Raw genomic sequence first — 115343 nt, 5'->3', positions numbered from 1 at the left:
CCTGACGGACCTGGGCTTCTCGGCCCGCGAACAGGTACGCGGCCGGGCGGCGCGGTCCACCGGGGCGGAGGCCGCCGCCGGCACCGGGGCGGAGGTCGCCCCCGTCCCGGCCCCCCAGGCACCGGCTCCCCCGACCACGCACCACGGCGACACCGGCGAGGAGAGCGACGTGCTGCGCCGCGCATTCATGAAGAGCGGTCCCGCCACGGTGGCGATCGTCACCCTCGGCCTCGGCGGCACACCCGCCATGGCCTCGGCCGTGCCCGTGCCCCGGCGCGTCGGCGCGGCCGAGGTGAGCGCCGTCGAGGAGACGGTGCGCCGGATCCGGCTGCTCGACGACCGGCACGGCGCCGACGGGCTCTACCAGCGCGCGTCGCGGCCACTGCGCGCCGCGTACGCGCTGCTCGACGCGGGCACGGCCACCCGCCGGTCCACCGCCGACCGGCTGCACGCGGGCGCGGGCGAGCTGTCCATCTCGGTGGGCTGGCTCGCCCATGACTCCGGCCGTTTCGACGACGCGCGCTCGCATTACGCGGAGGCACTGGCGACCGCGCGGCTCGCGGGCGATCCGGCGCTGGAGGCGCACGCCTTCTGCAATACGTCGTTCCTGGCCAAGGACGCGGGCCGGTACCGCGAGGCGGTACGGGCCGCGCAGGCCGGCCGGCGCGCGGGCAGGCGGCTGTCCTCGTCGCGGCTGCTGTCGCTGCTCGCCCTGCGGGAGGCGGGCGGCTGGGCGGGGCTCGGAGACCGTACGGGGTGCGAGCAGGCCCTGTCCCTGGCCCACGGGCTCTTCGACCGGGGGCCCTCGGACGCCGACCCCGAGTGGATGTCCTTCTTCGGTGAGCCCGAACTGGAGGCGCTGGAGGCGCACTGTCACGCGACGCTCGGTGACTGGGCGCGGGCGGCCCGGCACGCGTACCGCGCGACGGTCCTTCAGGACCCGCACTTCGCCCGCAATCTCGCGCTCTACCGGGCGGATCTGGCCACCGATCTGGCCCGCGCCGGATCCCACGACGAGGCGGCGGCGGCCGGGCACCAGGTGCTCGACGCGCTGGGCGACGTCCAGTCGTCCCGTATCCACGCCAGGATCGCGGCCACGGTGCGGCTGCTGCTGCCGCAGCGGCGGCTGCCTGAGGTGGGAGCCTTCCTGGACCGCCACGCTTCCACGGACCCCCGGAGATGAACCCCGCCGGGGGGCCGGGCCGTGGGGACGGCGTCAGGACGCCAGGTGCCCCGTGTCGTTCCAGACCTCGATCGCGGGCATGCCGTACGCCCAGTTGAGGACCGAGAGCGATGTCGGGTCGAGCCGGATGCGGGCCGCGAACGAGATGTCCTCGCCCAGCCAGCGCGCGCCGATCGCGCGCAGGATGTGCCCGTGCCCGAAGACCAGGACGTCACGGTCGGCCGAGCGCACCCGGTCGACGACCTCGTCCGCGCGGGCGGAGACCTGCGCCAGGCTCTCACCGTCCGGGACGCCGTCGCGCCAGATGAACCAGTCGGGACGGCCCGCCTTGATCTCGGCCGGCGTCATGCCCTCGTACGCGCCGTAGTCGAACTCCATCAGCGCGTCCCACGGTTCGGCACGGTCGCCGAAGCCCGCGAGCTCGCACGTCTCGCTCGCGCGGACCAGCGGGCTGGTGCGGATCTCCGCCCCGGCCAGCCCGGACCAGGGCTCGTGGCGCAGCCGCTCGCCCAGCAGCTTGGCCGCGCGACGGCCCTCGTCGAGCAGCGGAATGTCCGTCCTGCCGGTGTGCTGACCGGACAGCGACCAGGCCGTCTGTCCGTGCCGGGCGAGGAGGATGCGCGGTGCCATGGAGGCTCTCCCTGAAGTTCACAACGGGTGCCGCTCCATCATCACCTACCTGAACGACGGGCAACCTCCAGGGTGATCCCGGCGTCCCCCTCAGCGTCGGGAGTGCGGTTCCCGCCTACGGATACGTGCGGATACGAAGAGAGACCCGGTCGAATGGCCTGATCGTTTGCCCCGTACGGTTGAACGGCGGCCCAAAGCCGCATGAAGACATGATGGAGATCGTCCGGATGCCGTACAGCGCCAGCGCGAACCACCGGTCACGCCCCCGGCCACGCTGGTGGGCTGAGCTGATGCTCATCGCCCTGGTCTACGGGGCGTACTCGGCGGGCCGCCTGCGGGCGCGCGGCGACGTGTCGACGGCCATCGACAACGGGCTGGCGATCCTGCGCGTCGAGAAGGCGCTCCTCCTCAATGCCGAGCACCCGCTCAACCGGCTCTTCACCAGTACGCCCACCCTCGGTATACCCGCCGACTTCGCCTATGCCGCACTCCACTACCTCGTCACCCCGGCCATCCTCGTGTGGATCTTCCGCCGCCGCTCCGCCCACTACCGGGCCGCCCGCACCTGGCTGATGCTCTCCACCCTCCTCGGCCTCGTCGGCTTCACGCTCATGCCCACCTGCCCGCCCCGGCTGCTGGCGGCCGGACACGGCTTCGTGGACACGATGGCCCAGTACAGCTCCTACGGCTGGTGGGGGACGGAGGCGAGCGCGCCGCGCGGTCTCGGCGGCATGACCAACCAGTACGCGGCGATGCCGAGCCTGCACGTCGGATGGGCCCTGTGGTGCGGGGTGCTGCTGTGGCGGCACGCCCGTACGCCCTTCGTGAAGTGGCTGGGCCTCGCCTATCCGCTCGCCATCACCGTGGTGGTGATGGGGACGGCGAACCACTACTTCCTGGACGCGGTCGCGGGTGCCGCCGTCATGGTCGCGGGGGCTCTGCTGACGGGGCCCGCGCTGCGGGCCACCGACCGAATACGGGCCACGGCGGCGGCCCGCTTCCCGTGGGCGCTGCCCTCGTCCCGCACGTCCCACTCGTCCCCGTCGTCCCCGTCGTCCCGTACATCGCCCCCGCTGTCCCCGGAGACCCGTACACCCCCGATTGTCAGTGGCGGGTGGGAGACTTCGGCGGGTGAGCGATTCCCTGGGCAGCGGACCCGCACCAGCACCTCCTCCGCAGACGACTCTCCGGCGACGGCTCGCTGAGCTGCGCGGCCCCGCCGTGGCGCCGCATCCGCTCGACGCCCGTGCGCTGGCCGCCCTCGCCGCCAACCCCGGCTGCCGGCGGCGCGCGCTGCTGGACGGTGCCGGGGTCGACAAAGCGGCGCTCGCGACAGCGCTCGGCTCGCCCGCCCCGTTCGGGCAGTCCCAGTTCGCCTTCATGCGCGGGAACGCCTTCGAGGCCAGGGTCAAGGCCGACGGCGGTACGGAACTGATGCGCCTGCTCTCCGAGCGCCTCGGCGGCGAGGCCCCGGCGCCCACGCCCGGCGAGGTCCTCGTCCCCGACCTGTCGGCGGCCGGCCCCGAAGGCCGCACGGCCCGCACGGCACTGGCCCTGCGCGAGGCCACCGAGGCCGGGTCCTGGGCGCTGCTGGACCACCCGCTGCTCGCCCTGGACGTCGCGGGGTCCCCGGCCTACCTGGAGCCGGACGCCGTGGTCGTGCACCCCGACGGCCGGTGGACGGTCGTGGAGATCAAATCCTTCCCGATGATCGACGGTTCGGCGGACGCGGCGAAGGTGGGCGCGGCCGCCCGGCAGGCCGCCGTGTACGTACTGGCGCTGGAGCGGGTCGCCGTCCACACCGAGGGCGCCGAGGTCGGCCACCGCGTGCTGCTGGTCTGCCCCAAGGACTTCTCCAACCTGCCGGCCGCCTCCGTCGTCGACGTACGCAAGCAGCTGTCGGTGACGCGCCGCCAGCTCACCAGGCTGACCCGGATCGAGGACATCGCGGCGGCGCTCCCCGAAGGCACCACCTTCGATGTCGGGCAGCGCTCGGGCGAGGAGCTGACGGCGGCGGTCGAGTCGGTCTCCGCCGCGTACGCCCCCGAGTGCCTGGCCGCCTGCGAACTGGCCTTCCACTGCCGGGGCCGCGCCCGCTCCGAGGGTGCGGTGGAGGCGCTGGGCCGGAGCGTACGGGGCGAGCTGGGCGGGCTGACGACGGTCGGCGCGGTCCTGGCGGCGGCCCGGGGCGAGGCGGGCGACCCGGAGGACCCGACGGTCGCGGCGCTGCGCAGGGCGGCGGAGCTGCGGGCTCAGGTGCTGGGGGGCCTGCCGGGCGGCGGCCGGGGCCCGGTTCCCGCGCCTCGTACGGAAGGCGGTGCCGGATGTCGTTGATCAGTACCCTCGCGCGGCTGGAGGCCGTGACGAGCGGGCAGGCCCAGCCCCTGGCCACCGTCCGGCACCGGCGGATCCCGGACCGGCCGCTCGTACTCGTGCCGCTCACCACCTCGGGTGAGGCCGGCGCCCCGCTCGGCGCGCTCGTCGGAACGGACCGGGACGCGCCCCGCCTGCTGACCGTCGCTCAGCCACGCGACCGCGATCTGCGGTTCGCGTTCCTCGCCGAGCTGGCGGACGCCGTGCTGCCGTACCTGGACGCGTACGCGGACGTCGTCGAGCCCGCCGAGCGGAGCGAGACCGACCCGGAGACCGGGAAGCGCGTCAGGGTCGAGGCCGAGCTGTGCGCGGACGCACCGCAGCTGATCGTGCCGAGCCGGCCCGGCGTCGACTTCGTACGGCTGCTGGGCCGGTCGATGCGGTTCCGGCGCACCGCCGAGGACGACCCGGACACGCCGTATCCCGCGCCGCCGCGCGTACCGCTGCTCGGCCGCTGGCTGACCCACTACGGCGAGCGCGCCCGGGTGCCGGGCTCCTCCCTGCTGCTCGCGACGACGGACCTGCTGAACCGGCACTGGGCGACCGGCCAGTCCAGCCTGGAGGACCAGCACCTCGGGGCGCTGCTCTCCTGGATCGATCCCCCGGAGGGCTCCTCGGGGGCCGAGGCCGCGCTGCGGGCGGAGCTGGAGCGGGACAGGGCCGGGCAGCTGTGGTGCCCGCCGGCCGGGCCCGCCACCGACCCGGCCTTCGACAACAGGCTGCTGGCGCCCGCGATCGAGAGCTACGACCGGGCGCGGCAGGCCCTCGCGGCGGCGGAGGACGGCCCGGCGGCGGAGGAGCGGCTGGCCCGGCTGACCGCCGCCGAGCGGGAGATCCGCGCACTGCTCGCGGGGGTCATGCGGCCCACCTGGGACGCGGTGTGGCGGGGTCTGGATCTGCTCCGGGAGCTGCCGGAGGGGGCGCGGGTGGCCGACCGCTGGACGCCCGACCGCTGGTCGTTCACCGGTCATCGCGACCGGGTGCGCGCCGGGGAGCCGCCGCAGCCCCGCCAGGACGACGCGGTGACGGCGGCGCGGAAGCTCGCCGCGCGCGAGACGGCGCAGGCGCGGCTGGAAGCGCAGGAGGCGCTGGACGATCCGCTGGTGCTGGCGGGGCGCAGGCTCTCCGGCGAGGCGTTCCTGGGCGAGGTGACGGAGGTGGTGATGGCGTACAGCGAGAGCAAGCGCCCGTCCCCGCGCCCGCTGATCACGGTCCGCACCGACGACCGGCCCCAGCTGGGCGGCGAGCGCGCGAAGGTGTTCCGGTCGCTCGACGGCAAGCCGCAGACGGCGGAGTTCGTGTCGTCCACCGACGGGCTCGACGGGTCCGACGGGTCCGACGGGATGCTGGTGGTGCTGCGGCTGACGGACCGCATGGGCCGGGGCAAGGAGCCCGCGCCCGGCTCCGTACCGGAGAAGGGCGACCGGATCGCCTGGACGCTCTTCGAGCACGACCAGCGCGGCGGACCGAAGCTGCCGGACCCGGAAGACACCCCCTGGACCCACGGCGGGCCGCCGGCCGGTCAGGAGACGGCGGAAGCCGCGCCGTTGATCCCCGCTCAGGACCTGGTGACCGAGGAGGACTTCCTGTGACGTTCGACCCGGGAGCGGCGGCCGGCCGCGCCACCGACGCGATCCTGCGCGACACCCTCCACGGCACCCACCGGGGCGTCGTGGTCGACTCGCCGCCCGGCGCCGGCAAGTCGACGCTCGTCGTGCGGGCCGCGCGGGAGCTGGCGGCGGCGGGGCGGCCGCTGATGGTCGTCGCGCAGACCAACGCGCAGGTGGACGACCTGGTGGCCCGGCTCGCCGAGAAGGAGCCGGACCTGCCGGTCGGCCGGCTGCACAGCAATGACCCCGACCCGTACGACAAGGCCCTGGACGAGATGCCGAACGTCCGCAAGTCCGCGAAGGCCGCGGATCTGGCGGGCCTCGACGTCGTCATCTCGACGGCCGCGAAGTGGGCGCACGTGCAGGGCGTCGAGCCCTGGGGGCATGCCATCGTCGACGAGGCGTACCAGATGCGTTCGGACGCCCTGCTCGCCGTCGCCGGGCTCTTCGAGCGGGCGCTGTTCGTCGGCGACCCCGGCCAGCTGGACCCGTTCAGCGTGGTGGGCGCGGACCAGTGGGCGGGGCTGTCGTACGACCCGTCGGCGAGCGCGGTCTCCACGCTCCTCGCGCACAACCCGGAGCTGCCCCAGCACCGGCTGCCGGTCTCCTGGCGGCTGCCGGCGTCCGCCGCGCCCCTGGTGTCGGGCGCGTTCTACCCGTACACCCCGTTCCGCAGCGGCACGGGCCACGGCGACCGGCGGCTGGCCTTCGGGGTGGCGTCCGACGGCTCGGGGCCGGACCGGGTGCTGGACGAGGCGGCCGCGTCGGGCTGGGGCCTGCTGGAGCTGCCCGCCCGCCGCACGCCCCGTACGGACCCCGAGGCGGTCCGGGCCGTGGCCCTGGTCGTCCGCAGGATGCTGGACCGGGGAGGCGTGGCGACCAGCGAGCGGTCGCCGGACCCGGTGCCGGTGACCGCCGACCGGATCGCGGTCGGTACAGCCCACCGCGACCAGGCCGCGGCGGTCCGGGCGGCCCTCGCGGAGCTGGGCGTGAGCGGGGTGGCCGTGGACACGGCGAACCGCCTCCAGGGCCGTGAGTTCGATATCACGGTGGTGCTCCACCCGCTCTCCGGCCGGCCCGACGCGACGGCGTTCCACCTGGAGACGGGCCGGCTGTGTGTGCTGGCCTCCCGCCACCGGCACGCCTGTGTGGTGGTGTGCCGCGCGGGCGTGGCGGAGCTGCTGGACGAGCATCCGTCGACCGAGCCGGTCCAGCTGGGGGTGACGGTGAAATTCCCGGACGGCTGGGAGGCCAACCACGCGGTCCTCGCCCAGCTGTCCGAACACCGGGTGAGATGGCAGCCGTGACCGGGGCCGGGTCGGGGCCGGTACGCGCCGGGGGGTCGCGCGCTTACGGGGTCCGCGGGGCCGCGCACGCGACCCCGCGCATGCGGGGACCCGGGCGCCCCCTGAAGGCCCACTTGCGGCGGGCGGGACAATGGACGGTGGCCCGGGACGTGTGAGAAGCGGCGCCGTCCTCCCTGGGGCGGGGTCTCCTCACACACGTCAGGGCCCGCACAGGAACGAGCAGGAGGAAACACACATGGCGGATCCCGAGCGGAGCGAGCGGCGACTGCGGCCGGCACCGCTGCTCTTCGAACCCTCGGAGGCACAGGCCGACCCCGAGCACTTCTTCGACCTGGAGTCCATCGTCGATCCGGCGGAACTGCTGACCAGAGCGACCGAGCTGACGCTCGCGTTCCGGGCCGCGACGGAGCGCTCCGTGGAGTTCCAGGCGGTCGCCGCCGCCCAGCTCGCCGATCCGCGCCGCTTCGACCGGCTCACGGCCGCGGACATCGCGGAGCGGGCGCGGTGGACGGAGGACTATGCCACGAAGATGGTCGAGTTCGGCCGGGACCTGCTGCGGGGCGACGGGCCGGCGGGGAAGTAGAGCGCACGGGAGCGGTCCCGGCCGGCCGACTCGTCATCCGGCTCAGCCTTCTGGCATATGCCGTGGCGCAGGTTACCCCGACCCGTGCCGCCCTGTCCTGATTTCCGCGAACTCTCAGGAACAGAACCGTTACTCCGGGTAGACCTGGTGCATGAGCGCATGGCGAAGAGACGAATCCACCCTGAGCCCCCGCACGATCGACGAGGAGCGCCGCAGCGACGTCTTCGGCCTCCTCCGTGACGAGGGCCGCCATCACACCGCGCGGGTCACGCCCGCCGGCGCCGACTGGCTCGCCTCGGCGGGACCGTACCCCCGCTCCACGCTCACCCTGTGGGCCGCCCGGCCGACAGCGCCCGTCGTACTCCCCTGCGGCTCGGCCTTCGACGTGGTGAACGTCCCCGAGGTCTTCGGCCGGCGCATGCTGGCCAGGCTCTGGTCCGACGGCCCGGGCTCGGGTCCCGTCGCCACCTACCGGGGGCGGACGCTGCTCTTCGCCGCGCCCGGCACCGCCCAGCGGCTGCCGTCGCTGCTCGCCTGGGAGGAGTGGGGCGGCTCGGGGACCGGCGGGGATCAGGCCGTGCCACCGCTGCTCTGCCACGGCAACGGCGACGCGGTGACCGTACCGCCGCTGGCGCCCGTCGGCGGTCCGGGCCCGCGCTGGGTGGTCGCCCCGGACACCCGCGATCCGTGGCTGCCGGGGCCCGATGTGCTGCTCTGGGCGTGCGTACGGGCGGCCCGGGCGCCGGCGTCCACAGCCGGGACGCCCTCCGGGACACCGGTCGGGTCACCGGTGGGAGTGCCCGCCGGGGCACCGGTCGGCGGCGGGGCGCGGCGCGGGGCAGCCGGCCTGGTGAGCCGGCTGCCCCGGTCATGCTCCTGACGCGAGTGGTCCGCGCGACCGGGCCGCGCGACCGGGCCGCGCGAGTGGTCCGCGCGACCGGTGCGGCGGGTCAGCCGATGCCGGCCGCCCGTGTGATGGTCTGCGTCACGGTGTTGCCCCGGGCGTCGGAGGCGTGCACCCGTACGGACAGGAACGTCGCCGTCGCGGGAGCCCGCAGGCGGGTGAGGGCGCCACGGGATGAGCTGCTCAGCGTGGCCTTCTCCCAGGTCAGGCCGTCGTCGTAGGACAGCTCGACCTTGTCGGTGCGCACCGCGGCGACCGAGGCCCCCGGGATGTGCGAGGGAGTGACGAGCAGTTCGGCGTCGCGCTTCGCCGTGCCGTCGGACGCGGTCGGGATGCGGTAGTCGATCTGGACGAGCGGCAGCTGCTGGGTCTCTCCCGCCTTGGGGGCTGCGGAGGTGAAGCCCCACTCGGTGCGGGTGGCGGTCGAGTACGGATATCCGGCGGTGCGCTCGGTCGTGGTCACCAGGCGGTAGGTGCCCTTGGCGGCCGGTACGTCGGCGCTCAGGACGTAGCCGGACCCGCCGCTGACCAGGGTGTCTCCCCGGTACAGCTCGGTCTCCTGCGTGGTGGTGCCGATTCCGACGACGCCCGCGTGGTTCTCCCCGCTGTCCCCCCAGCCCGGCGCGTAGACCAGGAGGGAGTCACCGGTGCGCCGCGGCAGCGGCTGGCTGCTGTTGATACGGGGCCGTTCCATCGGGCCGAACCACTGGACGTCCGTGGTCTTCCCGGCCGGATAGGTGATCAGATCCGAGTACTGGTACGACTGGTAGACGGCCTCGGCGTCCTCCATCCAGGCCACGTTCTTGTCCGAGGTGACCCAGTCGGTGCGGTGCGCTCCGGCGCGCGACAGTCGCGTGCTGCCGACCTTCACACCGAGGTAGGGCTGGATGTCGTAGCGGAACTCGTCGACCTCCACGGCGGGATCGTTGCGGAAGTCGACCTCGACGCGGGCGAGTTGCCGCTCGGTCGGCGCGTACACGAGGTCCTGCGGGATCCCGCCGTGCCAGGAGCGCACCAGGTCGTAGAGATACTCCGTCTTCGCGTGGCCGACGACGCGCATCGGGACGGACCCGCCGGGGCTCTGCCGGATGCGGCTGATCAGGGTCTCGCCCTCGGTCCGCGACAGGCCCGCGACCGTCAGCGGGGTACGGCGAACGGCCTGGCGGAGCCTGCCGTCGGCGTTGTTCACGATCACCAGGAGGGCGGCTCCGGCCTGCTGTGCCGCCTGCACCTGGTCGAGGTCGGCCCGGGCGAGGTCGTCGGAGACGGGGGCCCCGGTGACCACGGCCACCTTGTCCCGCACGTCCAGCGAGGCGTAGTCCGCCGCCAGGCCGTTCCCGGCGTAGACGGCCGGGAGGGTGCGGTCGCCGTCGGACGGCATGGCGGACCCGGGCTGGATCCACAGGTCGTCGAAGTTCTGGTCGCCGGAGATGAGGCTGAGCTGCGGCTGCTGCATCCGCCAGCGGGCGGTGTAGACGACGTCGCCCTTGGCGGGCTTGGGCGTCGGCAGGGCCCACAGGCTGTCGAAGACGTCGCCGACCGTGTGGGCTTCGGTGGCCGGGACCGAGCCGTCGCCGAAGCCCCTGCTGAAGTCGACACGGATATCGCTGTCGGTGGAGGCGTTGGGCGTCACGACGCGCGTCTGCCGGACCTTGGTGCCGTCCAGGACGACATCGGTGTCCGCGCGGACCTCGACGGCGGGGGCGGAGAGCAGGGCCAGACCGGCCGAGGACGGTCCGTGCGTGCCTTCGACCGCGACCCAGGCCCAGACGGCGTACGTGCCGGACGGCACGATGGCGTCGAAGAGGCCTTCGTCGTCGCTGTACTGAGCCCAGGCGTACTCCTCGCCCTTGCGCTGGAAGTTGACCAGGACGCTGACCGGGTCGCCGGCGCGGTCGGTGATACGCGCCCGCAGGTGGCGGTCCTCGTCGCGGGTGCTGACGGCGATCAGGGTCCTGGTGAGGGCCTTGTCGCCGCCGGTCGACGCGATGACCTGGCCGGTGTAGCGGTTCCCCGCCGGGGCCGCGTCGAGGTGGGTCGTGACGGTCGTCGAGGCCTTGCCGCCGGCCGGGACGACGAGCTGCCGGTCCGCCACGGTGAACAGGCCCCGCGGCGCGTCCGGGGCGTCGGCCCGGAGATCGACGGTGACCGCCGTGTCGCCGTTGTTGGTCCATTCCACCGTCCTGGCCACGGTCCCGGCGGGCGCGCTGCCCCGCGGGTGGATGCCGACGTCGACGGTCCCGGTGGCGAACAGCGTGCCGCCGGTGGCGGCCGCCGCGTCGACGCGGCCGTTGCCGCCGGCGTCGACCGGGTTGCCCGGAGTGGGGGCGCTGCTGCTGACCAGGGCGTCCTTGATACGGCTGCCCGTCCAGTCCGGGTGCTCGGCGGCGACCAGGGCGGCGACGCCCGCGACGTGCGGAGTGGCCATGGAGGTGCCGCTCATCGTCGTATACGACCCGGTGCCGGACGCCATGTACTGCGAGCGGGCGGCGAGGATGCTCACGCCGGGCGCGGTGATCTCCGGCTTGATGGCGTCGTCGCGCAGGCGCGGACCCCGGCTGGAGAAGTCGGCGGTGACGTCCTGGGAGTCGACCGCGCCGACGGTGAGGGCGGCGGACGCGGCGCCGGGGGACGCGACGGTGTGCTCGGCGGATCCGGAGTTCCCGGCGGCGATGGCGAAGAGCACACCCGTCTCGGCGCTGAGCTCGTCGACCGCCCGGCTCATCGGGTCGGTGCCGTCGGACGCCTCGCTGGAGCCCAGGCTCATGCTGATGACGCGCGCGCCGGCGTCCCGGGCGGCCCACTCCATGCCGCTGATGATCCACGAGTCCTGGCCGCTGCCCGAGTCGCTCAGGACCTTGCCCACATGCAGTTTCACGCCGGGGGCGACGCCCTTCTCGGCGCCGCCCGAAGCGGCTCCGCTGCCGGCGATGGTGGAGGCGACGTGGGTGCCGTGGCCGACGACGTCGTTCATGCCCTCACCGGGCACGAAGCTCACGGAGGAGCTGACGGCGCCCGCCAGATCGGGGTGTCCGGAGTCGTAGCCGGTGTCCAGGACGGCGACGTCCACGCCCTTGCCGGTGTTGCCCTGGGCCCAGACCTCGGGGGCGCCGATCCGCGCGGTGCTCTCCGCGAGGTCGGCCGTGACCTTGCCGTCCAGCCACAGCTTCGTGATGCCGCCGGCCAGCGCCGGTGCGCCGGCGCCCCTGGCGGACTCCGCCCGCGTGGCGGGGGCGGTCAGGCCGGACCAGAAGCTCTCGGTCCGGTCGCGGTCCGCGGTGAGTGCGGTGCTGTTGATGCTGGTGAGGGCGCGGACGCCGGTCGCGCCTTCGGGCAGGGCCGACGCGGCGGACCTGCGGCGGGCCTCCGAGCCGTAGCCGGCGATCATGGGTATGCCGTCGGCGTGGGCGTCGTCGAACCCGTCGGCGATGAGCCGGGTGACGTTGAAGAGGTTCCGGTCGAGCAGCCCGGCCGCGACGTACGGGTCGGCGGCCGACGGGTAGACGTAGGTGTCGCCGTCCCGCGTGATGATCCGGGCATCGCCGCGCCGGCCGTCCGGTCCCGCCACGGTGACGGTGTCGGGGCCGCTGCCGCCCGGGGTGACGGTCACCCGGTCGCCGGTCAGCAGGGTGACGGTACGGGCGCCGGGCGCGGTACGGGCGGCACCGGAGCTGACAACGTTGTCCGTCGCGGTGGTCGCGTCATGGCCGAGGGCGGCCGCGGACGGGGTCGCCGTCAGCACCGCCAGGGCCGCGACGATGGCCGGCAGTCTGTGTCTGCCGGGGGGCGTCTGTCTCACTGGGTGGTGTCCTTCGAATCGAAAGGCCGCGGGGACACGTGGACCCTAGTGAGGCGGACATGCGCTGAGAAGTGATCTTGCGAAATACGCGTCGCTGAAATGAGCGGGCAACAAAGCAGCAGGTGAGGGCGGAATCGCCGGGGGGTCGCGAGTCACCCGAATATCGATTTTTCCTGGCGCCGATCCGGGTGCTAATGTCTACGACGTCAGGCAGGCGCCGCTAGCTCAGTTGGTTAGAGCAGCTGACTCTTAATCAGCGGGTCCGGGGTTCGAGTCCCTGGCGGCGCACCGACGGAGAAGGCCCCTCGCGAGAGCGAGGGGCCTTCTCTCATGTCCGCACCACCGCGTGCCCGCCTCCGCCATCCCCCCATCCCCGCCATCCCCCCATCCCCGCCAACCCCCCATCCCGCCATCCCCGCCATCCCCACAGGCGCTCTCCCGGCCGCGCGTTCACATCCCCGTGGTGATCTTGACCGTCCAGGCGCCCGTCGGTGTCCGGTCCGCCACCTCCACGCGGGTCCGCTCCCCCGGCACCGTGAAGGTCTCACCGATCCCCAGCGGCGCGTCCGCCAGCGGCGGGTACACCGACCTGCCCGGGCAGCTCTCGCCGTACGGGTGGGTGTCCACCACCTTGACCGGGCCGCCGCCTGACGCCGTTCCGCTCCGCACCCGGTAGATCAGCACCCCTTCGGTGCAGGTGCGCAGGTCGTTGCCGGTCGCGCCGCGCGCTTCGATGGCGAGAGCGGAGTCCTCGCCGGTCCTGACGACCGCGAGCCTGGTCCCGATGACGCCGCCGGCGTCCGGCGCGGCGGCGATCGGCTCCAGCGTCAGCATGCTGGTGCCGGAGGGGCCCACACAGCGCACCTGCCGCCGGTCCAGCCAGCCCAGCTTCCACTTGTGCCAGCCGAAGAGATCCGGGGCGAGGCCGAACTGGCTGCCCATGACGTCCCAGTCCCCGACGTACGTGTCCCAGTCGCCCTTGCCGTCCGACGGCCGGTGGTAGAGGTCCGGCAGGTCGAAGACGTGCCCGGTCTCGTGGGCCAGTACGTTGCGGTCGGGCGGATGCCGCTCGAAGACGGTGACGATGCGCTTGAGGTCCGTACCGTCCGCCCTCATCGGCCGGTCGAAGTTGACCACCTTCGTGGCATCGGAGTCGACGCCCGGCGCGTCCGGGTCGGCCACCAGGTAGACGATGTCGTAACGGGAGAAATCGACCCGGGGATCCGCGACTTTCAGGGCGTCCCGCAGGTAGGCCGCGCGCCGCGCGGGGTCCCAGTCGCGGCGTATGCCGTACGAGGTGGAGGCGTGCGGCATCGTCAGCCACCGGAGCTGGGGGTGGGCGCGCAGGGCGAACTTCCCGTACGAGGCCCGCTCGTAGAAGCGGCTGGTGGCGGGGAAGTGGTCGGCCGCCAGCTCCGCCGGGTCGGTCACCGGCGTGGAGTCCGGGAAGGACAGGAAGATCATGACCGCGTCGAGGGCACGGACCGGGCGCGGGTATGCGGTGTTCCAGCTGTCGAGGCCGAGGGAGTGATGGGCGGGGGTACGGGGCAGAGCGCAGGGCCCTCCGGCGGCCTCCGCCACGGCGGGCCCGGCGACCAGGGACGTGGCGGCGAGCGCCATGAGGGAGGAGAAGGCGGCCGCGGACCTGCGCAGGCGGGGCCTTCGTGCTCCCCCGGTTGGGTGCGGACGCTCCACATCGACCTCCGACTGCGGAAGGGGGGACACCACCACCTTGTGTGATTTTGTGGTGATACGCCCTGTTCCGCTGCCCCACCCGGGTGATCGCTCCGGATCTCCCCGCGCGGGACCGCTTCGGACGACGGCCCGCCGTGCCTCCGGCGCGCGACGGCGACGAGGCCGGGGCTGCGACACCCCGGCATTTCACGGAAAGTCACATCGATCACGACAGCGCCGAGCGGGGCCAGGCGCGAGCAGAAACGATCATCCGATGACATCGCGGCGGCTTCCGCCGTCCGGCTCCCCGCCACGGAGCTGGAATGGCCCCCCGGCCTGCCTCTATGATCGGCACACTTTCCCCTGGCCGACCGTCCCGAGCTGACCCCGACCCCCCTCCGACCCACCCTGTACGACACGACTGCACTGCGGGAGCGAGCCGTGAGCGGAACCTCCGAAGGGCCGCACCCCGCGGCAGTCGCGGCGTCCGGCACCGGACACCCACTGGTCACGGAGCGTCATGCCAAAGGCAGAGCCGCCGCCGAGACGCGCGACTACCGTGCCGCGTTCCAGGCCGCCCATCTCGCCATGGCCGTCCTCGACCGGGAGGGCACGGTCGTCAGCGCCAACGACGCGCTCGCTACGCTCCTCGGCACCGGACCCGGCGCCCTGGAGGAACAGGCCGCGGCCGACCTCGTCGACCTCGCCTCGGACACCCGCACCGTGCACTCGTACCGCGAGGTACTGCGCGGCGGGCGCTCCCCCTTCCGCTGTACGCGCCGCCTCAAGCACGCCGACGGGCACACTCTCTGGGCCGAGATCACCGTCTCCCCTCTCCCGGAGAGCGGCGGCGGGCTGCTGTCGGTCGCCGACGTCAGCGACCGGCGGGAACTCCAGGCCCGGTTGCGCCACCTCCAGATGCACGACCCGGTGACCCGGCTGCCCAATCGCACCCTGTTCTTCGAGCGGCTCGCCGCCGCGCTGGAGGACGCCTCGTACGACGAGGACGGGCCCTACCGGGACGGGCCCCACGGGGACGGGCCCTACGGGGACGGGCCCTACGGGGACGGGCCGTTCGGCGGCAGCGGAGGCCACGGCCTGGGCGGGACGGGGCGGATCGGCCTCTGTTACCTGGATCTCGACGGTTTCAAGGCCGTCAACGACACGCTCGGCCACCGCACCGGCGACCGGCTGCTGGCGGCCGTCGCCGGGCGGCTCACCGAATGCGCCGACCACGACGGCTACACGCGCAGCGGCGGCCATCTGGTCGCCCGGCTCGGCGGGGACGAATTCGCGATCCTGGTCGAGGACTCCACCGGTACGGAACAGCTCGCCGACCTCGCCGGCTCCGTGCTCACCTCACTCCAGCGCCCCTTCGACCTGGCCGGGCAGCGGCTGTCGGTGTCGGCCTCGATCGGCGTCGTCGAGCGGGCCGCCGCGGGCACGACGCCGACCGGTCTGATGCAGGCCGCCGACACCACGCTGTACTGGGCGAAGGCCGACGGCAAGGCCCGTTGGACGCTCTTCGACCCGGAGCGCAACGCTCACCGGATGACCCGCCAGGCGCTCTCCTCGACCCTGCGCCCGGCCATCGAGCGCGACGAGTTCGTGGTCCAGTACCAGCCGCTGGTGGGGATGGCCGACGGAATCGTCCGGGGCGTGGAGGCGCTGGTCCGCTGGAACCACCCGCAGTTCGGCACCCTCGCGCCGAATCGGTTCATCGGGATCGCCGAGGAGGACGGCTCGATCGTGCCGCTCGGCCGGTGGGTGCTGCGTACGGCCTGCCGTCAGGCCCGGCAGTGGCAGCGGGACCACCCGCGCGCCCGGCCGCTCTTCGTCAGCGTCAATGTCGCCGTCCGCCAGGTCTGGGACTCCGACCTGGTCGCGGACGTGGCCGGAATCCTCGCCGAGACCGGTCTCGCGCCGCATCTGCTGCAACTGGAACTGACCGAGTCCGCGGTGATGGGTTCGGCCGGCCGGCCGCTCCAGGCGCTCCAGGCGCTGAGCGACATGGGCGTACGGATCGCCATCGACGACTTCGGCACCGGCTACTCGAACCTCGCGTATCTCAGCAGGCTGCCCGTCTCCGTGCTCAAACTCGACGGCTCCTTCGTCCGCGGCTTCCGCTACGACGAGGGCGTCCACCCGAGTCCGGCCGACGAGACGATCGTCGAGGCCATGGTCCAGCTCGCCCACCGGCTGGGCCTGACGGTCACGGCCGAGTGCGTGGAGACCTCGGGACAGGCGGCCCGCCTCCAGCGGATCGGCTGCGACACGGGCCAGGGCTGGCTCTTCTCCCGTCCGGTGGCCCCGGAACGCGTCGCGGAAATGATCGCCGCCGGCCCCCAGGAATCCTGACGAGGCCGCGTCGGGGCCTGCCGGGCACCCTGTCCTGGCCGGCACCCAGTCCGGACCTGCCGACGCCGCGTCGGGGTCCGGCCGCCGGCCTCGGCCGGCTTCACAGCAGCCGCTTGATCTCCCCGCGCACCCGGTAGAAGCCGGCCGAGGCCGGGTGCAGGGCGTCCACCACGTAACGGGTGCCCGCCTCGCGTACCCCCCGGGGGAACTGGACATTCCATGACGGTTCGAAGCCGCCCGAGACCACATGGACGCGCAGCCGGCCGCCCTCCCTCACGCACTCCACGACCACACCTCCGGCCGGGACCGCCGACGGCGCGACCGTCCGCACGGTCTTCGCGGGCGTGTACGTCGGAAGGGCGGCGGCCGACTTGACGTCCACCACGACCGGGACCGTGCCCTGCTGCGCGGCGGCGATGGCGGCGGCGCTCGCGTCGACGCAGACCAGGGAGCCGTCCGTGGTGACCATGTACAGCTTCTCGTCGCGGTACTGCATGGACAGCGCCGAGCCGCCGCCCGTGCCCAGCTTCCACAGCCGGGTGCCGTCCGCGTCGAAGCAGTACACCGACGAGGAGCTGTCGCCCGCGAAGACGTAACGGCCGCCCGGCGCCGTCGCGCACGCGTACACCGGGCCGTCGCAGCGGTACGTCGCCTCGACCGCGCCGGTCGTCTTGGACAGCCGTTGTACGACATGGCGCGCGGTGCCCGCGTACACCGACCCGTCCTCCTGCCAGCCGAACAGCACCCCGCCCATCGTCGGTGTGTGCCACAACTCCCCGGTACCACCGGGCTCGTACGCCGTGACGCCCCTGCCGTGCCCGTGGTAGACCGCCCGTTCGTCGGCGCGCACCATCCAGGCGCGCCCGCCGGCGGACTTGCGGGCCCACTGGTACTCGTCCTCGTGGTCGATGACCGTGAGACCGCCGTCGCGGTCCGACACGTTCAGCACGCCCTCACGGATGTCGAGCCAGAAGATGTCGACGTCCGCCGCGATGTCGTACGCCGCGAACGGCAGCTTCGACGACAGGTCGTACACCGTGCCGTCGTCGCACCCCGCGTAGATCCAGAAGTCGTCCGCCACCAGGCATTTCACGCCGTCGGGCAGCGCGTAGCGGGCCAGTACCTCGCCGCCGTGGCTGAGCGTGTAGACATCGCCCGCCTGGTTGCCCACCCAGCAGCGGTCCTCGTCGATGTGGATACCGAAGGCGGGCGAACCGGTGCGGAAGCGCCACAGCACCGGCGCGACCGCGCGGGCCGTGGAGGGCGCCGAGGTGACCTGCCGGCGCGTCACCGACCGGGCCGCCCGATGTCCCAGGACCGCCGGGGCGTACCCCTTGCGGACCTTCTCGCCGATCTTCTTCGACGCGGCCGCCCGCGCCTTCTCCTCGGTCGGGAAGGAAGAGGTCTGCGTCTGTCCGTCCGCGCCGATCCGTCCGTAGCGCACCGAGACGGCCGTCCCCTCCACGGTCACCTCGTAGAACTTGTGCGCCCCGGCGCCGTCCTGCGACAGCTCCAGATACGTCGTGGCTCGCGACATGGCAGACCTCTCCCCCCGGGTGACCGCGGCTTCTTCGCGCCGCGGCCAACTGAGGGAAACGCTACGAGGGGGGTCTGACAATCGACCGGTGCCGGACCCTCGCGACGGGCCGGCGCCGGATGCCGGTCAGGCCGTCGGCAGGCCGTACGCGTCCGCGATCAGGTCGTAGCTGCGCAGCCGCGCCTCGCCACCGTGGGCGTTCGCCGTGATCATCAACTCGTCGGCTCCCGTGCGCTTCTGGAGGTCGTTCAGGCCGTCGCGGACCGCGTCCGGCGTGCCGTGGACGATGTTGCTCATCCAGCCGTCCACGAACTCCTGCTCCAGCGTGCTGAAGGGGTACGCCTCCGCCTCCTCCGGCGTCGGGATCAGACCCGGGCGGCCGGTGCGGAGGTGGATCATGGAGAGCGCGCCGGAGAGCACCTGGCGCCGGGCCTCGCGCTCTTCGTCGGCGGCCAGGGCCGCGACGCCGATCACGGCGTAGGGCGCGTCGAGGGTCTCGGAGGGGCGGAAGGACTGGCGGTAGAGGTCGAGCGCCGGGATGGTGTTCTGCGCCGAGAAGTGGTGCGCGAAGGCGAACGGCAGGCCCAGCACGCCGGCCAGCCGGGCGCTGAAGCCGGACGAGCCGAGCAGCCAGATCGGCGGCCGGCCGGCCGGACCCTGCACCGGGCCCGGCACGGAGTGGATCCGGGCGTACCGGTGCCCGTCCGGGAAGTCGTCGTCCAGGAAGCGGGTGAGCTCGGCGAGCTGCTGCGGGAAGTCGTCCGCGCCCTCGTCCCGGTCGGTACGGCGCAGCGCCGCCGCCGTCGCCCCGTCGGTACCCGGTGCGCGGCCCAGGCCCAGATCGACGCGGCCCGGGGCGAGCGCCTCCAGGGTGCCGAACTGCTCGGCGATGACCAGCGGCGCGTGGTTGGGCAGCATCACGCCGCCCGAACCGAGCCGGATGCGCTCGGTGTGGGCGGCGAGATGGGCGAGGATCACCGCCGGGGAGGACGACGCGACGCCCGGCATGGAGTGGTGCTCGGCGATCCAGTGGCGGTGGAAGCCACGGCGCTCGGCGAGCTTCGCGATCGCGACGCTGGTCCGCAGGGACTGCGCGGCGGTGGAGCCGACGCCCACCGTGACCAGGTCCAGCACCGACAGCGGCACAGGCGCGGTGCCGATCGCCGTGCCCCGAATCTCGTCCGTCGTGCCTCGGCTCGCGTCGTCCACCGGTCAGACCCTTCTGCGCGTGAAGTACGTACAGAAGGGCCTCAACGGGAGGGTGTCTCCGCTTATTCCCGAGCCGGGCCCCGCGCCCTGCCGCTGCCCAGCCCCTCCGGGTCGGGGTCTCCCGGTCGGGGTCTCCCGGTCGGGGTCTCCCGGTCGGGGTCTCCGGGCCGGCCCGGTTCCCCGTCCTACTCCCGGGTCGCGAAGAGGGTCCCCAGCTTCGGCGCCCACGCCTTGCGCTCCGCCAGCCGCAGACCCTCCCAGACCGTCACCTGGTTCGCCGTGAGCACCGGCTTTCCGACCGCCTCCTCCAGCTCGGGGAGGAATCCGGCGGTGTGCAGGGCCGTGTCCGGCAGCAGGACGACCTCCGCGTCGGGGTGGTCGCCCGCGCGCACCAACTCCAGCACCTGGTCCTTCTCCCAGGTGCCGACCTCGGCGGCCGTGACGATCCCGCTCGCGCGGTCCGCGACGACCTCCGCCCCGGCCGCCTTCAGGAAGGCGGTGAAGTGCCCGGTGACGTCCTCGGGATACGTGGCCGCGACGGCGACCCGCTCGGCACCCAGTGCCTGGACGGCGTGGGCGAAGGCGAACGACGTGCTCGACGCGGGCAGCCCGGCCGCCAGGGCCAGGGCGCGTGTCTGTTCCCGCGCGCCCTCCCACCCGTACACGAAGCTGCCGCTGGTGCAGGCCCACACCACGGACTCCGCGCCGGCCAGACGGAGTTCCTCCACGCCCTCCGCGAGCCGCTCGTCCGCGCCCATCTTCAGCAGCGCGTCCACGCGGTGGGCGTCCTCCCCGATGTCGGTGTGGAAGACGGGCAGTCTGATGTCGGTGTCGAGCAGTACTTCGATGCGGGGGAAATCATCCTCGGCGGAATGCCCGGGATAGAGGAGTCCGACGGTCGTCATGTCCATCCTTCCTGTTCTTCCGGCGGCAGGGCCTGCACCGGTTCCGGCGGCAGGATCGGCACCGGTTCGACCGGCAGCATCCGCGCCCGTGGAACCGCCCGCGCCGGGGGCGGATCGAGCAGCAGCCGCTGGTACGGGCCGACCGCGTGCGCCCCGAGCCTGCGCAGTGCCGCCCACATGGTGACCTGGTTGGCGGACAGCACCGGCATCCTCAGCTCGGCCTCCAGCTGCGGAATCACGTCGTACGTCGGCAGATTCGTGCAGCTGATGAAGAGCGCGTCGGCCGACCCGGCGACGGCCTGCCGCGCCATGTCCACGACCGAGCGGTACGGCACCTTCCAGATGTGCCGGGTCAGTCCCAGAAAAGCGCGACCCGTGACCGTTACCCCGACTTCGCCCAGGTACTCCTCCAACGACTCGGTGACCGACTCCGTATAGGGCGTGACCAGCGCGATCCGCCCGGCGCCCAGGTACTCCAGCGCCTCGACCAGCGCGCCGGAGGTGGTGACCGAGGGGACCTCGCCCGCCTGGGTCATGGCCTCGCACATCGCGCGCTCGCCGGCCGGTCCGCCGACGAAACTGCCCGAGGTGCAGGCGTACGCGATGACTTCGGGTTCGGACGCCCCGAGCGCCCGTACCGCCTCGCCGAGGGTCTCGTGCTCACTGACCAGCCGGGCGAGGTCCAGGGAGACCTCGACCGGTACGTACGGCGTTCTGGTGACCCGCAACGAGACGTCGTCCGGCACCCAGCGCCACAGTTCGCGATCGAGCGCGAAATCGAATGGGGCGACCACGCCGACACCACGCTGCGGCTGCGGTCCATCGAGAAAGGAGACGTGCAACTGGCCCCCTCAAAGGTCGTTGTTGACGACGGTAGGAGCCGGATGCGAGCGTGGTCAATCCGCCCATCTGAGACGTTGCACGGAATTTTCCCGGGGGAAATCCCCCGGCATCGGCAGACCGGCACATCCCCCCGGCAGAAGGGCCCTCCCCATGCCAGCACCCGTCCTGCTCGTCCTGCGGGCCGATCCTCCGCCCCGGCTCGGCCGGCTGACCGGCCGGGCGGAGATCCGCTACGCCGACGAAGACGGCCTCGCGGCCCAACTCCCCCACGCGGACGCGCTCCTGGCCTGGGACTTCACCTCCGACGCGGTACGGAACGCCTGGCCGGGCGAGGGCCCCAGGCCCCGCTGGGTACACACCGCGAGCGCCGGCGTGGACCGGCTCCTCTGCCCCGAACTGATCGCGTCCGACACCGTCGTCACCAACGCGCGCGGTATTTTCGAGGGCCCCATCGCCGAGTACGTGGCGGGGCTGGTACTCGCCATGGCGAAGGACCTTCCCGGCACCCTGGAGCTCCAGCGCCAGCGCCGCTGGCGCCATCGCGAGGGTCTGCGGGTCGCGGGCAGCCGGGCGACCGTCGTCGGCGCCGGCCCGATCGGCCGTGCCGTCGCGACGACGCTGCGCGCGCTGGGCGTGACGGTCGCCGTGACCGGCCGTACGGCACGCCCCGGTGTGCACGGCCCAGAACAGCTGGACCGGCTGCTCACCCGCGCCGACTGGGTGATCTGCGCGGCGCCGCTCACGGACGCGACGCGCGGGATGTTCGACGCGCGGCTCTTCGGTCTGATGCAGCCCTCCGCGCGGTTCATCAATGTGGGGCGCGGACAGCTCGTCGTCGAGGACGATCTCGTCGCCGCCGTGTCCAACCGGTGGCTCGCGGGCGCGGCGCTCGATGTCTTCGACCGGGAACCGCTGGGCCCCGACAGCCCGTTGTGGGACGTTCCGGGCGTGATCGTGTCCCCGCACATGAGCGGCGACACGGTCGGCTGGCGCGACCGGCTCGGCGCCCAGTTCGTCGATCTGTACGAACTCTGGGCGGCCGGAAAGCCGCTCCCGAACGTGGTGGACAAGAAACGTGGGTACGTCCCCATGCATGACTGATTCCACGCCCACCTTCCTCACCGACCTGACCGCGCGCCAGCTGCTGGCCGGCTACGAGAAGGGCGACTTCTCGCCCCTCGACGCGACCCGCGCCGTCCTGGAACGGATCGAGACGGTCCAGCCGCTGGTCAACGCCTTCGTGCGGGTGGACACGGAGACCGCCCTGGCCCAGGCGGAGGCGTCCACCGGGCGCTGGCGCCGAAAGGAGCCGCAGGGGCTGCTCGACGGGGTTCCGGTCTCGGTGAAGGACCTCATCCTCCAGCGCGGCGCCCCCACCCTGCGGGGCTCCCGGCTGGTGCGGCCCGACGCGGCCTGGGACGAGGACTCACCGGCCGTGGCACGGCTGCGCGAGCACGGCGCGGTGCTCGTCGGCAAGACGACGACCCCCGAGTTCGGCTGGAAGGGCGTCACGGACTCGCCGCTGACCGGGGTGACCCGCAATCCGTACGACCTGACCCGGACCTCGGGCGGTTCCAGCGGCGGCAGCGCGGCGGCCGTGGCGCTGGGCGCGGCCCCGCTGTCCATCGGGACGGACGGCGGCGGCTCGGTCCGTATCCCGGCGTCCTTCTGCGGCATCTTCGGCATGAAGCCGACGTACGGCCGGGTGCCGCTCTATCCGTCCAGCCCGTTCGGCACGCTCGCGCACGCCGGGCCGATGACCCGGGACGCGGCGGACGCCGCGCTGCTGATGGATGTGATCAGCGGCGCGGACGCCCGGGACTGGTCGCAGCTGGCCCCGGCGCCGCCCGTCAGCGGCTCGCTGGCCGAGGGCGTCAAGGGCCTGCGGATCGCGTACTCACCGTCCTTCGGCGGCCAGGTCGCGGTGCGGCCCGTGGTGGCCGCGGCCGTACGCCGAGCGGTGAGCCGGCTCGCCGAGCTCGGCGCGTACATCGAGGAGGCCGACCCGGACATCAGCGATCCGGTGGAGGCCTTCCACACCTTGTGGTTCAGCGGTGCGGCCCGGCTGACGCAGCCGTTCAGCAAGGAGCAGCGGGAGCTGCTCGATCCGGGGCTGCGGGAGATCGTCGCGGCGGGTACGCGCGCCGGCGCGCTGGACTATCTGGCCGCCGTGGACGCGCGGATGGCCCTGGGCCGCAGCCTGGGCCGCTTCCACGCGTCGTACGACCTACTGGTCACACCGACCCTGCCGATCACCGCGTTCGAGGCGGGGCGGGAGACGCCCCAGGGGTCGGGGCTGCGCCGCTGGACCGGCTGGACACCGTTCACGTACCCCTTCAACCTGACGCAGCAGCCCGCCGCGACCGTGCCGTGCGGGGTGGATGAGGACGGGCTGCCGATCGGACTCCAGCTGGTCGGGGCCCGGCACGCGGACCCGCTGGTGCTGCGCGCGGCGCACGCGCTGTACGAGTCGGACGCGGCCCGGATCCCGGCACCGACCGGGAGCTGAGCAACCGGCCGGGAGCCAGGGGCGGCCGGGAGCCAGGGGCGGCCGGGAGCTGAGCCCCCGGCCCAGGCCCTTACGCCCGGCGGAAGCTGAGCGTCTCGCCGATGGCGCCCGCCCGCCACAGATCCTGGCAGGCGTCCGCCATCCGGTCGAGGCCGTCCACGACCGTGCCCCAGACGATGCCGGGTACCCAGCCCGCGTCCCCGTTGATCAGGAGATTGTTCCGCTCGTAGAAGAGGGCGAGGTCCACGACGGTACGGCGGCCGCGCACGGCCTTCTCGTCGTATCCGTAGGCCGACGCACCCAACTCCGTCTCGGAGAAGGTGAAGTAACAGAGATCGCCGGGGATGGGGGTCACGGTCGGATTCTCCAGCGGCGGCTCCTCGGCGGCGAAGGCCGGGAAGAGCGCGTAGATCTCATTGCGCGCGTACTTCGCGTGGTAGACGTCGGAGCCCAGCGGCAGCGCCTCCCATACCGCCGCGCAGGTGACCGGAGCCCGGTCGTCGAGGAGCTTCGCGGTGCACTTCACGCCGCGCTTGTCGAGTGATACCTCCACATAACGGTCTGTCATCCCCGCAGCCTGCCCGGCATTCGCGACCCCACACGCCCGGTCGTTCCGGGCCACGGAAAGGTCACTCTCCGGACACTGTTCGATTACACCCCCCTCCTCCGGCATCGAACAGGCCGATCGGGCAGGCACACCCCATTGCCCGCAGCGCTCACCCCCACTGGAGAGATGGCGAATCCATGGCTGACTTCCCGAACCTGTCCCGCCGGAGCTTCCTCGGCCGCACGGCGGCCGTCGGCGGACTTCTCACCGTCCCCGGCCTCCTCACCGCCCGCAGCAGGACGGAGCCGGAGCACGCACGGACGCGCGCATTCCTCGGCGCGGTGCTCTGACCTCATCTTCCGCCGCGTAAGTGTGCCGCTGGCATATGCCAGCGCGGTGCGGCCCAGCCTACGGCGGTGGGGCCGCACCTCCGCAGTTGTCAACAGCCCCTCCACGACGAGCCCTTCGCGGCTATCGTGTCGCGTGAGCTTGCGGTCACAACCTGCTAGGGGGAACCGTGGTGCTGAAGCCGGAGCCGACCTCCGCGCCGACCCGCTCGGCGCACTACGTCCTGCGCGTCCTGGAGGCCGTATCCAGGCACGGCGGCGGGGTGACCGATACGCAGATCGCCCGCGAGAGCGGGCTGCCGGCCGGGCAGCTGGCTCCGCTGCTCTCCATGCTGCGGCGCGAGGGATACGTCACGCAGGTCGCGGACGGCGCCTATGTGATCGGCGACTCGCTGGTCCTGATCGGCTCCGGCGCCGCCCGGCAGCGGGCGGTCGAGACCAAGCTCCAGGAAGCCCTGACCGGCCTGCGCGACGCGGTCGGCGCGGCGATCTACCTCAGCCGGTACATCGACGGCGAGATCAAGGTCACCCAGATCGCGGACAGCCCGCTCACCCCGGCGGTCAACGAGTGGGTGGACTTCCGCTCCACCGGCCACGCCAGCGCGGTCGGCAAGTGCCTGCTGACCCAGCTGGACCAGAACGCCCGCCGGGACCACATGGACCGCCACAAGATCGCCCGCTTCACCTCCCGGACGATCACCAGTGAGCGCCTGCTGTTCTCCCGGCTGGACAGCCAGCCGCCGACGGTCCCGGTGCTCGACCTCCAGGAGTACGCGGTGGGCACGGTCTGCGCGGCGGTCCCGCTGACGGCCGGGTCCGCCGTGGGCTGCCTCGCCCTCTCCCTCCCGGTCGAGCACGCGCACCGGCTGCGCGCGGCGGCGGAGACCCTGCACCGCGGGGCCGCGCCGATGGCGCTCTCGCTGACGCTCTGAGCGCGGGGGCCCGGCGCCCCGGGGGCCCCGCGTTCCGGGCCTCGCAGGGCTGCCGCACGCCCTGGTCCGGAGCACTCCCGGAGACCGGGTATTATTTTCGAGTCAGCAGGCGCCGCTAGCTCAGTTGGTTAGAGCAGCTGACTCTTAATCAGCGGGTCCGGGGTTCGAGTCCCTGGCGGCGCACAGACAGGGAAGGCCCCTCGCGGAAGCGAGGGGCCTTCCTGCTTGTCCCGCTTGCGTGCCCCGGGGCCGGTGCCTCAGGCGACGGAGCGGGCGCCGTCGACCACGACGGACTTACCGAAGATGTCGACCGCGTGGTAGTACGTCCACGCCGTCGCGTCGCAGGACGCCTTCGAGACGCCGGAGTACGCCGCGCACACCCGCTTCAGGTCCGCGTAGAGAGCGGAGTCCAGCCGCGCCTTGTTGGCCGGGAAGGTACCGGCCGCCTTGTAGTTGCGGTAGCCGAAGTCGTGGCGGGCGCAGGCGGTCTGGAAGGGGAAGCCGAAGGGGTTGTCGGGCGACGTCGAGCAGTAGTCCGTGGACCAGTCGAAGCCGTAGGACGACCAGGCGCCCTGATTCCCGCGGGCCGCGACCCAGGAGTTGTAGCTGGCCGCGGACTCCTGCGTGAAGCCGCTCAGGACCTGCGGCTTGTCGGCGGGTGCGGCGGAGGCCTGACCAGACGTCAACAGCATGGCGGGAAGGGCGAGTATGGCTGCGGCGAGCGGGAGCGCCAGGCGTCTGCGCATTACGGATAACCTCCGGACGAGAATGGGGGGAAGCACGTGAAACGCGGCCGCCGCACGGGTCTACGCGCGATGACCGACGCCGGAATGCTCCCGCACATCGCGTCGTCAGGAAACCCCTTGAAGATGAACACGCGGCCACACCAGTCGAGTTGACGGTTCCGGCCATATTTGTCGCGTCCGATATATCCGTCTCGGAGGTGGCGGACCGGCCGTCCCGCCACCCCCGAGACGCCGTTCAGATCAGAACTGCACGTCCGAGCACGAGTAGAACGCGTTCGCCGTGTCAGCGATCGTCCATACCGCCACGATCATGTGCCGGCCCGACTTCGACGGCATCGTGCCCGAGTGCGAGAGCGTCTCCGGGGGCTGCTGGTTGTTGTACGGCACCGTCAGGAACGGCTGGGTGTCCAGCGCCGCGCGGGTGAGCGGCTGGGACGAATTCCACCCGTTCTTCGTGATGTAGTACTTGAAGTCCGTCGTGGCGTGCCGGGCGGTGAACTGCCAGCGGAACTGGTAGCTCTGGCCCGCCGTGACCTTGGTGGTGGGCCAGCCGGTGCCGCCGCGCTGGTCGTCGAGCTGCGCGAACTGGCTGTTGCCGCCGGAGCAGATCTTGCCGTCGGCGGGACCCGCCGCCGGGAAGCCCTTGGGCCCCTCGACGCTCTGCGGCTCCCACTGGATGTTGCCGCAGTTGGTCACCGTGCCGTTGGCACAGAGCTTCTGGCGGCTGAGGGGCTGGTCGGTGTAGCCGTGGCTGCTGGCGCTGCCGGTGGCGAGCAGGGAAACGCCCGCGACCGCGAGGCCGACCACGGCCGCGCCTATCTTCTTTCGCATGCTTCGCTCCAGAGAACGTGGGGAGTTCGGTGAGCCGTGCGTGTGCTGCGACAGGTACACGTGTGCCGCGACAGGTACGGGACGCGTACCGAACGCGTACCGGCCGCGTGCGAGATGAGCGGTTCTGCGGTCTAGACCAAGTCGTAGAGTATTAACGGAACTTGACCGTGTCCATAACAAGCGCGGCCCAGACCTGTCAGGCTCTCTCCCCGGCCCCCTGCCGACCTGTGTAAAAGGCCACGGTGAGGTCCTTGACCAGCGCTTTGCGCTCGTAGTCGTCCAGTTCGACGAGTCCGCGCGAGGTCAGCCGGTGAACGGTGTCCTCCACCGAGTCGACCACGGCGGTCAGCACACCGTCCCGGTGCCTGGCGTCGATCACCGCGATCCGGCTGCGCCGCATCGCCGCCGCGATCTCGGGGGCGTACTCGATCCGCGTCGGCTGGGCCGAGAAGATCTCCACGCCGACGGGCCGGCACTCCGCCGCCAGCATCCGGGTCAGCGCGTCGCCGACCGCCTCGGCGTCCCGCAGCGTCGGCCCCTCGTCGTGGAACGCGTCGGCGGGCAGCTGCGAGAGCACCCGCGCCGTCGCCGCCTCCACCTGCTCGCGCAGGTACTCCTCGTGGTCCTTGACGCCGAGGACCGCCCGTACGGTGTCCCTCACCCGCCAGACCACCAGCACGACGACCCGCAGCGCCGTGCCGTTCGCGTCCACCGCCGGCATCGGCTCACCGCGCCAGTGCCGCAGCCGTACGTCCACCCGGCGGCGCAGCAGCAGCGGGCTCACCCAGAGCAGGCCCGTACGCCGCACGCTCCCCCGGTACTCGCCGAAGAGGGTCAGCACCCACGCCCGCCCGACCTGGCCACGGCCGAGTCCGCCGAAGGCCAGGACCATGACCAGCACGCCGAGCACCAGCAGGGCCCGCTGCCCGAGGCCGATACCCCGGTAGGGGGCCGGGACCATCCCGAACGACCGCGTCAGGGCGTCCGGTACGGCCCCGGCCCACCACATCACCGCCCCGCACCCGAGGAGCGCCCCGAGACCGACGAGCGCGGCGGACCAGCCGGGCAGAACGGGCCCCGGCCGTTCACCCAGCTTCGGATCGACCGGCGGGACGGAACGCGACGGCCCGGCCGGCCCGGGCTCGGGGGCGGACACCCGCCGTACCCGGGGCTGCTCCCCGGTCCCCCGCCGCCGCCCGATGACGGTGGGCCTGACGGGAAGCGGGTCCCCGGCGCCCTCCCGGGCCCCGGCCTCCTCGCGGAAGAGCAGGTGTACGGGGATCTCCTGGGTGCTCTCGCCGACGATGAGCGGAGTCCAGCGGGCGGTCTCGGCGCCGCCGGCCGTACCCCGGAATTCCGGCTGCCGGGGCCAGGGGCCGGCGGGCGCCGGGCCCGGCGCGGTGCCCATAAGCGGCTCCAGCGGCAGCAGGCCCGGAGGCAGCGGCTCCAGCGGCAGCGGGCCCGGAGGCAGCGCATCCAGCGGCAGCGGATCCAGCAACTCGGTCTTCGGGCCGCTCAGTTCCTGATCGCCGTGGTAGCCGCCGTCGCCGTCGTAGCCGCCGTCATGGGCACTGCCGCGGTGGACCGCGGCCGCGTCGTTGTCCCCGGCCGTTTCACGGCTCCCGGCTACGCCTCGGTCCTCGGCCTCGCCCGGGGACACCAGCGCGTCCGCGAGGGGGACATAGACGTGACAGCCCGGTTCGGGCCGGGGCCGTCGCGTCGGCTCGCCGCGTGACGCGCCCCATGACGGCGGCCCGTCGTCGCTCGGTTGCACGGTCGTCGTCATCCTTGCCTCCGTCATGCGAAGAGTCGCCGCCAGGTGTGCGGGCCGGGGTACCCGTCCGCCTCGGTACCGCGCCAGCCCTGGGCGTGCTGGAAGGCCTCGACGTTGCGCCGGTCGGCCTCGGTCCAGCGCGCTCCGGGACCGGAGGTGTAATGCCGGCCGAAGCCCTTCTTCACGAGCTGCCTGCCGAGCCGCTCGACGTACGGCCCCGCCGCGCCCGGCCGGAAGTACCGGGCGCCCGGGAAGGCCGGCGCCGTCCCCGTGTCTCCTCGGCTTCCGCTCCCGCCCCCGGCGCCTCTTTCGCTCCGTGTGGTGGCGCGGCCGCTCGCCCCGCTGCCGCCCGCGCCCGCCGGCGGGATGTCCTTGCCCAGGCCGTCGACCAGGTACCGCCAGGTGTTCGGCCCCGGCAGCCCGTCCGCGTCCGCGCCGCGCCAGCCCTGCGCGCGCTGGAACGCCTGGGTCGCCCTGCGGTCCGCCTCGCCCCAGCGCGGCCCCGGGCCCTGGCTGTAGAAACGCCGCCCGCCGCGTTCCACCAGCATCTCGCCGAGCTGCCGCACGTACGCGTTGTCGGCGCCCGGGCCGAAGGACCCCGCCCCCGGATACGCGGCCCGCTCGCCGGTCTCCGCACCCGGCCCGCTGCCGCCGCCGCCGGGATCCTGCTCGGTCAGCCCCTTGTAGCGGTAGGGCACGTACTGGGCGGAGTTGTTCCAGTACGCCATCGGCGTGGACTGCGAACGGGTGCTCGGCGGGGTCTGCTCGTACGCCACGTAGTAGGAGTGCGTGTAGTCGGTCCAGCCACCGAAGATCGTGACGTGCGAACCTTTGTTCGGGTCGGATGGGTTGTGGAAGAGGAGGATGTCGCCGGGCTCCAGCTCCTCCCGCGTGATCTTCACCCCGTACTGCGCCAGGCTTCCCGTCCACTCGTTGCCCGCGAGGTTCCACGCCATCGAGACGTAGCCGGAGCAGTCCTGGCGATACCCGTCGGACCAGTACTTCTCCATGTTGTACGGCACCTTCGCGTTCACCCACCGCTTGGCGCGGTTGATGATCTCGGCCCGGGTGGACTTCCGCAGCACCGGCCGGCTGGAACCCGGGCCCGGCAGCGGCTGTCCGTTCAGCGGGCCGCTGCCGCCCTGCGGCGTCGACGGCGCCGGATCGCCCACGGGAGCGACGCCGGATTCGGGACCAGGCTCGGGGGCGGGCTCGACGATCGGTTCGGCGCCCGGTTCGACCGGATCGGCGCCCGGTTCGGCGGCCGGGCGCGGGGTCCGGCCGCCGTCGTCCGGGGCCGGACCGGGGGCCGGATCCAGGACCGGGCCGGGGGCGGCGTCCATGCGGGCCTGGCCCGTCAGCGGGCCCGGCGGCGGACCGGCGGACGGTCCGGCCGCCTGCGCCACGCCCGCACCGGTCGCGCTGAGGGCGATCCCCGCGGCGGTCGCCAGCACCAGCGCCCGCCTGGCGCCGTGCGCGGCCGGGTGACCACCCGCCCGCACCGGCAGCCCCCGAGCCAGATCGCGCCGCTGCTGGGCGCATCCGGGGCAGGAGCAGTCACGAGCGGGCTCGTACTCCTCGAAGACCGGGACGGTCATGCGATCCCCTCCACACTCATCAAGAAATTTGGGACGCGGCGGCGCGGGCGCCGGTGTCAAAACTGTCCGGACAAATCGCATTTTGACGGATCAAAGGGAAGAAAGGACTATCCGACAGGCCGCAGCGCCCATCGAATGGTCGGGATCATGCGTGGCGATCGGGTAGAGTTCTCCAGGTCAGCAGGCGCCGCTAGCTCAGTTGGTTAGAGCAGCTGACTCTTAATCAGCGGGTCCGGGGTTCGAGTCCCTGGCGGCGCACGCGCAGGAGAAGCCCCCTCACATCACGTGAGGGGGCTTCTCTCGTCTCGACAGGCGCTCAGCCGGCGCGCGGTTCGCTCACACCCGTCAGGTACGCCGACACCACGACGTTCGCCGTGTAGGCGCCGGCGGCCCGGTCGAACGTTCCGCCGCAGGTGATCAGCCGCAGCTCCGCGCGGGATTTCTCGCGGGGCCCGTAGACCTTCCGCGCGTTGAAGTGATCCCGGCTGAAGACCTGGATGTCGTCGATGGTGAACTCGGCGACCGTGCCGTCGGACCTGGCCACCCGGACCTTCCCGCCGGGCCGGGCCGCGCTGAGCCCGTAGAAGACGGCGGGCTTGGTCTTGGTGTCGACGTGGCCGACGAAGACCGCGGTGCCCTTCGCGCCCGGCTGGACACCGTCGCCGTACCAGCCGACCGTCTGCGGGGTCTCGTACGGCGGCGGGTCGACCGCCCCCGCCCCGTCGAGCCCCCGGGACACGATCGGGGCCGTGATCCCGATGGAGGGGACGTCCACCCGCTCCGGCCGCGCCGGCTCCAGCGGGGTGCGGGCCGGTGGCAGCGCCACCCCCAGCGGACGGCCGACGGCCGCCACGTCGCCGGTGGTGGGCGCCGACTCCCCGGCGCCCTCGGTGGCGTCGCGGCCCCAGAGCCACAACCCCAGCAGCAGTACGGCCCAGGCCACTCCGGTCATCAGCCTGCCGGTGCCCGCCGAGCGGTCCCCGTCGGACATGTCAGTCCGCGTCCCGCGCGGCCGTGCGCTGCCGCCGTACGCTCCTGAAGGCCACGGCGACCGCCGCCACCCCGGCCAGGACCAGGCCGATCACCGCGTGCGGGGTGCCCGGGCCCGCCGCTTCGGCGGCCTCCCGCTTGTCGGCGGCCAGCGTCGCCGTACCGCCGCCGCCGGCCCGTACCGGCGCGAACGGCGTCTCGTGGTGGCCCGGCCGCTCGTCATGGTCGGGCCGCCCATCATGATCGGGCCGGGAATGGTGGATGACCTGGACGGTGCCCGAGCCGGAGTGGCCGTGCCCGTCACAGCTGACGTTGATCTCGTAACTGCCGGGGCGGGCCGACGACTTGATCGTCGTGTCGCCGAAGAGCGGCGAGTCACGGCCGTCGTCCCGGCCCGACAGCTCCGCGTTGGCGACGAAGACGGGGGACGCGGCCACGCCCGAGTGGCTTCTGCACCCCTCGACGCGGATCGCGACCTCACCGCCGGCGGCGATGGCGGACGGGGTGATGGTGACCCGTACGGAGTCGTGGGCCTGAGCGGCGGTGGCGCCGAGGACGGGGGCCGCCACCAGGACGGTGAGGGCCCCCACGGCACGGAGAGCGAGCAATCCTGAACGCATCGTTAACCTCCTGATGCGTCCAGACTCACCCGCCCGGTGTGTTTCCGCATCCGCAGCGCACGGCTACCGGCCCCCATACCATTCGCACACCGCCCTGACGTGCTCGGACACGCTCAGACCCGGTCGACGAGATCGGCGATCGAGTCAACGACCGACGAAGGCCGGTACGGGTAGCGGTCGATGTCGGCCGGGGTCGTGACACCGGTCAGCACGAGGAAGGTCTCCATCCCTGCCTCCAGACCGGCCAGCACGTCGGTGTCCATCCGGTCGCCGATCATCGCGCTGGTCTCGGAGTGCGCGCCGATGGCGTTGAGTCCGGTCCGCATCATCAACGGGTTGGGCTTGCCCGCGAAGTACGGGGCCTTGCCGGTCGCCTTCGTGATCAGCGCGGCGACGGCGCCGGTGGCGGGCAGCGGGCCCTCGTTCGAGGGGCCGGTCTCGTCCGGGTTGGTGCAGATGAACCGCGCGCCACCGTTGATCAGCCGGATCGCCCTGGTCAGGGCCTCGAAGCTGTACGTACGGGTCTCGCCGAGCACCACGTAGTCGGGCTCGTGGTCGGTGAGGATGTAACCGATGTCGTGCAGCGCGGTGGTCATGCCCGCTTCCCCGATGACGTACGCCGTGCCGCCCGGCCGCTGGTCCTCCAGGAACCGGGCGGTGGCCAGCGCCGAGGTCCAGATGTTCTGCTCCGGCACGTCGAGACCCATCCGGGAGAGCCGGGCCCGGAGGTCACGCGGGGTGTAGATGGAATTGTTGGTCAGAACGAGGAAGGGCTTGCCCGACTCCCGCAGCCGCTTGATGAAATCGGACGCGCCCGGGATCGGAACCCCTTCGTGGATGAGGACGCCGTCCATGTCGGTGAGCCAGGATTCGATCGGCTTGCGCTCGGGCACTGGACTGTTCTCCGCTCTGCGGTGGCCAATAATCCGCTGATCCACTGATCCGCTGTCGGCACTGTCCGATCGGATATCGGGATCGTCCGGCTCGCCCAGCCTAACCACGGCGTGCCGTGGACGGAGCGGCCGTCCACGGCACAGTCCGGCCCATGGGCACAGTCCGGCCCACGGGCACAGTCCGGCCCATGGGCTCACTCCGGCCCGTGGGCTCAGTCCAGCTGGACGCCGTCCAGCGCCCAGTACCAGGCGTCGTCCCCGCTGTACCGGAAACCGACCCGCACCTGCGTCGCGCCGGCCGGTACCTGGAGCGGGATGCTCTCCGACCTGGCCACGGCGTCCGCCGTGTAGCTCCGCACGACGGCCGACTGGGATCCGTCGTACGAGACGAGCACCTCGGCGCGCTGCCCGGCCTCGTGGCGGTAGTGCGTCCGGAATCGCAGATACCGCGTGGTCCCGCCGGTCACCGGCCTGCGGGGACCGGTGAGCGTGGAGTCGAACGCCGCCGTGCGCGGCTCGGCGGCCCAGCGGCCGGAGTCGGCGACGGCGAAGACACCCCGGGCGCGCACGTTCAGTTCGCGCCCCTGGTCGCGTTCCGCACGGCTCCAGAAGGCATCGGTCGTGAAGGTCCAGCCGTGCCAGACGGCGGCCCCGCCCGTACCCATGCGGGAGTTGTCGACGGACCAGCCGGCGGGCGGGGTGTGGGTGAAGCCGGACTCCGGCCGGCCGAGCTCCTCGAAGTCGTCCTGGTGCCGGATGTCGAGCGGAACGCCGTCGAGACCGGTCGTGGGGACTCCGAGATGGGCGAGGGCCGTGGCGGCGACATCGACGAGCTTGACGTCGTCGCGGACCGAGCCCGCCGGGATGCCGGCGCCCGTGGCGATCACGAAGGTGGAGCGCTCGGCGTCGGAGGAGCCGCCGTGGCCGCCCGCGTCGGTGTGGCCATGGTCGGTGGCGACCAGGATCCGCCAGTTCTCCCGGTGGTACGCGGGACGGGCGGCGAGCGCGTCCAGCAGCTGACCGATCCGCGCGTCGACGCGGGCGATGGCGTCCAGGTACTGCTGGCTGGCGGCGCCGTGCAGGTGGCCGGCCTCGTCCGCCTCGCAGAAGTAGACGAAGGCGGCGTCCGGGTCCCCGTCGCGCAGTTCGGCGGCGGCCGCTGTCGCGATCTTCGGGTCCTCGACGTCGTACCCGTTGCCGTCGCCCTCCAGGCTGAGCCGCTTGTCGATCTTCGCTGAGAAGACCGGGCCGTTCTGGAGGGTGGAGGTGAGCGGCTCCCAGTCGGCGGCCGCGTAGGTGCGCAGGGCGGGCGCCGCGTCCTTGATCCGGGTCAGGAAGTCCGGGTGCGCGTCGAACCGCTTGCCGACGAAGGTGTTGTCCTTGACGCCGTGCTTGTCGGGCCAGACACCCGTGGCCAGGGTCGACCAGCCGGGCCCGGACATGGTCTCGGCCATGGGCAGCGTGTAGAGACCGCTGCGCGCGGTGAGCCCCTCCGCCATCAGCCCGGTGAGGCGCGGGGCGTCGGCGTCGGCGACCCGGTCCAGGAGGACCCCGTCGATACCGATCACGAGGACCTTGGCGGTGACCGCGTCGCTCAGGCCCGTACCCGCGTCGCGCGGGCCCGTACCCGCACCGACATCTGCGGTCATGCTTCCACCCGGGCGAGCAGGTCCGGCAGCTCGGCGATCGAGCCGAGGACGTGGGTGGCGCCGTTGGCCTCCAGCTGCCCCTTGTCATGGGCGCCGGTGAGGACGCCCGCGACGACGCGCGCACCGGACCGCACACCGCTGAGCATGTCGTACGACGTGTCGCCCGCGACCGCGATCCGCTGGACGCCGTCGACCGCGCCCGACCGCAGGAAGGCCGCGAGGACCATGTCCGGGTACGGACGTCCGCGCCCGCCCGCGTCGGCCGGGCAGAGGGTGAAGTCCACCAGGTCCTGCCAGCCCAGGGCGGCGAGGATCGCGTCCTGGGTGACCCGGGCGAAGCCGGTGGTCAGGACGACCGTCCGGCCTTCGGCGCGCAGCCGCTCGATGGCCTCGCGGGCGCCGGGAACGGGGGCGATGTGCCCGGCGGTGACCAGCTCGCCGTACGCCGTCTCGAAGGCGGTGTTGGCCTGCTGGGCCTTCTCCTCGTCCCCGAAGAGGTGGCGGAAGACGGAGATCTTGGACTCGCCCATGGTGGCGCGCACGTAGTCGATCATGGTCTCGGGCTCGGCGCCCATGCGCCGTACCGCCACCGTGAACGCCTGCTCGACCAGGCCGCCGTCGGCGACGGTCGTCCCCGCCATGTCCAGCACGACGAGCCTGATGCCGGTGCTCCCGGCGGAGGCGGTCTGCTCGGCCTGCTCGGTCTGCGCCGCCTGCTCGGTCTGCGCCGTCTGCGCCGTCTGCGCCGTCTGCTCAGTCATCTCGGTCAACTTCCTCACCAGTTCAGTTCGTTCGCGGTCTTCTCGGCGATGGCGGGCGAGCAGGTCATGCCACGGCCGCCGGGGCCCGTCACCAGCCACACCCCGTCACGCACCTGCTGGCGGTGCACCACGCGGGAGGTGTCGGTGCACTGTGCGTACACCCCGGCCCAGCGGCGCCGGATCTTCGGCAGCGGCCGGCCGAGGAACGACTCGACGACCTCGGTGAGGTGTTCGTACGGGTCGTCGAGCAGGTCGAAGGCGAAGGGGTGCTCGTACTCGTGCGTGTCGCCGATGGTCAGCCCGCCGTCCCGGCGCTGCACCATGAGCAGCTGCATCCGGTGCTCGGCGGCGGTGGGCGCCTGCGCCTGGCCGGTGTTGAGCGCGTCCAGGGCCTCGCTCGCGTACGCCGGGTAGTAGCGGAAGCTGTCGGCGTCGGCGACGGAGGTGGTGAGTTCCTCGCCGAGCGGGTCGGTCTGCATCATCTGCAGGCGTACGCGGCGTACGGGCAGGTCCGGGACCAGCTCGCGGACGAGGCCGCCGAGCCAGGCACCCGTACAGAGGATGACGGCGTCGCCGGTGTGCACGTCGCCGTGGTCGTCGCGGACCGCGCGCTCACCGATGACCTCACGGACCTCACGGCCACCGAGGAAGGTGTAGCGGCCGGACGCCAGCAGTTCCTTCTTGAGCGCGAGCTGGGCGGTGCGCGGCTCGACGGCCGCGTCCCGCTCGCACCACAGGGCTGCCGTGAAGTCGCCGCGCAGCGCCGGGTTGACGGCGCGCGCCTCGTCGGCGGTGAGCAGCTTGTAGCCGCGGGCGGCGGCGTCGGGGCGGGCGATCGCGGCCTCGGCGACGGCGAGTTCCAGCTCGGTGCGGACGGGGGTGAGCGAGCCGCAGGCGCGGAAGCCCAGGTCCGGTACGCGCCGGCCGATCTCCTCCCACAGCTCACGGGCGCGGAGCGCGGTCTCCAGCTCCTCGCCGCCCGCGCGGCCACTGACCCAGATCTGCCCGAAATTACGGAGGGAGGCTCCTCGCGCCTCGGTCTCCCGCTCGATCTGTACGACCTCGTGGCCGCGGTTCACTGCGTGCCAGGCGTGCATGGTTCCCACCACGCCGGCTCCTACGACGATGACTCTCACGACGGCAACGCTCCTCGGGGGTGGTGACCGGTGGCGGTCCGGACGGCGACGGGAGGGTGAACGGGCCCGCAAGTTTGGACCAGACCCGTTATGTCGCCGTTATGCAAGGTGCGCGAGGGTGCCCGTGCGGCGGGCTCTCAGTCGCGGACCCGGTCCAGGTGGGTGGTGAAGCTGAAGCGGTCGCCCCGGAAGAGCGTGCGCACGCGTTCCAGCGGGCGGCCCGCCGTATCGCGGGAGACGCGGTGGAGCAGCAGCATCGGGAGGGCCGGCGGGGTGCCGATGAGCAGCGCCTCGCGCGGGGTGGCCAGGACGGTCTCGATCCGCTCGTCCGCGTCACCGAAGGCGACCCCGAGCCGGTCGCGGAGATAGGCGTAGAAGGACGAGTCGGGGTCGAACTCCGTTCCGAGGGAGGGCGCTTGGGCCACGGCGACGTAGGTGCTCTCCAGGCCGACCCGTTCGTCGTCGGCGAGCAGGACCCGCTCCATGTGCCAGACCGGTTCGCCGCGCCCGATGCCGGTCTCGGCGGCCAGCGCGGGCGGACACGGGAAGCGGTCGATGGAGATGAGACTCCGGCCCGGCTTACGGCCCTGGCGGCGGACGCCTTCGGTGTAACTGGCGAGCGAGAGCGGCTGCTCCAGCTTGGGCCCCGCGACGACGGTGCCGCGCCCCTGTCGGCGCAGCCGTCCCTCCAGCAGGAGTTCGCGCAGCGCCTGGCGCACGGTCTCGCGGGAGACCTCGTACCGTACGGCGAGATCCCGCTCGGTGGGCAGCGCACCGCCCTCGCCCAACTCCTCTATCAGGACGGCGACATGGGCCTTGACCGCGTAGTACTTCGGGATACGGCCGTGTTCGGGGATGCCGAAGCGTACGGGTGCGCCAGGTGCCTGGTCGTTCGGGTAGTCCACCGGGGGATGTTCGCACGGGGGCGGCGGGCGGGTGCGCGGAGGTACGGGGACGTGCGCGGAGGTACGGGAAGTGCGCGGAGGTACGGGAAGTGCGCGGAGGTACGGGGAAGTGCGCGGGAGGGCACGGCGGGGCTCAGGGCCTTCCGGCCTCACGCCGCCTCACACCGGCGACCAGGGCGGCTCCGACGGCGAGGAGGACAGCGGCGGCGGCCGCCGCACGGCCGGGAAGGTCGCCGGGGCCCGTGGCCGCCAACTCGGGGAGGGCGGGGGACGCGGGGGTGATGGCGGGCGCGGGGGCGGACGAGCGTCCGGGGGTGGAGGAGAGGCCGGGGGTGGAGGAGAGGCCGGGAGTCTCAGCGGTGGAGGGCGCCGGGGTCGTGGCGGACGCGGAGGACCCGGGGGTGGCGGGGGCCGTGGTTACCGGCGGGCGCACGGGCGCCCGCGACGCGTCGGCCGATCGCCGGCGGTCGGGACCGGGCGTACGGACAGGCCGGCCGGGGTCCTCACGGGTGGGGTCGTCCGGAGCGGTGGGGTCGTCGGGGGTGGCGGCAGGGCTGACGGCAGGCAGCGGGGCGGAAGCACTCGGGTGGCCGCCCGGGCCGGTGGGCGTCGGCGTGCCGACAGGGAAGGGCGCGGGCGTACGGCCGCCGGCATCCCGCCCGGCGTCGACAGCGGGACCGTCCGTGACCTCCGGCTCGGCAGCGGAGTCGGCGTCCGCGTCCACGTCCGTATCCGCGTGCACATGGGCATCCGCATCCGCATCCGCGTCGGCGTCGCCTTGGCGGACCGTGAAGCGGTAGGCGTTCGACTCACCGACCCAGTCGCCGTCGTCCCCCCGTCGCTGCACGGTCGCGGCGTTGACCAGGATCTCGTTGGGGAGCGTATCGGCGGCGAAGGCCAGTCGCGCGCGGACGGTGACGGTCTTCCCCGCGGGCACGGCGAATCCGGCGGAACCGTCGTCGAGGACGCCGATGGTCTCGTCCTCGTCGGACTTCGCCAGCGACATGGCCCGCCAGTGCCCCTTGTCGTCCGTGATCTCCAGCGTGAACTGGGACGCGTCGAGGGCGCGGTCACGGTCGACGACGACGATGACGGGGTGGATGTCCCGGCACACCTCGTCCGTGGTGTTGGTGAGATCGAGGGACCACTTCCGGGCGCCGCCCCCGGGCCGGTAGGTGGTGGGTCCGCCATGGATCCGGGTCCTGATCGGAAAGTCGGGATCGGACGCCCTGCCGCACGTCCGGCCGGTATCCCGCGCCTGAGCGGGCGGGAGCAGCCCGGGCAGCACCGTCGGCGCGATCGTCGCGGCTGCCGTGACTCCGATGGCGAGGGTGTGACGCAGTCGCATGGTGGGCACGGCCTTTGCTGATCGCGAGGCGGTCGGGTCGGAGCACGTCCGACGCTGCCACGAGCCGCCGGACCTGACCGGATGTCGCACCCCCGAACAGCCTGAAAGTATGACAAATACGCCTCAACGGCCCAGTTCCGCACCCCGGCGGTGCCCGAACACCGGGGCCAGGACCAGCTGCGCCGCCCCTTCCGCGACCAGGTGCGCGCCACCCTCCGCGACGGCCACCGGGACGACCGCGCCCCGGGAGCGTTCGGCGACGGCGGCGCCCACACCGCGTACGAAACACTCCTCGTTCGCCGCGACCGTGCGCCCGCCGAGCAGCACCCGGTCGATGTCCAGCAGCCCGACCAGGTTCGCCGCCCCGGCGCCCAGCACCCGCGCCGCCTCCGCCAGATCGCCACGGCCCGCCGCCGCCAGGCAGAGCGCCTCGATACAGCCTCGGTTGCCGCAGTCGCACACCGGCCCGTCGAGCTGAATGACCTGGTGGCCGAACTCCCCCGCCCCGGTGCGCTCCCCCCGGTGCAGCGCCCCACCGAGGACGAGGGCGGCGCCCAGGCCCGTACCGAGATGGAGGTACGCGAAGGAGTCACCGGGCCCGCGCAGGGAAAGCCCGAGGGAGGCGGCGTTGGTGTCCTTGTCGAGGACCACGGGCAGGCCGAGGCGGGCGGCGAGGACCTCGCGCAGCGGAAAGCCGTCCCACTGCGGAAAGCCGGTGACACGCCCCGGAACACCGGTGGCGTGGTCGAGGGGCCCAGGCATCGCGACCCCGACGCCCAGCGGCTGTCCGCGACGAGACCCGGTGTGCGCTCGTACGGTCTCCACCTGGGCCGCCGCCGCGTCGACCACCCGCTCCGCCCCCGCGCCGAGGTCGAAGGGAACGGTCCGGGCCCGGACCGGCGTACCGGCGAGATCGACGAGGACCGCCGTCAGTTCGTCCCGGTCGAGATGCAGGCCGACCGCGTGCGCGGCCGACGGAACGAGCCGCAGTACGGTCCTGGGCTTGCCGCCCGTCGAGGCCCGGCGTCCGGCCTCCGCCGCCAGGCCCTCCGTCCGCAGCCTGGCGGTGATCTTGCTGACCGCCTGCGGGGTGAGGCCGGTGCGCTCGGCCAGCTCCAGCCGGCTGATGCCACCCGCGCCCGCCGTACGGAGCAGGTCGAGCACGAGCGCCGCGTTGTGGCCGCGCAGTACGGGGAGGTTGGCGCCGGATCCCGACGCGGCGCCGGCCGTGGCGTCCGCCATGCTGCCCGCCGCGACGCCCGCCGCGATGTCCAACCGCGCGTCAACCCTGCGTTCCTGTGCACCGTCGCCACTGTTCACACCGGCCATTGTCCACCGCCCTTGCACTTTGGCAACAGCGTTGCTTAAGTGGGCGCATGACTGGTACCGGCACCCCTCTGCGCGTCGGACTCGTGGGCTACGGCCTGGCGGGCTCCGTCTTTCATGCCCCGCTCATCGCCGCCACCGAGGGCCTTGTCCTCGACACGGTCGTCACCTCCAGCCCGGAGCGGCGGGAGCAGGCGCGCGCCGAGTTCCCGGACGTGCGGTTCGCGGCCTCGCCGGACGAGCTGTGGGAGCGGGCCGGCGACCTCGACCTGATCGTCATCGCCTCCCCCAACAAGACGCATGTCCCGATCGCGACGGCCGCCCTCCAGGCCGGCATCCCGGTCGTCGTGGACAAACCGATCGCGGGCAGCGCGGCCGAGGCCCGTGAGCTGGCCGCGCTCGCGGAGGAGCGCGGACTGCTGCTCTCCGTATTCCAGAACCGCCGCTGGGACAACGACTTCCTGACGCTCGCCCGTCTCATCGAGGCCGGCGAGCTGGGCGACGTACAGCGCTTCGAGTCCCGGTTCGAGCGGTGGCGTCCGCAGCTCAAGGGCGGCTGGCGCGAGTCGGGGGCCACCGAGGAGATCGGCGGGCTGCTGTACGACCTGGGCAGCCACATCGTCGACCAGGCGCTGACGCTGTTCGGCCCGGCGGTCCGGGTGTACGCCGAGGTGGACGCACGCCGTCCGGGCTCCGCGACCGATGACGACGTCTTCATCGCGATCACGCACGCGAGCGGTGCCCGCTCCCACCTGTACGCGAGCGCCACCACCGCCCAGCTCGGCCCGCGTTTCCGGGTGCTGGGCTCGGCGGCGGGCTATGTGAAGTACGGCCTGGACCCCCAGGAGGCGGACCTGCGCGACGGCAAGCGGCCGGGCACGGACTCCGGAACCGGCTGGGGCGTGGAGCCGGAGTCGCTGTGGGGCCGCGTCGGGGCGGGCGAGTCGCCGGTCACGGGCGGCGGTGAGCCGGTGGAGACGGAGCCGGGCGACTACCCCGCGTACTACGCCGGGATCGCCGAGGCCCTGCGCGAGGGGTCGACACCGCCGGTGACGGCTCACGAGGCCGCGGCGGCGCTCGACGTACTGGAGGCCGCCCGCCGCTCCGCCCGGGAAGGCGTCACGATCACGATGGAGACCCACGCATGAGCACCCCCGCGAACACCCCGCCGGTCACACCACCGGCCGCCCCGCCGGTCACCGTCGCCGACATCGAGGCCCAGGAGGCGCGCCTGGTCCTGAGCCGCTTCACCCACGAGGACGCCTGGACACTCGGCGGTCTGCTGGCCGAGCTGGCGCGGGAGCGCGAGCTGCCGGTGACGGTCGACATCCACCTGGACGACCGGCTGGTGTTCCGGTCGGCGCTGCCCGGGTCCTCGGTGGGCCAGGACTCCTGGATCGAGCGCAAGCGGCGCGTCGTGGCGCACTACGGCGTCAGCTCGTTCCTGGTCGGCGCCCGCTTCCGGGCCGAGGGCACGACGTTCGAGGAGTCCTCGGGTCTGGCGCCGGAGCTCTACGCGGCGCACGGCGGTTCCTTCCCGATCACCGTGCAGGGCCAGGGCATCGTCGGCACCGTCACGGTCTCGGGCCTGCCCCAGGCGGAGGACCACGCCCTGGCGGTCGAGGCGCTGGACCGCCTGCCGCGCGGCTGACCCGCGGCTCCTCCCGGAGACCGCGCGACGGGCCGTGACGGCGGAGCTCCGCCGTCAGGGCCGTCGCGGGCCTACAGGTAGGGGAAGTTGTCCGCTTCCTGTACGTGCTGCCAGGAGCGGGACGAGGCGGCGGCGGGATCGATGGCGGAGAGCCAGGCGCCGAGTTCGGTGAGGACATCCGCGGAATCCGCGCCGCCGGATTGCGTGTAGGCGAGCATGTACTCCCACTGCAGGGCGACCATGGCCGCGAACTGGGCCGCCGTAGCGCCGACGAACGGGTCACCGGGCCAGGCGGCGTCCGGGGAATCGCCGGTGGCCTGACGGAGGATCTGGCCGGTTGTGCCATCGAGGTAGAGATCGCCGCCGATCCAGGTCCCGAGCCGGTAGAACGGCCCGTCGCCTTGCGGTGTCTCGTACGACCGGGTGCCCTGCCAGGGCTCTTCCCGGAGTCCGGTGACGCCCAGATTCACGGTGTCGAGGCTGTAGAAGCCGGAGACGGCGGGGAATCCGGTGTGGGTGAGGAAGTCGCGGGTGCTCCGGTGGGTGAGTCCGGCGGGGAGCCGGTCATCGCTCAGTACGGGGACGTTCTCCGAGCCGAAGACAGCCGTGAGGCGGGCCCGGGAAGCATGGCGGACTTCCTCGTCACACGGGCGGGGCGTGACGCGACCGTACGGATCGACCTGGGGCAGGGCCTTGGGCGCGGTGTGGGTGGCCGCCCATTCCGGGTCCATCCGCACGGCGTGGACGGACCCGGTGCCGCCGAGGACCACCAGCTCGCCGACAGCCACCGCGTCCGTGGCGCCCGCCAGGGGGAGCGTCCACGTCACGCTCGGATCGGCGACAAGCTCCAGGCGCACCTCGCGGCTGTTCACGTCGGGCCGCCAGAGGGGCGGCGGGACGGACGTATGCGGCTCCGGCGTTCGCCCCTCTTCCGGCCCCTGCCCCTCCACCAGCTCTCCGGTGGCGGCGTCCCAGGGGAGTTCCGTACCGTCCTCGTTCGTACTGATCACCCGCCCGCTCGCGGGATCGGCGCGCAGGTACTCGATGGCGCCTGTCCAGGTCCGTGTCGCGGGGATGCGGCCGGACCCGCCGGGCCGCCAGTTCGTCCATGGTGTCGTCCACGGCAGCGGCCCGGCGGCCGACGCGAATGCCTCCGCGCGTTCCGTGTCGTCCCAGCACAGCGCGTTGTGGTGCAGCAGGGAGACCCACTCCTCCTGAGAGGCGGGGGCCGGGCCCAAGCGGTGGAGGTAGTGCAGCCGCGCGGCGAGGGAGCCTCCCGGAATACCGTCCGGGAAGGCCGCTCCCAGCCCTTCCAGCACGGCGGTGTACTCGCACCGCACCAGATGGCGGGGGTCGGCCAGGAACTCCTCGAACAGACCGGCCGCGGCGGCGTGGGCGGGCAGCGCCCTGACCGCGTAGGCAGCGAGCGGATCGCCGCCCCCGCCGTCGAAGCCGCCATCGAGACCGCCATCGAGACCGCTGCCGAATCCGCTGCCGAACAGCCTCCGGACGATGGTCTGTTGACACGCGCGGAAGGTTTCGGCCGGCATCTGTCGCCGGATCCGACGCGCCACCGACTCCCGGGCGAACCGCACCGGGAACTCGGGCTCCTCGTCGACACACAGCAGCGTCAGGTCACTTGCGAGGATCCGCAATTCGGCCTCGTCGATGTCGTGTCCGAGCACGGCGCAGAGCGCGGCCCACTCCTCGAAGCGCACCCGCCGGGGCTCGGCCAGCGCCAGCGCCCGCAGCGCGGAGAGCCGCCGGGGCTCGCGCGTCCCGTCCGGCAAGGCGACCGCCGCGCCTTCGCTCTCCAGCAGCACCGCCTCGGCGCCCTCGTGGAGACTCTCCACGGAGCTGTCCACCTCGACGACGAACCGGACTCCCGTGCGCCGGAAGTACGAAGCGAAGGTACTGACCACCGGGTTCATGATCCGGCGGGGCTCGACCGTCGTACGGGTGGCTCCCGACCATTGCGTATTGGCGAGGAGGACGACTCGCTGCTCCTCCAGCTCCTCCATGTCGGATTCGAGATCGAAGAGATCACGGAACGATCCGTACGAGACACCGACGGCCCGCATCACACGATCCGTCAACTCCTCGGCGGAAAGCCCGGCCGCGTCGACGAGCACGGCATTGGCCGCCTGCTCGGGCAGTTCCTCCAGCAGTCGGCTCTTACCGGACATGGATTCCCCGTCGAGGAAGAGCCTTCCACTTTTCGGATCGGAATCGGACACCCACTCCATAATCGCGTTCCGCGCTTCGTCATAACCGCACCGGGATGCCTCAGCCACCATATAGACCCCATGCCCTCATTTCCCCGCCTTCGGGGAACTCTCCGAGGAATACAAGCCTCCCTCGGTCATCGTTCGAACCCACACCTTACCAAGTGCGGCGAGATTACGGGCCAGGTCCTGGTCATTCCTCTTCTTGCGATTCTCCTTGGGATCGGCATTCTCTACGAGTTCGGCTTCCTTCCGGTATCCGGTCCCATAGAAGACATCCACTCCGGAAATGCGGTTGGAGAGGGCTCTCGCACAGTTCGCATATCCCCGCCCCTTGCCACACGGCTCCCGGTCCGTGAAGAGGCTGATGGGGACATACTCCTGCCCGGCGTCGCGCCCAGAATTCAGATGGTCAATATAGTCAAGTATGTTGCCTTCCGAGTGCTTCCCGGCCCCTCCATCAAGATTGGGGTAGGAGCTGTCGACCACCCAACTTATGCCCCCCGTCGTCGGATCGTGCACTTCGATGGCGGCATAATTGCGGCCCGAAAAATCCGGCCGGTGATCGGAGGACTCCAGCATTGTAGGTATACTGTCTTTTTCGAATGCCTTCTTGATGGCTTCCTTGAGGTCAGCATCATCGCGATTCCTCGCAGGCCATTTTTTCGTCCCTCGATGCACCTCGGAACCATGCGACGGATAACCATCAGAAGGTTCCGGACTCGCGCCCACGGCATGCGATTCATGAAAACTGATGCTCAGTCGGGCAAGGGACGCGATGACTGCCCCCCGCTCTCCGGGATTCATATGCTCAAACCCCGGAAGCTTTTCCTTGAGATCACTGTGGCGAAGGATGACCGACTGATGGGAAGGATCGTCCGGTTTTGACGGCCGGCTACTCTGCATCACGTCCACGAGTGGAATGACCATCTTTCCCGTCCCGTCGTCAGCCTTGACGGGAACGGGTGTCATCCATTCGTTGAGCTGCCGATGAACGTGGTCCATGTCGACTTGCCGGACGTCGTTGGTCCGACGCAGATTCTGCTGATCCGGCATAGGCAACATGCCGTGATGCGGCAACGAGTCGATGGTCTCCGGATCTCGAAGTCGTGAGAGTCCGGCCTGGCGTAGAGCCTCGGCATCGGAATCAGGATCCTTGCCATTGCCCGGCGCCGCGCCTGCGGGGGCGTCCGGTGCGCGGCGGCCGGGGGCTTCGGGTGCGGGGCGGGAGCGCGCGTCCGTCGCGTGCGTGGCGGTCGCGGCGGGCGTGTGGGCAGGGGGGACCGGCGTGCGGTTGGCGTCCACGGGAAGGGCGAAGACGCCGTTGCTGCCGCTGTGGATCGGGGACCGGCTGGTGCGACCGGTCTGGGCGTCGATGTAGGTGATGGTGCCGTTGTGGTTGACGGCGTTCCAGGCGTGGGCACGGCCGTGGTTGTCCTGGGTGATGATGACGGCTTGCGAGCCGTGACCGGCGTTGCGGAGTGTGCGCTCCAGGCTGTTGTAGGCCCGGGTGCCGTCGCCCAGATCACTGAAGCGGGCGCCGAGGGTGCGCTCGACACGGTCACGGCCGCCGGCCTCACCACGGTCGGACGGATACCCGTCGGGGGTCGTGTCGGGGGTGCGGGCCCCGGCCGCCGTCGGGGCGCCGGAGTAGGTGTCGAGTGTGGAGAGGGCCACGTCGACGCAGTTGTTGTTACGCCCGGGGGTGTCCGGGCCATCGCCGTTGATGTGCCGGACCCAGGGCCCGGCCGCCGGATCCGGCGGCCGGGTGGGGTTGCCGTCCTCGTCGCGCGGCACCGCCCGGTCCAAGGCGTTCTGCTCGTCGCGGGTGGGGTGCGTGACGCCACCGGGCTGGGTGGCGCTCCGGGTCGCCGAGGCCGGGGGACGCTCAGAAAGATCGCTCCGGTGCTCCTGGGCATGCGGCGTCGGGTGTCCTGCGGCGGGCGGGGTGACCGTGAGGTGGACGGGGGGCGGGACGGCAGTCGCGGGAGGCGTCGAAGGCTGATGGCCGGACTGCTGGGGGCTGCGCTGAGGGCTCTGGGGAGGCTGCGGGCTCTGCGGAGTCCCCGGGGTGCTGTTCGGCGCTCCGTGACCGGGACGACCCGGCGCGCCTGGGGCGCCTGCGCTCCCGGCGGTGGGCGGCGTGCTGGTGGAGGGCGGGCTGCCCGGGGAGGTCGAGGCGCCTGGGGAGGTCGAGGCGCCTGGGGAGGTCGGGGCGCCCGGGGAGGTCGGGGTGTTGGTGGACGGTGAACTACCGGCGGGCGCCGGGGTGCTGGTGGACGGTGAACCGGTCGCGGGTAATGCGCCGCGGGGCATCGAGGGCGCGGGGCTGGGGGAAGCAGCGGGGGCCGGAGAAGGTGGCGGACCGGTCCTGGGGGCGGTGGGTGACTGATGCGGGGGCGCCCCTCCCGCCTCCGGCCGCGCGCCCCCTGTACTGCCGCCCGTACCACCCGCCGGATGAGGGCCGTTGAGGATCGGGCTGCTTCCGTCAGGGCGCCTACCGGTGGGCGCTTCCGGGGTGCTCTGCGTAGACGAGGATGCGGGTGTCGGGTCGTGATGGGCGGTGGGAGCGGTGGCGGCCAGATTGTCCACCGACATGCTGATGCCGCCGCGTCCGTCGCCGGTCGGGGGGTGCGCACCCGGGACGCCCGACGCCGGTGTCGGCGTGCTGTGCGGGGTGGGTGAGGAGACGGGATTGCCGACCGCCGAGCCGTGCGAGGGGGATTCTCCGGTCGGACCGGAGCCGTTGGCGGCGCCATGGGAGCCCCGGGTGCCAGGTGACGGCTCGTCGAAGTCCGAGAGGCTGGCCGGCAGCGGGGTACGAGCGGAGATCGGGCTGTCCTGCCCCGGGTCCGGTGCGGAGCGGGTACCGGCATCCGCCGAGACGGTTACCCCGGAGTCCGTATCGGCGGATATGCCGACGCCAGTCTCCGCACTGTTGTCCGTGTTCGCGTGCGCGGACGCGAACACGGACGCGGACGCGGGTACTGACGTATCGGACGACGTGGACGGGGAGCCCGGGGAGCCCGGGGAGGATGCTGTCGCGCGATCCGCGGCCGCCTCCCCGTCGGTTCGCGATCCGCCGCTCTCGCCACCGCCACCGCCACCGTCACCGCCGTCGTCGCCGCTGTCGTCACCGCTGTCGCCGTGGCCGTCGCCCAACCGGCTGTCGACAGCGTGGCGCGCGCTGTGTCCCGCTTTCTGGCCGAGGCTGTCGCGTACCCCCTCCGTGAAGGTCTGGGGCGTCTGCTTGGCGGTTTCCCAGGCCGCTTCCCCGCCCGCCGACGCCGTACGACCGACGTCGATACCGCGCTGCGCACCGAAGCTGACGTTCAGCGACTGGGCGATCAGGTCACTGACCATCGCCTCCACCGCGGAGATCGCCGGCTCCTTCATCGTCTCCACGATCGCCTCGACCAGCGCGTCCTTCAGCTCGTCCAGGATCCGCCGCACGATCAGCCGCGTCACCTGCGTCGCACCGAGCGCGCCCACCTCCGACAGACCGAACGTGAAAGGCGCCGCGGCCTGGGCGGCAATGATCTCGAAGGCCAGTGCGACAAGCTGGGCGATGACCATCATCTTGCACGTGATCACCAGATACGCGGCGGCATCCAGCACACCCGCGATGATCTCCGCCGCCTCGGCCGCGTCCGCGAGATACCCGTCCGAGCCATGATCGAACTTCTGGTAGGCGGTACGGAACCCGTCGATCGCCTCGCCCGCGTTGTGCTTGAGGACATTCGAGGCGGCGTTCCCCGCCGCGTCCCGCAACTGCCGCACGTCCGCCGCGAACGTCCGCCACACCCCCGCGGACTCGAACATCTTGTCCTCGTCCGCCGTCGGCCAGTTGTAGCCGAGCATCTCCAGGACCCACTCGACCTCGTCCGGCAGCATGATCGACACAGCAGCACAACCCCCGTCAGACCCCTGGAACCCTCAACAACTGAGGGCGACGTGCAGCTTCGCCACGAGGCCGTCGTCACTTCACGGGCAGAACGCCGCCTGGCCGTCGCCGCATCGAGGCGGCGGACCGGGGCCGCTCTTCCGAGGGTTTCCTGCCCGCGACTGCCCCTTGCCGAGTCGACGCCCTCGTAACGAATTCGCACGAACGTACCAGCGGCCTGACTGGTATCTCAACTGCCTGCATCAATAGGTCAGTTGATGCACGACAGAACCAGCAGAGCACTTTGGGCGCAGGCGAAGGCCGCAGGGGGCCTGTCCGGCGCGGCGTTCTACTGCTGGTACGGGTTGTACCCGGTCGGCGGCTGGTTCGGCGGCCCCGAGGGCGGGGACTGCTGCTGGTACGGGCCGGAGCCGGAGTTCGGCTGCGGCGGCTGCGGCGGATACGGCGGCTGGTGCGGCTGGTGCGGCTGGTGCGGCGAGTAACTCCCGTACACAGACTGCTGGTTCCGCTGCTCGGCCGCACGGCGCTTGCGCTTCCCGCTCCGGACGACAAGCAGGGTGACACCGCCCACGACGAGGAGGAAGACGACCCCCGCCGTGGCCAGCCCCTGGACGGCCGAGGTGGTCAGGCCGCCGCTGGACTCGCTGTCATCCGCCGCCTGCGCACCGGGGGCGGCAGGCTCGGACGCGTTCGTGGGCGCGGGCATGATGAGGGGGCCGTTTGCCGGGCCCGGCGGGATGTTGTTCTTGAGGGCAGCGAGGGGCTGGATGTAGCCGTAGCCGTATTTCTCGTCGGGGAGTTTGATGCCCTTGGCCGAGGAGGGGAGTCCGGCGGTTTTGGTGAGGCGGTTGACGATCTGGCCGGCGGTGAGGTCAGGGAACTTCTCCCGGAGGAGGGCGGCGGCGGCGGAGACGTAGGCGGCGGAGTTGGAGGTCCCGTCACCCTCGTTGTAGTCAGAGCTGACCCCACCGGCGGCAACGATGTCGACACCAGGGGCGGTCAGCATGGTCTTCGGACCGAAGTTCGACTTCCCCCAGATCTCGCCAGAGCTCCCGACCGCGCCTACGGCTACCGCACCTGGATAGCTGGCGGGATAGATCGGCAGATCTCCCCCGGTGCCGTCGTTGCCGGTTGAGGCCACGACCAGGACATCTTTCTTGAGTGCATAGGCAATCGCCTCTGCACCCTGCTTGGTTGGAGGGTTAGCAGCCTGCGAGATACTGATAATAGAGGCGCCGTGGTCCACCGCGTATCGAACTGACTCGGTAAACGGGGAAGAAGTTAGCCCTGAATCTCGGATAGCAAGGATCTTCGCTCCCGGGGCCAGGCCTTTGACCCCCTCTGAACCGTTGGGTCCATGGCCATGACCGGCGATGATTCCAGCCATAGAAGTGCCATGGTGATCGGTTCCATCGGGCTCCGTGGAGCCTCCGTCGATGAAGTCTTTGCCGGGGAGGATGTTGCCCGCAAGGTCGGGGTGGTGGGCGTCGACGCCGTCGTCGATGACGGCGACGGTGATGCCTTTGCCGGTGGCGAGTTGCCAGATTTTGTCGGCGTCGAAGGCCTGGAGCGGCCACTGGTCGTTCCGTACCTGGTCCGCGGTCGCGGTGGGTGGCGTGGTGAGGAGCAGCGCTCCCGCTGCTGCCGCGCTGCCCAGGATGCGCAGCGTCCGCGTGAGCACCATGCTGTGTCTGTCCTCTCTGCCCGCCCGGTGGGGCCCACCTGTGTGGTGGGGTGGGCCCCGTTTCATGATCGCTTGTGGTGGTGGCGGGGTGGTGGTTATTCGATGGTTCGGGGGGTCACGTTCTGCTGGGTGACCCAGGTTTCCTCGTCCTCGACGAGGTAGTCGGGGCGCTGTTTGCCGTTCTTGTCCTTGTCGCGTCCCTTGCCGGTGGCTCCGGGACCATGGGCGCCGTTGGAGGTTCCGGAGGTTTTGCGGCCTTCGGCGCTGCCGCCGCGGCTGCCGTGCAGTCCGGATCCGGCCCCGCCCGCCGGGCTGGGCCTGCCGCCGGCCGCACCGACCGTCCCGCCCTTCGCACGGGCCAGCGGACCCCGGCCGCCGGCCGCTCCCGCACGCCCCGCACCCGCCCCGGCACCACCACCGGCACCCATCCCCGGCCGCCCGGCACCCGCGCCGGTACCGGCCGACCCGCCGACGACGGAACCACCACGCCCGACACCGGCACCGACCCCGGGAACACCCGGGAAACCCCCCGCGCCGAGACCGGCACCCGCACCCGCCGTACTACCGGGCCCGCCACCGATCACCCCCGCGGAGCCTGCGGCACCGCCCCCGGGACCGACCCCGGCACCACCCCCACGAGGACCCGCGGACACGATGCCGTCCACATCCGTACCGACACCGGAAGGAGAAGATCCCCTGGACGGCGAACCGCCCCCGATACCGCCACCGAGCCGCGGAGAATTCGGCGACGGAGCAACAGCCGAACCCCCCGTACCGCCCCCGGCAACGCCCCCACCAGCAGGAGCCCTCCCCACCAACCGGGGACCACCCTCCGTAGGAACCGCCACGATCGGAACAGGCGCGATACCCCCGGGATCACCGGGATAGTCATCGTCATCTTTGAGGCTTCCCCCCTTGCGCCACGACCCCATCGCCTTCGCCTGCGACGCGTAGGCCGCCCCCAGCTGCTCCATCTTCACAGCCATCCGCAGCTGGGCTTCCTTGCCCGCCGACAGGTCGTCCTTGTTCCTGTCCAGCGCATCCTGCGTGGACATGCCCTTGCTCTGGTCTGCCTTCAGGCCGGCATCGTCACGGCTCAAACCATCCGAGATGGTGTCGCCCCAGCTGTCCAGTGTGCCGGGTTTCTCCATCGCCTCGACTTCGGGCTTGATGGTCTCCAGCACCGTCGCCGCACTGCGCATCGCCGTCGACGTGTACTCCGCGTACTTCGCACCGTCCTGGATCTTCACCCCGATGACCTGCGCCCGGGCCCGGAACGCGTCCGCCGCGTCACCCTCCCAGTGCTCCAGCACCTCGTCCACCGCCGCCAGGAACGCCTGACGGACACCACCCCCACCACCCTCACCGACCAGCTTGGTGTTCACATCACCCCAGCCGGTCGCCACGTTGTGCACCTCACCCGGATTCGCCCCCACGACCATCGCCTTCATCTGATCCATGGTCAGACCAGCGAAATCCGTCGTGTGCGACTCGTTGAAACACCTCTCCGCCGGAACATAGTCGTACGTGAAGTCATCCACCGCGCCGCCACCCGCCATGACCTACTCGCCCCCCGCCATCGACGCCTTCACAGCCGCGTCCTGGTCCTGATACGCACCGTGCGTCTTCCTCGTCTTCGTACCGAACTCATCCACCAGCCCATGAATATGATCGACGATCTCTTCGAGATGTTTCTTCATCTCGTCATGGGCAATATGCAAAGCGGCTGCCTCGGTAAACTTTGCTCCCGGCACAGAAACAACACCGAGCGCCCCCGCCGCCAAGTTGGTGCTGTAACAAGAACTCGTATGCGCCTCGCCCAAATCCGCGATCACCGCGTTGAGCTTGGTCACCACGCCGTCCAGCGCATTCAGATCGACCCTGTACTGTCCACTCGCCATCGCGAGATCCAGCCCCTCTCCCCGTTCGCCCAGCCCAGCCACGGCTACGCCGTCGCCCCGACCGTCACCGTCACCGTCGTTACCCGGCGTGGTCGCGCCGACCGATGACCGTACAACTCTAGCGGGCGCCATCAACACAGCCCAGCATTAAGGGAGTTCGAGACAGCCGTCGCGATGGTGCACTGCCGGGAGGCGCCGGGGCGGGCAGGAGCGGCAGGCATACGAACCACTCCACCCGGAGCGCGCACCCATACGCCCCATACGCCCCGCCCGCCCGTACGCCCCGTGTCCGCCCGTACACCAGCCCGTTCGCGCGCTCTCGCCCGCCCGTTCACGCGCGCTCCCGCCCGCGCGCCCGCCCGCAGGCGGCGCGTTACGCGTCCTTCAGCTCCTGGCGCTGGCGGCCGAGTCCCTCGATCTCCAGCTCCACCACATCACCGGCCCGCAGGTACGGCTTCGGCTCCGGCCGGCCCATGGCCACGCCCGCCGGCGTCCCCGTGTTGATGACGTCGCCCGGGTAGAGCGTCATGAACTGGCTGACGTACCGCACGATCTCGCCCACCGGGAAGATCTGGTCGGCGGTCGTGCCGTCCTGCTTGACCTCTCCGTTCACACTGAGCTTCATCGCCAGTGCCTGCGGGTCGGGCACCTCGTCCGCCGTCACCAGCCAGGGGCCGAGCGGGTTGAACGTCTCGCAGTTCTTGCCCTTGTCCCACGTGCCGCCGCGCTCGATCTGGAACTCCCGCTCGGAGACGTCGTGCGACACGGCGTACCCGCCGACGTGGGCCAGGCCCTCCTCGGCGGATTCCAGATAGCGGGCGGTGCGCCCGATGACGACCGCGAGTTCGACCTCCCAGTCGGTCTTACGGCTGTTGCGCGGCACGAGCACCGTGTCATCAGGTCCGATCACTGTGTCCGGTGCCTTGAAAAAGATGATCGGCTCGGCCGGGATATCCGCACCGGTCTCGGTGGCGTGATCGTGGTAGTTCAGTCCGATACACACGATTTTGCCGATCCGGCCGAGCGGTGGTCCGGTACGCAGCCCGGCGCCGTCAAGGGCGGGCAGCTCCCCGGAAGCGGCGGCCGCCCTGATCCGTTCGAGCGCGGCATCGTCGGCGAGCAGCGCGCCGTCGATGTCCGTGGCCAGGCCGGACAGATCCCGGAGGGTCGTCCCGTCCTGGTCGAGCAGCGCCGGGCGTTCCGCCCCTGCCGTACCGACACGCAGCAACTTCATGATCTATGTCTCCCTGTGGTGGAGCGGAGTCCGGACACCGGGCGCGGCCCATCGTCCGGACTGGCCGATCCTCCAAGACATCCGATCACTGTGCAAGACCCGGCTCACACCCTGGACCGACCGCGAGGCGGCGGCGCGGGGTGCCGTACGGACCGGTCGTACGGCCCCCGCCAGGACCCCTACACGGCGGGAGCCAGCGCCCCCGCGAGCGGCGCGTCCCGGTAGAGGAAGTACCGCTCGGCCGCCGTCCAGGTCGTGCTGGTCACCACGTACAGCGCGGCGGCCAGTGGCACCACCCCGACCGTGAAGAGCGTCGCGAAGGAGAGCAGCGGCATCATCCTGGTCATCGCGCCCACGCCGGGGACCCGCTGCCCGTCGGGGCCGGCCGGCATCACGGGCATGGGCGCGGTCGCCATCTGCCGCTTCATGCGCCGGAAGTTGAAGGTGGCGACGCCCGCGACGATCACGAAGAGGGCCACGTACACCAGCCCCGCTCCTCCGAGCAGCCCGCCGTGCGCGAGCGCGTCGGTCCAGCGGTCGCCGAGCGGCGCGGCGAAGAGGGAGTGGCCGAGCAGTTCGTTGGGCCGGCCGCCGATCCGGCGGTTGGCGAAAAGGTGGTACATGAGGAAGAACGCCGGCATCTGGAGCAGGCTCGGCAGGCAGCCCGACAGCGGCGAGACCTTCTCCTCGGCGTGCAGTTCCATGAGCGCCTTCCGCATGCGCTCGGGATTCTTGGCGTGCTCCTTGCGCACCTCGGCGATCTGCGGCGCGAGTTTCGTACGGGCCTTCTGGCCGCGCGCGGCCGCCCGGGACAGGGGGTGGATCGCGAGCCGTACGCAGGCGGTGAAGAGGATGATCGCAGCGGCGGCGGCACCGGTGTGGAAGACCGGCTGGAGCAGGTCGGCGAAGCTTCCGACCAGGTCGGCGAAGACGTGCATGGTGAGCCCTCCGGGGGTCTCGTCGTGCCGGATGAGTGTCGTTGCTCGGCATGACGACCCGCGCGGGGGTGCGGGAACGGGGGTGCTGGAAAAGAGAGCTGTACCCCTACACGGCCGTCGGCAGGCGACGGCCGGGGGCTCGGGCTCTGGTACGGCCCGAGGCGTCAGGATCCCGCTGGGGCAGGAAGGCGGTGCGCTGCTCACGGTCGCGGATGGCGGTCCGTACCCGGTGGTGCGGTACGGCCGGCACGGAACGCGCGCTGATGACGGCGCAGAAGGCGAGCGCGGAGCCGGCCGCGGCGGTGGCGGCGAGTGTGACGGCGGCGGAGAGGCTGCCGGCGTCGACGAGCAGGACTTCGGTGAGGAGGAAGAGGAACAGCCCGGCGGGGCGCAGCAGGCGAAACACACCGCGGACCATGGCCTGCTCCTCTCATCTCTCATCCTGCTCGTCGGCTCATCCGGCCCGGCGGCTCAAGCGGCTCAAGCGGCTCGTCGGCTCATCCGCCTCGTCGGCCCGAACCGCTCAACCAGCTCGTCGGGCGTTCGGCGTGGCTGCCGACACATCGGCGTGCCTGCCGACACATCCGTACGACACAAGCCACTCCAGCCGTTATACACGATCGCTCTTCAGTGACCGTGGGATTCGGCTGCACGCTCGCCGGCTGCACGCTCGCCGGCCGCGCCCTCCCCCTCGGCGCCCCGGTACCCCTCCCCCTCTTCGGTCAGGGGATCGCGAGCGAGGACATCCCCGTCCTCCCGGCCGTCCCGGTCGGGCGGTCCGGCGTACGTCACGGCGAGCGCCACCACCAGATTCGCGGCGAGTGCGACGATCCCGGCGTTCATCCCCCACACCGGATCGTGGTCGGTGAAGACCAGCGCGCAGACCACCCCGACCCCTACGGCGAGCCCGCTGACCCCACCGGCCGCCGTGAGCCGCCGCCACACCAGCCCCAGGAGCACCAAGGGAAGAAGCTGCGCCATCCCCTCGTACGAGATGAGGGAGAGCCGCACCAGCGTGTGGGGAGCGGCGTAGGTCAGTACCAGCGCGATCACGCCGACCGCCACGACGACCATCTGCGCGGCGCTCTTCTGCCGTGCCTCCGCTTTCCAGCGCGGCAGCAGCGAGAACACACTGCGCCCCCACATCGTCCCGATGACCAGCATGAACACGGCCATCGGCACGATCGACGAGAGGGCCGCGGCGACTCCGATGACGCCGACCGCCCAGGCGGGCAGCGCGTCGACGACGAGCTCGAAGAGCGCGAGGTTCGAGCCGGCCCCGGTGAGGCCGGGGACGACGAAGAGGGCGGCCATGCCGAGCAGCATCGGCACGAAGAGCAGCACGTTGTAGGCGGGCAGCCAGATCGCGTTGCGGCGCAGCGCGTCGGCGTCGCGCGCGCCGAGGTACCCGGCGACGGTCGTCGGGAAGATCACGACGGTGAGCGCGTTGAGCAGCGAGGTGGTGACGAACCACGCCCCGCCCAGGCCGCTGTCGCCGTGCCCCGGCAGCGTCAGCCACGCGCGCTTCTCCGCCACCAGCCGGTCAAGGAGGGGACCGTACCCGTCGAAGTAGTGCAGCGGTACGTACACGGCGAGGAAGCCGAGCGAGCCGATGACCAGCACGTCCTTGAGTACCGAGACCCACGCGCTGCCGCGCAGCCCGCTCACCACCACGAAGCCGGTGGTCACGGCGAAGGCGATGAAGTAGCCCCGGTCGAGGCTGACCGCCCCGTACGAGATGGTCGAGACGACCACCCCCATGCCGGTGATCTGGAGCTGGATGTACGGCAGCAGGAAGAGGCTCGCGAGCACGGCGGTCAGGGCGCCGAGCCAGGGGCGTCCGAAACGGTGGGCGATCATGTCGGTGATGCCCACCAGGTCGTGGCGGCGGGCATAGCTCCACAGCAGAGGTCCGACCACATAGCCGACGGCGTAACCGCAGGACATGTAGGCGACGACGTAGAGGACGGGTGCGCCGTAGTCGTATCCCCAGCCCGCGGCGCCGAGATAGCTGAAGCTGGAGTAGCCCTCGCCGGCCATCAGCACCCAGATGAATACGGCACCGAGGCCGCGTCCGCCCACCGACCACTCGGCGAGCCCGCCGCCGCTCCCGCCTCCACCTCCACCCCCGCCCCTGCCTCCGCCGGGTCCCTGTCCTCTCCTCCCGCCCCGTACGGCGAGGAGCCCGAGGGCGACGGTCCCCACCATGAACACCCCGAAGACCGAGGTCGCGATCACCGCGTTCACTTCGTGTCCTCCCGCCGCAGTGGCCGCGCCCGCCGACGCGCCCGCCGGTCACCGCGGTAGGCCAGCCACACGGCGGCCGGCGTGACGAGGGTCGCCGCGAGCAGCCAGAGGAAGAGGAACGGCAGCCGGAGGACGACGGGATCCACCCGGTTCACCCAGGCGGGCGCCGCGAGGAACAGCACGAAGGGAACGAACAGCCAGAGCAAATGAGGACGGTGTCTGAACACGGCAGGACCATAGACGAAGGGAACAGGCCCGGCCCGGACCTCATCTCCCCCACCCCTCCGCCCCCGGCCCCGTACGGCAGTACGGTGTGGTCCATGCGCCCCGACATGCCTGCTGACCACACCACGGAAGCCGAGCGCCTGCTGCGCACCGCGGCCCAGTACCCGGAGGACCACGAGCCCCTGCTCCTCCAGGCCGCGGCGCATCTGGAACTGGCCGGCGACCGCCACCGCGCCACCGGCCTCTACGACACCCTCCTCGCGGCCTCCCCGGACCACCCCCACCTGGTGAAGGCCCTCCAGGCCGCCAACCTCTGGGAGTACGGTCATGAGGCCGAGGCCCGCGCGATCATCGACGGCCTGCGCGCCGCGGCGCCGCTTGACCCGGCGCCGTGGGAGATCGTCGCGGAGACCCTGGAGGCCCACGACGAGCTGGAGGCGGCCCACGACTCCTTCACCTCGGCCGTCAACCTGCTCCTCAACCCGGGCGAGGAGGTCCCCTACCCGACGCACGCCCTGCTGATCGGCCGCCACCGCGTCCGCCGGATGCTGGGGCTGGAGCACGACGACTGGGACGGCCTCGCGGACCGTGTCAATCCCGCCTCCGTGACGCTGGACGAACTCCACGACCCGAAGCGCCTCTGGTCCCTCGGCTCCGACAACCCCGCCGAACTCCAGGCCGAGATCACCCGCCTCCGCGCCGAACTGGGCTCCTACCGCACGGCCCTGTCCCGCCCCTTCCCGGTCGCGGTCCTCCGATGGACCGAACCGGAACTGCGGGAACTCCTCGCCGCGTACCCCTCCCTGACCGCCGAGTACCCCTCCCACGAGGCCCACCTCGCCCAGCTGGAATCCTCCCTGCGCGACCTCTCCACCACGGGCACCCCCAACCTGGGCATCGTCACGGGCACGCTCCCCTCCTACGAAGCCTTCGCCGCCTCGGAGTCCACCACCCCCGCCGACCCCGCTCTCCTCCCCCAGTACGCCACCACCCTGGCGGCCCGAGGCCGAGCCACCCCGTGGCCCCCCTCCAGGAACGCGTCATGCTGGTGCGGCTCGGGCCGGGCGTACCGGGAGTGCCACGGGGTGGCGTAGCCCGGGATGCAGACCCTTCCTCAGTTCCTTCAACGCCGGAATGTCAGTGGCTGCTGCAAAAATCACATGCGAGCATGCAGCTTCAAATGACTTCAATGAAGGAACTCTTGGATGACAGACGCGCTGGACGACGTAGCCCCGGCAACTGGCCTCTACGAGCAGCTGATCACGCTGCGGCTCGAAGAGCGGCTCAAGCATCTGGAGGGGACAGGGTGGCGGGCCATCGATGCCGCGGTGGGTATCGAGTCCACACCCCACATTCTGGCTCGGCACGTTGCCGACACCGTCCGGCGCGTCCTGCGTGGCTTGCCTGCCGACGAACGAGTCCACGCGGCCAACCACATCCTCGACTCGGTCAGTACCTTGGCCGGCGCCCGAGAGTGGGTCGACATGGTTGCCGATGGTCCGCGGCAACTCATGGCCATCGCAGAGCAGAAGGCGCCCGGGGTTTACGCCATACGCCCGGCCACGCCTCTGTCCGACACCGCCCTGCTCACCAATGCCCCTGAGGATCCGAACCTCGGGTTCGAACTTCGCGCGGAGCTGGCTACCGCAGACCGTGTGGACCTTCTGTGTGCCTTTGTTAAGTGGCATGGCTTGCGTGTCCTGGAGGGTGCACTGCGCACAGCACGCGAGCGCGGGGTGCCCATCCGGGTCATCACGACGACGTACATGGGCGCCACTGAGCGCCGCGCGCTGGATCGACTGATCCAGGAGTTCGGCGCCGAAGTGAAGGTGAACTATGAACTGCGCTCAACCCGCCTGCACGCAAAGGCGTGGCTCTTCAGACGGAGCTCCGGATACGACACGGCATACGTCGGCAGCTCAAACCTCTCCAAAGCCGCTCTCCTCGATGGACTTGAGTGGAATGTTCGACTCTCATCAGTCTCAACTCCCGACGTGGTGAAGAAATTCGAGGCCACTTTTGACTCCTACTGGAGCGAAGCCGCCTTCGAGATGTATGACCCCGCTCTCCACGGAGATCGCCTCGACGAGGCGCTCCGACAGGCCAGTGGGGGCTCCATGACCGCGAGCGGAAGGAGTATCACCTTGTCCGGGCTGGAGGTACGACCGTATCCGCACCAGCAGGACATGTTGGAGCGCCTTGAGGTTGAACGAGACATCCATAATCGACATCTCAACCTGCTGGTCGCTGCCACCGGTACAGGTAAAACAGTGATGGCCGCGCTCGACTACAGGAGACTCCGCAAGAAGCTCGGCCGCGATCTGCGACTTCTCTTCGTTGCTCATCGCAAGGAGATCTTGGAGCAGTCACTGCGCACTTATCAAGGCGTTCTCAATGAGGCAAACTTCGGGGAACTGCTGGTCGGCGGTGAAATTCCGTCGGCCTGGAAACATGTCTTCGCCAGCGTCCAATCGCTTAATGCTCGCGCCTTGGAAGGACTGGCTCGCGATCACTTTGATGTCGTCGTCATCGATGAGTTCCATCATGGAACCGCAGCAACCTATCGCAAGATCGTCGAGCACTTCACCCCTGTTGAGCTTCTTGCCCTGACGGCCACACCGGAACGCATGGATGGCCTCAACATCCAGGACGAGTTCTTCGATGGGCGAATCGCCGCAGAGATGCGCCTCTGGGAAGCTCTAGAGAACGATCTCCTCTCGCCTTTCCACTACTTCGGGATCACTGACACCACCGACCTGACTGCAATCCAATGGAAGCGCGGCTCATACGACTTCACGGCACTCAGCAACCTCTTCACAGGAAACGACGCTCGCGCCCGTCTGGTTGTGAAGGCCGTTGAGGAAAAGATCGCCGATCCGGGCCGCATGCGCGCGTTGGGATTTTGCGTATCGGTGGATCACGCACATTTTATGGCGAAATTCTTCCAACAAGCAGGCCTCAACGCAGTCGCACTGTCTGGTCAGACGCCGGCCGATCAGCGAAAGTTCGCCCTGGACGCACTTCGATCCGGAGAACTTCAGGTCATTTTCTCCGTCGATCTCTTCAACGAGGGTCTCGACATTCCCGACGTCGACACCTTGCTTCTCCTTCGTCCGACATCAAGCGCCACCGTTTTCTTGCAGCAACTAGGACGCGGTCTACGTCGCTGTGAGGGCAAGGCTGTGCTTACGGTGCTGGACTTCATCGGTCAGCACCGCAAGGAATTCCGCTTCGAAGAACAGTTCCGATCTCTCACAAACCTCACCCGCAACCGCCTTGTCGCCGCCATCGAGCATGACTTCCCTCAACTTCCTTCGGGATGTCAGATCATTCTTGAACCGAAGGCCAAGGATTTGATCATTGACAACATTCGCACTCAGATTGGCGTGAATGTGGCTCAGCTCGCCAACGAAGTGCGGCACATCGGCGAACGTCGTCTTTCCGTCTACTTGGCGGAGAGTGGCCGCGAGATCAAAGAGCTTTACCGAGGGGCCAATCATTCCTGGACCGGCCTACTTCGCCGCGCAAATCTGCTGCCCGAGGTAGCGCCGGACGGCGAGGTCACACTGCTGAAGCGAGCCTCAGCCTTCCTTCACGTCGACGACCCAACCCGAGCTGCTGCGTACACACGTCTCTTGGAAGACGATGCGCCGTCGTACAAGGAACTCAACGAACTGGACCGCGCTTACGCACGCATGCTGTTCTTCACGCTTTGGCCTTTGGGCGGCTTCGACACATACCAAACTGGCCTCGCGTCTCTCCGTCACCAGGACGCCGCGCGCAGCGAGCTTCGGCAGGTGCTCGCTCACGTCCTGAATCACCTGGACCATGTCACGCCCGCCCTTCCTGGCGCTCATAGCAACCTTCCGCTGCGAGTGCATGCCTCCTACAGCCGTGAAGAGATCCTCACCGCCCTCGGCGAATCCACGCTTGAAAGCTCGATGCCCGGCCACTTCCGCGAAGGTGTGCGCTGGTGTGACCGGGCCAAGACCGACGCCCTACTCATCACCCTGGAAAAGGACGAGAAGGACTTCTCTCCCCAGACGCGGTACAAGGACTACGCGATGAGCGACACCCTCTTTCATTGGGAGTCGCAGAATCAAACATCGGAGACCTCGCCTACTGGCATCCGCTATCAGTCTCACCAAGAGGCTGGCACACACGTGCTGCTTTTCGTGCGCCGCTACAAGAAGACAGACATTGGCGGCGCCCAGCCGTGGATGCTACTCGGTCCGGCCGACTACGCTTCGCACGAGGGCAGCAAGCCCATGGGCATCGTCTGGCAGCTTCACCAGCAACTCCCTGCGGATGTCTGGACTTACTCGACCATCGCCGCCGGCTGAGAATCGAAGGTAGAAGGGGAATGAGGCCCCCTCGGCAATGGAGAGGAAGTAGTGCTGCTTTAGCACTACTTCCTCTCCGCGAGCGTTAGCAATCGCGCGAGGTTTAATGCCCCGCCCAGAAGGCCAGGGCATTAAACCCCTCGAACTGCATCAGCACAGAATATTCAGTCGTCGATTCGTTCATTTTCATTTTTCTTAGCCACGTTAAAGAAACTGGAAATGACTTCATGAATTACTTCACCACGTCGGACCCTGCGAGCCCTTTCATTGCTTCCAGAGATTACATCCGTGTGATACTGGCGAGCATCTTCATAAAATGAAGGCGCACCTCCCGCAGCAACATTACTCACATCGCTAAAGAATTTCCTTAGCGCTTCGGAGAGACCATCTTGATCTTTGCATTTATCGGCGCCAAGACGGTAAATCTCAACAATCAAAGTAAAAAGATCATTCTTCTGCCACGCCCTACTTTTGTCATCCACTTTCAGTTCAGACAAAAGGGCGAAACAGTCCGCTAGATTCGAAATTACCTCCTTTCCTTCCTCGAAAGCATCGTTGTAGCGCTCCAGGTAGTCCTCATGCGCATCACTGCGGCTGAAGTAGCCCGAGATCACCGTAATGATGACATCCAGACACCATCTAACATCTGTCATACGCCGAATATCCGCAGCATTGAATACTCGATGCTCATCGAAAACTGGCCACACACTCATTCGTTCTGCAGCATTCTTCAAGGCGCCATCAAATCGAGCATTATTCACCTCCATTGCATTAAGACTGTAATTTGTAGAGTTCATTCTGCGAAAAACTTCTTTGACTTCATCCGATGCCAATGGACCAAGATCTCTTACGACAACGTCATAATTCAAAAATGACCGTTTCTGCTCGATTGCAAGGTCAGCATAAGGAGTTACAGTTCCTCCCGGCTTAAACTGATCGGAACCCGTGAAGTACTGATAAAGAGTCGTGACCCGTTGTTGCCCATCAACAAGGTAAGTACTTCCGGCTGCGGTATCTAGATCATAGGGTCCATCGCAAATGAAAATTTCAGGAAATGGCATTCCCTCTATTACAGTCTGAATAAAGAGCTGCTTGTGGCGATTCGTCCAAACAAGACGCCTCTGAAATTCGGGTTGTGCAATAAGGGTTTGCTCCGTAATCATCGTCATGAGCTCGCGTACTTTTTTGTTTGTTGCGGTGGTTTTCATAGTCCCTCAATTTTTTGACAGTCAGCCACTGTGTTCGCTTGATAGTTTTCGAGAACTTCCATATCGAACCAAATTGCGAATGTTATCTGATAGGGCCCCGCCACGCGCTCATTCTGGAGTCTTCGACCAATGTCCCACAACCGAGTTGCAGTCGGTATCAGCGGAGATGCCTTGGGAATGTTCTTAGGACTTACTCTTCCGGCGAGATGCTGCTTTTTGAATTCGTCAGATTTTTTGGTAGCCCAAGGTTCTTTCGACTCGATGAAAGCCCTTGTCTCTCGCCATATTCTGCTATAGAGATCCGGTGAGACTACAGCTACGTCTATGTCCGACTCGTCATTAAACCGGCCGTATCGACGACTAGGCTTGATGCTGAATCCCAGCTTTGCGGATCCGACAGTGTAGACATCTCGATTTGGGTGAACGTCAAGTTCGGCAGCAACACGCTCTCTCAGCTCAGCATGCTGAGCTTGATTGATAACCGCGCACGTTCCATGAGTTATAAACTCACGAACTACCTGAATCGGCTGCTTATGTCGCCGCAGTCCTTCCTTGAATGCCACCATTGACTCATCGATTGCCTTATTACGATCTCCTTCGCGCACCTTCTCCTTATACCACCTTATGCCGCTCGTCTCAACGAGCTCGTTCTTTGATTTTTCGGTCGATCTCCATCGAAACTTACCCCTGCAAAGTAGCCGCCAGGTCACTACTAGGCAAATATAGGAATTAATAGTGCAAAATCACCAATTTCGTGCAACCCTGTTCTCCACTGAGCGGCCTTCTGTGAGCCGGTACGTACGAGCCCAAGGGGGCCACGTACGCAACCAACAAGGCTGCGCCTCAATGAGATTGAACGCGCCTCTTGCGGTATTACCACTGTCCTGTTCCGCCCTCAGGACGCGAGCCGGCGACCGCACGCGGTAGCCGGGACAGCGGCAGTGCTGCCTTGCTGGTCAGGACCGCTGTGGTCCCCGCCAGGGCACAGGCCGCCCGGTGCGCAGCCTCTGCCCTGGCGCTCGGTGCGAGGCTGGTGGCGCGCGCGGCTGACGGGTGGTCGCCAGACGCAGTTGCGTACAAGACAGGTGACGATGGCCGCGGCGGCGGGGGACGTTCAAGGTATGAGGGCTTCCTGCCCGTGACCGAAGGGAGCAGTCGCGTGCCAGCGCACTGTGCCGCTCTCTTGCGTCCCGTGCGTTCAGCGGGTGGGAAGGAGTTCCGCCGGCGCGGCGTTATGGTCCGTCGAGTTCGGATCAGTGCATAGGACGACACAGAGGTGGCAGTGATGGCGAAGATTCCAGCGGCGGCCGTGGCGGCGAGTGGGATCGTCGGGGGCTACGGGATCGCCCGGTGGACCAAGAAGCGTCCTCTTGGTGGAGTCGCGCTGGCGGCCGCAGGTGTCGTGGCCGCGCGTCAGTGGCAGCAGAGCGGTGGGACGAAGGCCGCGGTCGGGCTGACCGCCACCTATGTGGCCGCCTTCGCCGGGTCGCACCCTCTCGCCAGGAAGCTCGGTGCCTGGCCCGCCGTCTTCACCGTGGCCGGCGGGGTCGCCGTCGCGTCCTGGGCCGTCACCCGCCGGGCCGGCGTCTGATCCGTCCGGAGGGCCCGGCCCTCCCGGGGCGTACGCGCCCTCGGGAGGGCCGGTCCGCGCGGATACGCGACTGGGCTTACGCGCCCAGCGCGTGCGCCACCGTGTAGATCACCAGCCCCGCCAGCGCGCCGACCACCGTGCCGTTGATCCGGATGAACTGCAGGTCACGGCCGATGTTCGCCTCGATCTTCTTCGACGTGTCGTTGGCGTCCCAGCTCGCGACCGTGTCCGAGATCAGGGACGTGATCTCCCCCCGGTACGTCGATACGACGTATGCCGCCGCGTCCTCGATCCAGCCGTCCAGCTTCCCCTGCAACCGGCTGTCCGTCGCCAGCCGCGCCCCCAGGGACAGCAGCGAAGCACGTGCCCGCAGGCGCAGTTCACTGTGATCGTCCTCCGCGGCGGACATGATCATCGCTCGTACGGAGGACCATGCCGAGGCGATGACGTCCTGGACCTCGGGGCGCGACAGCAGCTCCGACTTCAGACGCTCCACCCGGGCCCTGGTGTCCGTGTCCGACTGGAGGTCGGTCGCGAAGTCGCGCAGGAAACGGTCGATCGAGCCGCGCGCCGGGTGGTCGGGCATGTCACGCATCTCGGTGATGAAGCGCAGCAGTTCCTTGTAGACGCGGTCGCCGATCCTGCGGTCGACGAAACGCGGCGTCCAGCCCGGCGCCCCGCCCTGGACCGCGTCCATGACCGAGTCGCCGTGCCGCACCAGCCAGTCGTGCGCACGGGAGCAGATCAGGTCGACCGCCCGGTGGTGGGCGCCGTCGGACACGACCTTGTCGAGTGTCTTGCCGATACCGGGGGCGACCTCCGCGGCTTCCGCGCGGCGGGTGATCGCCTCGCCGACGACCGCCTGGACGTCCGAGTCCCGCAGGACGGTCAGCGCGCCGCGCAGCGCGGTGGACAGTTCGGCGGTGACCCGGTCGGCGTGATCGGGTTCGGCCAGCCATGTGCCGAGCCTGCTGCCGATACCGAGGGCGCGCAGTCTGGCCCGTACGACATCGGCCGACAGGAAGTTCTCCCCGACGAACGCGCCGAGCGAGGCGCCGAGCTGGTCCTTCTTGTTCGGGATGATCGCGGTGTGCGGGATGGGCAGCCCGAGCGGACGCCGGAAGAGCGCCGTGACCGCGAACCAGTCGGCCAGCGCGCCCACCATGCCCGCCTCGGCCGCCGCCGCCACATAGGCGGTCCAGCCGCCCAGGCCGGAGTTCTTCCCCCAGGTGGCGAGGGCGTAGATCAGGGCGACGAGCAGCAGCAGGGCGGTGGCCGTGGTCTTCATCCGGCGGACGCCGCGCCGCTTCTCCTCATCGGCGGCCGTGTACGAGAAGGAGCCCAGCGTTGTCAGCCGGGAGCGCCCCCCGGAGGAACCGGACGCGCTCGATGAGCCGGACGGGCCGGACGGGCCGGAGGAGCTCAAGGGGCCGGAGGAGCTCAAGGGGCCGGACGGCGGTGCGGGCGTCTCCGTCCCGCCCGCGCCGCCGCCGTCACGCGCCGCTTTCTCCTGATTGCTGTCTTCCATCCGGTCCACCCGTCCGCGTACGTCATCGTGCCCATGACCCGCCCATGGGCATTCTCTCTCCCAGGGGGACTCCCGAGGCGGACGTCGAGTTCCCGCGTGATGTCGGATGATGTGTGCTGTACGTCGCTGTGGGGCAGATACGGGGGGCACGGGAGCCATGACCAGACATCGCGGGTTTGCCCTGCTCGGGGCACTTGTCGGAGTCGTCGCGCTGGTATGCGCCGCCATCATCGGAGGGTTCGCCGTCCTCGGCGGGCACCCGGACCCGCGCGATTCGGCCGCCGGTTCGTCGCGGGACACCCGTACCCAGGCCCGTACGCCGGTGGGGACCGCCGCGCCCGCCTCGGCCGGCATCTGGACCGGCACCTGGGCCGCCGCACCGGGCGGGGCGGAACCGGGCGCACCGACGGGCCACCCCGGGCGTTCCATCCGTAACGTCGTCCACACCAGCATCGGCGGCACCGGTGTCCGCATCACCCTCTCCAACCTCTACAGCGCCAGTCCCCTGTTGATCGGTCACGCCTCGGTCGCCGTGGGCGTGGCCGATCAACAGGGGGCCGCCGGCAGCGGCACGGGCGCCGCCGCCGTCACCGGGACCATGCGGCAGTTGACCTTCGGCCGCCGTACAGCCGTGACCGTCCCGCCCGGCGGTCAGATCATCAGCGATCCCGCGCCGCTCCGGGTGGGGCCCGGCAGTGATCTGCTGGTCACGGTCTACACCCCGGCGCCCGGCGGCCCCGTCACGTTCCATCCGCGCGCGCTGCAGACCTCGTACCTCGCGAACGGCGACCATACGGAGGACCTCGACGGGACCGCGTACACCGAGCCGACCAGGGTCTGGCGCTATCTCACCGCCGTCGATGTCCTCAACCGCGCGGCGCGCGGCGCCGTCGTCACCTTCGGCGACTCGATCACCGATGGGGTCGGCTCCCGCACCGACACGAACCACCGCTGGCCCGACACGCTCGCCGCCAGGCTGCGCGACCAGCAGATCGGCGTGGTCAACGAAGGCATCAGCGGGAACCGCGTCCTCGGCGACCGGCTGCGGCAAGGAAGCGGCGCGAAGGGCGTCTCACGCTTCCGGCGCGACGTCCTCGACCGGGCCGGCGTCAAGGTCGTCGTCATCGACCTCGGCATCAACGACATCATCGGCGCCGGCGAGCGCGACCCCGCGAGGATCACCGCCGGACTCAGGAACCTCACCAGGCAGGCGCACGCGCGTGGGCTGCGCGTCGTCGGGTCCACGCTGTCACCGTCCGGCGGGCACCCCCGTCACAACGCGGCCAACGAATCCGTACGCACCGCGGTCAACGCCGAGATCCGGTCCGGCCGCGTCTATGACGAGGTCATCGACTTCGACCGGGTGCTGCGCGATCCGTACGCCCCCGACAGGCTCCGTCCGGCGTACGACTGCGGTGACCATCTGCACCCGAGCGACGCCGGCTACCGCGCGATGGGCCGCGCCATCGATCTCCAGGTCCTGGAGGGAAGAGCGCCGGCCCAGCTGTGACGTGAGCAGCGAGGTGAGCGGGTCCCGAGGTAGGTGAGGGCGCGAGGTGTGCGGGGACCCGAGGTAGGCGAGGGCCCGCGACGTGCGGGATCCGAGGTACGCGGGGGCCCGAGGTGCGCGGGGACCGCGATGTGCGGGACCCGAGGTACGCGGGGACCGCGATGTGCGGGAACCGAGGTACGCGGGGACCGCGATGTGCGGGAACCCGAGGTACGCGGGGATCCGAGGTACGCGGGGGCCCGCGATGTGCGGGATCCGAGGTACGCGGGGATCCGAGGTACGCGGGGACCGCCGGAGGTCGCCGCCGCCGTCCCGTCGTCAGTCCAGCTCCCTAGTCCAGCTCCTTGCGGTCCACCTTCTTCTCCAGGCGCTGCCGCTTGCGCTCCTCCTTCAGGCGGCGCTTCTCCGCGTCCCGGATCTTGCGTTCCACGCCGACACCGCCCAGCAGCGCGAATCCCGTGACGATCACGCGCGGCGAACCAGGACTGATCTCCGTCTCGCGCGCCCCGCCCGCCTCGCCGAAGGCGCCCATCAGGCCGAATCCCCTGACCTCGACATCCATGTCCGGCGGCACGGTGACCTGGACTCCGCCCATGACCGTGTAGCACCGGATCACGACATCGCGCTCGGCGAACCTGGCCTCGCGCAGATCGATCTCGCCGCCTGCCTGGAAAACGACCGCGGTGAAGTTGCGGCCCACCGTCCAGGCACCCTTGCGGGCGAAGCCGCCCCAGAACGCGAAGGCGCCGTTGGAGGTGGCCGGCTCCCGGCCGATCCGCTCCGCCCAGGCGCCGGTGCCCGAACTCGAACGCGCCGCCGAGCCGGAGCCCACGGCAGCCCCCGAAGCCGAACCCGAGCCCGAGCCCGACAGCGAGCCGGTGCCGGACCGGTCGGTGCCCGTCACATCCATCGTCGTACCGGGCGCCGGCAGATCCCGTACCAGTGGCGCCAACTCGCCATGCGTGCGCGCCGTGAAGGCGGCCTCCAGGCGCTCCTCGAACTCCTCCATGTCGAGTCGGCCCTCGGCCACGGCCTCGCGCAGCCGCTCCGCGATCTGTTCACGCTCGGCATCGGAAGCACGGGTATCAGGCCGCTCACTCGTCATACCAGCAGACTAGTCAACAGTGCGGCCCACGTCACACAGCCCACCAGGCCGCCAGGCCCGCCAGGCCGCCAGGCCGCCAGGCCCGCGAGCCCACCCTCATACAGCCGACCGGTCCGCATACATCTTGGCGATCACCGCCTCGATGTCCGGCTCCCGTACCGACAGGTCCACCAGCGGATACTCCGCCGCGACCCGTGCGACCAGCGGCGCCGCGGACTCCGTCGCCGGGAAGGCCAGCCACTGCCGCGGCCCCTCCACCTTCACCACCCGCGCGCCGGGCACGGTGATCGGTGGGAGCTCACGCTCCAGATCGACGACCAGCGTCCGCTCACTCTCCCCCACCTCGTGCAGCCCTGCCGGCGTACCGTCGTACAGCAGCCGGCCGTGATCGATCACCATCACGCGCCGGCAGAGCTGTTCGATGTCCGTCAGATCGTGCGTGGTGAGCAGCACCGTCGTGCCGCGCTCCGCGTTCAGCTCCCGCAGGAACCCCCGCACCTTCGCCTTGGAGATCACATCGAGCCCGATGGTCGGCTCGTCCAGATACAGCACCTCCGGGTCGTGCAGCAGCGCCGCCGCGATATCGCCGCGCATCCGCTGGCCGAGCGACAGCTGCCGTACGGGTACCTTCAACAGCTCCCCGAGATCGAGCAGTTCGACGCAGCGTTCCAGATTCGCCCGGAAGCGCACGTCCGGAACCCGGTACATCCGGTGCATCAGCCGGTACGAGTCGATCAGCGGCAGGTCCCACCACAGCGTGGTGCGCTGCCCGAAGACCACGCCGATGCGCTGCGCCAGCCTCGTACGCTCCCGGGACGGATCGATGCCCGCGACCCGCAACCGCCCGGCGCTCGGGGTCAGAATCCCCGTGAGCATCTTGATGGTCGTGGACTTTCCGGCACCGTTCGGGCCGATGTAGCCGACCATCTCACCGCGCGCCACCGTGAAGCTGATGCCGTCGACCGCCCGGACCTGGTGCTTCTCGCGGCGCAGCAGGCTCACCCTGCGCCGCACGTCGAACACCTTCTCGATCCCGTCCAGTTCGATGAAATCCGCACCGGCCGGATCAGCCGAACCGGTCACGCCGCGCGCCCTGCTCGTGACACCCGCCCTGCTCGTGACACCGGCCCTGTCCACGTCCGCCCCGTCCACGTCCACCCCCATATCCACGTCGGTATCCGTATCCCTGCTCATGCACGCTCCACCCGGCTCTCGGCTGGTCGCCCTAATTCCCGGTACTGCGATACGAGCGCAACCCCAGCCGCCACACGACCCCGGCCAGCGCGCAGCACCCCACCGCCACCACCGGCGGCAGGAACGCCACCGCCCGTGGCAGCCCCAACGGGGCCTCACGGCCCAGGACATACAGCGCCGGCATCCAGTTGACGAAGGCCAGCGGCACCACGAACGTCACCCCGCGCACCAGGTCCTTCGCGAAGACCGTCGGCGGATATTGGAGAAGGGTTGTCCCGCCGTACGTGAAGGAGTTCTGCACCTCCGAGGCGTCCTGCGCCCAGAACTGGAACGCCCCGCCCGCCACAAACACCGCCGCGAAGATCGCCGTACCGCTGACCAGCATCATCGGCACCATCAGCACCCGGACGGCCGTCCACTCGATGTCCACCACCAGCAGCGCGTAGACCAGCACCAGCGACCCCTGGAGGACGCGGCCGACCCGCCGCAGGGCGAACCGGTCCGCCGCCACCTGCGCGAGTATCGGCACCGGCCGCAGCAGCAGACTGTCGAGCGTGCCGTCGCGCACCCTGCGGCCCAGCCGGTCCATCGAACCGATCAGCAGATCGGCGAAACCGAAGGCCGTGGCGGACGTCCCGTACAGGAACGCCACCTCCCCGAACGAGTAGCCCCCCAGGGAATCCACATGGGAGAACATCAGCAGAATCCCCACGAAGTCGAGGCCGGTCGCCGCGAAATTCCCCAGCGCGGTCATGACGAAGGACACGCGGTACGCCATCGTGGACCGCATCCACATCGCCGCGATCAGGCCGTACGCCCGCAGGCCGTCGCGCAGAACGTCCCAGCGCGACGCCCGCGCAATCCACGGCTCGCCGGACACCTCCGACGGCGCGGGCGAGGAGACCCCGGCGCGCGCCGCCTGCTCCGCGATGTTCTCAGCCACCCTGGACCACCACCCTCCGCGTCGCGGCCGACTGGAGCACTCGCCCGACCGCCAGCAGCGCCAGCGCCCAGCCGAGCTGGAAGGTGTACGCCCCGGCCAGCCCCCACCCGGTGCGCCGGCCGAGGAAGACGTCCGCCGGCACCTGGAGCAGTGAGGACCAGGGAAGCGCCCGTGCCACCTCGCCCAGCAGACCGGGGAAGACGTTCAGGGGCAGCAGCGACCCGGAGAAGAACATCCCTCCCAGCCACGCCATCTGCGAGACTCCCGCCCCGTCCATCAGCCAGAACGCGGAGAGCGCGACGAGGTAGCGAATCGAGAAGCTGACCAGGACCCCGAACGCCACGGAGAGCAGAAAGGCCAGCCAGGTCAGCGGATTCGCCGGCAGCGCCAGATCGAAGGCGAGCGCGCCGAGGGCCAGCGGCACGATCCCTCGCCCCAGCAGATGGAAGGCGGCCCGCCCCAAATCGCCTGCCATCCACCAGAGTTGCAGGTCAGCGGGGCGGTAGAGATCGACGGCGATATCGCCGGTACGGATCCGCTCGATCAACTCGTCCTCGAAACCGCCGCCCAGCATGGCGCAGGTCATCAGCAGCGCCTGGCCCAGCCAGACATACGTGATGGCCTGCGGAAGGTCGTACCCTCCGAGGTGCGGTCGCTCGTCCCACAGAGCCGTGTACGTGTACGCGACGATGAAACCGAAAACAGTGTTGGTGAACACCCCTGCGAATGTGGCCACACGATACGTCGCATGGCGTCGGAACCCACCCGCGGCAACCACCGCGTACAGCCGCACAACAGCCCCTTCCCACCGCCCAGCACCAAAGCGCTCGACCGTAGTCCCCGGGGGTCGGCCGTCGCGACCGAATATCCGGGTGGCGTCTCCTGTCCATCCGCGCCGTGTTTCATGGGACCGCAGCGCGAAACGCCTGATACGACACCGTTATGCCGGGAAGCGAACCACCGGCAGGGGCCGAGGAGTCTTCACACTTATGAGCGACGAGTCACCACAGCAGGGCTGGCCCCCGCGCGATCCCACGGACACCGGCTCCGCACCCGTCCCCCCGGACAAGCACGGCGAGCACAGCCAGCACAGCGCGCAGGACGAGCAGGACGAGCAGGACGAGCAGGACCAGCCGAAGGACGAGCAGGCCAAGAACACGCAGGACACGCAGCACGGGCAGGACACGCAGCACGGGCAGGACACGCAGCTCGGGCAGGACACGCCCACCGCGCCGGACGCCTTCGACGCACAGGGCGACGAAAAGAAGGAGAAGAGGGAGAAGAAGGAGAAGAAAGCCACAAAGGCCGAGCGCCCCAAGCGCACCGGCTGGCGCAGACTCCTCCCCACCTGGCGGATACTCCTCGGCGCGTTCCTGATCTGCGCACTCGTCCTCATCGGCGGCTTCATCACGGGCTACAAACTCGTCGCCATCCCCGCCGCCAACGCCGCCGCCACCGCCCAGTCCAATGTGTACCTCTACGCGGACGGCAGCCAGATCGCACGCGACGGCGAGATCAACCGCGAGAACGTCCGGCTCGCCCAGGTCCCCAAGACCGTCCAGCAGGCCGTACTCGCCGCCGAGGACCGCGACTTCTACAACGAGCCCGCCGTCGACCCGCAGGGCATGGCCCGCGCCGCCTGGAACACCGTCACCGGCAAGGGCACCCAGGGTGGTTCCACCATCACCCAGCAGTACGTGAAGAATTACTATCTCGCCCAGGAACAGACGGTCGTCCGCAAGGCCAAGGAATTCTTCATCGCGATCAAACTCAATCGCGAGGAGAGCAAGGAACAGATCCTTGAGGGGTATCTGAACACCAGTTACTTCGGCCGGAACGCGTACGGTATCCAGGCCGCCGCCCAGGCCTATTACGGCAAGGACATCGAGGACATCAACACCGCCGAGGGCGCCTATCTGTCCTCGCTCCTCAACGCCCCCAGCGAATACGACGTCGTCGTCCACCCCGAGAACAAGCCGGCCGTCCTCGGGCGCTGGAACTACGTTCTCGACGGCATGGTCAAGGAGAAGTGGCTCAGCGGCGCCGACCGGGCCTCGGCGGTCTTCCCCGCCCCCGGCGAGATCAGGTCGTCCAACACCGGGCTCTCCGGACAGCGCGGCTACATCGTCCAGGCCGTCAAGGACTACCTCACCAGCAACAAGATCATCGACGAGAAGCTCCTCGCCACCGGCGGCTACCGCATCACCACCACCCTGCAGCGCAAGAAGCAGGACGCCTTCGGCAAGGCCGTCGAGGACCAGGTCACCTCGCACCTCGACGACGACCGCGCGGCCGACCGCAACGTCCGCGTCGGCGGTGCCTCCATCGACCCCGCGACCGGCCAGGTCGTCGCCATGTACGGCGGCATCGATTACACCCGGCAGTACGTGAACAACGCGACCCGCCGCGATTTCCAGGTCGGCTCCACCTTCAAGCCGTTCGTCTTCGCCGCCGCCGTCGAGAACGGCTCCGAGACCCAGGACGGCCGGCTCATCACCCCGAACACCGTCTACGACGGCGACAATCAGCACCTGGTCGAGGGCCCGAACGGCTCCACCGGCTACGCCCCCTCCAACGAGGACGACGTCGACTACGGTCCCATCACCGTCAGAACCGCCACCGACAAGTCCGTCAACGCCGTCTACGCGCAGATGGCGGAGGACGTCGGCCCGGCCACCGTCCGCGACACCGCCGTCGCCCTCGGCCTGTCCCAGAACACCCCCGACCTGAACGCCTCCCCGTCCATCGCGCTCGGCCCGGCCACCGCGAGCGTCCTGGACATGACGAAGGCGTACGCGACCCTCGCCAACCACGGCAAACACGGCACGTACACCCTGGTCAAGAAGGTCAGCAGGAACGGCACGAAGATCACGCTGCCCCGGCAGAAGGCCGAGCAGGCCATCAGCCGCGAGGCCGCCGACACCACCACAGCCCTGCTGCGGAGCGTCGTCGAGGGCGGCACCGGCACCGCCGCGCAGTCCGCCGGACGGCCCGCCGTCGGCAAGACCGGCACGGCCGAGAAGGACAAGGCGGCCTGGTTCGCCGGCTACACCCCCGACCTGGCCACGGTCGTCGCCGTCATGGGCGCCGACCCGACGACCGCGCGGCAGAAACCGCTGTACGGAGCACTCGGCCTCGTCAGGGTCAACGGAGGCGGACCGCCCGCCCAGATCTGGGGCCAGTACACGGCGGCCGCCCTCAAGGGCACCGACCCGAAGGAATTCGACCTGCGACCGGCGGAGGGCTCGGAAGACGTGGCCACGCCGCAGGAGGAAGAGTCGGACGGACCCGGCGAACCCGAGGGCTCGCAGGAGCCGGACACCCAGGGCACGGCGCAGGGCCAGACTCCCGGACCGAGCGCGGGGCAGACCCAGGGCGCCACGCAGGGACAGAGCCAGGGCCAGACCGGCGGCGGGACCTCGGACGGCGGCCAGAGCCAGCCGCCGTCACCAGGCCAGAACCAGGGGCAGACCGGCGGGCAGACGCAGGGAGGATCCCAGGGCCAGACGGGCGGATCCACCACCGACGGCGGCACCGGCAGCGGCAACGGCGGAGGAAGCGCCGACGGCGGGAAGGCCGACGGGGGCACGGGAAGCAACGCGGGCAACGGAGGGAACGACTCCGGGGGCGCCGCCGACAGCCTGTCCCACGCCCCGGCCACGGGAGCGGAGCCGCCGGCCCCCTGATCCGGCCCCGGCGCCGAGGAACCGGGGCCGCTGACACGGGCCGGCCGTCAGTGACCCGACGTGGCCTTCAGCCCCACCACGGCCACCAGAAGAAGACAGACGAAGAAGATCCGGGCGGCGGTCGCCGGCTCACCCAGCACCACCATGCCGAGCACCGCCGCACCGGCCGCGCCGATCCCGACCCAGACGCCGTACGCCGTACCGATCGGCAGCGTCTTCGCGGCCCGCGACAGCAGCAGCATGCTCGCGATGATCCCCGCACCCGTGAACAGGCTCGGCCAGATCCGGGTGAACCCCTCGCTGTACTTCATCCCGACCGACCAGCCGACCTCAAGGAGACCGGCGACGACAAGCAGAACCCAGGCCATGACGGCACCTCCGGCACGAAACGCGGACAACAGGTGCGTCGTCTTTCCCTCACCCGGTACGGCGCGTCTCGTCGGGGTCCTGCCACGCTAGCAAAAGAGGGCCGGCGGACAACACGCCGGCATCCTGAGGACAGCGAGAAGGCCCGGTGACCAGTGTCACCGGGCCTTCTCGCTGTCCAGGGACCGGGCGGACACCGCCCTGTCCAGGGACCGGGCGGACACCGCCCTGTCCAGGGACCGGGCGGACGCCGCTGCCTTCGCGACACGCCCTAGAGATACAGCCCCGTGGAGTCCTCCGACCCCTCGAACCGGTCCGCCGCGACCGCGTGCAGATCGCGCTCCCGCATCAGGACGTACGCCACCCCGCGCACCTCGACCTCGGCGCGGTCCTCGGGGTCGTACAGTGCCCGGTCGCCCGGCTTCACCGTCCGTACGTTCTGCCCCACGGCCACCACCTCGGCCCAGGCCAGTCGACGGCCGACCGCCGCCGTCGCGGGAATCAGGATGCCGCCGGTCGAACGCCGCTCGCCCTCCGGGACGTCCGTGCTGACCAGCACCCGGTCATGCAGCATCCGGATGGGCAGCTTCTCGCGCGTGCCGTGCGTGCCGTGTTTACCGTGCTCAACCTGGAGGTTCTCGCTCACGCCCCAGAACCTACCGGTCCACGGCCGCGTTCCACGCCACAGGGTCCGGCAGCCCCGACCAGCCGCCGCCGGGATCAGCCCCGGCGCCGCCGTACGGACACCGCGAGCAGCCCGACCACCCCGACCGCGACCAGCGCCACCGGAACCAGACGCTCCAGTCTCGGACCGCCGTCCGGCCCGACGAACTGCGCCCGCACACCGGCCACCGTCCTGTTCACGGCGATGAACGCGCGCCCAGCCGTCTGATCCACACTGGAGACCACCTTGGCCTTCGCATCGCCGACGATCGTCCTCGGATGCACCCGCACGCCGATCTCGTCGAGCGTCTCGGCAAGCTGCCCGCGCCTGCGGACGATGTCCGCCTCGATCTGCGCCGGGGTCCTGGAATCCGACACCGCGCTGCCTCCGTCGTCGTGTCCGGTAATCCTTCGTCACTGATACATGGACAGTCTGTCAGCTCCGCCGCCCCCGCACCCGGCGGCACCCCCGATTACGCTCGGCCACGTACATCCCGACCTCACCGAGGAGAACCATGAGCGAGCGGCTCAAGCCCGGCGACACCGCCCCCGCCTTCACCCTTCCCGACGCGGACGGCAACGACGTATCGCTCGCGGACCACAAGGGGCGCAAGGTCATCGTCTACTTCTACCCGGCGGCGCTCACCCCCGGCTGCACCAAGCAGGCCTGCGACTTCACGGACAACCTCGATCTGCTGGCCGGCGCCGGGTACGACGTCATCGGCGTGTCGCCGGACAAGCCGGAGAAACTCGCCAAGTTCCGCGAGCAGGAGAACCTGAAGGTCACCCTGGTCAGCGACCCGTCGAAGGCCGTCCTGGAGACGTACGGGGCCTTCGGCGAGAAGCAGATGTACGGCAAGACCGTGACCGGCGTGATCCGCTCGACGTTCGTCGTGGACGAGGAGGGCAAGATCGAGCAAGCGCTGTACAACGTGCGGGCCACCGGCCATGTCGCCAAGATCATCAAGGATCTCGGCATCTAGGCCCTGTCCGCCGGACGGAACCTCAGGCGTGCCGCCGGCTGACGCAGCGCTCTGAGGTGACGTAGCGCGCGACCGGAGTCCCACCCGGTGGGACTCCGGTTTGCCACCGCCCTGAGTGGCCAGAAGTTTTCCTTGGACCGCCATCCCCGAGGAAAGGACCCCGCCATGGCCGGCCAGGACTACGACGAGATGGCCGACCCCGCCGCGGTCAAGCGGCACCCCACCCTCTTCCGCACCATCAGAAAACGGAAGAATCCCCGGCTGCGCCGGTCCGACATCACCGTCACCGACGAAGCCGCCGTCAAGCGGGCCGTGAACGCCGCCTCCCTGGGCAACGCCATGGAGTGGTTCGACTTCGGCATCTACAGCTACCTCGCCGTCACCATCGGCCATGTCTTCTTCCCGTCGGGAAACGACACGGTCGAGCTGCTCTCCTCGTTCGCGACCTTCGCCGTCGCCTTCCTCGTCCGGCCGCTCGGCGGCATGATCTTCGGCCCGATGGGTGACCGGATCGGCCGGAAGAAGGTCCTCGCCCTGACGATGATCATGATGGCGGTCGGCACCTTCGCCATCGGCCTGATCCCCTCGTACGCCACGATCGGCTTCTGGGCCCCCGTCCTGCTGATCCTCTTCCGGCTGGTCCAGGGCTTCTCGACGGGCGGGGAGTACGGCGGAGCGTCCACGTTCATCGCCGAGTACGCCCCCGACAAACGCCGCGGCTTCTTCGGCAGCTTCCTGGAATTCGGCACGCTCGCCGGTTACGTGGGAGCGGCGGGCCTGGTCACCGTGCTGACCGCCACGCTCGGCTCGGGCACCATGGAGAACTGGGGCTGGCGCGTCCCGTTCCTGGTCGCGGGCCCGCTCGGCCTGGTCGGCCTCTACCTGCGACTGCGGCTCGACGAGACGCCCGCCTTCCGGAAACTGGAGAAGGAGAACGCGCGCGCCCCGGAGGCGGCGGACCCGGTGGGGGCCGCGACGAAGGACGATCTCGCGAAGATCTTCCGGCGGTACTGGCCGACGCTGATCCTGTGCGTCGCGCTGGTCGGCGCGTACAACATCGCCGACTACATGCTGCTGTCGTACATGCCGACATATCTCTCGGACGAGCTGGGCTACAGCGAGACACACGGTCTGCTCATCCTGCTGGGCGTCATGATCGTGCTGATGCTGATCATCGGCCAGTTCGGCAAACTGAGCGACCACTTCGGCCGCAAGCCCCTGCTGATGGCGGGCATGCTCGGGTTCCTCTTCCTCTCGCTGCCGTCCTTCCTGCTGATCAAACAGGGCGGCATCCCGGCGATCACCCTCGGCATGCTGATGCTGGGCCTGTCCCTGGTCTGCCTGCTCGGCACGATGTCGGCGGCCCTGCCCGCGCTGTTCCCGACGCAGGTCCGGTACGGCTCGCTCTCGGTCGGCTACAACCTCTCGGCGTCCCTCTTCGGCGGCACGACGCCCCTGGTGATCACGGGCCTCATCAGCCTCACGGGCAACAAGCTGATGCCCGCGTACTACGCGATGGCGGCGGCGCTGGTCGGCGTGATCGCGGTGGCCTGCATGAAGGAGACGGCCCGGAAACCACTGGACGGCTCGCCCCCGTCGGTGGAGACGGAACAGGAAGCGGCGGACCTGGTCCTGGCCCGGGCCCCCGAACCGAGGTTCTGACCCGACGCCCCGGAACGGCCCGTCCCCCGCTCACTCCGGCGGGGGACGGGCTGGTCTGTTTTCCGGCTGCGACCATCCGATTTCCCGTTCGTTGCCCAGTGCGACGCCGCGAACGCGCGGCCACAGCGAGCGAAGGGGAACGAACGATGACGCTCAGATACACCCATGCGCTCATGGAAGAGGCGGCGAGAGCGACCGGGAATTACGACGACGCGGTGGAATGGTGCGGAGGCGAACCAACGCCGGGCAGCCGACGGTATCTCCGGGCCAAGATGGCCGAGGCGGGCATAGACACCTCGCATTTCCGGACCAAGTGGGTGCGCCACTCCGACGAAACGCTACGCGAACTGGTCGCACGCTCGGCGAGCGTGGCCGAGGTGGTACGCCGACTCGGAATCAGCCCGGTGGGCGGCAATCAGGCCCACATAGGCCGTCGCATAACCGCGTTGGGAGTCGACACGTCGCACTTCTCCACCACACGGCGGGGGCGGTCGAAAAGAGCGACGAACGACCGTCTGGTCCTGGGCTCACCGTCGGACGGAAGAATTCCCGGCAGCCGGCTGCGCCGCGAACTCCTGAACGCGGGAGTGGACGAGTCGTGCGCGATGTGCGGCACCGGCACGGAGTGGAACGGCAAACCCCTACGACTCGAAGCCGATCACGTCAACGGCGACTGGTGGGACAACCGCCCGGAGAACCTCCGCCTCCTCTGCCCCAACTGCCATGCGGTAACCGATACTTACCGAGGACGGAAGCGGCGGGTAACCACGTGAGCGTCCAGAAGTACCCCCGCGACCTGCTGATCCGCACGGCCGCCCGAGCCACGAGCCTCGTCGATCTCATGCGTCTGCTTGGCGCCCCGCTCGGCAGTGGCCCCTGTCGGTATCTGCGCAACCGACTGGTCTTCTACGGCATCGACACGGCCCACTTCGTCGACGAGCGACTGCCGGCGCGCAGCCCTGAGTCCTACCCACGGGAGCGCCTCGAAGAAGCCGCAGCTCATTCGACCAGCATCAGAGGGATGCTGGAACACATGGGCGTCGCGCCTTACGACAGTGCCTACGGCCATCTCCGGCGAAAGCTCGACCGGTTCGGTATCGACACCGCTCATTTCACGGGGCGGCGCGGGAATGGCACTCGGCCGCTGATTCCCCGCGCCGAACTCGTTCCCGCCGTAGCCGCGTCGCGCAGCCTGGCGGAAGTGATAAGGGTGTTGGGGCGCCCCAGCGGTGGCTCGGGCCGCACCCTCCTGAAAAGGAGCATCGAGGCGTACGGCATCGATGTGGGCCACTTCGCCGGGCAGGGGCACGGGGCGGGCCGCCCCTCGCCGTCCCGCAGGACGGCGGATCACATCCTCCAGCGCCGGGAGACCGGTTCCCCGCGAGCGAAGACGGCCTTGCTGCGCCGGGCCATGGACGACGTGGGGGTGCCCCGCACCTGTGCCGCATGCGGTCTCAACGACACCTGGCAAGGCCGGAGACTCGTCCTGGAGATCGACCACATCAACGGCGACCGGCTGGACAACCGGATCGAGAACCTGCGCTACCTGTGCCCCTCGTGCCACAGCCAGACAGTCACGTTCTCGAACCGTCGTGGCGGAGCACAGTAAGCTGCACGCTGCGGGTCCGTACCCCAGCTGGCCAGAGGGCGCCGGTTTAGGTCCGGTGTGTCGTGGGTTCGAATCCCACCGGGCCCACAGCGAAAGGGCGCGGAACCTGAAGAGGGCTCCGCGCCCTTCGACGTACGGGAGCGCCTCAGCCCAGCAGCTCGCGCATCACCGGGATCAGTGCGCGAAACGCCTGGCCGCGGTGGCTGATCGCGTTCTTCTCCGGCGCCGACAGCTCCGCGCAGGTGCGCGTCTCGCCCTCCGGCTGCAGGATCGGGTCGTAGCCGAAGCCTCCCGTGCCGGTGGGGGTGGTGCGCAGGGTGCCCAGGAGGCGGCCTTCGACGACGCGTTCCGTGCCGTCGGGGAGGGCGAGGGCCGCCGCGCAGGCGAAGTGGGCGCCCCGGTGGGGCGGGGCGATGTCGGCGAGTTGGGCCAGCAGCAGGTTCAGGTTCGCCGTGTCGTCGCCGTGGGTGCCGGACCAGCGGGCGGAGAAGATGCCGGGGGCGCCGCCGAGGACGTCGACGCAGAGGCCGGAGTCGTCGGCGACGGCGGGGAGGCCGGTGGCGGCGGCGAGGGCGTGGGCCTTGAGGAGGGCGTTCTCGGCGAAGGTGACGCCGGTTTCCTTGACGTCGGGAATGTCCGGGTAGGCGTCCGCGCCGACGAGGTCGTGGGGCAGGCCGGCGTCGGCGAGGATGGCCGTGAGTTCGGTGAGCTTCCCGGCGTTGCGGGTGGCGAGGATCAGGCGGGTCATGCCCCCCAGTATCGGTGCCGCGGGTACCGGTGCCGCCGGTGCGGTGCCCCGCCGGTGCGGGCGCGGGACGGGGTCGGGGATCATGCGGTCCGGGGTCGCCGCCGGGAAGCGTACGGGCACGCGGTCGCGCCGTGTGCCCGTACGGACCGTACGGACCGGAACCGGCGCCCTGGCCGGACAGCGGCCGGGGCCGGAGCCGGAGGGGCCTTACTTCGTCAGGGTTTCTTCGAGCGCGGTGCGCTGGAGGGCGGCGAGGTCGACGCAGCCGGCGGTGGCGAGGTCGAGCAGCGCGTTCAGTTCCTTGCGGTCGAAGGGCTCGGCCTCCGCTGTGCCCTGGACCTCGACGAAGCGGCCGTCTCCGGTGCAGACGACGTTCATGTCGGTTTCGGCGCGGACGTCTTCCTCGTAGCAGAGGTCGAGGAGGGGGGCGCCGTCGACGATGCCGACGCTGACGGCGGCGACGGTGCCGGTGAGCGGGCGGCGGCCGGCCTTGACGATCTTCTTGCCCTGGGCCCAGGCGACGGCGTCGGCGAGGGCGACGTACGCGCCGGTGATGGCGGCGGTGCGGGTGCCGCCGTCGGCCTGGAGGACGTCGCAGTCGAGGACGATGGTGTTCTCGCCGAGGGCCTTGTAGTCGATGACGGCGCGCAGGGAGCGGCCGATGAGGCGGCTGATCTCGTGGGTGCGGCCGCCGATCTTGCCGCGTACGGATTCGCGGTCGCCGCGGGTGTTGGTGGAGCGGGGCAGCATCGAGTATTCGGCGGTGACCCAGCCTTCGCCGCTTCCCTTGCGCCAGCGGGGGACGCCTTCGGTGACGGAGGCGGTGCAGAAGACTTTGGTGTCGCCGAAGGAGATGAGGACAGAGCCTTCGGCGTGCTTGCTCCATCCTCGTTCGATGGTGACGGGGCGGAGCTGTTCGGGGGTGCGGCCGTCGATTCGAGACATGGGTGTGAGCCTATCGGGACATGGGTGAGGGACCCGTTCCGGTGGTGCGGAGCGGGTCCCTCGGGGTGGTTCAGTTCACATCATGTCTTCGATGTCGGCGGCGATGGGGTCCGCGTCGGTGCCGACGACGACCTGGATCGCGGTGCCCATCTTGACGACGCCGTGGGCTCCGGCGGCCTTCAGAGCGGCCTCGTCCACCAGGGAGGGGTCCACGACCTCGGTGCGGAGGCGGGTGATGCAGCCTTCGACCTCTTCGATGTTGTCGAGCCCGCCGAGCCCGGCGACGATCTTCTCAGCCTTGGTGGCCATGTCTTTCTCCCTGACTCTTGAAACGCTGTCTTCTGGCCCAGCTCCGGCCCGTTTTGCCACGGTAACGCACGGTTGGACCATCCTCAGGGGCGGGCAATCGGCGCGTATTCCATGATGACGATCACCGGTCCTTGCTGAAGCCGGGCCCGGGGAGCGTACCGCAACTGGTCTACACCAGTTCCGAACAGCTTTCAGACCTGTCTTGTTCCACGACGGGATCCACGACGGGATCCACAACCGGATCCACGACCGGATTCCACGGCAGGAGGAGGACGCCGATGAGCGCCGACATCGCCGGGGCGCCGGGGCGGCGGCCGGCGCCGCCGGGGAAGTGGCGGAACGGGCTGTTCCAGGGGCTGCAGAAGATCGGCCGCAGTCTCCAGCTCCCGGTGGCGGTCCTGCCGGCCGCGGGTCTGCTGGTCAGCCTGGGCAACCTCTGTGCCGCGTATCAGCACGGCGCCTTCTGGGAGCGGACGGGGAAGGTGCTCGGCCTCGGCGGCGGCGCCATCCTCGACGGCGCGTTCGGTCTTCCGCTGCTCTTCTGCGTCGGAGTGGCGATCGGCTTCGCCAGGAAGGCCGACGGTTCGACGGCGCTCGCCGCGGTGGTCGGCTTCCTCGTCTACCACAGCGTCCTGGGCGCTTTCCCGGTCGGCGGCTCGGTGACGAAGGCGACACCCGATGGCGTGCCGCAGAATCCGGGCGTGCTCGGCGGCATCCTGATCGGGCTGCTCACGGCGGTCGTCTGGCAGCGCTTCCATCGCACGAGGCTGGTGGACTGGCTCGGTTTCTTCAACGGGCGGCGCCTGGTGCCGATCCTGATGGCGTTCATCTGCGTCGTCCTCGGTGTGCTGTTCGGACTGCTGTGGGGGCCGGTGGGGGACGCGCTGACCTCGTTCGCCCGGCGGTTGATCGGTCTGGGCGCCTGGGGCGCGGGCGTCTTCGGCGTGGCGAACCGGCTGCTCATCCCCGTCGGCATGCACCAGTTCCTGAACACCTTCTTCTGGTTCCAGGCGGGCGATCGGACGGGGCCGGAAGGAACGGTGATCCAGGGGGATCTGACCAGGTTCTTCGCGGGGGATCCGTCGGCGGGGCAGTTCATGTCGGGCTTCTTCCCGATCATGATGTTCGGTCTTCCGGCGGCGGCGCTCGCCATCGCGCACTGTGCCCGCCCCGAGCACCGCAAAAGGGTCATGGGGCTGATGGTCTCGGTCGCGCTGACCTCGTTCGTGACGGGGGTGACCGAGCCGCTGGAGTTCTCGTTCATGTTCGCGGCGCCGCTGCTGTACGGCGTGCACGCACTGCTGACGGGTGTGTCGATGGCGGTCACCTGGGCACTGGGGGTGCGTGCGGGCTTCAGCTTCTCGGCGGGGCTGATCGACTATGTCGTGAACTGGCATCTGGACTCGGAGCCGTGGCTGATCATTCCGATCGGACTGTGCTTCGCGGTCGTGTACTACGTGGTCTTCCGTCTCGCGATCACGGCGTTCGATCTCCCGACGCCGGGGCGCGGACCGGACGAGTCCCCGGAGCGGGAGTCCCCGGAGCGGGCGGGTCCCGAGCGGGCGGGCCCGGCGGAAGGTCTGGCAGAAGGCCCGGAGGGCCGGCGGGCGGAGGACCCGGAGGGGCCCACGGAGGAGAACGAGCGGCGGAATACCCCGGTTCAGCCAGGCGGTTGATGCCTTTTGTCCGAGGTCGGCCGCTTGGACACGGGCCCCCGAATCAAGATTCGGGGGCATTTTGTCTGACTTGAGCCACTATGACCGATGACACAGCTTTCGCGGGTTCCTTATCCGATCCCTACCGTGTTACAACTGGTCTACACCATCAAAGGTGTAGACCACGCGGCTGTGCGTCCGCGTTCCCGCGACGTCGCCGTCCACCCTCTATCGGTCCTCCGGCGGCGCTTCGTGCTCCATGGAGGATGTAATGAGTACGTCTACCGCTCAGGCGGCCCCCGCGAAGAAGCGGGGATCCGGCCTGATCCAGGGCTTGCAGAAGGTCGGTCGCAGCCTGCAGCTGCCGATCGCCGTGCTGCCGGCCGCGGGCATTCTGCTCCGTCTCGGCCAGCCCGATGTGTTCGGCGACGACGGCCTCGGATGGCACAAGGTCGCCTCCGTCTTCGCCACCGCGGGTGGCGCGGTCTTCGACAACCTGCCGATGCTCTTCGCCATCGGCGTCGCCATCGGCTTCGCGAAGAAGTCCGACGGCTCGACCGCTCTCGCCGCGCTGGTGGGTTACCTGGTCTACAGCAACGTGCTGAAGGCGTTCCCGGTCACCGACGCCATCGTCGGCCCCGGTGCGGACACCCCCGCGACATACAACAACCCCGGTGTCCTCGGCGGCATCATCATGGGTCTGCTGTCCGCGGTCCTGTGGCAGCGCTTCCATCGCAAGAAGCTGGTCGACTGGCTGGGCTTCTTCAACGGCCGCCGCCTCGTCCCGATCATCATGGCCTTCGTCGGCGTGATCATGGGTGTCATCTTCGGCCTGATCTGGGAGCCGATCGGTAACGTCATCTCCGACTTCGGTACGTGGATGACCGGCCTGGGCGCTGTCGGCGCCGGCATCTTCGGTCTGATCAACCGCGCGCTGATCCCGATCGGCATGCACCAGTTCGTGAACTCCGTCGCCTGGTTCCAGATAGGTGACTTCAAGAACGCCGCCGGCGATGTCGTCCACGGCGACCTGACCCGCTTCTTCGCGAACGACCCGACCGCCGGTCAGTTCATGTCGGGCTTCTTCCCGATCATGATGTTCGGCCTCCCGGCCGCGGCCATCGCCATCGCGCACACCGCCCGCCCCGAGCGCCGCAAGGCCGTGATGGGCATGATGGTCTCGCTGGCCCTGACGTCCTTCGTCACCGGTGTGACCGAGCCCATCGAGTTCTCGTTCATGTTCATCGCCCCGGTGCTGTACGCGGTCCACGCCGTCCTCACCGCCCTGTCCATGGCGATCACCTGGGCGCTCGGCGTGCATACCGGATTCACCTTCTCCGCGGGCTTGCTCGACTACGCGCTGAACTGGAACCTCTCGACGAGACCGTGGCTGATCATTCCGATAGGCGTGGTCTTCGCGGCCATCTACTACGTGGTGTTCCGCTACGCGATCGTCAAGTTCAACCTCACCACCCCGGGCCGGGAGCCCGAGGAGGAGATCGAGGACCTGACCAAGTAAGCGCCGGACCCGGACGCCTCCGGCGTCCCCGTACGGACGAAGCCCCCGCCTCTGCGATCAGAGGCGGGGGCTTCGCGCATGGCCCGACCACCGGTCAGGCCATGCGGGACGTGGCCGGTCAGGCCGTCCGGGACGCGGCAGGTCAGGCCGTGCGGGACGGCGGGTCAGACCTGGTAGACCGCGCCGGGTACGGCCAGTTCCGACGGTCCCCGGTACACCGCGCGGGCGTCCGACAGATTCCGCTCGGCGTCCGTCCAGGGCGGGATGTGCGTGAGGACGAGCCTGCGCGCGCGGGCCCGCGCGGCGTGGGCACCGGCTTCCCGGCCGTTGAGATGCAGGTCGGGGATGTCTTCCTTGCCGTAGGTGAAGGCGGCTTCGCAGAGGAAGAGATCGGTGTCCTCGGCGAGCTCGACCAGCGGCTCGCACACTCCGGTGTCGCCGGAGTAGGTGAGCGAGCGGCCTTCGTGCTCGATCCGGATGGCGAAGGTCTCGACGGGGTGGGCGACCTTCTCCGTACGGACCTGGAAGGGGCCGATGTCGAAGGAGCCCGGCTTGAGCGTGTGGAAGTCGAAGACCTCGGCCATCGACCTCTCCGTCGGGGTGTCCGCGTAGGCGGTGGTGAGCCGCTGCTCGGTGCCTTCGGGTCCGTAGACCGGGAGGGCACCGCAGCGGCCGCCGTCGAAGCGGTAGTAGCGGGCGACGAAGTACCCGCACATGTCGATGCAGTGATCCGCGTGGAGGTGGCTGAGGAAGATGGCGTCAAGGTCGTAGAGACCGATATGGCGCTGCAGCTCGCCGAGGGCGCCGTTACCCATGTCGAGGAGCAGCCTGAAGTCGTCGGCCTCTACGAGGTAGCTGGAGCAGGCGGATCCCGCGGAGGGGAACGAGCCCGAGCAGCCGACGACGGTGAGCTTCATGGAGCGTGAACCTCCGTGGCGTGGAAGGGGGGCGACGGGGGTCGTGCGGTTCGTCGAGCGTAAAGCGCGAAACGCCTGGTCGCTCCTCCGCGGTAGCCCCATGTGTGCGAACTCACCTGCTCTGTCACCGGTTCGGATGGACGTCGGCCGGTGGGCGTGGCGCGGCGCGGCGCCCGGGAGCCCCGATGCGGTGCGACAACCCAGGAGCCCCCGGCGCCCCACCCGGTTCGGGTGGGGCGCCGGGGGCTCCTGGTACGGGGGTCGCGCCACGGGGGGTACGCGACGGGTGGCGCGTGGTGCCGGGGCTACGCCCAGGGCTGGCCCGGGGCTACGCCCAGAGCTGGCCGTGCAGCGTTTCGATGGCCTCTTCCGTGGTGGCGGCCGTGTAAACGCCCGTGGAGAGGTATTTCCAGCCGCCGTCCGCGACGACGAAGACGATGTCGGCGCTCTCACCGGCCGTGACCGCCTTCCTGCCCACACCGATCGCGGCGTGCAGTGCCGCACCGGTGGAGACGCCCGCGAAGATGCCCTCCTGCTGGAGGAGTTCGCGGGTGCGGGTGACCGCGTCGGCGGAGCCGACGGAGAAGCGGGTGGTCAGGACGGAGGCGTCGTACAGCTCGGGGACGAAGCCCTCGTCGAGGTTGCGCAGGCCGTAGACCAGGTCGTCGTAGCGCGGCTCGGCGGCGACGATCTTGATGTCGGGCTTCTGTTCGCGCAGGAAGCGGCCGACGCCCATCAGGGTGCCCGTGGTGCCGAGGCCCGCCACGAAGTGGGTGACGGAGGGCAGGTCGGCGAGGATCTCCGGGCCGGTGGTGGCGTAGTGGGCGCCCGCGTTGTCGGGGTTCCCGTACTGGTAGAGCATCACCCAGGAGGGGTTCTCGGCCGCCAGTTCCTTGGCGACCCGTACGGCCGTGTTGGAGCCGCCCGCCGCCGGGGAGAAGACGATCTCCGCGCCCCACATGGCGAGCAGGTCGCGGCGCTCCTGTGAGGTGTTCTCGGGCATGACGCAGACGATGCGGTAGCCCTTGAGCTTGGCCGCCATGGCGAGCGAGATGCCGGTGTTTCCGCTGGTGGGCTCCAGGATCGTGCAGCCGGGGGTGAGCCGTCCGTCCTTCTCGGCCTGTTCGACCATGTGGAGGGCGGGGCGGTCCTTGACCGAGCCGGTCGGGTTGCGGTCCTCCAGCTTGGCCCAGATCCGGACGTCGTCCGAGGGGGACAGCCTGGGCAGCCGGACCAGGGGCGTGTTGCCGACCGCCGCCAGCGGGGAGTCGTACCGCATCAGGCGGGGTGCGCCGCGAGGGCGCCGCCTGCCACGGCCGGGAGGATGGTGACGCTGTCGCCGTCGGCGAGCTTGGTGGAGATGCCGTCGAGGAAGCGGACGTCCTCGTCGTTGAGGTAGACGTTCACGAAGCGGCGGAGCTGGTCGCCCTTGGCGGGGTCGAGGAGGCGCTCCCGGATGCCGGCGTGGCGGGTCTCCAGGTCGGCGAAGAGCTCGGAGATGGTGTCGCCGGCGCCCTCGACGGCCTTGGCGCCGCCGGTGTAGGTGCGGAGGATGGTCGGGATGCGGACCTCGATGGCCATGGCGTGGGCTCCTGTCGGGAAGTGGCGTGGCGGGCGGTGGCGTGGCGGGCGCGCGGCGCGTGCCCCCGCGCGGGTGGGTGGTGCGTATGCGGGTGGCTGCGCTCGGGGGCGTCGCTCAGCCTGCGGCGCTGTCGGGACAGATGGCGCTGGCGAGGCGGCACAGGTCGACGTGCAGCCGCGCCACGAGCAGGGGGCTGCTCGGCGTCGGGTCGCTCACGTCGTGGGGAACCATGCGGTCATCGTATCGATTCCCGGTCGGCGTCCCGATAGGTGATCTCGCGTGCTGGACGCAGGGTGTTCGTCAGGTGGACGGCGGGAGGTAGACGACGGTGCGGGCGCCGGTGACGGGGTGGGTGCTGACCTCGGCCGTCACCCCGTAGACGGTCGCGAGCAGCTCGGGCGTGAGGACGTCGTGCGGGGTGCCGGAGGCGACGATCCGGCCGGCCTGGAGGACGTAGATCCGGTCGCAGTAGTACGCGGCGAGGTTCAGGTCGTGCAGGGCGAGCAGGTTGGTGGTCCCTGCTCGCTTGATCAGGGTGAGGATGTCGAGCTGGTAGCGGATGTCGAGGTGGTTGGTCGGTTCGTCGAGGACGAGCAGGGACGGCTGCTGGACCAGGGCGCGGGCGACGAGGGCGCGCTGGCGTTCGCCGCCGGACAGGGAGGGGAAGGCGCGGGTGGCGAGGGCGGCGATGCCGACGCGTTCGAGGGCGGCGTCGGCGAGGGCGGTGTCGGCCGCCGTGTCGGCTTCCCAGAAGCGTTTGTGCGGGGAGCGGCCCATGGCGACGACGTCGCGGACGGTCAGTTCGAAGTCGCTCTGCCCGTCCTGGGGGACGGTGGCGACGCGCCGGGCCCGGGCCTTGGGGGTCATGGTGTGCAGGTCGTCGCCGTCGAGCAGGGCGCGGCCGTGGCTGGGGCGCAGGGTGCCGTAGACGCAGCGCAGCAGGGTGGTCTTGCCGCTGCCGTTGGGGCCGACGAGTCCGACGGTCTCGCCGGGGGCGGCGGTGAGGTCGGCGGCGTCGACGAGGTGGCGGCCGCCGGCGCCGTAGGACAGTCCCTCGATGCGGAGTCCGGCGGCCGGGGTGGTCGCCGGTGCGGTCACGGGGGTGGTCATACGGGGGTTCCTTCCGGGCGGCGGCGCATCAGCCACAGGAAGAGGGGTCCGCCGGTGAGGGCGGTGAGGACGCCGACGGGGATGTCCTGGGGTGCGGCGACGGTACGGGCGGCGAGGTCGGCGGCGACCAGGACGACGGCTCCGCCGAGCGCGGCGACGGGCAGCAGGGCGCGGTGGGTGGCGCCGACGGCCATGCGCGCGGCGTGCGGGACGAGGAGTCCGATGAAGCCGACGGCGCCGCTGGCGGCGACCATCACCCCGGTGACCAGGGAGGCGAGGACGAAGACGGCGGCGCGGAAGCGTGCGGTGTCGAGGCCGAGGACGGTGGCGCCCTCCTCCCCCACGAGCAGCAGGTCGAGTGGTCTGGCGAGCGTCATGAGCAGCGCGATCCCGGCGGCGAGGACGACGGCGGGCAGGAGGAGCGTGCCCCAGCGGGCGCTGCCGAGGCCGCCGAGCGACCAGTAGAGCGCTTCCTGGAAGTGTTCGGGCCGGGCGGAGACGACCAGGACGAGGGTGGTGAGGGCGGAGAGGATGTACGAGACGGCGACCCCGGCGAGGAGGAGCCGGCCGCCGGTCATGGTGGGGCCCTGCCGGGCCAGTGCGTACACCAGGACCAGGGCGAGGAGTGAGCCGGCGAAGGCGGCGGCGGGCATGGCGACGGTGGTGGTGATCCCGCCGCCGATGCCGAGGACGAGGACGAGGACGGCTCCGGCGGAGGCGCCGGAGGAGATCCCGAGCAGGAAGGGGTCGGCGAGCCGGTTGCGTACGAGGGCCTGGAGGACGGTGCCGACGACGGCGAGCCCGGCGCCGACGATCGCGCCGAGGAGGACGCGCGGCAGCCGTACGTCGAGCACGATGGTGCGGAAGGGGCTCGGTTCGGCGCCGCCGGTCAGGATGGTGAGCACCTGGCCGGGCGGGATGCGTACGGAGCCGAGGGCGAGGCCCGCCACGACGGCCGCGGCGAGCGCGGCGGCGAGGCAGGCCAGCACCAGGGTGTAGCGCAGCCGCCCGGGGCCGGGCGGGGTGTGGCAGGTCACGGCGGGCGGCTTACTCGGCGGCTTCGGGGTGCAGTTGGGCGGCGAGCCGTTCGACGGCGGCGGGGGCGCGTACGCCGAGGACCACGTCGGACAGGGGCATGACCGCGAACCGCTTGTTTCTGATCGCCGGTACGTCCGCCAGCACGGGGTCCTCCAGCAGCCGCTTCTTCTTCTGCGCGACGGTGGTGGAGCCGTAGTCGTAGATGACGATGACGTCGGGCTTGCGGGCGACGACCTGTTCCCAGGTGGCGTCGCCGAAGGACTTGTCGAGGTCGGCGAAGACGTTGGTGCCGCCGGCGCGGTTGATGAGGTCGTTGCCGATGCCCTTGCCGCCCGCGGTGAAGGCGGTCTTGTCGCCGCTGTCGTAGACGAAGACGGAGAGCGGCTCGACGCCCTTCAGCCCGGCGGCGGTGGCGGCGAGGGTGGCACGGGCCTGTTCGGTCCAGCGCTCGGCGCGGTCGGGGACGCCGAAGGTGCGTCCTGTCTCTTCGATCTCCTGGTAGAGGTCGTCCATGGAGGTCTTGCCCTGGGCGCAGTTCTCCAGGTTGAGCCGGGTGTTGATGCCGGAGCCCTGGAGGTCGTCGCGGGCGCGGCCCTCGTTGGCGGCGAAGGCGCTGGCGTAGCCGCCGTAGACGAAGTCGGGGTCGGCGGCGAGGAGTTTCTCCTTGGAGGGGTACTCCTTGGCGAGCACCGGGACGCTCGCGTACGCCTTCGCGTAGGCGGGGAGGATGGTGTCGTCCAGGTAGGCCGTGCCGACGAGGGATTTCCGCAGGCCGAGCGCCAGCATGATCTCGGTGACGTGCTGGTTCATGGTCACCACGCGCTGCGGCGGCGCCGGGAAGGTGGTTTTCACGCCGCAGTTGGTGACGGTGTACGGGAAGCCGGGGGCGGGCTTCGCGGCGGTGTTCTTCGCGCCGGCCGGGTCCGCCGGGCCCGGGGAGCCGCCACAGGCGGTGAGGGTGAGCGGCAGCAGTACGGCGGATATGACGGACAGCGTGGCGGGCGTGAGCGCGCGGCCGCGCGGGGGCAGGACGGGCATGGCTGGGCCTCCTCCGGGGGATTTCCGCGTCCCCTGGGTGGTGGGAGAAGGGCGGCAGGTCAGTTCCTGGCTGCCAAGCGGGGCTTGGTCACAGTGGCGGGACCGCGCCGGTTTCGCACCGGCTTCCTGGCTCCTGCCGCCTTGGTTCGGTCGGGATCGGGTCGAGTCTGTCAGACGACCTCGACGTCCTCTTCGGTGACCTCGCCGTCGGTGATCCGGTACGAGCGGAACTGGAAGGGGCCCGCGTCGTCGGTGTCGGCGGTGGAGACGAGGACGTAGTGGGCGGCCGGCTCGTTGGCGTAGGTGATGTCCGTACGGGACGGGTACGCCTCGGTCGCGGTGTGCGAGTGGTAGATGATCACCGGCTCTTCGTCGCGGTCGTCCATGTCCCGGTAGAGCTTGAGCAGGTCCGCCGAGTCGAACTCGTAGAAGGTGGGCGAGCGGGCCGCGTTGAGCATGGGGATGAAGCGCTCGGCCCGTCCGGTCCCGGCGGGCCCGGCGACCACGCCGCACGCCTCGTCGGGGTGGTCGCGCCGCGCGTGCTCGACGATCCGGTCACGCAGGTCCTGGGAGATGGTCAGCATGGGGGAAATATAAGGGGCGGTCCGCCGGGGGCGCGGGGGCGGGAGCGGGAAGCGGACCGCCCGGTCCCGCGCCGGGGGCACGGGGCCGGGCGGTGGACCGCGACCGGGCAGTCGGCCGGCCCGGCGCCGCCGACCCGGCCGACCCTGCCGACCCTGCCGACCCGGAGAGCTGACGCGGTCACGCCCGACGGCCCCCGGATTCCGGGGGCCGTCGGGCGTTGCGGCTCGGGGTACGGCTGCGCGCCGTCGGACTACTCGGCGGCGGAGGCGTACTCCGGAGTGTCCTGTTCCGCGATCCTCGGGTCGCGCCGCCTCAGGTACTGCCAGCCGACCGCCAGGCCGACCGCCCACACCGCCGCCACGTAGAGGCAGACGCGCGCGTCCTTGTCGTACGCGATGAGGCAGGTGACGAGGCCCAGGAAGGCGAGCGCGACCCAGCTGAACAGCGAGCCGCCGGGGGCGGGGAAGGGCGAGGCCGGCAGTCGGCCCGCCTCCACACCGCGCCGGTAGCGGATATGGCTGATGAGGATCATCATCCAGGTCCAGATGCCGGCCGCGGTGGCCACTGACGTGACGTAGCCGAAAGCTTTCTCCGGCACGACGTAGTTGAGGATCACCCCGATGCCCATCAGGGCGACGGAGAGGGTGATACCGACCGCCGGGGTCTTGCGGGCGTTCAGCTTGCCGAAGACCTTCGGCGCCTCGCTGTTGGCCGCGAGGTCGCGGAGCATCCGGCCGGTCGAGTACATACCGGAGTTGCAGGAGGAGAGCGCGGCGGTCAGGACGACGAAGTTGACGATGCCCGCGGCGAGCGGGATGCCCATCTTCGCGAAGGCGTGCACGAAGGGGCTCGTGCCCTCCTCGAACTCGGTCCACCTGACGACCGCGAGGATCACCGAGAGCGCGCCGACGTAGAAGACGATGATGCGCCAGGGCAGTGTGTTGATGGCCTTGGGGAGGGTCTTCTCGGGGTTCTCGGACTCACCCGCCGTCACACCGACCAGCTCGACGGCGAGGTAGGCGAACATGACGCCCTGGAGGGTCATCAGGCTGGAGCCGATGCCGTTCGGGAAGAGGCCGCCGTGCGCCCAGAGGTTGGAGGCACTGGCGGTCTCACCGGCATCGGAGAAGCCGAGGGTGAGCACGCCGAGACCGATGACGATCATGCCGATGATGGCGGTGACCTTGACCATCGAGAACCAGAACTCGACCTCGCCGAAGATCTTCACCGAGATCAGGTTGACGCCGAAGAGGACCACGAGGAAGACCAGCGCGCTGACCCATTGCGGGATCGCGGGAAACCAGAAGTGGATGTAGATCGCGGCGGCGGTCAGTTCCGCCATGCCGGTGACCACCCACATCAGCCAGTACGTCCACCCCGTGGCGTACCCGAAGAAGGGGCCGAGGAACTCGCGGGCGTACTCCGCGAAGGAGCCCGAGACCGGGCGGTAGAGGAGCAGCTCGCCGAGCGCCCGCATGATGAAGAAGATCACGACACCCGCGAGGGCGTACATGAGGATGATGCTGGGGCCGGCCTTGGCGATGTTGGCTCCGGCGCCCATGAAGAGGCCGACGCCGATCGCGCCGCCGATCGCGATCATCTGGACCTGGCGGCTGCCGAGCCCGCGCTCGTAGCCCTCCTCGGTGGGGCCGCCCGCGGCGCCGCTCCCGCCGCCTCCGCCACCCTCGCCGTAAGCCTTGTCGACCTGCGCTGAGGTCATGTGGTGCGCCCTTTCTCCATGCCGGTCCGCGCCGTGCTCGGCCGCGGGCCGTTTCCGATCCCCCCGGATATATGGATGAAGTGCTCCCGGCGGTCGGCCGGTGTCAGCGCCTCCGGGGACAGGGGTGGCGTCCCCGGGAGGTCGTGAAGATCTATCACGGCGGCAGGGGCGGCCCGGGGATGATTATGTGACGTGGGCCACAGGGAAAAGGGGACGAATTCCATCCGGCCCCGCAAAGGTCGCGGGACCGGTGACGGGATCGTTATGCCGATCTGAGGGGCATTTGAGCGTACGGAAGAGGGTGGGTTACCCACGGTCCGTCAGGGCATCAGTGTCTCGACGAGCGTCTCCTGGAGGGCGCCCAGCCAGAGGTACGCCATGACCATCGGCTTGCGCGGGTCGGAGTCCGGAAGGCGGTACAGGTCGCCGCCCTCGTCCTCGTCCGTGACCTCCAGGCGGGTGCCGATCGTCAGCCGCAGGTCGTTGAGCGCGCCGAGCCAGTGCAGGCAGTCGTCGGCGGTCAGTTCGAGGACGACGCCGTCCTCGCCGTCCGCGGTGAGCGCGTCGAGTGTGCGGACGACCGCTATGCCGTCCTCGCGCTTGCGGCTGCGCAGGTCGTTCTCCGTGAACCGCCGGAATTCGGAGGAGTACTCGCGCTGTTCGTCGTCCTCGTCCCCGTAGGCGTTGGGGAAGAGCCGGGCGACGGCGGGGTCGGCGGGCGGTTCGCTGGGGCCTTCGTTGAAGAGCGCGGCGAGCGGGTCCGCGCCCTCGGCGGGCTCGTCACCGGGGCCGATCAGCTCCAGCAGCTGCACCGCGAGCGAGCGCAGGATCGAGACCTCGACCCCGTCGAGGGCGACGGCCGCTCCGCCGCCCGGGATCGCCTCGAACTGGCCGGCCATCAGTTGCGGTCCTGGGAAAGGGTCGCCCAGAGTCCGAATCCGTGCATCGCCTGCACGTCGCGTTCCATCTCCTCGCGGCTGCCGGCGGACACGACCGCGCGGCCCTTCTGGTGGACGTCGAGCATCAGCCGGTGCGCCTTGTCCTTCGAGTAGCCGAAATAGGTCTGGAAGACGTACGCCACGTAACTCATGAGGTTCACCGGGTCGTTGTGGACGATCGTCACCCACGGCACATCGGGTTCGGGGACCGCGAAGGTCTCCTCGGCCGATTCGGGGCGTTCGATCTCAGTCGGAGCAACACTCACGGTTCGGGACGACCTTCTTCTCTGCCGGGGTGTGCGGGGCTCGGCGCCCCGCGATGCACAGCCTCACGTGTCCCATGCTGCCACCCGGAAGGGCCGGTCGCACAAACGGGCCCCTAGAAATCGTCACTCTGACGAGTACGGGGAGTAGCATCCCTCCCATGAACGCTGCGGACCGTGGGCTGCCGGAAAAAGGAGAAGGGCGCCAAGCGCTTCCTCAGAAGGGTGGCGGCGGACGACGGGTGGGGGTGCCGTCGACGGCGCTGTTCACCGACCAGTACGAGCTGACGATGCTCCGGGCGGCGCTCCGGTCCGGCACGGCCGACCGCCGCTCGGTCTTCGAGGTCTTCACCCGGCGGCTGCCCGAGGGGCGCCGGTACGGCGTCGTGGCGGGCACCGGACGGGTCCTGGAGGCCGTGGAGAACTTCCACTTCGACCAGGACGTCCTGACGTTTCTGCGGGAGCGGGCGATCGTCGACGAGGCGACGCTCGACCGGCTCGCCTCGTACCGCTTCAGCGGCGACATCTGGGGCTATCCGGAGGGCGAGGTGTACTTCCCGGGCTCACCGATCCTGCGGGTGGAGGGCTCCTTCGCGGAGTGCGTCCTGCTGGAGACCGTGATCCTGTCGATCCTCAACCACGACTCGGCGATCGCCGCCGCGGCCTCCCGGATGTCGGCGGCGGCGGGCGGGCGGCGGCTCATCGAGATGGGCGCGCGCCGTACGCACGAGCTGTCCGCGGTCGCCGCCGCGCGCGCCGCGTACATCGGCGGCTTCGACACCACCTCGGACCTGGCGGCCGGCTACCGCTACGGCATCCCGACGGTGGGCACGAGCGCGCACGCGTTCACCCTGCTGCACGACAGCGAGCGCGACGCCTTCCGGGCGCAGGTCGACTCGCTCGGCCGGGGGACGTCCCTCCTGATCGACACGTACGACGTGGCGGAGGCCGTGCGGACGGCCGTGGACATCACCGGACCCGAGCTGGGGGCCGTCCGGATCGACTCCGGGGACCTGCTGCTGGTCGCGCACCGGGTACGGCAGCAGCTGGACGAGCTGGGTGCGGTGAACACCAAGATCGTGGTCACCTCCGATCTGGACGAGTACGCGATCGCCTCGCTGGCGGCGGCCCCGGTGGACACGTACGGCGTGGGCACGCAGCTCGTCACCGGCAGCGGGCATCCCACCTGCTCGATGGTCTACAAGCTCGTCGCCCGCGCGCGGTCGGCGGAGCCGGATGCCCCGCTCCAGCCGGTGGCGAAGAAGTCACTGGGCGGGAAGACGTCCATCGGCGGCCGCAAGTGGGCGGCGCGGCGGCGGGACGCGGAGGGGTACGCCGAGGCCGAGGTGATCGGCACCGGCGCCGTACCGGCGGAGCTGGCGGAGCAGCAGCTGCTGGTCCGGCTCGTCGAGGGCGGCGAGGTGGTCGCGCACGAGCCGCTGGACGCCGTACGCGACCGGCACCGGGCGGCCCGCGCCGGGCTGCCGATGTCGGCGATCCAGCTGTCCCGGGGCGAGCCGGTGATCCCGACGGAGTACATGACCGGGGAAGCGTGAGCCGGGCCGTGCGACCGGGTACGTGTGAGAGGCCGGTGTGCGGTGTCAGGGCCGTACACCTCTCCGATCCGACCGAGTGAGGACACCCGCCATGCATCGCGCATTGATCGTCGTGGACGTGCAGAACGACTTCTGCGAGGGCGGCAGCGTCCCGGTGACCGGGGGCGCCGATGTCGCCGCCGCCATCACCGACCTGATCGGCCGCGCGCCGGCCGGCTACCGGCATGTGGTCGCCACCCGCGATCACCACATCGACCCGGGTGACCACTTCGCCGTGGCTCCGGACGTCCCGGACTTCGTCAGCAGCTGGCCGGTGCACTGCGTCGCCGGTACGGAGGGCGTGGGCTTCCACCCCAATTTCGCCCCGGCCGTCGCCTCCGGCGCGATCGAGGCGGTCTTCGACAAGGGCGCGTACGAGGCGGCCTACAGCGGCTTCGAGGGTGCCGACGAGAACGGCGTGGGGCTGGCGGACTGGCTGCGGGCGCGCGATGTCGCGGAGGTCGATGTGGTCGGCATCGCGATGGACCACTGCGTCCGGGCGACGGCGCTGGACGCGGCCCGTGAGGGCTTCGCCACGCGCGTGCTGCTGGACCTGACGGCGGCCGTGGCCGCGCCGACCACGGAGCGCGCGCTGACGGAGCTGCGGGCGGCGGGCGTGGAGCTGACCGGCGAGCCGGTACTGCGCTGAGCCCCCCGGGTGCGCACCGCCGCCTCCCGGGGCCGCCGGGAGGGGCTCACCGCTGGAGGGGGCACCGCCGGAAGGGGGGCATCGCCGGGCGGGGCGCATCGCCGGGCGGGACGCACCGCCGCCTCCCGGGGCCGCCGGCGGGGCGCACCGTGGCACCGGCCTGGGGCTCAGTACCACCCCGCCGTCGCCGCGGGACGCAGCAGCGACCGTATCGGCTGCCAGAGCTGTTCCCTGCGCTCCGGGGTCGTCCGCCAGAGCAGGCCGTCCGGGTGATGGAGGACGGCGGTGATCTCGTCCGGTGTCGGTGGTTCCGCGTTGCCCCGGAGGTAGACGGCCCGCAGACCGAGATTCCGCAGTCTGGTCAGCGCGCGGGCGCGATTCGCCGCGTACACCAGGACGCGCACCGTGGCGCCTTCTCCGGCCGGGCTGGGCAGGGTCAGTGCCACCACCACTCGGCCGTTCGGGAGCTTGCTGAAGCCTCCACCTGCCATGTCCTTCATCTCCCCCGTGTGACGTCGTGAGACGCCGTGTCAATAAGAGATCCGTAGGACGCACCTAAACACGAACGGCCGCCGCCCGCTAGAGGGCGACGGCCGATCATGTTGTGACCTGGGGTTACTTCCGGTTAATTCTGATGGGTCACCGGTTGGGGCCCACGTGGACCGTCATCGGACCGCCAAGCAGCGACGGGACGAGGATGGAGATCTGGGTGTTGGTGTCAGTGACCTTGACGCTGCCGGCCGGGTTCTCCGAGCTCCAGTACGTGTTCTTCCGGTCGTCGAAGACCGGGGCACCGAGCGACGGGAGGACGCGGGTCAGCTTGTCCGCCTTGTGCAGCGACAGACCGGAGGTCGGCCACCAGCTGAAGGTCGAGTCGTACGTCTGGATGCGGTTGCGCATCAGCGTGCCGTCCGCCCACTTCAGGGCCTTCGGGTGCGCGTCCACCGGCAGGATCAGACCCTCACCCGGGTGCTGACTGGTGTTGTTGTCCGCCTGCGAGGTGTCCCACTTCCAGACCAGCAGACCGGGCTGGTAGGGGAAGTGCTCGACCTTGCCGTCGTTGGGCGCCGAGAAGCCGAAGTTGTACGGGCCGACCTCAAGGGTCTTGTCGTACGAGACGTACTGGCGGTTCTCCGCGATGTAGTACTGGGCGTACTCCTGCGTGAAGGACTCACCGATGCGCGAGAAGCCCTTCGCGGTCCAGCCCGCGTCGTCACCCTCGGCGTTGTCGCTGAACAGCGTGGCGCCGTCGGCGGTCACGGTGATCGCGTCCGCGGCGAAGCCCTGCTGCGCCACACCGCCGTCCGTCTGGTAGCGGAAGCGGAGGTCGATCTTCTTGCCGGCGTAGGCGTCCAGCGGGAAGACGAGCTTCTTGTACGCGCCCGACACACCGGTCAGCACCGGCTTGTCGCCCGCGTCACGGGGGATCGCCTTGCCGTCGGCCGTGCCGTCGATCGGCGTCCAGTTCGTACCGTCCGTCGACACCTCGGTGTAGAGGTAGTCGTAGTCGGCCTCGATGTCCCACCAGCCCTGCAGCTGGAGCGCCGCGGAGGACTTGCCGGTCAGGTCGACCGAGCGGGTGAGGGTGTTCTTGAGGTCGTCGCCCATGCCGCTCCACCACTGCTTGGAGCCCTCGGCGGGCTTCACCACAGTCGTGGTCTTGGTCTTCTTGGGCAGGTCGACGATGAGCGCCTGCGGGTCCTTGGTGTTGTACTCCGCGACGCCCAGCTTGTGGGTCGACTTCTTCCCGGCCTGGCCGGTGGAGTAGTTCAGCCAGCCGAGCTGCAGCTTGTCCCAGGCGGTCATGTCGCCCGGCAGGTCGCCGATCTCGTTCTTGCCGGTGCCGAGCCACGAACCGGAGGACATCAGGTCCCAGAAGGCGGTGGAGTTCTCGCCGCCGGCGGTGTCGTAGTTGTCGGGCAGGCCCAGGTCGTGGCCGTACTCGTGCGCGAAGACGCCGAGGCCGCCGTTCTCCGGCTGCATCGTGTAGTCGCCGACCCAGATGCCGGTGTTGCCGAACTGGGTACCGCCGGACTTGTTGTCCGCCGGGCCGGTCTTGCCGGCGTCGGTGCCGTACGCGTACCAGCGGTGCGCCCACAGGGCGTTCTCGCCCTCGACGCCGCCGCCGGCCGACTCGTCCTCGCCCGCGTGGACGATCTGGAAGTGGTCGATGTACCCGTCGGGCTCGTTGAAGTTGCCGTCGCCGTCGAAGTCGTACCGGTCCCACTGGTCGTACTGGGCCAGGGCCGTCTTGATCTGGGCGTCGGTCTTGCCCTGGGCCTTCTGGGCGGCGGTCCAGGCCGCGACGCCGTCGCGCACGGTGTCCCAGACGTTGGCGCAGTTGCTGGAGCCGCAGTAGTTCGAGCCGTAACGGGCCTCGTTGTACGGGACCTTGACCCAGGCGGAGACCTCACCGTCGACCGAGTAGCGCCCGGAGGACGTCTTCTCGTAGTAGGTCTTGAGGGAGTTCTTCTCCTGGCCCTTCTTGTCCTTGCCGGAGCCGAAGTACATGTCCTGGAAGTGCGCCTGGTTGTAGTCGGCCTGCCAGGCGGTGGAGTTGTCCACCTTCCGGTTGGGCTCGGCTATCTGGTTGTGCGCCGGGCCGGGATGACCGCCGTACTTGACGACGGGCGGCCGCGGGCCGTCGGGGCCGTCCGGGTCGTAGGTCGAGGTGTTGTCGACCTGGTCGCCGAACTCCACCAGGATGGTGAAGATCTTGTCGGTCTTCTCGCGGGCCAGCTCGACGTACTTCTTGTTGCCGAGCTTCAGGACCTGGGAAGCACCGCGCTTCTCGGCCTTGGCCTTGCCGGAGATGACCTGCTCCAGGGCGGCCTGGCGCTGCTCCGCCTGCTGCTTGCTGAACGGACCATCCAGGTCGTGCTCGACCTGGCCCTTCTGGGGCGCAGGGTCATGGCGCTCGATGCCGGCGAGGCCGGTTGCGGGGTTGTCCTTGGCCTGTGCCGTGGTGAAGGCTGAGGCGGTCGCGGCGGTCGCGGCCAGGGCCACGATCACCGCCGACGCTCTTCTCGCCCGTGAATAGCTGCTCACTTGAAGTTTTCCTCCCCGGCGCACGCGGGCTGCGGGCCGGGGTGGCGGCTCCGCGCGCGTATGCGCGTCATAAGTGACGACATTTGACCGGAGTTGAAGGAGAAAAGACAGCCCTTGACTTGAACCAGTCAACTGCACTATGTGCGGACTCGGCTCCGTTATCCGGACAGGGTGATATTCGGACAACCACCCCACAATTCGAGCCCATTGACGAGTAAAATGTTTCGATACACCCCCGCGCGACGGTGCCACGGGCCCGGCCACGCTTGCCGAGCGCCCCTGGACAGGCGCCGTCGCGGAACGGTTCGACCGCCGCCCGAGCCCGCGTACCCGGTGCGCGCCCGCGAACGGCCCCGGGGCGCGCGCCACGGACGGCCCCGGGGCAGCGCCGGACGGCGCTCACCGCGCCGCTGACACCACGACCGTCCTGGCGGCCTTGTCGTGCAGACCCTGCTTGTACGGCTTACTGGCCAGGATCGTCACGATGATGAGCAGCCACCAGAGACAGAAGCAGCAGATCAGGGCCGGCAGCCAGAGCACCAGGGCGCGCGTCAGCGACGGGCCGGTGGGCGGCACCGCGCCGTCGTTCAGCATGCCCACCCGCAGCTTCAGCCAGCGCTTGCCGAGGGTCCGCCCGTACTTCTTCGTCATCAGGGTGTCGTAGCCGACGTAGGCGACGATCGCGATGACCGACCAGATCCACTGCGTCCCCGTATTCACCTGATTGGTGAAGTTGTCCCACTCGCCGGTGCCGCTCCTGGTCGCGTGCAGGCCCCCGGCGAGCAGGGAGATGAGCGCCAGCGGGATGAAGATGATCAGAGCGTCGATCACCCGGGCCAGGAGCCGCGTGCCGAAGGGCGCGAGCGGTGGCATCCCGGCGTACGGATCCGTTCCGCCGTACGGTCCCCCGCCGAAGCCGCCCGGGTCATAGGGGGGAGGCCCGCTCGGGCCGCCGCTGCCGTACGGGGAGCCGTAGGGGGAGTCGTGGGACGGGCCGTCCGAGGGCGGCGGCTCCTGCGGCGGCGGCTCCTGCGGCTTCTTGAGGAACGGGTCGTCCTCGGGAGGCTGACCGGGCGGCGGCGAGTCGTTGCTCATGGGGGCAGTGCACCGCGCCGGGCGGGGGCCCGCAACGGATCACCCGCCGTTCGGAGGAACGGCGGGTGCGGTCCGCCGCGTCGCGGGCCGACCGCCCGTCAGCGCGTCGGCCCGGTCGGCCCGTCAGCGCGCTACGAAGGTACGAGCCACCTTGTCGTGCCAGCACTGCCGCCACGGCCGGTCGAACAGACACCACAGCACGTTGACGACGCCCACGACGAGCACGCCCAGCACGCCGTAGACGAGCCAGCGGCGCAGCGCGGCGCCGAAGGCGGGGGGCTCGTGCGACTCGATGCCCCGTACGTCGAGGCCGCAGAGCTTCTTGCCGAGCGTACGGCCCCACTTGGCGGTCGGCAGCGCCTCGTACAGCACCCCGACGACGAGCAGCGCGGCGATCACGGCGCCGAGACAGCCGGCCGTCGTCCCGTCGAGCAGCCAGACGGTGACCGTGCGGCCGGTCTGCCTGGCCGCCTCGATCTTGTCGTCGATGTGGGTACGGGCCTTGGCGAAGAGCGGCACGGCGAGGGCTCCGACGATGGCTCCCAGGACGACGGTGTCGATCAGCCGGGCCACGAACCGCCTGCCGAGCCCGGCCGGCCTGGCCGCCGCCTGGGCGCGCGCCGCCTGCAGGAACGGGTCCTCGACCGGCGGCTTCCACGGGACGACGGGCGGCTCGGCCCGGTCGGCCGCACCGGCGGCCAGGGGCGGGGCGGGCTGGGCCGGCTGGGGTGCCGCCTGGTGCGCGGGCCGCACTGGTTGCGCCGAGCGCGCCCATGGCGTGGCGGGGGCGCCGGGCGTGACCGGGGCCCCCTGCTGGAGCGGGGCCGGAGGCTGGGCGTGGGCGGGCGCTGTTCCCGTGCTCGCGCCGGGAGTCCCGGAGCCGGCCGCGCGGTTCGGGTGCGGCGGGGCGTTCTCGGCCTGGCCCGTACGGTCGGCCGTCCCGGCGTCCTTGTCCTTCTCCCGGCGTGCGGCCCGCAGGGCGCGGATGGCCATGGTGCTGTCGACGGCCTGCGGGGTGTTCTCGCGGGGCGCGGGCGGCTGTGTCGTACCGGCGGCGGAGTCATCCGTACCGCTGCCGGTGGCGCCCGCGCCGGTCCCGGGGGCGGGCCTGATGCCGCGTCGCATGGCGCGGATCGCGACCGTGCCTTCGCTGAGCGGGTCGTCGTCATCCGCGCCGGGGCCGAGTGCCCGTACGCCGGGCATCGGCGCGGGGCCGGGAACGCGGGGGTCCGGAATGGCCGCGCCCCAGGAGACCCGGTGGTCGCGTTCGCCGCCGAAGCCGGTCTGGCGCGAGACGTCGGCCTGCCACGCGGACGCCGGTTCCTGACCGCCGCCCATGGCCGGATCCCGCGCCGGGTCCTGCGCCGGGTCCCGCGCCGGGTCCTCGTCGAAGAAGACCGGTCCGGTCTCGTCGACGGCGAACGGCGGGGAGAGCGCGGGGGGCGCCGGGGGTGCCGGGTCCGTCCCGCCGCCTCGCGGCCCGTCCTGCGGCGCGGGCCGGCTCGTACCGGGCACCCAGGCGGCGCCGTTCCAGTACCGGACGTACCCGGGGATGGACGGGTCCGGGTAGAACCCCTCCGGGGGTACGTTCCCGCCGTCACCAGGAGGAGTAGCCAATGACCCCAACTCCGTTCATTCACAGCATGTTTGGCGCGGTCAAGGAAGCGTGGTCGGGCCGCGGCGCCGGCCGGTGCGCGGTTGGTCCGCGCACGTCCCGCGGTGACCGGGCGCGCGTACCTCCGCTTGTCCAGGAAGACAGTAACGAAGAACGCGGGTCCCTGAAGAAGGAGACCGGCAGAAAGCCCACGTTCGAGCGGCGGACCGGACGTGGGGGGGACGGGTCGTCAGGCCCCGGGGTGGCGCTTTTTCGCCAGGACGTACGAGGAGCCCGACACCAGTACGCGCACGGCGCCGCCGCGACCAGGCCGGCACACGCCGCCGACCACTTGACCGCTTCATGGTATGTGCATGACAGTCAAGGTGAGAGCGCTCTCATCCGCACCCCCACGGCACCACCGCGGACGTCCCTCCGACAGAAGGCAGCCTCACCCCCCCATGGACAACGACAAGGCCAACGCCAACGCCAACGCCAACACCCACCCCCACAACCACGCGTCGACCCGCCCCCGCTCACGCCGCCGTCCGGGCCGGCGCGCACTGACCTTCCTGGCCGCGCTGTCACTTCCACTGACCGGACTGCTCGGCCTCACGGCCGCCCCCGGCACCGCCGAGGCGAGCGCACGGCCGGACACCGTGGCCCGGTCCGCCGATGCGGCGGAGTGGACGACGGTGTTCCGGGACGACTTCGACGGTGCGGCCGGGACCGGCCTGAACCGCTCCGACTGGCTGTACGACATCGGCACCAGCTACCCCGGCGGGGCCGGGAACTGGGGCACCGGCGAGATCGAGACCTCCACCGACTCCACCGACAACGTCTATCAGGACGGCGCGGGACACCTGGTCATCAAGCCGATCCGGGACGCCTCCGGCCACTGGACGTCCGGCCGTGTCGAGACCCTGCGCACCGACTTCGGCGCACCGGCCGGCGGCCAGGTGGAGATCATCGCCTCCCTGCGGCAGCCCGACCCGGCGAGCGGCCTGGGCTACTGGCCGGCCTTCTGGGCCATGGGTGCCGATGCCCGGCCGGCCGGCGCCACCAACTGGCCCAGCATCGGCGAGCTCGACATCATGGAGGACGTCAACGCGCTGAGCCAGCACTCGACGACCTTCCACTGCGGCCAGTGGGCCGGGGAGTGCCACGATCCCGACGGCATCAGCAGCGGTCTGGGCCCCTGCGACGGCTGCCAGACGGGCTATCACACGTACTCCGTGATCGTGGACCGTACGGACACCGCCGCCGAGCAGCTCCGCTTCTACCTCGACGGCACCCAGACCTTCGCGGTGAACCAGAACGAGGTCTCGGAGGCCACCTGGCGTGCCGCCGTGGACCACGGTTTCTTCGCCATCTTCGATGTGGCGATCGGCGGTTCCTACCCGGACAAGGTCTGCGGCTGCACCTCGCCGTCGGCGGACATCAGCTCGGGTGCGGGCATGAGCGTGGACTGGTTCGCCGTCAATGTGAGCCGGTAGGCGGCGCGGGCGCGGCCAGCGGCCTCTCCGCCAGCGGCCTCTCCGCCCGCGGGGGCTCCTCCGCGGGCGGGAGGCCGCCGTCGGGCGCGGGCGTCAGCGACAGCTCGGCCCAGACCTGCTTCCCGGGCCCGCCCCGTTCGGCGACACCCCACCGGTCCGCGAGCGCGGCCACGAGCATCAGGCCGCGTCCGTCGCAGGCGTCGGCCTCCGAGGACCGCCGGCGCGGGCGTTCGGACGACGCGTCGTGCACCTCGATCCGCAGGCCGCCGGGCACCCGGAGGAACCGGGTCTCGATCTCCCGGCCGCGCGGCACGCGGGCGTGCTGACCGGCGTTGGTGAGCAGCTCCGTCAGAACCAGCGCCGCCGGGTCCTCCAGCGCCGCCAGCCCCCACCCGGCGAGGGCCTCGCGCAGTTCCGTACGCGCCATCCCGACGCAGCGCGGGTGGGAACTCCAGCGGAGCACCACGGCGCCGCATTCCTGGATCTGATCCATCAGGCCACCTCCACGGCGTGGAGCACACCCGGCCGCCGGGACAGAAGCTCGAAGAGACGGACGATGGTGTGCAGCATGTTGACGCTCCTCTGAAGCGTTGACCATGCCCCCGGGCCGTTCACGCGGTCGCGGGGTGCTTACCCCCTCATCGTCGCGGCGTGCGAAGGCCGGAACTATCAGTCCTTACTGATAGCTCCGGCCTTATCCTGACGTTCCGTTACATCCCGAGCCAGGCACCGTAGTTGCTGAAGGTCTCCGGCATGCGGCGCTTGGCGGACTCCAGACCGGCATACGTCTCCCTGACGGTAGGGGAATACCGGGTCTGCTGCGGCGCCAGCTTGCGGGCCTTCCCGAGGCTCTTGAACGCCGCCTCCGTGCTGCCCGTCCACAACTGGGCCCGCGCGACCTCCGCGTAGTGGTGGGCGAGGCGGGAGGGCGGCCAGTCGTCCGGGATCCGCATCTTGTCGGCCGTGCGCACCGCTTCGGGGTACCGGTCGAGTTCGGCGAGGACGCTCACCCGGTGCGCCCCCACGTTGGTGGGGCCGAACGACAGCCAGTGCACCTGCTCCGCCGGGCCGGTGATGTCGGCGAGGCGCTGTGCTTCCGCGAGGTGCCCCTCGGCGCCGGCCTCGTCCTTGTCCCGTCCGGCCAGCACCGCCGCCCCCAGGTGGATCTGACCGGCCACGACGTCGCGCACCCGGCTCGCAGCGGCCTGCTCCAGCTGGACCATTCCCAGGCGGACGAGCCGCTTCCCGGTCTGGTAGTCGCTCGCCCGCAGGTAGGTCAGGGCCCGCAGGTACTGCCGCATCGCGCCCACGACGGCGTCCGAAGCGCGCTGCGCGGCCCAGTCCATGCGGTCCAGCGCGACGGTGCACAGGTCGGGGAAGCCCAGCTTCGCCGTCACGTCGTACGCGGTGCGGTACGTACCGGCGAGCAGCCGCCAGCTCCTGTCCTCCCCCCGCACGTGCGCCGTGGTGGTGACTTCGGCGATCAGTCCGGGCAGTTCGGCGGCGACCTTCTTGATGTGCGTCGCCCTGACCAGCGCGCACAGTTCCTCGGCGTGCGCCTCCAGGTCCGTCACGGAGCGCGGCACGACGTCCGGGTCGGGGCCCAGGTCGTAGATGTTCAGCGCCTCGCGGATGGGCTGGATCAGACCGTCGAGTTGGTCCTGCCGCAGCTCGTCCAGGTAGGGCTGGCCGGTCAGTTCGGTGACGGGTACCGACAGTGCGCGCGCCAGGGCTCCGATCACGGAGGGGCCGGCGGGCAGAACTCCCTGCTCCACCTTGGTGAGCGTGCTGTAGGAGACGTTCGAAAGGTCTGCCAGCTCTCTTTGCGTCAACCGCCGCGCCTTACGCGCGCGGGCGATGAAAGCGCCGGTGTTGGTCAACGTGGGGGTCATGCAGATCTCCATTCTGCGCCGACATCAGAACGGTACCGCGTCGTATTTGCCCCGCATGACGAATTCGATCAACAAGAACCCGGGCGGGGAGGGGGGTTGACCCGCTCCGGGAAGCCGGCCGCCTACGTCACGGAGAGTCATCGCGCATGGTCGCGGAAAGTTATCGCCCGAAGTCGCGTCATGAAACCGCCGTCAGGCCCTCTCATCCGGTGAGGCCCGACGGCGGGCCCCTCGCCAGGAAAGGAAGTGCCGCTCATGTACACCGTGGTGGAGCGCGAGCTGGAGTTGCGTCTGGTGCTGTCGTCCGAGCACAGCATCCCCGTCCCGGCCCGGCTGACTTACCGCACGGATGATCCGTACGCCGTGCACATCAGCTTTCACATCGGCTCCGACACCCCCGTGAACTGGACCTTCGCCCGCGAGCTGCTGGTGGAGGGGGTGTTCAGGCCGTGCGGGCGGGGCGATGTCCGGATCTGGCCGACGAAGGTGGGCGGGCGCGCGGTCATCTGTCTGGCGCTCTCCTCGCCGGACGGGGACGCGCTGCTGGAGGCGCCGTCCATGGCGGTGTCCGCGTGGGTGGAGCGGACGCTGCGGATCGTGCTGCCGGGGACGGAGAGCGAGCGGCTCGGCATCGAGGAGGGGCTGGCCGAGCTGCTGGCCCCGGTCCAGGCCCCCTCCCCCGCCGACGATCTGTGGCTGCGCGACCCGTGGCCGTCCGACGGATCCGGGGACGGGGCCGCGTAGCCCGGGGCTCCGCGCCCCCGTGCGGACTCAGAACAGCTTGCCCGGGTTCAACAGGCCCAGGGGGTCGAACGTCTGCTTGATGCCCCGCTGCAATTCCAGTCCCACCGGTCCCAGTTCCCGTGCCAGCCACTCCTTCTTCAGGACGCCCACGCCGTGTTCGCCGGTGATCGTGCCGCCCAGCTCCAGGCCCAGCGCCATGATCTCGTCGAACGACTCGCGGGCCCGCCGGGACTCGTCGGGGTCCGCCGCGTCGAAGCAGACGACCGGGTGCGTGTTGCCGTCGCCCGCGTGTGCGCAGACGCCGATGGTGAGGTCGTACTTCTCCGCGATCGCGGCGGTGCCGTCGAGCATCGCGGCGAGCCGCGATCGCGGTACGCACACGTCGTCGATCATCGTGGCGGACTTGACGGTCTCCAGCGCGGGGAGCGACAGGCGGCGGGCCTGGAGCAGCATCTCCGACTCGGCCGCGTCGTCCGCCGGGACGACCTCGGTGGCGCCGGCGGCGGTGCACAGCTCGCCCACGGCGGCCAGGTCGGCCGCCGGGTCCGGGGTGTCGAAGGCCGCGAGCAGCAGGGCCTCGGTGGTCTCGGGCAGGCCCATGCCGGCCATGGCGTTGACGGCGCGGACGGTCGTCCGGTCCATGAGTTCGAGGAGGGACGGGGTGTGGCCGCGCTCCATGATGGCGCAGACGGCGTCGCAGGCGGCGGCCACCGACGCGAACTCGGCTGCCATCACCAGCTGCTGGGGCGGCTGGGGTTTGAGCGCGAGGACGGCCTTGACGATGATGCCGAGGCTGCCCTCGGAGCCGACGAAGAGCCGGGTCAGGTCGTATCCGGCGACGCCCTTGGCCGTGCGGCGGCCGGTGGTGAGGAGGCGGCCGTCGGCGAGGACGACGTCGAGGCCGAGGACGTATTCGGCGGTGACGCCGTACTTGACGCAGCACAGCCCGCCGGAGGCGGTGCCGATGTTCCCGCCGATCGTGCACGACTCCCAGCTGGAGGGGTCCGGCGGGTAGCACAGGCCGTGTTCGCCGACGGCGCGGGAGAGAGTGGCGTTGATGACGCCGGGCTCGACGACGGCGATCCGGTCGACGGGGCTGATCTCCAGGATCCGGTCCATTTTCGTCAGGGACAGGACGACGCACCCGTCCGAGGCGTTGGCGGCGCCCGACAGTCCTGTCCGGGCGCCTTGCGGTACGACGGGGACGCGCAGCGCGGTCGCGGTCCGCATGACGTGCTGGACCTGCTCGACCGTGCGGGGCAGGACGACCACGGCGGGCTTGCCGGCCTCGCAGAAGCCGGCCATGTCCTTGGCGTACGAGGCCGTGATGTCCGGGTCGGTGATGAGGGCTTCGGCGGGGAGCCCGGCGCGCAGCCGTGCGAGAAGATCGTCCATGATCCCAGACTCGCACCCGGGGGCCATCGGTGTGAACCCGTCTGCGATCCACGCCACAAGGACGGGTGTGCTCTTCATATTGACGCACAGTAATCAGTATGAACGCGATGAAGACGGAGCAGGTCCGGCAGGTCAGGAGGGCGGCGCTGGCCGCCGGAGTGGGCGCGGTGCTGGTCGCGGGCGTACTGCTGTTCGTACCCGACAAGGAGCAGGGTCCGTCCGCGCCGGGCCCTGAGGCCCGTGCGATGGCCGCGGCCGACGCGGGGGCGCCCGCCGCGCTCGCGGATCTCACCGCGCTCATCCGTGACCGGGAACGGTGGCTGCGCACCCACCCCGAGGACGGGCAGTCATGGGCGGCGCTCGGCTCCGCGTACGTCGAACGGGGAGCACGGCAGGCGGATTCCGCGTACTACCCGAAGGCCGGCCGGGCGCTGCGGCGCTCCCTGGCCCTGCCCGTGGCGGCCGGCGCGCGCGGGAATCCGGACGCGCTGGTGGGCCTCGCCTCGCTCGCCAACGCCCGGCACGACTTCGCCGCCGCCAAGAAGTGGGGCGAGGAGGCACGCGCGCTGCGGCCCGCCGGATGGACGGCGTATCCGGTGCTGATCGACGCGTACAGCGGTCTCGGCGACTACGCGGCGGCCGGCAAGGCGCTGGACAGGCTGAAGGAACTGCGGTCCGGCTCGGCCGTGCTGGAACTCGCCGCGCAGGTCTACCGCGACCGGGGCTGGCGCGAGGACGCGGCGGCGAAGGCGGCCGAGGCGGTGGCGCGCGCCGGATCGCCCGCCGAGAAGGCGGAGGCGCTGCGCATGAGCGGCGATCTGGCGTGGGAGCGCGGTGAGCCGCAGGAGGCGCTCGGGCAGTACGGAGCGGCCCTGACGGCGGTACGCGACCACCCCGGGGCGCTCGCCGGGCGGGCGAGGGCGCTGGCCGCGGTGGGCAGGACGGACGAGGCGCTCAGCGCCTACCAGCTGGCCCTGGAGAAGCTGCCGGAGCTCGCGTACCTGCTGGAGCTGGGCGAGTTGTACGACTCGCTGGGCCTGGACGGCGACGCGCGGACGCAGTACGCGGCGCTGCGCGACCGGGCGGCGCTCGCGCGGGAGCACGGGGTGGACGAGGAAGTGGTGCTGGCCCGCTTCGAGGCCGACCACGACGAGGCACGGACGGCGGTGGAGCGGCTGCGGGCGCAGTGGCGGCGCGGGCACCGGAACATGTGGGTCGCGGACGCGCTGGGCTGGGCGCTGTACCGGGCGGGTGAGGGCAAGGAGGCGCTCACGTACGCGAAGAAGGCGACGGATCAGGGGCTGCGGAGCGCGCTGTTCTCGTACCACCGGGGTGAGATCGAACGGTCGCTGGAGATGTACGGCCAGGCCCGCCGGCACCTGGAGGAGGCGCTGCGCACCAATCCGGTGTTCTCGCCGCTGCTGGCGCCACGGGCACGGGAGGCGCGGGACACGCTGGGGGAACCGGCGGAGGGCGGGCCGGAGGACATGTACGGGGACGAGGAACCGGCGCGGTCCGGGACGGACACCGGGGCTGACGCCGGGGCGGACACGGGGTCCGGAGCCACCGCCGTACCGTCCGCGAAGCCCGCGCCCACGCCGAAGCCGAAGCTCACGTCCACGCCGAAGCCCACGCCCACGCCGTCAGCTTCGGCCGTCACCGCGTAACGGCGCGCGAACGCGGTGCGGCCCCACGGGTCGGTTTCCGTAGGGCCGCCGGCGGTCGGCCGCGTGCGGGGGCGCCGCGTTCCCGGGCGCTTCGCGTCAGAGGTTGCCGCGCTTCTCCTGCTCGCGCTCGATCGCCTCGAAGAGCGCCTTGAAATTGCCCTTGCCGAAGCCCATCGAACCGTGTCGTTCGATCATTTCGAAGAAGACGGTCGGACGGTCCTGAACGGGCTTGGTGAAGATCTGCAGCAGGTAGCCGTCCTCGTCCCGGTCGACCAGGATCTTCAGCTCGCGCAGGGTCTCGACGGGCACCCGGGTCTCGCCCGCCCACTCGCCGAGGGTGTCGTAGTACGAGTCGGGGGTGTCGAGGAACTGGACCCCGGCGGCCCGCATGGTCCGTACGGAGGAGACGATGTCGTTCGTGGCGAGCGCGATGTGCTGGACGCCGGCCCCGCCGTAGAACTCCAGGTACTCGTCGATCTGCGACTTCTTCTTCGCGATCGCGGGCTCGTTGATCGGGAACTTCACCTTGAGGGTGCCGTCCGCGACGACCTTCGACATGAGCGCGGAGTACTCGGTGGCGATGTCGTCGCCCACGAACTCCTTCATGTTGGTGAAGCCCATGACCTCGTTGTAGAAGCCGACCCACTCGTTCATCCTGCCGAGCTCGACATTGCCCACGCAGTGGTCGATGGCCTGGAAGGTGCGCTTGGCGGGGGGCGCGACGATCGGGTCGGCGGCGCGGAAGCCCGGGAGGTACGGACCGTCGTAGCCGGAGCGCTCGACGAGGGTGTGCCGGGTCTTGCCGTACGTGGCGATCGCGGCGAGGACGACCGTGCCGTTCTCGTCCTTGACCTCGTACGGCTCCTGGACGCCCTGGGCGCCGTGCGCGGTGGCGTAGGCGTACGCGGCCCGCGCGTCCGGCACCTCGATCGCGAGGTCGACGACGCCGTCGCCGTGCTCGGCGACGTGCTCGCCGAGGAACTGGCCCCACGGGGTGGACGCCTTGATGACGGAGGTGAACACGAAGCGGGCGCCGCCGTTGGTGAGGACGTAACTCGCGGTCTCGCGGCTGCCGTTCTCCGGTCCGGAGTAGGCGACGAGCTTCATGCCGAAGGCCGTGGAGTAGTAGTGCGCGGCCTGCTTGGCGTTGCCGACGGCGAAGACGACGGCGTCCATGCCCTTGACCGGGAAGGGGTCTGCCTCGCGCGCGGTGTCGGGGGCGGTGTCGAGGTTCATCGAGGTGTCAGCCATGGGCTCAGCGTCCCGCCGTTCCACAAGGTGCGCAATAGTTCGGGATTCCACTGGACAATATGCACAGCGTATGGCGCAATCAGCCGACCCATCTGCACATGATGACCATGGACAATGCGACAGGACAGCGCGGCAGAACAGCGCGACAGGACAAGCGGCAGGACAGCACGGCGGCACGGCAAGGGGCCGGGCCACGGGAGGGGACCGGCATGAGCATCGACGGACTGGACGGCAGGCTCATCGTGCTGCTGGCGCGTGAGCCCCGCATCGGGGTGCTGGAGGCGTCGCGCCGGCTGGGGGTGGCGCGCGGGACCGTGCAGGCGCGGCTCGACCGGCTGCAGTCGAACGGAGTCATCAGGGGATTCGGTCCGACCGTCGACCCGGCCGCCCTCGGCTATCCGGTCACGGCCTTCGCCACGCTGGAGATCAAGCAGGGGCAGGGCGCGGATGTGCGGGCGCATCTGACGACCGTCCCCGAGGTGCTGGAGCTGCACACCACCACCGGGCAGGGTGACATGCTCTGCCGGCTGGTGGCCCGCTCCAACGCCGATCTGCAGCGGGTGATCGACCTGGTGGTCGGCTTCGACGGGATCGTGCGGGCGTCCACGGCGATCGTCATGGAGAACGCCGTACCGCTGCGGATCATCCCCTTGGTGGAGCAGGCGGCGGGGGACTCCGGCCGGGAGTAGGAAGGCGCGAAGGGCCCGTCGCGATTAATCCGTTGCAACGGTTTCTTTGCAACTTTACGCTGAGGACATGCCCGACGCCCCCGACACAGGCTCTGACGCAGGCTCCCCCGCCGGCTCCCCCGCCGCCCCCAGGACATCCCCCTTCCTCGACGGCGCGCTCACCCTCGACCCGCGCACGCTGCGCGGCCTGGCGCATCCCCTGCGGATGCGGCTGCTGGCCGCCCTGCGCCACTACGGCCCCGCCACCGCCTCCCAACTGGCCGACCGGCTCAGCGAGTCCAGTGGAGCCACCAGCTACCACCTGCGCCAACTCGCCACGTACGGCTTCGTCGAGGACGACCCGGAGCTCGGCAAGGGGCGGGAGCGCTGGTGGAAGGCGGCGCAGCAGGGGACGGTCGTCGACGATTCCCTGCATTTCCACGCCGACCCCGCCGTGCGCGGCGCCATGAACACCTTCCTGCACGAGCTCGTGACCATGCACGGACAGGAGCTCAGCACGTGGCTGGGCACCCGGCAGGACTGGCCGCTCGTCTGGACCGCCAAGGCCGACTTCAGTGACTTCACCCTCCGTCTGACCCCGGATCTGCTGGCCGAGCTGACCCAGCGGATCCACGGCGTCATCGGCGACTACAGCGACCTCGCACTCCCGGAAGGCACCGAGGACGCGGCCCGGATCCGGGTCCACCTGCACGCCTTTCCGCAGGCGAACGACTGACCACCCACCACCGAACGAAGGAAACGCTCCTCATGCATCCCGACATACACCTCGTCTTACACACGCTGCGCGCCGCCGAGTTGCGGCGGGCGGCCACGCCCCGGCCCGCACCCCGCGTCGCTCCCCGTACCGCGATCCGCGTCCGCGTCGGCTGGCTGCTGGTCGAGTTGGGGCTGCGTCTCGTCAACCGCCCCGCGCTCACCGGGGCCCGGCTCGCATGACCGCGACGGGGGGACGCGTGAAGGGCGGCGGAGAGCCCGCGGCGTGGGGCCGGCGCACACCGCTCGCGGCCGTCCTGGCGGCCAATTCCGTCTCCGCCGCGGGGACGGCCCTGTCCATGATCGGCATTCCCTGGTTCGTGCTGCAGACCACCGGCAGCGCGGGCCGCGCGGGCGTCGTGGCCTTCTGCGCCACACTGCCGATCATCGTCTCCGCGGTCATCGGCGGCCCGGTCATCGACCGGATCGGCCGCCGGCGGGTCTCCATCGCCTCCGACCTGGTGTGCGCGGCGGCGGTCGGCGCGATCCCGCTGCTGGACCACGCGGGCGTGCTGGAATTCTGGATGCTCTGCGCGCTGGTCGCGGTCAACGGTCTGGTCCACACACCGGGCAAAACCGCGCGCTTCGTCCTCCTGCCGGATCTCACCAGCCACGCCGGCACCACCCTCCCCCGCGCCGCGAGCCTCTTCGACGCGGTCGAGCGCGGGGCGCGGATGGCCGGGGCGGCCCTCGCCGGCCTGCTCATCGCCCTGGCCGACGCGACGGGGGCGCTGCTGGCGGACGCGGCGACCTTCGGACTCTCCGCGCTGCTGATCGCGGCGGGACTGCGCGGTATCCGGGCGGCGGAGCCGGTCGAGGACACGGCGCCGGTCTCCCTGCGGACGTACGGCACCGAACTGCGCGCGGGATACGCCTTCCTGCTCCGCACCCGCCTGCTGCTGGCCGTCGTCCTCATGGTGATGGTCACCAACGGCATCGACCAGGGCTGGAGCGCGGTCCTGCTGCCCGTGCACGCCGAGCGGGATCTGGGCGGCGCCACCGTCCTCGGCCTGCTCACCGCCGTGTCCGGCGCCGGCGGACTGCTGGGCGCGCTGCTGTACGGGGTGATCGGGCACCGCTACTCACGCCACGCCGTCTTCGCCGTCTGCATGCTGCTGTGCGGAGCGCCGCGCTTCGCGACGGCGGGGCTCTCCGACTCCACGGCCGCGCTCGCGGTGGTCATGGCCGGGGCCGGGCTGGCGAGCGGGGCGCTCAACCCGATCCTGACGACGGTGATCTACGAACGCGTCCCGCTGGACCTGCGCAGCCGGGTGTCCGGCGCGCTCACCGCGGGCTGCGAGCTGACCATGCCGCTGGGCGGGCTGACGGCCGGCCTGCTGGTCGAAGGGGCCGGGGTGCGGACCGCGTTGCTGCTGATGGGCGGCGCGTATCTGCTGGCGACGCTGAGCCCGTTCGTCTTCCCGGTCTGGCGGGGCCTGAACGATGTGGGGAGTCCCGGCGGGACGGACCGCGTGTCCGACAGCGCGCCCGGCGGGCCGGTCGACAGCCCGCTCAGCGGTCCGCTCAGCAGCCCGGAACCCGCTCGCCGCGCCCCAGCGACCTGAGGGCCGACACCGCGCCCTTGAGGGTGGTGACGGGGATCAGCCGCATACCCTTCGGCAGCTCGGACCTGGCGGCACCGCACTCCGCCTTCGGGACGAGGAAGACGGTCGCCCCGTCGCGGCCCGCCGCCTGCGTCTTGAGGGCCACCCCGCCGACCGCGCCGACCTCGCCGCCGCCGGTGATCGTGCCCGTACCGGCGATGGTGAGTCCCCCGGTCAGATCGCCGCCCGCGCCGTCGCCGTCCAGCTTGTCGACGATGCCGAGTGCGAAGAGCAGCCCGGCGCTGGGGCCGCCGACATCGGCGAGATGCAGACTCACGTGGACGGTCTTCGGGTCCTTGCCCAGAAAGCCGAGGGCCGCCTCGGTCGCGGAGTTCTGCGACTCGGCCATGTCGTGGAGGTTGTGCTTCTCGACCTCCTGGTCGGACTGCCCGGACGGGTAGACCGCCTCGCGCGGCAGTACGGCCCGGTCCGCGCGGAACCAGCCGTCGGCGACGTCGGAGAAGTCGACGTCGGCGGACGGCCCGGTCGCCTCGATGGTCGTCAGCCGCAGCTGCCCCTCGGTCACCCGGGTGGGTACTCCGGTGATGGTGATGACCGGCCGGCCCTGGTCGGCGCCGAGGACGTCCGCCGTCAGCCCGGGCTGCGCCACGGCGTACGGCAGGGGCGCGACGCCGACGACGACGAACAGCGCGACGATCGGCAGGGCGCAGAGAACGAGGGCACGGGGGCGCGAGAGACGAGAGAACACGGATGTCAATCTATAGCGAGGCTCAGCGCAGGGCGTCCGCCACCTCCCGGGCCGCGTCCACGACGCGCGGGCCCACCCGCTCGGGGACGGCGTCCGCGAGCATCACCACACCCACACTGCCTTCGAGCCCGGTCACCCCGACCAGCGCGGCGGCCGCGCCGCTGGCGCCCGCCTCCAGCTCGCCGTGGGTGAGGGTGCAGAGCGGCTCGGTGAGGACGCGGCCCCGCGCGGCGAGGATCGCCCTGCCCGCGGCGCCCCGGTCGAGCGGGTGGCGGAATCCGGCCCGGTAGGCGACGTGGTAGTCGGTCCAGGTCGGTTCGACGACCGCGACGGCCAGGGCTTCCGCTCCGTCCACGAGCGTCAGATGGGCGGTGGCGCCTATGTCCTCGGCGAGCGAGCGCAGGGCGGGCAGGGCGGCTTCCCGTACCAGGGGATGCACCTGACGGCCCAGGCCCAGCACACCGAGGCCGACCCGGGCCCGGCCGCCGAGGTCGCGGCGGACCAGGGCGTGCTGTTCGAGGGTGGCGAGCAGCCGGTAGACGACGGTCCTGTTGACCCCGAGCTTCGTGGACAGCTCGGTGACGGTCAGGCCGTGATCGGTCTCGGCCAGTAGTTTGAGGACACGCAGTCCCCGGTCGAGCGTCTGGGAGGTCTCCGCGGTCACGACGCCCTCTCGTTCAGCGCGCCGCGGCAGCCTTGCCATGGCGCGTTCACCTTGCGGGGACATTAGCGAGCGGCACCGCTGAGCGGAAGGGCCCGTCCAGAATCCGGGCGGAGATGGCGAATTGATCCACATTCGGGTGCGGCTGCGACAGGCCCGCGAGGGGGGTGGAGCGTTCGCTGAACGGGTGTGGCCGCCACCGGATCCGGCAGCGGCCACAGCGACGACAGGCGGGCGAGCGGCGGAGCTCACCGCATCCGGGTGGCCCACTCCCGTACCTTCGAGATCCGCTCCCGGATCTGCCCCGCCGTCGCCTCGGCGGTCGGTGGCCCGCCGCACACCCGGCGCAGCTCGGTGTGGATCACCCCGTGCGGCTTGCCGGTCTGGTGGACGTACGCGCCGACCAGCGTGTTCAGCTGTTTACGCAGCTCCAGCAGCTCCTTGTGGGAGACCACGGGCCGCCGCTCGGCGGGCAGTTCCAGCAGGTCCGCCTCGGCGTCCGGCTTCTTGCGGCTGTGCGCGATCTGCCGGGCCTGCCGCTTCTGGAGCAGCATCTGCACCTGGTCGGGTTCGAGCAGCCCCGGGATGCCGAGGTAGTCCTGCTCCTCCTCGCTGCCCGGGTGCGCCTGCATGCCGAACGCGGCGCCGTCGTAGAGGACCCGGTCGAAGACGGCGTCGGACTCCAGGGCCTCGAAGGGCAGCGTGTCCTGCTCCCCGGTGTCCTCGTCCTGTTCCTTCTCGGCCTCCGCCATCTCCTTCTCGGACTCGGCGTAGGGGTCCTCGTCGCCGTCCTTCTTCGGCTTGTCGAGTACGTGGTCGCGTTCGACCTCCATCTCGCTGGCGAAGCCGAGCAGCCCGGGGATGGTGGGCAGGAAGACGGACGCGGTCTCGCCGCGCCGCCGGGACCGTACGAAGCGGCCCACGGCCTGCGCGAAGAAGAGCGGGGTCGAGATGGTGGTGGCGTACACGCCGACGGCCAGGCGCGGTACGTCGACGCCCTCGGACACCATCCGGACCGCGACCATCCAGCGGTCGTCGCTCGCGCTGAATTCGTCGATCCGCTTCGACGCGCCCGTGTCGTCGGAGAGGACGACGGTCGCCTTCGTCCCGGTGATGTCGCGGATGAGCTTGGCGTACGCGCGCGCCGAGTCCTGGTCGCTCGCGATGACCAGCCCGCCGGCGTCCGGGATGCCCCGGCGGACCTCGGTGAGGCGGCGGTCGGCGGCGCTCAGCACGTTCGGCATCCAGTCGCCGCGCGGGTCGAGCGCGGTGCGCCAGGCCTGGGAGACGGCGTCCTTGGTCATGGGCTCGCCGAGCTTGGCCTCGATCTCGTCGCCGGCCTTGGTGCGCCACCGCATGTTGCCGCTGTAGCTGAGGAAGATCACGGGCCGGACGACGCCGTCGCCGAGGGCGTTCCCGTACCCGTAGGTGTAGTCGGCGGACGAACGCCGGATGCCGTCGTTGCCCTCCTCGTACGCCACGAAGGGGATGGGGTTGGTGTCGGACCGGAACGGCGTCCCGGTCAGCGCGAGCCGCCGCGTGGCGGGCTCGAACGCCTCCAGGCACGCCTCGCCCCAGGACTTCGAGTCACCGGCGTGGTGGATCTCGTCGAGGATGACGAGGGTCTTGCGCTGCTCGCACCGGTTGCGGTGGAGCATGGGGCGGACTCCGACACCGGCGTAGGTGACGGCGACGCCGTGGTAGTCCTTGCTGAGCGGTCCCGCGCTGTACTCCGGGTCCAGCCGGATCCCTATCCGCTCCGCCGCGTCCGACCACTGCTTCTTGAGGTGTTCGGTCGGGGCGACGACGGTGATCTGCTGCACGACATGGTGGTGCAGCAGCCAGGAGGCGAGGGTCAGCGCGAAGGTGGTCTTGCCGGCGCCGGGGGTCGCGACCGCGAGGAAGTC

Annotated in this window: 98 protein-coding genes, 4 tRNA genes, 2 pseudogenes and 2 riboswitches (2 of these 106 cut by a window edge); of the genes and pseudogenes, 38 read left to right on the top strand and 66 right to left on the bottom strand. The window is 70.6% G+C overall.

Annotated features, from left to right (window positions below):
* On the top strand, positions 1-1183 hold the 3' portion of the coding sequence (locus ACIBAE_RS04780) for a tetratricopeptide repeat protein (RefSeq protein WP_399282358.1). The gene continues 218 nt to the left of window position 1, outside the view; only the last 1183 of its 1401 coding nucleotides appear in the window; its start codon lies beyond the left edge, outside the window; the stop codon is at positions 1181-1183.
* A gap of 33 nt (positions 1184-1216) precedes the next feature.
* On the opposite strand, the gene ACIBAE_RS04775 is transcribed toward ACIBAE_RS04780, so the two are convergent.
* A complete protein-coding gene (locus ACIBAE_RS04775; RefSeq protein ID WP_399282357.1) occupies positions 1217-1813 on the bottom strand; it encodes a histidine phosphatase family protein in 597 nt (198 codons plus the stop codon).
* Between the two features lie 212 nt (positions 1814-2025).
* On the opposite strand from ACIBAE_RS04775, the gene ACIBAE_RS04770 reads away from it, so the two are divergent.
* The 6 genes from ACIBAE_RS04770 to ACIBAE_RS04745 all read left to right on the top strand — a co-directional run bounded on the left by ACIBAE_RS04770 (position 2026) and on the right by ACIBAE_RS04745 (position 8566).
* Positions 2026-3018, top strand: a complete 993-nt coding sequence (locus tag ACIBAE_RS04770; RefSeq protein ID WP_399282572.1) for a phosphatase PAP2 family protein — start codon at positions 2026-2028, stop codon at positions 3016-3018.
* Complete coding sequence (locus ACIBAE_RS04765; RefSeq protein ID WP_399282356.1) at positions 2945-4147, top strand: hypothetical protein; 1203 nt, start codon at positions 2945-2947, stop codon at positions 4145-4147. The genes ACIBAE_RS04770 and ACIBAE_RS04765 overlap by 74 nt, the downstream gene beginning before the upstream one ends.
* Complete coding sequence (locus ACIBAE_RS04760) at positions 4138-5778, top strand: hypothetical protein (protein WP_399282355.1); 1641 nt, start codon at positions 4138-4140, stop codon at positions 5776-5778. Before ACIBAE_RS04765 ends, ACIBAE_RS04760 begins: the two co-directional genes overlap by 10 nt.
* Positions 5775-7103 (top strand): AAA domain-containing protein, encoded by a 1329-nt coding sequence (locus tag ACIBAE_RS04755; protein ID WP_399282354.1) that lies wholly within the window; start codon positions 5775-5777, stop codon positions 7101-7103. The genes ACIBAE_RS04760 and ACIBAE_RS04755 overlap by 4 nt, the downstream gene beginning before the upstream one ends.
* Positions 7104-7338: 235 nt before the next feature.
* Positions 7339-7686 carry a hypothetical protein gene (locus ACIBAE_RS04750; protein ID WP_399282353.1) on the top strand — a complete coding sequence of 116 codons (348 nt, stop codon included), beginning with the start codon at positions 7339-7341 and terminating at the stop codon, positions 7684-7686.
* Positions 7687-7837: 151 nt separating this feature from the next.
* Complete coding sequence (locus ACIBAE_RS04745) at positions 7838-8566, top strand: bifunctional DNA primase/polymerase (RefSeq protein ID WP_399282352.1); 729 nt, start codon at positions 7838-7840, stop codon at positions 8564-8566.
* Between the two features lie 70 nt (positions 8567-8636).
* Here the strand turns inward: ACIBAE_RS04745 and ACIBAE_RS04740 are convergent, their stop codons facing one another.
* Positions 8637-12389, bottom strand: coding sequence for a S8 family serine peptidase (locus ACIBAE_RS04740; protein ID WP_399282351.1), 3753 nt, complete (start codon positions 12387-12389; stop codon positions 8637-8639).
* 214 nt (positions 12390-12603) lie between these two features.
* On the opposite strand from ACIBAE_RS04740, the gene ACIBAE_RS04735 reads away from it, so the two are divergent.
* Positions 12604-12677, top strand: a tRNA-Lys gene (locus ACIBAE_RS04735).
* Positions 12678-12839: 162 nt separating this feature from the next.
* Here ACIBAE_RS04735 and ACIBAE_RS04730 read toward each other — a convergent pair.
* Positions 12840-14009 carry a M6 family metalloprotease domain-containing protein gene (locus tag ACIBAE_RS04730; protein ID WP_399282350.1) on the bottom strand — a complete coding sequence of 390 codons (1170 nt, stop codon included), beginning with the start codon at positions 14007-14009 and terminating at the stop codon, positions 12840-12842.
* Between the two features lie 495 nt (positions 14010-14504).
* Here ACIBAE_RS04730 and ACIBAE_RS04725 point away from each other — a divergent pair, with 495 nt between their 5' ends.
* Positions 14505-16421 (top strand): putative bifunctional diguanylate cyclase/phosphodiesterase, encoded by a 1917-nt coding sequence (locus ACIBAE_RS04725; protein WP_399282349.1) that lies wholly within the window; start codon positions 14505-14507, stop codon positions 16419-16421.
* A 100-nt stretch (positions 16422-16521) separates the two neighbouring features.
* Here the strand turns inward: ACIBAE_RS04725 and ACIBAE_RS04720 are convergent, their stop codons facing one another.
* From ACIBAE_RS04720 to ACIBAE_RS04705, 4 genes are all read right to left on the bottom strand, one after another.
* Positions 16522-17958, bottom strand: coding sequence for a WGR domain-containing protein (locus ACIBAE_RS04720; protein WP_399282348.1), 1437 nt, complete (start codon positions 17956-17958; stop codon positions 16522-16524).
* Positions 17959-18084: 126 nt separating this feature from the next.
* On the bottom strand, positions 18085-19167 hold the full coding sequence (locus tag ACIBAE_RS04715) for an LLM class flavin-dependent oxidoreductase (protein ID WP_399282347.1): 1083 nt from the start codon (positions 19165-19167) through the stop codon (positions 18085-18087).
* A gap of 185 nt (positions 19168-19352) precedes the next feature.
* Complete coding sequence (locus ACIBAE_RS04710; protein WP_399282345.1) at positions 19353-20072, bottom strand: aspartate/glutamate racemase family protein; 720 nt, start codon at positions 20070-20072, stop codon at positions 19353-19355.
* Entirely contained in the window at positions 20069-20914 is an 846-nt protein-coding gene (locus ACIBAE_RS04705) for a decarboxylase (protein WP_399282343.1), read from the bottom strand. Before ACIBAE_RS04705 ends, ACIBAE_RS04710 begins: the two co-directional genes overlap by 4 nt.
* Positions 20915-21065: 151 nt before the next feature.
* On the opposite strand from ACIBAE_RS04705, the gene ACIBAE_RS04700 reads away from it, so the two are divergent.
* Both ACIBAE_RS04700 and ACIBAE_RS04695 read left to right on the top strand, forming a co-directional pair.
* Entirely contained in the window at positions 21066-22016 is a 951-nt protein-coding gene (locus tag ACIBAE_RS04700; protein ID WP_399282342.1) for a D-2-hydroxyacid dehydrogenase, read from the top strand.
* Complete coding sequence (locus tag ACIBAE_RS04695) at positions 22009-23424, top strand: amidase (protein WP_399282340.1); 1416 nt, start codon at positions 22009-22011, stop codon at positions 23422-23424. Before ACIBAE_RS04700 ends, ACIBAE_RS04695 begins: the two co-directional genes overlap by 8 nt.
* A 70-nt stretch (positions 23425-23494) precedes the next feature.
* On the opposite strand, the gene ACIBAE_RS04690 is transcribed toward ACIBAE_RS04695, so the two are convergent.
* Positions 23495-23992, bottom strand: a complete 498-nt coding sequence (locus tag ACIBAE_RS04690; RefSeq protein WP_399282339.1) for a DUF3830 family protein — start codon at positions 23990-23992, stop codon at positions 23495-23497.
* A gap of 176 nt (positions 23993-24168) precedes the next feature.
* On the opposite strand from ACIBAE_RS04690, the pseudogene ACIBAE_RS04685 reads away from it, so the two are divergent.
* From ACIBAE_RS04685 to ACIBAE_RS04675, 3 genes and pseudogenes are all read left to right on the top strand, one after another.
* A pseudogene (locus ACIBAE_RS04685) lies at positions 24169-24276 on the top strand (twin-arginine translocation signal domain-containing protein); the annotation flags it as partial.
* Between the two features lie 212 nt (positions 24277-24488).
* Positions 24489-25250, top strand: coding sequence for an IclR family transcriptional regulator (locus ACIBAE_RS04680; RefSeq protein ID WP_399282338.1), 762 nt, complete (start codon positions 24489-24491; stop codon positions 25248-25250).
* A 109-nt stretch (positions 25251-25359) separates the two neighbouring features.
* Positions 25360-25433 (top strand) — tRNA-Lys (locus ACIBAE_RS04675).
* A 74-nt stretch (positions 25434-25507) separates the two neighbouring features.
* Here ACIBAE_RS04675 and ACIBAE_RS04670 read toward each other — a convergent pair.
* From ACIBAE_RS04670 to ACIBAE_RS04655, 4 genes are all read right to left on the bottom strand, one after another.
* Entirely contained in the window at positions 25508-25996 is a 489-nt protein-coding gene (locus ACIBAE_RS04670; protein ID WP_399282337.1) for a phospholipase, read from the bottom strand.
* 240 nt (positions 25997-26236) lie between these two features.
* The gene (locus ACIBAE_RS04665) at positions 26237-26827 is read right to left on the bottom strand and encodes a lytic polysaccharide monooxygenase (protein ID WP_399282336.1); all 591 of its coding nucleotides are present in this window, start codon (positions 26825-26827) and stop codon (positions 26237-26239) included.
* Positions 26828-27023: 196 nt separating this feature from the next.
* Positions 27024-28613: an SPFH domain-containing protein gene (locus tag ACIBAE_RS04660; protein WP_399282335.1), complete on the bottom strand. Its 1590-nt coding sequence runs from the start codon at positions 28611-28613 to the stop codon at positions 27024-27026.
* An 11-nt stretch (positions 28614-28624) separates the two neighbouring features.
* A complete protein-coding gene (locus ACIBAE_RS04655) occupies positions 28625-30199 on the bottom strand; it encodes a peptidoglycan-binding protein (RefSeq protein ID WP_399282334.1) in 1575 nt (524 codons plus the stop codon).
* A gap of 184 nt (positions 30200-30383) precedes the next feature.
* Here ACIBAE_RS04655 and ACIBAE_RS04650 point away from each other — a divergent pair.
* Positions 30384-30457 (top strand) — tRNA-Lys (locus ACIBAE_RS04650).
* Between the two features lie 58 nt (positions 30458-30515).
* On the opposite strand, the gene ACIBAE_RS04645 is transcribed toward ACIBAE_RS04650, so the two are convergent.
* From ACIBAE_RS04645 to ACIBAE_RS04605, 9 genes are all read right to left on the bottom strand, one after another.
* Entirely contained in the window at positions 30516-31190 is a 675-nt protein-coding gene (locus ACIBAE_RS04645) for a class F sortase (protein WP_399282333.1), read from the bottom strand.
* A 1-nt stretch (position 31191) separates the two neighbouring features.
* Positions 31192-31809 carry a hypothetical protein gene (locus tag ACIBAE_RS04640; protein WP_399282332.1) on the bottom strand — a complete coding sequence of 206 codons (618 nt, stop codon included), beginning with the start codon at positions 31807-31809 and terminating at the stop codon, positions 31192-31194.
* 113 nt (positions 31810-31922) lie between these two features.
* Positions 31923-32702 carry an HAD-IIA family hydrolase gene (locus ACIBAE_RS04635; protein ID WP_399282331.1) on the bottom strand — a complete coding sequence of 260 codons (780 nt, stop codon included), beginning with the start codon at positions 32700-32702 and terminating at the stop codon, positions 31923-31925.
* 212 nt (positions 32703-32914) lie between these two features.
* Positions 32915-34351 carry an alkaline phosphatase family protein gene (locus ACIBAE_RS04630; protein ID WP_399282330.1) on the bottom strand — a complete coding sequence of 479 codons (1437 nt, stop codon included), beginning with the start codon at positions 34349-34351 and terminating at the stop codon, positions 32915-32917.
* A complete protein-coding gene (locus ACIBAE_RS04625; protein ID WP_399282329.1) occupies positions 34348-35112 on the bottom strand; it encodes a phosphonatase-like hydrolase in 765 nt (254 codons plus the stop codon). The genes ACIBAE_RS04630 and ACIBAE_RS04625 overlap by 4 nt, the downstream gene beginning before the upstream one ends.
* A gap of 14 nt (positions 35113-35126) precedes the next feature.
* Positions 35127-36248 carry a TIGR03364 family FAD-dependent oxidoreductase gene (locus ACIBAE_RS04620; protein ID WP_399282328.1) on the bottom strand — a complete coding sequence of 374 codons (1122 nt, stop codon included), beginning with the start codon at positions 36246-36248 and terminating at the stop codon, positions 35127-35129.
* 137 nt (positions 36249-36385) lie between these two features.
* Positions 36386-37153, bottom strand: coding sequence for a GntR family transcriptional regulator (locus ACIBAE_RS04615; protein WP_399282327.1), 768 nt, complete (start codon positions 37151-37153; stop codon positions 36386-36388).
* A 133-nt stretch (positions 37154-37286) separates the two neighbouring features.
* Entirely contained in the window at positions 37287-38510 is a 1224-nt protein-coding gene (locus ACIBAE_RS04610; protein ID WP_399282326.1) for a hypothetical protein, read from the bottom strand.
* Positions 38511-38624: 114 nt separating this feature from the next.
* On the bottom strand, positions 38625-39743 hold the full coding sequence (locus ACIBAE_RS04605; protein WP_399282571.1) for an ROK family protein: 1119 nt from the start codon (positions 39741-39743) through the stop codon (positions 38625-38627).
* 134 nt (positions 39744-39877) lie between these two features.
* On the opposite strand from ACIBAE_RS04605, the gene ACIBAE_RS04600 reads away from it, so the two are divergent.
* Positions 39878-40975: a Gfo/Idh/MocA family oxidoreductase gene (locus ACIBAE_RS04600; RefSeq protein ID WP_399282325.1), complete on the top strand. Its 1098-nt coding sequence runs from the start codon at positions 39878-39880 to the stop codon at positions 40973-40975.
* On the top strand, positions 40972-41478 hold the full coding sequence (locus tag ACIBAE_RS04595; protein ID WP_399282324.1) for a heme-degrading domain-containing protein: 507 nt from the start codon (positions 40972-40974) through the stop codon (positions 41476-41478). Before ACIBAE_RS04600 ends, ACIBAE_RS04595 begins: the two co-directional genes overlap by 4 nt.
* 71 nt (positions 41479-41549) lie before the next feature.
* Here the strand turns inward: ACIBAE_RS04595 and ACIBAE_RS04590 are convergent, their stop codons facing one another.
* The 10 genes from ACIBAE_RS04590 to ACIBAE_RS04545 form a co-directional block, all read right to left on the bottom strand.
* Entirely contained in the window at positions 41550-43715 is a 2166-nt protein-coding gene (locus ACIBAE_RS04590; protein ID WP_399282323.1) for an SUKH-4 family immunity protein, read from the bottom strand.
* Between the two features lie 75 nt (positions 43716-43790).
* Positions 43791-47321, bottom strand: a complete 3531-nt coding sequence (locus ACIBAE_RS04585; RefSeq protein ID WP_399282322.1) for a toxin glutamine deamidase domain-containing protein — start codon at positions 47319-47321, stop codon at positions 43791-43793.
* A gap of 614 nt (positions 47322-47935) precedes the next feature.
* Entirely contained in the window at positions 47936-49291 is a 1356-nt protein-coding gene (locus tag ACIBAE_RS04580) for a S8 family serine peptidase (protein ID WP_399282321.1), read from the bottom strand.
* A gap of 95 nt (positions 49292-49386) precedes the next feature.
* Positions 49387-50751 (bottom strand): hypothetical protein, encoded by a 1365-nt coding sequence (locus ACIBAE_RS04575; RefSeq protein WP_399282320.1) that lies wholly within the window; start codon positions 50749-50751, stop codon positions 49387-49389.
* Positions 50752-50853: 102 nt separating this feature from the next.
* Entirely contained in the window at positions 50854-51234 is a 381-nt protein-coding gene (locus ACIBAE_RS04570) for a hypothetical protein (RefSeq protein ID WP_399282319.1), read from the bottom strand.
* Positions 51235-51565: 331 nt separating this feature from the next.
* Positions 51566-52426 carry a fumarylacetoacetate hydrolase family protein gene (locus ACIBAE_RS04565; RefSeq protein WP_399282318.1) on the bottom strand — a complete coding sequence of 287 codons (861 nt, stop codon included), beginning with the start codon at positions 52424-52426 and terminating at the stop codon, positions 51566-51568.
* A gap of 179 nt (positions 52427-52605) precedes the next feature.
* Positions 52606-53364, bottom strand: coding sequence for a YidC/Oxa1 family membrane protein insertase (locus tag ACIBAE_RS04560; protein WP_399282317.1), 759 nt, complete (start codon positions 53362-53364; stop codon positions 52606-52608).
* Positions 53365-53470: 106 nt separating this feature from the next.
* Complete coding sequence (locus ACIBAE_RS04555; protein WP_399282316.1) at positions 53471-53782, bottom strand: DUF6412 domain-containing protein; 312 nt, start codon at positions 53780-53782, stop codon at positions 53471-53473.
* Between the two features lie 209 nt (positions 53783-53991).
* A complete protein-coding gene (locus ACIBAE_RS04550) occupies positions 53992-55611 on the bottom strand; it encodes a sodium:solute symporter (RefSeq protein WP_399282315.1) in 1620 nt (539 codons plus the stop codon).
* Positions 55608-55838 carry a DUF3311 domain-containing protein gene (locus tag ACIBAE_RS04545; RefSeq protein ID WP_399282314.1) on the bottom strand — a complete coding sequence of 77 codons (231 nt, stop codon included), beginning with the start codon at positions 55836-55838 and terminating at the stop codon, positions 55608-55610. Before ACIBAE_RS04545 ends, ACIBAE_RS04550 begins: the two co-directional genes overlap by 4 nt.
* Positions 55839-55931: 93 nt before the next feature.
* On the opposite strand from ACIBAE_RS04545, the gene ACIBAE_RS04540 reads away from it, so the two are divergent.
* Complete coding sequence (locus ACIBAE_RS04540) at positions 55932-56930, top strand: SEC-C metal-binding domain-containing protein (protein WP_399282313.1); 999 nt, start codon at positions 55932-55934, stop codon at positions 56928-56930.
* A 111-nt stretch (positions 56931-57041) separates the two neighbouring features.
* Positions 57042-60179, top strand: a complete 3138-nt coding sequence (locus ACIBAE_RS04535) for a DUF3427 domain-containing protein (RefSeq protein WP_399282312.1) — start codon at positions 57042-57044, stop codon at positions 60177-60179.
* A 164-nt stretch (positions 60180-60343) separates the two neighbouring features.
* Here ACIBAE_RS04535 and ACIBAE_RS04530 read toward each other — a convergent pair whose 3' ends face one another.
* Together ACIBAE_RS04530 and ACIBAE_RS04525 are read right to left on the bottom strand one after the other, a co-directional pair.
* Positions 60344-61387, bottom strand: coding sequence for a DUF262 domain-containing protein (locus ACIBAE_RS04530; protein WP_399282311.1), 1044 nt, complete (start codon positions 61385-61387; stop codon positions 60344-60346).
* Positions 61384-61992, bottom strand: a complete 609-nt coding sequence (locus ACIBAE_RS04525; RefSeq protein ID WP_399282310.1) for a hypothetical protein — start codon at positions 61990-61992, stop codon at positions 61384-61386. The genes ACIBAE_RS04530 and ACIBAE_RS04525 overlap by 4 nt, the downstream gene beginning before the upstream one ends.
* 680 nt (positions 61993-62672) lie before the next feature.
* Here ACIBAE_RS04525 and ACIBAE_RS04520 point away from each other — a divergent pair.
* Positions 62673-62978: a hypothetical protein gene (locus ACIBAE_RS04520; protein ID WP_399282309.1), complete on the top strand. Its 306-nt coding sequence runs from the start codon at positions 62673-62675 to the stop codon at positions 62976-62978.
* 76 nt (positions 62979-63054) lie between these two features.
* On the opposite strand, the gene ACIBAE_RS04515 is transcribed toward ACIBAE_RS04520, so the two are convergent.
* The gene (locus ACIBAE_RS04515; RefSeq protein ID WP_399282308.1) at positions 63055-64506 is read right to left on the bottom strand and encodes a DUF445 domain-containing protein; all 1452 of its coding nucleotides are present in this window, start codon (positions 64504-64506) and stop codon (positions 63055-63057) included.
* Between the two features lie 157 nt (positions 64507-64663).
* On the opposite strand from ACIBAE_RS04515, the gene ACIBAE_RS04510 reads away from it, so the two are divergent.
* Complete coding sequence (locus ACIBAE_RS04510) at positions 64664-66016, top strand: SGNH/GDSL hydrolase family protein (RefSeq protein ID WP_399282307.1); 1353 nt, start codon at positions 64664-64666, stop codon at positions 66014-66016.
* 331 nt (positions 66017-66347) lie between these two features.
* On the opposite strand, the gene ACIBAE_RS04505 is transcribed toward ACIBAE_RS04510, so the two are convergent.
* From ACIBAE_RS04505 to ACIBAE_RS04490, 4 genes are all read right to left on the bottom strand, one after another.
* Positions 66348-67121 (bottom strand): DUF1707 domain-containing protein, encoded by a 774-nt coding sequence (locus tag ACIBAE_RS04505; RefSeq protein WP_399282306.1) that lies wholly within the window; start codon positions 67119-67121, stop codon positions 66348-66350.
* Between the two features lie 96 nt (positions 67122-67217).
* Positions 67218-68315, bottom strand: a complete 1098-nt coding sequence (locus tag ACIBAE_RS04500; RefSeq protein WP_399282305.1) for an ATP-binding cassette domain-containing protein — start codon at positions 68313-68315, stop codon at positions 67218-67220.
* A 31-nt stretch (positions 68316-68346) separates the two neighbouring features.
* Complete coding sequence (locus ACIBAE_RS04495) at positions 68347-69195, bottom strand: ABC transporter permease (RefSeq protein WP_399282570.1); 849 nt, start codon at positions 69193-69195, stop codon at positions 68347-68349.
* A 55-nt stretch (positions 69196-69250) separates the two neighbouring features.
* Positions 69251-70051, bottom strand: a complete 801-nt coding sequence (locus ACIBAE_RS04490) for an ABC transporter permease (protein WP_399282304.1) — start codon at positions 70049-70051, stop codon at positions 69251-69253.
* A gap of 196 nt (positions 70052-70247) precedes the next feature.
* On the opposite strand from ACIBAE_RS04490, the gene ACIBAE_RS04485 reads away from it, so the two are divergent.
* Positions 70248-72944, top strand: a complete 2697-nt coding sequence (locus ACIBAE_RS04485; RefSeq protein ID WP_399282303.1) for a transglycosylase domain-containing protein — start codon at positions 70248-70250, stop codon at positions 72942-72944.
* Between the two features lie 47 nt (positions 72945-72991).
* Here the strand turns inward: ACIBAE_RS04485 and ACIBAE_RS04480 are convergent, their stop codons facing one another.
* The 3 genes from ACIBAE_RS04480 to ACIBAE_RS04470 all read right to left on the bottom strand — a co-directional run bounded on the left by ACIBAE_RS04480 (position 72992) and on the right by ACIBAE_RS04470 (position 74351).
* Complete coding sequence (locus ACIBAE_RS04480; RefSeq protein WP_399282302.1) at positions 72992-73312, bottom strand: DMT family transporter; 321 nt, start codon at positions 73310-73312, stop codon at positions 72992-72994.
* A gap of 32 nt (positions 73313-73344) precedes the next feature.
* Positions 73345-73411: riboswitch (guanidine-III (ykkC-III) riboswitch) on the bottom strand.
* 170 nt (positions 73412-73581) lie between these two features.
* Positions 73582-73884 (bottom strand): GroES family chaperonin, encoded by a 303-nt coding sequence (locus tag ACIBAE_RS04475; protein ID WP_399282569.1) that lies wholly within the window; start codon positions 73882-73884, stop codon positions 73582-73584.
* A gap of 146 nt (positions 73885-74030) precedes the next feature.
* Positions 74031-74351 (bottom strand): DUF3618 domain-containing protein, encoded by a 321-nt coding sequence (locus tag ACIBAE_RS04470; RefSeq protein WP_399282301.1) that lies wholly within the window; start codon positions 74349-74351, stop codon positions 74031-74033.
* Positions 74352-74488: 137 nt separating this feature from the next.
* Here ACIBAE_RS04470 and bcp point away from each other — a divergent pair, with 137 nt between their 5' ends.
* From bcp to ACIBAE_RS04445, 5 genes are all read left to right on the top strand, one after another.
* The gene (gene bcp / locus ACIBAE_RS04465; protein WP_399282300.1) at positions 74489-74956 is read left to right on the top strand and encodes a thioredoxin-dependent thiol peroxidase; all 468 of its coding nucleotides are present in this window, start codon (positions 74489-74491) and stop codon (positions 74954-74956) included.
* Positions 74957-75121: 165 nt separating this feature from the next.
* Complete coding sequence (gene proP / locus ACIBAE_RS04460; protein ID WP_399282299.1) at positions 75122-76618, top strand: glycine betaine/L-proline transporter ProP; 1497 nt, start codon at positions 75122-75124, stop codon at positions 76616-76618.
* A gap of 146 nt (positions 76619-76764) precedes the next feature.
* A complete protein-coding gene (locus ACIBAE_RS04455; protein ID WP_399282298.1) occupies positions 76765-77391 on the top strand; it encodes an HNH endonuclease in 627 nt (208 codons plus the stop codon).
* Positions 77388-78227, top strand: a complete 840-nt coding sequence (locus tag ACIBAE_RS04450) for an HNH endonuclease (RefSeq protein WP_399282297.1) — start codon at positions 77388-77390, stop codon at positions 78225-78227. Before ACIBAE_RS04455 ends, ACIBAE_RS04450 begins: the two co-directional genes overlap by 4 nt.
* Positions 78228-78239: 12 nt before the next feature.
* Positions 78240-78314, top strand: a tRNA-Leu gene (locus tag ACIBAE_RS04445).
* A gap of 58 nt (positions 78315-78372) precedes the next feature.
* On the opposite strand, the gene rdgB is transcribed toward ACIBAE_RS04445, so the two are convergent.
* The 3 genes from rdgB to ACIBAE_RS04430 all read right to left on the bottom strand — a co-directional run bounded on the left by rdgB (position 78373) and on the right by ACIBAE_RS04430 (position 80310).
* The gene (gene rdgB / locus ACIBAE_RS04440) at positions 78373-78975 is read right to left on the bottom strand and encodes an RdgB/HAM1 family non-canonical purine NTP pyrophosphatase (RefSeq protein ID WP_399282296.1); all 603 of its coding nucleotides are present in this window, start codon (positions 78973-78975) and stop codon (positions 78373-78375) included.
* A gap of 207 nt (positions 78976-79182) precedes the next feature.
* Complete coding sequence (gene rph / locus ACIBAE_RS04435; RefSeq protein ID WP_399282295.1) at positions 79183-79920, bottom strand: ribonuclease PH; 738 nt, start codon at positions 79918-79920, stop codon at positions 79183-79185.
* A gap of 75 nt (positions 79921-79995) precedes the next feature.
* Entirely contained in the window at positions 79996-80310 is a 315-nt protein-coding gene (locus ACIBAE_RS04430; protein WP_399282294.1) for a glucose PTS transporter subunit EIIB, read from the bottom strand.
* Between the two features lie 197 nt (positions 80311-80507).
* Here ACIBAE_RS04430 and ACIBAE_RS04425 point away from each other — a divergent pair.
* Positions 80508-81758 (top strand): annotated as a pseudogene (locus ACIBAE_RS04425) (PTS transporter subunit EIIC); the annotation flags it as partial.
* 397 nt (positions 81759-82155) lie between these two features.
* Positions 82156-83403: a PTS transporter subunit EIIC gene (locus ACIBAE_RS04420; protein WP_399282293.1), complete on the top strand. Its 1248-nt coding sequence runs from the start codon at positions 82156-82158 to the stop codon at positions 83401-83403.
* 164 nt (positions 83404-83567) lie between these two features.
* Here ACIBAE_RS04420 and ACIBAE_RS04415 read toward each other — a convergent pair whose 3' ends face one another.
* The 11 genes from ACIBAE_RS04415 to clpS form a co-directional block, all read right to left on the bottom strand.
* The gene (locus ACIBAE_RS04415; protein WP_399282292.1) at positions 83568-84320 is read right to left on the bottom strand and encodes an MBL fold metallo-hydrolase; all 753 of its coding nucleotides are present in this window, start codon (positions 84318-84320) and stop codon (positions 83568-83570) included.
* 328 nt (positions 84321-84648) lie between these two features.
* Complete coding sequence (locus tag ACIBAE_RS04410) at positions 84649-85599, bottom strand: PLP-dependent cysteine synthase family protein (RefSeq protein WP_399282291.1); 951 nt, start codon at positions 85597-85599, stop codon at positions 84649-84651.
* A complete protein-coding gene (locus ACIBAE_RS04405; protein ID WP_399282290.1) occupies positions 85599-85901 on the bottom strand; it encodes a MoaD/ThiS family protein in 303 nt (100 codons plus the stop codon). The genes ACIBAE_RS04410 and ACIBAE_RS04405 overlap by 1 nt, the downstream gene beginning before the upstream one ends.
* Before the next feature lie 115 nt (positions 85902-86016).
* Positions 86017-86133: a putative leader peptide gene (locus tag ACIBAE_RS04400; protein WP_399282289.1), complete on the bottom strand. Its 117-nt coding sequence runs from the start codon at positions 86131-86133 to the stop codon at positions 86017-86019.
* Positions 86134-86202: 69 nt separating this feature from the next.
* The gene (locus tag ACIBAE_RS04395) at positions 86203-87012 is read right to left on the bottom strand and encodes an ABC transporter ATP-binding protein (protein WP_399282288.1); all 810 of its coding nucleotides are present in this window, start codon (positions 87010-87012) and stop codon (positions 86203-86205) included.
* Positions 87009-88049, bottom strand: coding sequence for a FecCD family ABC transporter permease (locus tag ACIBAE_RS04390; protein ID WP_399282287.1), 1041 nt, complete (start codon positions 88047-88049; stop codon positions 87009-87011). The genes ACIBAE_RS04395 and ACIBAE_RS04390 overlap by 4 nt, the downstream gene beginning before the upstream one ends.
* Before the next feature lie 10 nt (positions 88050-88059).
* Positions 88060-89088 carry an ABC transporter substrate-binding protein gene (locus ACIBAE_RS04385; protein ID WP_399282286.1) on the bottom strand — a complete coding sequence of 343 codons (1029 nt, stop codon included), beginning with the start codon at positions 89086-89088 and terminating at the stop codon, positions 88060-88062.
* A gap of 39 nt (positions 89089-89127) precedes the next feature.
* A riboswitch (cobalamin riboswitch) is annotated at positions 89128-89264 on the bottom strand.
* Positions 89259-89672, bottom strand: a complete 414-nt coding sequence (locus tag ACIBAE_RS04380; protein WP_399282285.1) for a Mov34/MPN/PAD-1 family protein — start codon at positions 89670-89672, stop codon at positions 89259-89261. (Overlaps the previous riboswitch by 6 nt.)
* Positions 89673-89923: 251 nt before the next feature.
* Positions 89924-91393, bottom strand: a complete 1470-nt coding sequence (locus tag ACIBAE_RS04375; protein WP_399282284.1) for an amino acid permease — start codon at positions 91391-91393, stop codon at positions 89924-89926.
* Between the two features lie 320 nt (positions 91394-91713).
* Positions 91714-92292 (bottom strand): DUF2017 domain-containing protein, encoded by a 579-nt coding sequence (locus tag ACIBAE_RS04370; protein ID WP_399282283.1) that lies wholly within the window; start codon positions 92290-92292, stop codon positions 91714-91716.
* On the bottom strand, positions 92292-92597 hold the full coding sequence (gene clpS, locus ACIBAE_RS04365) for an ATP-dependent Clp protease adapter ClpS (RefSeq protein ID WP_399282282.1): 306 nt from the start codon (positions 92595-92597) through the stop codon (positions 92292-92294). Before clpS ends, ACIBAE_RS04370 begins: the two co-directional genes overlap by 1 nt.
* 158 nt (positions 92598-92755) lie before the next feature.
* Between clpS and ACIBAE_RS04360 the strand changes: the two genes are divergently transcribed.
* Together ACIBAE_RS04360 and ACIBAE_RS04355 are read left to right on the top strand one after the other, a co-directional pair.
* Positions 92756-94150 carry a nicotinate phosphoribosyltransferase gene (locus tag ACIBAE_RS04360; RefSeq protein ID WP_399282281.1) on the top strand — a complete coding sequence of 465 codons (1395 nt, stop codon included), beginning with the start codon at positions 92756-92758 and terminating at the stop codon, positions 94148-94150.
* A 91-nt stretch (positions 94151-94241) separates the two neighbouring features.
* Positions 94242-94838 (top strand): isochorismatase family protein, encoded by a 597-nt coding sequence (locus ACIBAE_RS04355; RefSeq protein ID WP_399282280.1) that lies wholly within the window; start codon positions 94242-94244, stop codon positions 94836-94838.
* A gap of 167 nt (positions 94839-95005) precedes the next feature.
* On the opposite strand, the gene ACIBAE_RS04350 is transcribed toward ACIBAE_RS04355, so the two are convergent.
* The 4 genes from ACIBAE_RS04350 to ACIBAE_RS04335 all read right to left on the bottom strand — a co-directional run bounded on the left by ACIBAE_RS04350 (position 95006) and on the right by ACIBAE_RS04335 (position 100598).
* Positions 95006-95329, bottom strand: a complete 324-nt coding sequence (locus ACIBAE_RS04350; RefSeq protein ID WP_399282279.1) for a hypothetical protein — start codon at positions 95327-95329, stop codon at positions 95006-95008.
* Positions 95330-95477: 148 nt separating this feature from the next.
* Positions 95478-97886 (bottom strand): immune inhibitor A domain-containing protein, encoded by a 2409-nt coding sequence (locus ACIBAE_RS04345; RefSeq protein ID WP_399282278.1) that lies wholly within the window; start codon positions 97884-97886, stop codon positions 95478-95480.
* A gap of 399 nt (positions 97887-98285) precedes the next feature.
* Positions 98286-98981 carry an RDD family protein gene (locus ACIBAE_RS04340; protein WP_399282277.1) on the bottom strand — a complete coding sequence of 232 codons (696 nt, stop codon included), beginning with the start codon at positions 98979-98981 and terminating at the stop codon, positions 98286-98288.
* A 123-nt stretch (positions 98982-99104) separates the two neighbouring features.
* Positions 99105-100598 (bottom strand): RDD family protein, encoded by a 1494-nt coding sequence (locus ACIBAE_RS04335; protein WP_399282276.1) that lies wholly within the window; start codon positions 100596-100598, stop codon positions 99105-99107.
* A gap of 438 nt (positions 100599-101036) precedes the next feature.
* On the opposite strand from ACIBAE_RS04335, the gene ACIBAE_RS04330 reads away from it, so the two are divergent.
* Positions 101037-102071: a glycoside hydrolase family 16 protein gene (locus tag ACIBAE_RS04330; protein WP_399282274.1), complete on the top strand. Its 1035-nt coding sequence runs from the start codon at positions 101037-101039 to the stop codon at positions 102069-102071.
* Here the strand turns inward: ACIBAE_RS04330 and ACIBAE_RS04325 are convergent.
* Together ACIBAE_RS04325 and ACIBAE_RS04320 are read right to left on the bottom strand one after the other, a co-directional pair.
* Entirely contained in the window at positions 102055-102564 is a 510-nt protein-coding gene (locus tag ACIBAE_RS04325; RefSeq protein ID WP_399282273.1) for an ATP-binding protein, read from the bottom strand. The two genes, ACIBAE_RS04330 and ACIBAE_RS04325, sit on opposite strands and share 17 nt — an antisense overlap.
* 217 nt (positions 102565-102781) lie before the next feature.
* Positions 102782-103963: a helix-turn-helix domain-containing protein gene (locus ACIBAE_RS04320; protein WP_399282272.1), complete on the bottom strand. Its 1182-nt coding sequence runs from the start codon at positions 103961-103963 to the stop codon at positions 102782-102784.
* A gap of 255 nt (positions 103964-104218) precedes the next feature.
* Here ACIBAE_RS04320 and ACIBAE_RS04315 point away from each other — a divergent pair, with 255 nt between their 5' ends.
* Positions 104219-104707, top strand: coding sequence for an SsgA family sporulation/cell division regulator (locus ACIBAE_RS04315; protein ID WP_399282271.1), 489 nt, complete (start codon positions 104219-104221; stop codon positions 104705-104707).
* 27 nt (positions 104708-104734) lie between these two features.
* Here the strand turns inward: ACIBAE_RS04315 and ACIBAE_RS04310 are convergent, their stop codons facing one another.
* Entirely contained in the window at positions 104735-106102 is a 1368-nt protein-coding gene (locus tag ACIBAE_RS04310) for an FAD-binding oxidoreductase (RefSeq protein ID WP_399282270.1), read from the bottom strand.
* Positions 106103-106200: 98 nt separating this feature from the next.
* Between ACIBAE_RS04310 and ACIBAE_RS04305 the strand changes: the two genes are divergently transcribed.
* Positions 106201-107769, top strand: a complete 1569-nt coding sequence (locus tag ACIBAE_RS04305; protein WP_399282269.1) for a tetratricopeptide repeat protein — start codon at positions 106201-106203, stop codon at positions 107767-107769.
* Positions 107770-107865: 96 nt separating this feature from the next.
* On the opposite strand, the gene hppD is transcribed toward ACIBAE_RS04305, so the two are convergent.
* Positions 107866-109020 carry a 4-hydroxyphenylpyruvate dioxygenase gene (hppD, locus tag ACIBAE_RS04300; protein ID WP_399282268.1) on the bottom strand — a complete coding sequence of 385 codons (1155 nt, stop codon included), beginning with the start codon at positions 109018-109020 and terminating at the stop codon, positions 107866-107868.
* Between the two features lie 209 nt (positions 109021-109229).
* Here hppD and ACIBAE_RS04295 point away from each other — a divergent pair, with 209 nt between their 5' ends.
* The 4 genes from ACIBAE_RS04295 (at position 109230) to ACIBAE_RS04280 (ending at position 112027) form a co-directional block, all read left to right on the top strand.
* A complete protein-coding gene (locus ACIBAE_RS04295; protein WP_399282267.1) occupies positions 109230-109709 on the top strand; it encodes an Lrp/AsnC family transcriptional regulator in 480 nt (159 codons plus the stop codon).
* Between the two features lie 67 nt (positions 109710-109776).
* Positions 109777-110424, top strand: coding sequence for an ArsR/SmtB family transcription factor (locus ACIBAE_RS04290; RefSeq protein ID WP_399282266.1), 648 nt, complete (start codon positions 109777-109779; stop codon positions 110422-110424).
* Between the two features lie 32 nt (positions 110425-110456).
* Entirely contained in the window at positions 110457-110645 is a 189-nt protein-coding gene (locus ACIBAE_RS04285; protein WP_399282265.1) for a hypothetical protein, read from the top strand.
* The gene (locus ACIBAE_RS04280) at positions 110642-112027 is read left to right on the top strand and encodes an MFS transporter (protein WP_399282264.1); all 1386 of its coding nucleotides are present in this window, start codon (positions 110642-110644) and stop codon (positions 112025-112027) included. The genes ACIBAE_RS04285 and ACIBAE_RS04280 overlap by 4 nt, the downstream gene beginning before the upstream one ends.
* On the opposite strand, the gene ACIBAE_RS04275 is transcribed toward ACIBAE_RS04280, so the two are convergent.
* From ACIBAE_RS04275 to ACIBAE_RS04265, 3 genes are all read right to left on the bottom strand, one after another.
* The gene (locus tag ACIBAE_RS04275) at positions 111987-112775 is read right to left on the bottom strand and encodes a S16 family serine protease (protein ID WP_399282262.1); all 789 of its coding nucleotides are present in this window, start codon (positions 112773-112775) and stop codon (positions 111987-111989) included. The two genes, ACIBAE_RS04280 and ACIBAE_RS04275, sit on opposite strands and share 41 nt — an antisense overlap.
* 22 nt (positions 112776-112797) lie before the next feature.
* The gene (locus tag ACIBAE_RS04270; protein ID WP_399282568.1) at positions 112798-113439 is read right to left on the bottom strand and encodes an IclR family transcriptional regulator; all 642 of its coding nucleotides are present in this window, start codon (positions 113437-113439) and stop codon (positions 112798-112800) included.
* Positions 113440-113684: 245 nt separating this feature from the next.
* Positions 113685-115343: the 3' portion of a DEAD/DEAH box helicase gene (locus ACIBAE_RS04265; RefSeq protein ID WP_399282261.1), read on the bottom strand. Its footprint extends 129 nt past the window's final position; the window shows 1659 of its 1788 coding nt (coding positions 130-1788); the start codon falls outside the window, past its right edge; its stop codon occupies positions 113685-113687.

It is taken from the genome of Streptomyces sp. NPDC051569 (assembly GCF_044454085.1).
In the GTDB taxonomy this organism is placed as follows: domain Bacteria; phylum Actinomycetota; class Actinomycetes; order Streptomycetales; family Streptomycetaceae; genus Streptomyces.
Note: the sequence above shows the minus strand (reverse complement) of the source record. Positions and strands in the feature narration are given on the sequence as shown.

Coding starts and splice junctions, on each gene's coding strand:
- hppD (WP_399282268.1), bottom strand. CDS start 109,020: ATGGCTGACACCTCGATGAACCTCGACACCGCCCCCGACACCGCGCGC.
- ACIBAE_RS04395 (WP_399282288.1), bottom strand. CDS start 87,012: ATGACCACCCCCGTGACCGCACCGGCGACCACCCCGGCCGCCGGACTC.
- ACIBAE_RS04340 (WP_399282277.1), bottom strand. CDS start 98,981: ATGAGCAACGACTCGCCGCCGCCCGGTCAGCCTCCCGAGGACGACCCG.
- ACIBAE_RS04695 (WP_399282340.1), top strand. CDS start 22,009: ATGACTGATTCCACGCCCACCTTCCTCACCGACCTGACCGCGCGCCAG.
- ACIBAE_RS04665 (WP_399282336.1), bottom strand. CDS start 26,827: ATGCGAAAGAAGATAGGCGCGGCCGTGGTCGGCCTCGCGGTCGCGGGC.
- ACIBAE_RS04660 (WP_399282335.1), bottom strand. CDS start 28,613: ATGACGACGACCGTGCAACCGAGCGACGACGGGCCGCCGTCATGGGGC.
- ACIBAE_RS04540 (WP_399282313.1), top strand. CDS start 55,932: ATGCGCCCCGACATGCCTGCTGACCACACCACGGAAGCCGAGCGCCTG.
- ACIBAE_RS04555 (WP_399282316.1), bottom strand. CDS start 53,782: ATGGTCCGCGGTGTGTTTCGCCTGCTGCGCCCCGCCGGGCTGTTCCTC.
- ACIBAE_RS04360 (WP_399282281.1), top strand. CDS start 92,756: ATGAACGCTGCGGACCGTGGGCTGCCGGAAAAAGGAGAAGGGCGCCAA.
- ACIBAE_RS04415 (WP_399282292.1), bottom strand. CDS start 84,320: ATGAAGCTCACCGTCGTCGGCTGCTCGGGCTCGTTCCCCTCCGCGGGA.
- ACIBAE_RS04630 (WP_399282330.1), bottom strand. CDS start 34,351: ATGACCGCAGATGTCGGTGCGGGTACGGGCCCGCGCGACGCGGGTACG.
- proP (WP_399282299.1), top strand. CDS start 75,122: ATGGCCGGCCAGGACTACGACGAGATGGCCGACCCCGCCGCGGTCAAG.
- ACIBAE_RS04770 (WP_399282572.1), top strand. CDS start 2,026: ATGGAGATCGTCCGGATGCCGTACAGCGCCAGCGCGAACCACCGGTCA.
- ACIBAE_RS04375 (WP_399282284.1), bottom strand. CDS start 91,393: ATGACCTCAGCGCAGGTCGACAAGGCTTACGGCGAGGGTGGCGGAGGC.
- ACIBAE_RS04280 (WP_399282264.1), top strand. CDS start 110,642: ATGACCGCGACGGGGGGACGCGTGAAGGGCGGCGGAGAGCCCGCGGCG.
- ACIBAE_RS04325 (WP_399282273.1), bottom strand. CDS start 102,564: ATGGATCAGATCCAGGAATGCGGCGCCGTGGTGCTCCGCTGGAGTTCC.
- ACIBAE_RS04655 (WP_399282334.1), bottom strand. CDS start 30,199: ATGACCGTCCCGGTCTTCGAGGAGTACGAGCCCGCTCGTGACTGCTCC.
- ACIBAE_RS04380 (WP_399282285.1), bottom strand. CDS start 89,672: ATGCTGACCATCTCCCAGGACCTGCGTGACCGGATCGTCGAGCACGCG.
- ACIBAE_RS04535 (WP_399282312.1), top strand. CDS start 57,042: ATGACAGACGCGCTGGACGACGTAGCCCCGGCAACTGGCCTCTACGAG.
- ACIBAE_RS04760 (WP_399282355.1), top strand. CDS start 4,138: ATGTCGTTGATCAGTACCCTCGCGCGGCTGGAGGCCGTGACGAGCGGG.
- ACIBAE_RS04310 (WP_399282270.1), bottom strand. CDS start 106,102: ATGGACGATCTTCTCGCACGGCTGCGCGCCGGGCTCCCCGCCGAAGCC.
- ACIBAE_RS04575 (WP_399282320.1), bottom strand. CDS start 50,751: ATGGATCAGATGAAGGCGATGGTCGTGGGGGCGAATCCGGGTGAGGTG.
- ACIBAE_RS04410 (WP_399282291.1), bottom strand. CDS start 85,599: ATGCGGTACGACTCCCCGCTGGCGGCGGTCGGCAACACGCCCCTGGTC.
- ACIBAE_RS04330 (WP_399282274.1), top strand. CDS start 101,037: ATGGACAACGACAAGGCCAACGCCAACGCCAACGCCAACACCCACCCC.
- ACIBAE_RS04320 (WP_399282272.1), bottom strand. CDS start 103,963: ATGACCCCCACGTTGACCAACACCGGCGCTTTCATCGCCCGCGCGCGT.
- ACIBAE_RS04565 (WP_399282318.1), bottom strand. CDS start 52,426: ATGAAGTTGCTGCGTGTCGGTACGGCAGGGGCGGAACGCCCGGCGCTG.
- ACIBAE_RS04430 (WP_399282294.1), bottom strand. CDS start 80,310: ATGGTCCAACCGTGCGTTACCGTGGCAAAACGGGCCGGAGCTGGGCCA.
- ACIBAE_RS04285 (WP_399282265.1), top strand. CDS start 110,457: ATGCATCCCGACATACACCTCGTCTTACACACGCTGCGCGCCGCCGAG.
- ACIBAE_RS04605 (WP_399282571.1), bottom strand. CDS start 39,743: ATGGCGGACGCCACGGCCGGCGCCGCGTCGGGATCCGGCGCCAACCTC.
- ACIBAE_RS04315 (WP_399282271.1), top strand. CDS start 104,219: ATGTACACCGTGGTGGAGCGCGAGCTGGAGTTGCGTCTGGTGCTGTCG.
- ACIBAE_RS04350 (WP_399282279.1), bottom strand. CDS start 95,329: ATGGCAGGTGGAGGCTTCAGCAAGCTCCCGAACGGCCGAGTGGTGGTG.
- ACIBAE_RS04625 (WP_399282329.1), bottom strand. CDS start 35,112: ATGACTGAGCAGACGGCGCAGACGGCGCAGACGGCGCAGACCGAGCAG.
- ACIBAE_RS04520 (WP_399282309.1), top strand. CDS start 62,673: ATGGCGAAGATTCCAGCGGCGGCCGTGGCGGCGAGTGGGATCGTCGGG.
- bcp (WP_399282300.1), top strand. CDS start 74,489: ATGAGCGAGCGGCTCAAGCCCGGCGACACCGCCCCCGCCTTCACCCTT.
- ACIBAE_RS04530 (WP_399282311.1), bottom strand. CDS start 61,387: ATGAAAACCACCGCAACAAACAAAAAAGTACGCGAGCTCATGACGATG.
- ACIBAE_RS04710 (WP_399282345.1), bottom strand. CDS start 20,072: ATGACGACCGTCGGACTCCTCTATCCCGGGCATTCCGCCGAGGATGAT.
- ACIBAE_RS04720 (WP_399282348.1), bottom strand. CDS start 17,958: ATGTCGCGAGCCACGACGTATCTGGAGCTGTCGCAGGACGGCGCCGGG.
- ACIBAE_RS04505 (WP_399282306.1), bottom strand. CDS start 67,121: ATGACGAGTGAGCGGCCTGATACCCGTGCTTCCGATGCCGAGCGTGAA.
- ACIBAE_RS04595 (WP_399282324.1), top strand. CDS start 40,972: ATGAGCACCCCCGCGAACACCCCGCCGGTCACACCACCGGCCGCCCCG.
- ACIBAE_RS04645 (WP_399282333.1), bottom strand. CDS start 31,190: ATGTCCGACGGGGACCGCTCGGCGGGCACCGGCAGGCTGATGACCGGA.
- ACIBAE_RS04370 (WP_399282283.1), bottom strand. CDS start 92,292: ATGGCCGGCCAGTTCGAGGCGATCCCGGGCGGCGGAGCGGCCGTCGCC.
- ACIBAE_RS04730 (WP_399282350.1), bottom strand. CDS start 14,009: ATGGCGCTCGCCGCCACGTCCCTGGTCGCCGGGCCCGCCGTGGCGGAG.
- rph (WP_399282295.1), bottom strand. CDS start 79,920: ATGTCTCGAATCGACGGCCGCACCCCCGAACAGCTCCGCCCCGTCACC.
- ACIBAE_RS04400 (WP_399282289.1), bottom strand. CDS start 86,133: ATGGTTCCCCACGACGTGAGCGACCCGACGCCGAGCAGCCCCCTGCTC.
- ACIBAE_RS04305 (WP_399282269.1), top strand. CDS start 106,201: ATGAACGCGATGAAGACGGAGCAGGTCCGGCAGGTCAGGAGGGCGGCG.
- ACIBAE_RS04775 (WP_399282357.1), bottom strand. CDS start 1,813: ATGGCACCGCGCATCCTCCTCGCCCGGCACGGACAGACGGCCTGGTCG.
- rdgB (WP_399282296.1), bottom strand. CDS start 78,975: ATGACCCGCCTGATCCTCGCCACCCGCAACGCCGGGAAGCTCACCGAA.
- ACIBAE_RS04745 (WP_399282352.1), top strand. CDS start 7,838: ATGAGCGCATGGCGAAGAGACGAATCCACCCTGAGCCCCCGCACGATC.
- ACIBAE_RS04385 (WP_399282286.1), bottom strand. CDS start 89,088: ATGCCCGTCCTGCCCCCGCGCGGCCGCGCGCTCACGCCCGCCACGCTG.
- ACIBAE_RS04750 (WP_399282353.1), top strand. CDS start 7,339: ATGGCGGATCCCGAGCGGAGCGAGCGGCGACTGCGGCCGGCACCGCTG.
- ACIBAE_RS04290 (WP_399282266.1), top strand. CDS start 109,777: ATGCCCGACGCCCCCGACACAGGCTCTGACGCAGGCTCCCCCGCCGGC.
- ACIBAE_RS04420 (WP_399282293.1), top strand. CDS start 82,156: ATGAGTACGTCTACCGCTCAGGCGGCCCCCGCGAAGAAGCGGGGATCC.
- ACIBAE_RS04295 (WP_399282267.1), top strand. CDS start 109,230: ATGAGCATCGACGGACTGGACGGCAGGCTCATCGTGCTGCTGGCGCGT.
- ACIBAE_RS04515 (WP_399282308.1), bottom strand. CDS start 64,506: ATGGAAGACAGCAATCAGGAGAAAGCGGCGCGTGACGGCGGCGGCGCG.
- ACIBAE_RS04580 (WP_399282321.1), bottom strand. CDS start 49,291: ATGGTGCTCACGCGGACGCTGCGCATCCTGGGCAGCGCGGCAGCAGCG.
- ACIBAE_RS04485 (WP_399282303.1), top strand. CDS start 70,248: ATGAGCGACGAGTCACCACAGCAGGGCTGGCCCCCGCGCGATCCCACG.
- ACIBAE_RS04640 (WP_399282332.1), bottom strand. CDS start 31,809: ATGCGTTCAGGATTGCTCGCTCTCCGTGCCGTGGGGGCCCTCACCGTC.
- ACIBAE_RS04510 (WP_399282307.1), top strand. CDS start 64,664: ATGACCAGACATCGCGGGTTTGCCCTGCTCGGGGCACTTGTCGGAGTC.
- ACIBAE_RS04480 (WP_399282302.1), bottom strand. CDS start 73,312: ATGGCCTGGGTTCTGCTTGTCGTCGCCGGTCTCCTTGAGGTCGGCTGG.
- ACIBAE_RS04475 (WP_399282569.1), bottom strand. CDS start 73,884: ATGCTGCATGACCGGGTGCTGGTCAGCACGGACGTCCCGGAGGGCGAG.
- ACIBAE_RS04700 (WP_399282342.1), top strand. CDS start 21,066: ATGCCAGCACCCGTCCTGCTCGTCCTGCGGGCCGATCCTCCGCCCCGG.
- ACIBAE_RS04355 (WP_399282280.1), top strand. CDS start 94,242: ATGCATCGCGCATTGATCGTCGTGGACGTGCAGAACGACTTCTGCGAG.
- ACIBAE_RS04670 (WP_399282337.1), bottom strand. CDS start 25,996: ATGCGCAGACGCCTGGCGCTCCCGCTCGCCGCAGCCATACTCGCCCTT.
- ACIBAE_RS04560 (WP_399282317.1), bottom strand. CDS start 53,364: ATGCACGTCTTCGCCGACCTGGTCGGAAGCTTCGCCGACCTGCTCCAG.
- ACIBAE_RS04500 (WP_399282305.1), bottom strand. CDS start 68,315: ATGAGCAGGGATACGGATACCGACGTGGATATGGGGGTGGACGTGGAC.
- ACIBAE_RS04405 (WP_399282290.1), bottom strand. CDS start 85,901: ATGGCCATCGAGGTCCGCATCCCGACCATCCTCCGCACCTACACCGGC.
- ACIBAE_RS04455 (WP_399282298.1), top strand. CDS start 76,765: ATGACGCTCAGATACACCCATGCGCTCATGGAAGAGGCGGCGAGAGCG.
- ACIBAE_RS04690 (WP_399282339.1), bottom strand. CDS start 23,992: ATGACAGACCGTTATGTGGAGGTATCACTCGACAAGCGCGGCGTGAAG.
- ACIBAE_RS04600 (WP_399282325.1), top strand. CDS start 39,878: ATGACTGGTACCGGCACCCCTCTGCGCGTCGGACTCGTGGGCTACGGC.